Raw genomic sequence first — 111,459 nt, 5'->3', positions numbered from 1 at the left:
CCTACGGCTCACTGCGCGCCGTCGCCGCCTAGAGCTTTGCCGGCTCCGCGCGGTCGAGCACCTTCACTTCGGTGCCTTCGGGTGCGAGGTTGCCGAACAGGCCGTAGTGCATGCCCGGGTTGGCGAGCACGGCTTCGTGGATCGGCACGGCGATCCGCGGCGCCACCGCGCGCAGGTAGTCGACCGCCTCGCCGGCCTTGAGCCACGGCGCGCCGGTCGGCAGGCCGAGGACGTCGATGTGCTGCTCCGGCACGAAGAACGAGTCGCCGGGGTGGAAGAACGCGCCGTCGTCGAAGACGTAGCCGATGTTCGGGATCGTCGGGATGTCGCTGTGGATCACGGCGTGCTCGCCGCCGACGGCCTTGATCGACGTGTCCCCGATCGCGAACGCGTCCCCGACGTTCGCGATGTCGAACGGGACACCCAGCTTCCCGACGGCCTCGGCCGAGCCGGGGTCGACGATCAGCTTCGCGTCCGGGTTGGCTTCGAGCACCTTCGGCAGCCGCTCGACGTCGAGGTGGTCGAAGTGCTGGTGCGTGATCAGCACGGCGGCCAGCTCACGCTCGCGCTCGAAGTCCGTGGAGAACGTGCCGGGGTCGATCAGGATCCGCTCCGAGCCGGTCTCCAGCAGCACACAGGCATGTCCGAAATGGACGATACGCATCGATGATTCTCCTTCACGGGTCGTGATTCCACCCTAGTCAGAGTTTGCCGGTCAGCAACGCGTCGCCGAGGCCGGTGCGGCGGTACAGCACCCGGTGCCCGCTGCGCTCCGACGTCAGCAGCCCGGCCGCGCGCAACGCCGTCAGGTGCGCCGACACCGTCGCCGGGGCGAGGTCGAAGCGGCGCGCCAAGTCGGCCGTCGCGGCTGGGGCGTCCAGGCCGGTCAGCAGCAGCGCCCGGGTCCGGCCGAGCACCTCGGCCAGCGGTTCCGGCGGCGCCGTCGCCGACGTCCACAGCGACGCGACGCCGCGGGCGGGGTAGAGCAGTGACGTCTGCCACGGCGGCACCGTCACCACCCCGACGTTCGGCCACGCGAACACCGCCGGGATGAACAGCAGGCCGCGGGAGTCGATCTCGAGCCGTTCGCGGGAGCGGACGTCGACCAGCACCGACGTCCCGGTCAGCCGGACCTGAGGGTGGAGTCCGGCCAGCATCGCGGTGATGCCCCCGGAGCCGAGCAGCCGCGTCCGGTAGGCGATGTCGGCGGCCAGCAGCTCGCGCAGGCGCGGCCACCGCGGGGCGAGCAGCGCGTTCCAGACGGTCTCGAGCTGGCCGGCCAGCAGGTCCCGCGCGGCCGCCGGGTCGGCCGGGAGCAGCGAAAGGTCGGCGTCGACCATCGCCAGCTCCAGCGCGACCTGGTGCGGCGGCGTCTCGCGGACCACCCGCAGCTGGGCCTCGGCGGTGGTTTCCGGCCCCTCGGGCGGCGGGCTCAGGAACTCGGTGATGTAGTGCCGCGCGCTCAGGACCGCCGCCAGCTCGGGGACGTCGAGCGCGGGGGCGGCGGACACCCACGGCAGGTGCGCCGGGTGCCCGCGGAGCCCGAGCAGCGTCTGGACGGCGCCGAGGACCTCCTCCAGCGGCGAGATCGCGAAGCGGACGCGCTGGCTGCCGGCCGCGCTCAGGACCAGCTCGATCATGGCGACCCCGGATTCGCTCGTGCCCGAATCAGTATGGCGCAAACCGCCGCCGTAAGAGCGTGCTCCCATGTCGTTGTTCACCCATCGCGCCTACTGGCGCTGGTCGGCGGGCGTCCAGTTCGCCCGGCTCCCGGCGACCATGGCGCCGCTCGCGTTCACCCTGCTGACCACGGCCACCACTGGCTCCTACCGGCTCGGCGGGGTGCTGATGTCGGTCTACGTCGTCGCCGAGATGGCCGGCGCGGTGCCGGTCGGGCGGCTGCTGGACCGCGTCGGCGTGACGCGCGGCCTGCCCGCGCTGCTGCTCCTGACCGCCGCCGGCTTCGCCGTGCTCGCCTTCGCGGCGTCGGCGGCCGCGCCGACCGCCGTGCTGCTCGCGCTGGTCCTGCTGCCCGGCGCCACCGCGGGCGCGTTGTCCGGCGGGTTCCGGACGCTGCTCGCGGACACCGTCGACGACGCGCTGCTGCCGCGGGCCATCTCCGTCGACGCGATGCTGCTCGAAGGCGTGCTCATCGGCGGCCCGGCGCTGGTCGCGCTGCTCGACCTGGCCGGTCCGTTCGTGCCGCTCGCCGCGATGGCCGCCGCCTGCGTGGGCGCCGCCGTGCTCGTCCCGCGCCGCGCGGCCGAGCGCGAACGGGAAGAAACCGGGCCGGACGTGCCACCGGTCGGCGTCGGCACCTACCTGCCGTGGCTGTGCTGCGCGTTCACCGTCGGGCTGCTGCTGTCGACGATCGAGGTCGCGCCGCTGCCGCTCGTCCAGCGGCTCGGCGCGCCCGACACGGCCGCGCCGGTGGTGATCGCGGTGCTCAGCGGCGCGAGCATCGTGGGCAGCGCGCTCTACGCGTGGCGCGGCAAGACCGGCGACCCGCGGCTGTTCCTCGGCGGGTTCATCGTCGGCGGACTTGCCCTCGCGGGCGACTTCGGCTGGCCGGGCCTGATCGCTTCGGTGGCCGTGATCGGCGGGTGCACCGGGCCGCTGGTGGCCGCGACCTCCGTCAACCTGCAGCGGCTGCTGCCGAAGAACCGCAGGTCAGCGGGTTTCTCGCTGTCGTTCACGGTGCAGGCGTGCGGCTTCGGGCTCGGCTCACTGGCGGTGGGCGTGCTGCCGCTGTGGCTCGCGCCGGTGTTCGGTGTCTTTGCTGCGGCGATCGCCGGTGCAATGCTGGTGGCGAAGCCCGCGGGCGCTATTGGCACCACGTCAGTAACGTCGTAACCTGGGCTGAACCTCGACCTTGCGGGAGACGCCGATGACTGCCGTCCAGCCTAAGCCGACGTCCCTCGGCGAGACCTTCGACTCGCTGAGCCCGGCGACCGACGAGGTCGTCGGGACCTACCCGGTGCACAGCGCCGAGGACGTGCAGGCCGCCGTCGTGCGGGCGCGCGTTGCGGCGAAGTGGTGGGCTGACCTCGGCTTCGCCGGCCGCGCGGAGCGGCTTCGCGGCTGGAAGGGCGTGCTGACGCGACGGCTGCCGCAGCTGTGCCAGGTGGTGCGCGACGAGACCGGCAAGCCGATCGCCGACGCGCAGCTCGAGAGCGTCCTGGCCATCGAGCACATCGCGTGGGCCGGCAAGCACGCGAAGAAGATCCTCGGCAAGCAGAAGCGCTCGGCCGGACTGCTGATGTCGAACCAGGCGGCCACCGTCGAGTACCAGCCGCTCGGCGTCGTCGGCGTGATCGGCCCGTGGAACTACCCGGTGTTCACGCCGCTCGGCTCGATCGCCTACGCGCTCGCGGCGGGCAACGCCGTCGTCTTCAAGCCCAGCGAGTACACCCCGGGCGTCGGCAAGTGGCTGGTCGACGCGTTCGCCGAGATCGTCCCCGAGCAGCCGGTGCTGCAGCTGATCACCGGCTTCGGCGAGACGGGCGCGGCGCTGGTCGGCGCGGGCGTCGACAAGATCGCGTTCACCGGCTCGACCGCCACCGGCAAGCGGATCATGGCCGCGGCCGCCGAGACGCTCACCCCGGTCGTCATCGAGGCGGGCGGCAAGGACCCGGTGCTGGTCGACGCGGACGCCGACCTGGACGCCGCGGCCGACGCGACGGTCTGGGGCGCGTTCTCCAACTCCGGCCAGACCTGCATCGGCGTCGAGCGGGTGTACGTCCACGAGAAGGTGCACGACGAGTTCGTCGCGAAGGTCGTCGAGAAGTCGAAGGACGTCCGCGCGGGCTCGGACGAGGCCGCCCAGTACGGCCCGGTGACGATGCCGTCGCAGCTCGGCGTGATCAGGCGCCACATCCAGGACGCCGTGGCCCGCGGCGGCAAGGCGGTGCTGGGCGGCGAGGACTCGGTCGGCGACCGGTACGCGCAGCCGACGGTCCTGATCGACGTCCCGGAGGACTCCGAAGCCGTCACGGAGGAGACGTTCGGCCCGACGGTGACCATCGCGAAGGTCCGCAACATGGACGAAGCGATCGAGAAGGCGAACAACACGAAGTACGGCCTGGGCTCGACGGTGTTTTCGAAGTCCCGCGGCGTCGAGCTGGCGGAAAAGCTGCGCACGGGCATGACGTCGATCAACGCCCCGCTCTCGTTCGCGGGCATCGCATCCCTGCCGTTCGGCGGCGTGGGCGACTCGGGCTTCGGCCGCATCCACGGCCCGGAGGGCCTGCGCGAGTTCGCCCGCACCAAGGCCATCGCCCGCCAACGCTTCACGGCGCCGCTGACGCTGACGTCGTTCACCCGCAAGCCTTCGACGGACGCCATGGTCGCCAAGCTGGTGACCATCCTCCACGGCAAGCGCTGACCGGCTCCGGGGTTGTGGACAACTCGCGTCCGCAGCCCCGGAACTGTCGGTAGCCCCCGGTAAACTGGATACCGGGGGCCGCGGCCCGCCCGCCCTCAGCGCCCCCGGATGAGGTCCGCCGCCTTCTCCGCCACCATGATCGTCGGCGCGTTCGTGTTCCCGCGCGGCACCACCGGCATCACCGACGCGTCCACCACCCGCAGCCCCTCGATCCCGCGCACCCGCAGCTGCGGGTCGACCACCGCCTGCTCGCCGGTGCCCATCGCGCACGTCCCGACCGGGTGGTACAGCGTCTGCGTGTTCTCGCGGATGTGCTCCACGAACTCGGCGTCGGTCAGGTCGTGCCGCGCGGGCAGGAACGGCTTGTCGAGGAATCGCTTGAGCGGCCCCGACTTCCCGATCTCGACGAGCGCCTTCAGCCCGGCGATCATCGCGTCCATGTCCTTCGATTCCGCGTAGTAGGCCGGGTCGATTTCCGGCTTCCACAAGGGGTTCGCCGACTTCAGCCGCAGCCGGCCGCGGCTGGCGACGTCCACCAGCGTCGCCGCCGACGTGAAACCGGGGACGGTCGGTTCGCGCATCCCGTTGTCGTAGAACAACGTCGGTGCCACGTGGATCTGCATGTCCGGCGCGGGCAGGCCGTCGCCGGTCGGGAAGAACGCGCCCGCCTCACCGATGTTCGACGCCAGCGGCCCGCGCTTGGTCAGCTGGTAGCGCACGAGTCCGGCCGGCGTGGCGGCGTTCACCAGGTCGGTGGTGCCGCGGGTGGACCAGATGATCCCGCACGCGGGGTGGTCGTGCAGGTTCTCGCCGACGCCCGGCAACGCGGTGACGACGTCGATGCCGTGCTCGCGCAGGTGCTCGGCCGGGCCGACGCCGGAGACCATCAGCAGCTGCGGCGAGTTGACCGCGCCGCCGCTGAGCAGCACTTCGGCCGACGCGCGCGCGGTGCGCTCGACGCCGTTGTCCACATAGGACACGCCGATCGCGCGCGTGCCCTCGAACACGATCCGGGTGGCCTGCGCGCCGGTCTTCACGGTGAGGTTCGGCCGGTCGAGCGCCGGGCGCAGGTAGGCGTCCGCAGTGGACCAGCGACGGCCCTTCTTGCAGGTCACCTGGTAGTTGCCGGCGCCTTCCTGGCTCTCGCCGTTGAAGTCGTCGGTGCGCTTGAGGCCCCACGCGACGGCGGAGTCGACCCACGCGCTCGACAGCTCGTGGGTGAACCGGCGGTCCTCGACGTTCAGCGGGCCGTCGGTGCCGTGCAGCGGCCCGCCGAGGCGCTGGTTGCCCTCGGCGCGCTTGAAGTAGGGGAGGACGTCGTCCCAGCCCCAGCCTTCGGCACCGTGGGAATCGCGCCAGCCGTCGTAGTCGGCGCGGTTGCCGCGGATGTAGATCATGGCGTTGATCGACGAGCAGCCGCCGAGCATCTTCCCGCGCGGCCAGTACGCGGACTTGCCGGTGTGCTTCTGCTCGACGGTCTCGTAGTTCCAGTCCCACCGGGTCTTGAACAGCGACGCGAACGCGGCCGGAATGCGGACTTCGTCGGCGGTGTCCTCGCCGCCCGCCTCCAGCAGCAGGACCTGCGCCGACGGATCCTCGGTGAGGCGGTTCGCCAGCACGCACCCGGCGCTGCCCGCACCGACGATCACGTAGTCAAAGGAGTCCTGGACGGCCACGGTGCCTCCACTCGCTGTTGGCGCGATGTCAACGACTCATCATGGCGCAGCACCGCGCCGTGGGCCAGTCTAGGTTTTCCGGTGGCCCTCGCCACCTGGGCGCGGGTCCGGTGAACCGGGTGAACTATGCTCGCCGGGTACCCACGACCTGCGTGAATAAGGAGCAGCCTGCCGTGGCCCGAGTTGTCGTCGACGTCATGCCCAAGCCCGAAATCCTCGACCCGCAGGGACAGGCCGCGCTCGGCGCCGCCGGCCGTCTCGGCTTCACCGGGATCAAGGAGATCCGCCAGGGCAAGCACTTCGAGATCGAGGTCGACGACTCCGTCGACGACGCGACGCTCGAGAAGATCGCCGAAGGTTTCCTCGCGAACCCGGTGATCGAGCAGTGGACCATCACGCGGGTCGGCGCGTGAGCGCCCGCATCGGCGTCATCACCTTCCCGGGCACCCTCGACGACGGCGACGCGGCCCGCGCGGTCCGCTACGCCGACGCGGAGGCCGTGCCCCTGTGGCACGCCGACGAGGACCTGCGCGGCGTCGACGCCGTGGTCGTCCCGGGTGGCTTCTCGTACGGCGACTACCTGCGCGCGGGCGTCATCGCCCGGTTCGCGCCGGTGATGACGTCGGTGATCGAGGCCGCGCGGGCCGGGATGCCGGTGCTCGGCATCTGCAACGGGTTCCAGATCCTCTGCGAGGCCGGCCTGCTGCCGGGCGCGATGATCCGCAACCAGGGCCTGCACTTCATCTGCCGCGACCAGTGGCTGCGCGTCGAGAACACCTCGACGGCGTGGACCTCGCGGTACGAGCAGGGCGCCGAGATCCTCATCCCGATGAAGAACATCGACGGCTGCTACGTGGCCGAGCAGTCCACTTTGGACGCGCTGGAAGCCGAGGACCGTGTCGTGTTCCGCTACGTCGGCGGCAACCCGAACGGCTCCCGCAACGACATCGCGGGCATCCGCAGCGAGAACGGCCGCGTGGTCGGGCTCATGCCGCACCCGGAGCACGCGATCGACGCACTCACCGGCCCGTCCGACGACGGTCTCGGCATGTTCTACAGCGCGGTGGACGCGCTGATCAAGGCTTGACGCACCGGCCGGGGAGGGTGTCGCCTCCCCGGCCACCGCGTCGACCCTCCCGGCACGCAGCCCCGACTCCCCAGGTACGCGAGTCGACTCTCTGGGTACGCGAGTCGTCCATCCAGGTACGCGTGTCGTCCCGGTGATCACGCGTGTCGGCTGCTCAATCACGCGAGTCGGCCCAACCCCGGACCGGTCAGGTCAGGTCTTGCTCTGGTCGTTCGAGAGCCACTTCTCCGGCCGCACCCGCACGAGCACCGACTGCGGGCCCAGCGCCGAGTCGACGTACTCCTTCGCCTGCTCCGCCGGCCAATACCGGCCTGCTATCCGCAACGCCTGTTCGCGCGTCGGGGGCTCGTCGTTCGCGATCACCGGGCCCTCCACCGTCACGTACCTGTACGGCGGTGTCTCGTCCTGGGCGGCCAGGCTCAGCCGGCCCGCCGCGCGGATCGCGCGGTCCTTGACCGTGTCGCGTTCCATCCAGATCAGCAGCTCGCCGCCCGGTGCGTAGTCGTACCAGACCGGGACCGCCAGCGGTGCGCGTCCGGCGCGCTCCACCGCCAGCACCCCGACGTGCACCCCGCTCAGGAACGCTTCGCGCTCCGCAGCCGTCATGACGAAAGACGACATGTCACTCCCCAGGTAGCCGGTCATCTACCGGGGAGCAACACGTCGGCGAGTCCGGACATTCCGGACTCAGCTCGCCGCCGCCACCAGGCGGGCGTACGAACCGCCCGCCGCCAGCAGTGACGCGTGCGGGCCCAGCTCCGTGATGCGGCCGCCCTCGACCACCGCGACGCGGTCGGCCGCCGCCGCCGTGTGCAGGCGGTGGGCGATCGCGATCACCGTGCGGCCGGCCAGCACGCTGTTCAGCGAACGCTCCAGGTCGCGCGCCGAGCCCGTGTCCAGCAGGGACGTCGCCTCGTCGAGCACCAGCGTGTGCGGGTCCGCGAGCACGACCCGGGCCAGCGCCAGCTGCTGCGCGACCGCCGCCGGCACCGGGTACGCGCCCGAGCCGATCTTCGTGTCGAGGCCGTCCGGCAGGCCCGCGACCCAGCCGGACGCGCCCGCCGACTCCAGGGCCGCCGTCAGCTCGACGTCCGGCCAGTCGCCGCCCGCGCGGCGGGCCGGCAGGGCCAGGTTCTGCCGGAGCGTCCCCGAGAAGACGTGGTGCTCCTGGGTCAGCAGCAGGACCTCGCCGCGCAGCACGTCGTCGGCCAGCGCCGAGACGTCCCGGCCGCCGATGCGCACCGAGCCCGCGGACGGCACCGCGATGCCGGCCAGCAGCCGCCCGAGCGTCGACTTGCCCGCGCCCGACGGTCCGACGATCGCCAGCCGCTCGCCGCGCGGGACGCGCAGGTCGATGCCGTGCAGCACTTCGCGGTCGGCGGTGTAGGCGAACCGGACGTCGTGCACGTCGATGTCGCGCCCGCGCGGCACCTGCGTCACCTTCGGGGTCTCCTCGACCGCGACCTCGCGGATGCCGAGGATCCGGCGGGCCGCGGCCGCCGCGACCTGCAGGTCCTCCAGCCAGAACAGCGCGGAGTTGAGCGGGTTCGCCATCGCCTGCATGTACAGCAGCATCGTGGTGATCTCACCGAGCCCGGCCCAGCCGCGCGTGTACGCGAGCAGCCCGAGCAGCAGCATGACGGCCAGCGGCAGCACGTAGCTGATCTCCAGCGACGGCAGCCAGCGCAGCTGCAGCGCCCGCATCCGGCGTTCGCCGAGGATGCTCCGGTCCAGGTCGTCGTGGGCGCCGGTGACCCGGCGTTCGGTCAGCCCGAGCGCCTCGACCGTCCGCGCGCCCTCGGCCGTCTCGTGGACGCTGGTCGTCAGGTCCGCCCAGCGGTCCAGCATCGCCTGCATCAGCGCCGGGATCCGCCGTTGGTACCAGACGTTGACGCTGATCAGCAGCGGTGCCGCGACCAGCAGGCCCAGGGCCAGCAGTGGTGACGTCAGCACCATCGCCGCCACCGTGAACACCACGGTCACCGCCGCGACCAGGATCTCCGGCGCCGCGAACCGCGCCGCGTGGTCGATCCGGCCGAGGTCGGTGGTGGCCCGGCTGAGCAGGTCGCCGGTGCCGGCTGCCTCGACGGTGCCGAGCGGCAGCTGCAGCGCCGTGCCGACGAACTCCTCGCGGGTCTCGGCCAGCACCAGCTCGGCGAACACCGCGCCGCGCATCCGCGCGACCTTCCGCGACAGCGCCTGCAGCAGCAGGATCACGACGAACACGCCCGCCAGCACGTCGACGTGCGTGGTCGTGGTCCCGGCCGCGACGGCGTCGACCAGCGAACCGAGCAGCTGCGGGCCGGCCAGCCCGATCAGCGTGGACACGGCGAGCGCGCCGAGCAGCAGCGCGACCTCGCGCTTGTGGGCCGCCGCCGTCCGCAACGCCCAGCGGCGGACGTCCCGCCGGGACGCCGTGGGGAGCCGCTTCACACCGTCACCACCTTCGTCGTGAATACCTCGTCGGCCACATGTGTCCACAATGGACTCTGGCTGAACACCACCGTCGTCTTGCCGCGGCGCAGGGCCGCGACGCGCTCGGTGATGCGTGCCTCCGTGTGCGCGTCGACCGCCGACGTCGGCTCGTCCAGCACCAGGACGTCCGCGTCCACCGCCAGCGCGCGGGCCAGGTTCAGCCGTTGCCGCTGGCCGCCGGACACCTCGCGGCCGCGCTCGCCGATCACCTCGTCGACGCCGTCGGGCAGCGCCTCGACGATGTCGTCGGCGTCGGCCGCGTACAGCGCGTCGGTGATGTCCACGCCGCTCGGCCGCGCCGGCGTCAGCTGCTCGCGCAGCACGCCGGAGAACCAGATGTCCTGGTTGTGCGCGTACACCACCCGCCGCCGCAGCTCCACGAGCGCGACCTGGTCCGCCCGGACTCCGCCGACCAGCACTTCCTCGCCCGCGGCCGGGTCGGCGAACCGGGCCAGCCGGTCGGCCACCGCCTCGCCGCCGGCGCCGAAGTCGACGACCGTCAGCTGCCCGGCCGCGACCCGCACCCCGGACTCCGTGTCCGCCAAGTCGAGCGGCCCGTCGGGCAGCCGCACCGGCGTTTCGGGGTCCGCCAGCGCCGGGTGCAGCGCCAGCAGCGCCACCACCTTCCGCGACGCCACCAGGCCGGACGTCAACGACCCGACGGCTTCCGTGGCGGCGGAGACCGGCCAGATGAGGAACATCGAAACGCCGTAGAACGCCACCAGCTGCCCGAGGTCGATGGTGCCGCCCACGGCCAGCCGCGCGCCCAGCCACGTGATCACCACGGTGACCAGGCCGGGCATCGCGACCTCGGCCGCGGCCAGCCACGACTCGGCCTTGCCGACCTCGACGCCGGCCCGGCGCACGCGCTGGCTGGTCTCGCGGAAGCGGCCGGAGAACCGCCGCTCACCGCCGATGCCACGAAGGATCCGCAGGCCGGACACGATGTCCGCGCCGAGGGCGTTGACCTCGCCGCGCATCTCGCGCTGGCTCGTCTTGCGCTTCTGCAGCGGGGCCAGCAGCGGCCCGATGCCCAGCACCGCGAGCGGCACACCGACCAGCGCGACCACACCGAGCAGCGGCGACGTCGAGACCAGCCAGATCGCGACCACGACGAACGCCAGCAGCGAGCCGAACGCCCGGCCGGCCATCTCGACGGTGTTGCCGATGTGGTTGATGTCGGTGGTGGCGATCGCGACCAGGTTGCCGGTGGTCGTCTGCGCGCGCAGGCCGGCGCCGACGCGCGTCGTGTGCGCCGACACGAGCCGCTGGGTGGAGCCCGCGCCGTGCAGCCACAGGCCGTAGTTGATGAAGTGCATCCAGGTCCCGGACACGGTCTGCACGACGCCGAGCACGGCCGCGGCCAGCGCCCAGCGCCCCACGCCCGCGCCGTCGTGCGCGGTGATGGCGCCGATGCCCTGGCCGATCACCAGGGGCAGCAGGGCGCCCGGCAGCGCCCACACGACGCCGATCGTGGCCGAGCCCAGCACCGTGCCGAGGCGAGCCCGGAACACGGCGAGCAGGAACCGGCTCGCGGTCGGCCGTGCGGGGAGCCGCAGCGGCGGGAAGGGATATGTGGCGGAAAGCACGATTCCCGACGTTAAGCCGACGACCTCGGGTTGGCGACCGATTTTCGCGCGCCCGCCTGCGGCCGCGCCTCCGCTCGGTGGCCGCGCACCCGGCCGGTCGCTCGTCTGCCGGAGTCCCGGATCAGCCGATCCGGGACCGGAAGTACTACTCCGCGCGGGCCTTCAGCCGCAGCTTCCGGAGGATCTTCGCCCACTCGGGTTGTCTGCTCCGTCACACCCGGAACGGTGAGATCCGGTGGGGCGGCCCAGTGTCCGGGGCACCCGGGCCCGGCACGTATCCTGGCGGCCGTGGCGAACCCTGACACGGACACCGTGACCAGCACCGTTGACACCACCGAGCGGGCCGGGGCGACCCCGGACCACACCCAGCCCTATCGCGAGCTCGGGCTCGCCGACGACGAGTACGCCCGCATCCGGGAAATCCTCGGCCGCCGGCCCACCGACGCCGAGCTGGCCATGTACTCGGTGATGTGGAGCGAGCACTGCTCCTACAAGTCCTCCAAGAAGCACCTTCGCTACTTCGGCGAGACCGCGACCGACGAGATGAAGGCCAAGATGCTGGCCGGCATCGGCGAGAACGCCGGCGTCGTCGACATCGGCGAGGGCTGGGCGGTCACCTTCAAGGTGGAGAGCCACAACCACCCGTCCTATGTGGAGCCCTACCAGGGCGCCGCGACCGGCGTCGGCGGCATCGTGCGCGACATCATGGCGATGGGCGCGCGACCGCTCGCGGTGGCGGACGCGCTGCGCTTCGGCCCGGCCGACGCCCCCGACACCAAGCGCGTGCTGCCCGGTGTGGTCGCCGGCGTCGGCGGTTACGGCAACTGCCTCGGCCTGCCGAACATCGGCGGCGAGCTGGTCTTCGACCCGTCCTACAGCGGCAACCCGCTGGTCAACGCGCTGTGCGTCGGCGCGATGCGCGTCGAGGACCTGCACCTGGCCTTCGCGTCCGGCACCGGCAACAAGATCATCCTGTTCGGCGCCCGCACCGGCCTCGACGGCATCGGCGGCGTGTCCGTCCTGGCGAGTGACACCTTTTCGGGTGACGAGTCGTCGGGCGGCCGCAAGAAGCTGCCGAGCGTCCAGGTCGGCGACCCGTTCACCGAGAAGGTGCTCATCGAGTGCTGCCTCGAGCTGTTCGCGGCCGACCTCGTCGTCGGCATCCAGGACCTCGGCGGTGCCGGGCTGTCCTGCGCGACGTCGGAGCTGGCCGCGGCCGGTGACGGCGGCATGCACGTCTACCTCGACCGGGTTCCGTTGCGCGCCACCGGGATGACGCCGGCGGAGGTGCTCTCCAGCGAGTCGCAGGAGCGCATGTGCGCGGTCGTCTCGCCGGAGAACGTCGAGGCGTTCATGGCCGTCTGCCGCAAGTGGGACGTCATCGCCACCGACATCGGCGAGGTCACCGACGGCGAGCACCTGGTGATCACCTGGCACGACGAGGTCGTCGTCGACGTCCCGGCGCACACCGTGGCGCACCAGGGCCCGGTGTACGACCGGCCGATCGAGCGACCGTCCTTTCAGGACGCTTTGATCGCCGACACCTCGGCGAACCTGCCGCGTCCGGCCACTCCTGAAGAATTGCGCGCGGACGTGCTCAAGCTGATCTCGTCGCCGAACCAGGCGTCGAAGGAATGGGTGACGTCGCAGTACGACCGGTACGTGCGCGGCAACTCCGTGCTCTCGCAGCCGTCCGACTCGGGCATGATCCGGATCGACGAGTCGAGCGGCCGCGGCGTCTCGGTGGCGACCGACTGCAACAGCAAGTTCGTCTACCTCGACCCGTACCGCGGCGCGCAGCTGGCGCTGGCGGAGGCGTACCGCAACGTGGCGACGGGCGGCGCTACCCCGGTCGCGGTGTCGGACTGCCTGAACTTCGGCGCGCCGACCGACCCGGGCGTGATGTGGCAGTTCGAGCAGGCCGTGCACGGCATCGCGGACGGCTGCGTCGAGCTGGGCATCCCGGTCACCGGCGGCAACGTGAGCTTCTTCAACCAGACCGGCTCGACGGCGATCCTGCCGACGCCGGTGATCGGCGTGCTCGGCGTGATCGACGACGTCACCCGCCGCATCCCGACCGGCATCGGCGCCGAGGCCGGCGAAACCCTGCTGCTGCTGGGCGAAACGCACGACGAGCTGGACGGCTCGGCGTGGGCCCGCGAGCTGCACGGCCACCTCGGCGGCGTGCCCCCTCGCGTGGACCTCGCCCGCGAGAAGCTCCTCGCGGACATCCTGGTGGCGGGTTCCCGTGACGGCATGATCTCGGCCGCGCACGACCTTTCGGACGGCGGCCTGATCCAGGCGTTCGTCGAGACCGTCCTCATCGGACAGTGCGGCGCCCGGTTCTTCCTCGACGCCGACCAGGACCCGTTCGTCCAGCTGTTCTCCGAGTCGTCGGGCCGCGTGCTGGTGGCGGTTCCGCGCACGGAGGAGCTGCGCTTCACGGAGATGTGCACCGCGCGCGGCCTCCCGTGGCGCAAGACCGGCGTGGTCGACCCGGAGTCGGGCAAGCTGGAGCTGCAGGACATCACGGAGTTCACGCTCGACGAGCTGCGCGAGGCGTGGGAGAAGACCCTCCCGGCCCTGTTCGACTGAGACCTGTGGACAGCTGACCGGAGGGCACCGATTTCTGTCGGTGCCCTCCGCTAGCGTGGAAAACGGGGGCTGCTCAGCCGGCTTCGGCGACGATCCGGTCTTCGTCGCCGTCGCGCAGTTTCTCGCGCTTCCAGCCGCCAGGCAGCTGAACGTCCTTTTCGGACTGGACGCGCGTGTTGTACAGCGAGAGCGACTCGGGCAGCACGGCGAACCGCAGGTCGGTTTGGCCCTCGAAGCGGGTCCGGCGCAAGTCCAGTTCGCCGGTCGCGCGCACGTCGTGGAAGACCGCGTCCTTGACGAACGTCGCGTCCTTGAAGGTGGTCTTGCCCGCGAAGGTCGTCGCGGTGAAGTCCGCCAGCTCGGCGAACCGGGTGCCGCTGAACCAGGCGTGGCTTTCGAAAACCGCGCCACGGCAACGGAAGTTGCCGATGAGCCGGCCCTTGTCGGTGCCCGCCGCGGTGAAGTACACCCGCCCGGTGAAGCGGCAGCCACTCAGGTTGGTGCTGCTGTGCAGCGCCGCGTACCGCAGCACCATCCCGCCGATCCGGCACCCCGAGAGATCGAGGTATTCGACGACCGCGCCGGTCAGGTCGAGGTCGTAGTCCGGCGCGTCCGCCTGGTCGGCCGCCGGCAGCAGCTCCCGGATCAGCCGCTGCGCGGTCAACCGGACCTGGAGTTCCTGTTCCTGCGCGGGCGTGTCCCGCCTGGCGTCGGGGTCGCGGCGGTCGACGTCCGCCTTGTAGCGCACGTGCTCGAACGGCCGCCGCAGGTACGAGCACAGCACGTCCAGCACCGTCTGCGTGTACGCCGGGCGGCTCCGCGCCAGGCCCGCCAGTGCGTGCAGCGCGCCCACCCGCACCTGGTCGGCCGCGTGGCCGAGCAGCTCGACCGCCTTCGCGAACCGCTCGTCCGCCACCCGCTCGCGGTCCTGCTCCGCGCGTTGCGACTCCAGCTCGTGCCGCTGCCGCTCGATGTCCTGGCGGCGTTCCTCGACGCGGCGGCGCCGGTCGTTCAGCCAGAGCGCGTACAGCGCCACGATCGCGCCGCCGGCCAGGCCGCCGGTCTTGAGCGCGTCACTGCGGCTGGTGGCGGGGTCGGTCAGCAACCAGCCGCCGACCCCGAGCAGCAGCACCAGCGACGCGGCGAACGTCCACGCCAGCGGTGATCGCCACAGCTTCACCCGCTCAGGACACCAGCATGGTGCTGACGCAGAAGCCCTTGTCGTCGAAGTTCGTCGCGCTCAGCGTGCCCTTGACCGACTTGCCCGCGGACGTCCCGGTGACCTGGCCCTCGACGAGGTACTCGTCGTCCGGCACGTCGCCGAGCTCCAGCTGCAGCGGCGACTTGAGGAACGTCTTGAGCCACGAGTCGAGCAGGTCCTTCGAGTCCGAGCAGCCCATCGCGATCGCGGCGTTGTTGTCGCCGGCGTTCAGCTTGTCGATGAAGCCCTGCAGCACGACCTTGCCCTGCGCCGAGCCCGAGCCGCCGCCCGGCGTCGACGTCTTGGTGCTCGGCGTCGTCGACTTCTTCGGGGTGCTCTTCGGCGTCGACGGCTTGGCCGAGGTGCTCGTGCCCGGGGACGCCACGGTGTTGTCGTCCTTCGAGAGGAAGAACCCGGGCGCCACGAACCCGGTGATGCCCAGGCCCGCCAGCACCAGCACCACGACGGCGCCGACGGCGATCCACATCCCGGTCTTGCTCTGCTTCGGCGGCGCCGGCGGCCCGCCGAAGCCCTGCCCGTAGCCGCCCTGCTGGTCCCAGCCCGACATCTGGCCGCCGGCGTTCGGGTCCCACGCCTGCTGGCCGTACTGCTGGGCGTTCGGGTCCGCCCAAGCCTGCTGCTGCTGGGCGTTCGGGTCGGCCCAGCCCTGCTGCTGCTGGTTCGGGTCGCCCCAGCCCTGCTGCGGGTAACCGGCGGTGCCCGGCTGCTGGTAGCCCTGCTGGTTCGGGTCCCAGCCCTGCGGGTACTGCTGCGTCGGGTACGGCTGTTGCTGCTGGTTGGGGTCCCACCCGCCCTGCTGGGGATACGGCTGCTGCGGGAAGCCGCCGGACTGCGGCTGCTGGCCGTACGGGTCGGGCTGGCCGGGCTGGCCCGGCTGAGGCGGGTAGGTCATCGGTCATGCCTTCCGGGCGCGGGGTGTTCGTGCGCATCCGACGCCCGGCGGACGCGTGCGGTTCCCCCAGGAGTCGTGAGCAGCATTCTGCAAGCTCGGACGGTACGGCATGAAACCGGCTCCCGGCCGCGACGACGCGAAGTCGTCACGATCCGGGAGCCGGGGTGGTGCGGGTCAGCCGTTGGCGAGGGCCTGGAGCCGGTCGAGGGCGCCGTTGAAGGTGTCCTGGTCGAGCGGGCTCGAGGTGTACTGCCAGACGGTGTAGAAGCCCCAGTTGTAGGGCAGGGCCCCGACCGACGACGCGTACCGCGCGACCCACAGCGGGGCCGTGCTGGAGAAGTCGGCGCTGACGCACTGGTTCCACCAGCTCTGGGACGTGTAGATCACCGGGTACCGGCCGGTCTTGGCGTGGTAGGTGTCGTGGAAGTCGAGGATCCACGACGTCATCGCCGCCTGGCTCAGCCCGTAACAGGTGGCGCCGTACGGGTTGTACTCCATGTCCAGGGCGCCGGGCAGCGTCTTGCCGTCCCTCGACCAGCCGCCGCCGTGGGCCAGGAAGTAGTTCGCCTGGGCGGCACCGCTCGCCGTGTTCGGGGTGGCGAAGTGGTAGGCGCCGCGGAGGAAGCCCTGGTTGAAGGAACCGTTGTACTGCTGGGCGAAGTAGGGGTTGGTGTAGCTCGTGCTTTCGGTGGCCTTGGTCCAGACGAACCGCTTGCCCTGGTTCCACCAGCTCGCCCAGTCGACGTTGCCCTGGTAGCTGGCGACGTCGATGCCGGCCACCGTGGCCAGCACCTGGCCGGGGATGGCCTGAGCGGGTTGCGGCTGCTGCGCCGCCTTCTGCGTGTCCGGCGTCGACTTGTCACCTTCGACGCGCCGGATCTGCGAGCCCATGTCGTGGTTGTGCACGGCGATGTCCGCGTTGATCGCGGTCACCGGGTCGACCTCGGGGGAGATGGTGGCGGCCGTCGCCTGGACCGTGCTGCCGAGCAGGAGCAGCGTGGCGGGGACGGCCAGGGCAGCGAACAGCCGCCCTCTTCGGGAAGTGGACATCGTTGAATCCCTTCACAGATACCCTCGCTGAGGACGGCTTACTGCAGGTAGCCGTCCGAGCACGATTGTTAGCGACGCACCCGGGGTTTGTCACTCAGTTCCGTGAAATTGGGTATACGCGTGGGTGATTTTCTGTGGAAGTCGATCATCAATTGGTGACTGGTTAACACCTATTACCGATGAGCTGCGCCGTTCAGCCGAGCGAACGCGCCCGCAATCGGTCGGCCGGGCACGCCCGGGCCGTTCCGGTAGCCGGCGAACCGCGGTCAGCCGAGCGCCAGGACCCGCAGCCGCTCGGCCGCGCCGTTGAACCAGTTCTGGTCACCGGGCAGCGTCCCCTTGTCGGCGAACTGCCAGATCGTGTGCACGGTCCAGCCGGCCGGGAGCTCGCCGATGTAGGTGTTGTAGCGGGCGATCCAGAGCGGGTTGGCGCCGAAGCCGCCGTTGTTCGCCGTGCACCGCTTCCACCAGCTCGTCGACGTGTAGATCGTCGGGTACCGGCCGGTGGCCGCGCGGTAGGTCTCGGAGAAATCGCTGAGCCAGCGGACCATTCCGGCGGCGTCCTTGTCGTAACAGGTTTCGCCGTACGGGTTGTACTCCGCGTCGAGCGCGCCCGGCAGCGTCCGGCCGTCGGCCGACCAGCCGCCGCCGTGGGCCAGGAAGTACCGGGCCTGTGCCGCGCCGTCGGAGACGTCCGGCCGGGCGAAGTGGTAGGCGCCGCGGATGAGCCCGGCGTCGTAGGACCCGTTGTACTGCTGGGCGAACTGCGGGTTGACGAAGCCGGTGCCCTCGGTCGCCTTGACGTAGACGAACTTCGCACCCGCTCCCGCCGCGCCGCCCCAGTCGACCGGCCCCTGGTGCCCGCTGACGTCGTGGCCGAGCTGCTGGTCGTCGGCCGCGTACAGCACGTCCGGGAGCGCCTCGATCCCTTCGACCTTGGCGATCTGCGAACCGGCGTAGTGGTCCTCGGCGCCCTCGTACAGGTCGACGGCGGTCGCCGGGGTCTGCCCGGCGACCAGGAACGCGGCGGCGGCGAGGAGCGGCAGCGAACGGCCTCTTTGTGAACGGCCCAGCACCCTCTTGCCCCCCACCAGTCCCGTGAGTCTCATTGAGCCTCACGATGCACCCGTGTCGCCGGATCGGCTACCCGGTGCCACTCGAAAGTGTGAGGGGCTGAAGGGTGACGCCGTCAGCGCTGCTGTTCGTCCGCGAGCGCCTTCACCAGGTGTTCCGCCGGCACGACGGCGGTGATCAGGTCGTGTGGGTTGATCGCGACCGGGTGACCACCCAGCAGGCTGACGATGTCGCGGCCGACGACCGCGCGGGCGTGCGGCCACTCGCGCGGCACCAGGGTCTTGCGGGTGTACGCCGGCACCATGACCCGGCCGTCGGTGTTGTGGAAGCCGATGACCGTGCGCTGCACCGGCGACATCGCGTACACGAACAGCGTCGAGTCGAGGACGATCTTCGGCAGGTCCGACGGCGGCCGGTGCTCGGTGCGCACGAGCTGCAGCAGGTGCTCGAGGTCGTTCGACGGCTCCGGGAACCCGAGGGCCTTGGGCGAGGGCCGGTAGCGGTCGTTCGGGTGGAAGTCCGCGACGACGTCGCCGGCGGCGTTCACCGGGTACGCGCCGACGACCGCCCACGACGGCACCGGGCCGTTCGGGTCGAAGGCCTCGTCGATGACGTAGAGCCAGCTGTCGGGGTTGGCGCGCGCGTTCGCGCGCATCTCCTCGGTGATCTCGGGGGTGCCGTGCTTGCCGGAGCGCCGGGCCTGCTGGCCACCGCGCCGCGCCGACCGGCTGTGCTTGCCGTGCTTGCCGGGGCGATCCGGTCCGTTTCCGGCTGGCTGCTGCGAAACCATCCGATCTGCCTCGTCCCGCTGCGCCATCGTGATCCCCACGTTCTCGGGTGTGCCGGAAAACTCTTGGTGCGCCACTCTACTGTTTGCCCATGGCCTCTTCGCGTTCGGTCGACCCCGGACAGTTACGTGCGGCGGTGCAGGCGATTTCCCCGTGGCTGCAGGGCGACGGGCCCGACCCGGCCCGCGCGGAGCTCGCCGCCGCTGTCCGGCTCAGCCTGCGCGCGCTGGCGGCCGACGCTCCCGGAAGGACGGTCGAGGTCCGCGTGCCGCCGTTCGCCGCGGTGCAGTGCGTGGACGGACCGCGCCACACCCGCGGCACGCCGCCCAACGTGATCGAGACGGACCCGCGTACGTGGCTGGAACTCGCGACGGGTCGATTGGACTGGACCACTGCGGTGGCCGACGGCCGGGTGTCCGCTTCGGGCACCCGGGCCGACCTCGCGCAGTGGCTCCCGCTCGTCCGCGTCTGACTACGGCTTGCGGCCGACGCCGCCTGCGATGGTGCGCTGCGCGACGTTGAGCTCCTTGAGGCGCGGGCCGTCCGGCCACCAGTCGGCGCACAGGGTCACGCCGGGTTCGACCATCTCGAGGCCGGCGAACAGGGCCTCGATGTCCTTCTGCGTCCGGAACGTGCCCGAGCCCATCGGGCTGTGCACGAAGAAGTCCTCCATGCGGCGCGCGGTCGCGGAGTCTTCGTTCTCCGGGTCGAAGAAGTGGCTGAGCCCGACGAAGGAGCCGGACGGCAGCGCGTCGACGTACTCCCGCATGATCTCCGCCGGCCGGTCGTGGTCGCCCTTGAAGTGGTGCAAGGTGCCCATCTGCAACATGATCAGCGGCTGCGTGAAGTCGATGTGCTCGCGCACGGTCTCGTTCTCGAGGATCCGCGCCGGCTCGAAGATGTCCTCGGCGACGAAGTGGGTGTGCTCGTTCTCCTCGAGCAGTGCCCGGCCGTGGGCGAGCACCACCGGGTCGTTGTCGACGTAGACGACCCGGGTCTCCGGGTTGATCCGCTGGACGACCTGGTGGGTGTTCTCGGCGGTCGGGAGACCGGACCCCAGGTCGAGAATCTGGGTGATACCCGTTTGGCCCGCGAGGAAGCGGCACGCGCGGATGAGGAAACCCCGGTTTTCGAAGGCCAGGTCCTGCGCTTCGGGAGCGGCCTGCTGCACCTGCTTCAGGACCTCCCGGTCGATCTCGTAGTTGTCCTTGCCCAGCAGGAACGCGTCGTAGACCCGCGCGATGCTGGCCCGGGTCGGGTCGACTCCAACGGGAACTCGTTCGGTCCGGGTCGCGGCGTCGGGCATCTTGAACCTCGCAAGTTCTGTGTCGAAAGTCTCGTACTCTACGTAGAGTAGGACTACACACGCATGCGGTAAACCGGGTCACCTCTTTGCGCAGGACGGCCCAACGTGTACTTTCGGTAGTCGGGCTAGAGCCCCCTGGTGACTGACGCGCGGAAGGTCCGGGAATGAACGCGGTGAACGCGTCCAGTGCTGAACAGAACATCGGCCCGACGGCGCGCCGGATGATCCTCGGCTCGCAGCTGCGACGACTCCGCGAAGAAGCGGGCATCACGCGGCAGCAGGCCGGCTACAACATCCGCGGGTCCGAATCGAAGATCAGCCGCCTCGAGCTGGGCCGGGTCGGCTTCAAGGAACGCGACGTCACCGACCTCCTCACGATGTACGGCGTCGAGGAGTCCACCGAGCGCCAGACGTTCCTCGACATGGTCAAGCAGTCGAACGAACCAGGCTGGTGGCGCCGCTTCGGCGAGACGATGCCGAACTGGTTCACCGACCTCGTCGGCCTGGAAGAGGCCGCGGCCCGGATCCAGATCTGGGAGCCGCTCTACGTCTCGGGACTGCTGCAGATCGAGGGGTACGCGCGGGCGATCTTCAGCCACGGCCGGCCGGACATGGCCGACGACCGGGTCGACCAGCTGGTCGCGCTGCGGATGCGGCGGCAGAAGATGTTCAGCAGGCCGGACGCCCCGCGCGTCTGGATGGTGCTCGACGAGTCCGTGCTGCACCGGCCGATCGGCGGCGTCAAGGTCCTGAAGCGGCAGATCGAATACCTGCTCGAGATGAGCGCGCTGCCGCACGTGTCGGTCCAGGTGCTGCCGTACTCGCGCAGCGGGCTGTCCGCGGAGCACGCGTTTTCGCTGATGCGGTTCGGCGAGCCGGAACTGCCGAACATCGCGTACGTCGAATACCTCACCGGCGCGCACTACATCGAGAAGCGCGAAGAGATCGAGAAGTACAGCCGCGCGCTGGACATGCTCGCGGTCGACGCGGAGACGCCCGACCGGAGCCGGTCCATGCTCGCGAAGCGCCGTCAAGAGATCTAGAAGACTCGCGTTCGACGGTATCGACGGGTTCCCGCTGATCGGTGACCCACCGTGGCGACTAGCCCATTGGGGAACGCTTCTCTCGCCCGTTAGGTGAAGTGTGACCAGGTGATCCTTCACTGTGGGAGAACTTTGCAAGAACTTCTGCACGTGCATTTACCGCTGCAGGCACACGTGCTAGCGTGCTTTACGCGGGCAAATGCACATGCATCTGCACCGCCTCAGGTATCCCGTATCGAGAGGTTGGGACCATGGCAGAGCGATTCGAGAACGGCATCCCGGCCGATCGGCTGTCCGGTGCCCAGTGGCGCAAGGCGAGCTACAGCGGCGCCGTCGGCAACTGCGTCGAGGTCGCACCCCTGACCACCGGCGAGATCGCGATGCGCAACTCGCGCTTCCCGACCGGCCCTGCGCTCGTCTACACGCGTGCGGAGATGGCCGCGTTCCTCGCGGGCGCGAAGGACGGTGAGTTTGACGATGTCCTCGGCTGAGGCCCCCGTCGCTCCCGTCTACGACATCGAGACCGGACTGCAGGAACTGGTCGCCCGTGGCTACCAGTTCGTCCACCCCGCCGATGACCGTGGTGAAGTTCTCGCCGTCGTCGGTGTGCGGGTGCACGACAACGTCGTGGACGTGGTCCGGCTCAACGCCGAGGACGACGTGGTGGCGACGCGCATGCCTGGTACCGAAGAGAACATCTTCGAACCCGAGCGGTGGTTGTGGCGCCGCAGCGGTGACGGAGCCCGGGTGCTCACGGAAATCCTCGCGCTGCCGGATGCCTGCTAGCGCACGAAGAACTTCAGGCCCTGTCCGAAGTGGTCAGAACCACGTCGGGCGGGGCCTGACTCATGTCCGGACCGTTTACACTGAAATCGGCCTGACCGCGTCTTCCTGGGAGCACCTCGGTGGTTTCCGACCCACAGCACGTGTCCTCCGACCAGCCCGACCCGGAACCCCGCGAGGAGTGTGGCGTCTTCGGCGTCTGGGCTCCCGGGGAAGAAGTCGCCAAACTGACCTACTACGGCCTCTACGCCCTGCAGCACCGGGGCCAGGAGGCCGCCGGCATCTCCGTCTCCGACGGCTCCCAGATCGTGGTCTTCAAGGACCTCGGCCTGGTCAGCCAGGTCTTCGACGAACAGATCCTGCAGTCGCTGCAGGGCCACATCGCCGTCGGCCACTGCCGGTACTCGACCACCGGCGCGACCATCTGGGAGAACGCGCAGCCGATCTTCCGCACCACCGAGACCGGCAGCGGCCTGTCCTTCGCGCACAACGGCAACCTCGTCAACACGGCGGAGCTGCGTGAACGCACCATCGCCGCGGGCCTCAAGCCGCACGCGGGGCTGACCGGTTCGTCCAGCGACTCGGACCTGATCTGCGGGCTGCTCGCCGCGAACGCCGCCGACAAGGGCATCGAAGGCGCCGCGATGGAGCTGCTGCCCACGCTCAAGGGCGCGTTCTGCCTGGTGTTCGCCGACGAGAACACGCTGTACGCCGCGCGTGACCCGCACGGCGTGCACCCGCTGGTGCTCGGCCGTCTCGAACGCGGCTGGGTCGTCTCCAGCGAGACCGCGGGCCTGGACATCGTCGGCGCGTCGTTCGTCCGCGAGGTCGAGCCGGGCGAGCTGATCGCCATCGACGCCGAAGGCCTGCGCTCGTCTCGGTTCGCCAACCCGGACCCCAAGGGCTGTGTCTTCGAGTACGTCTACCTGGCGCGGCCCGACACCACGATCGCCGGCCGCGGCGTGCACGCCACCCGCGTCGAGATCGGTCGGCGGCTCGCCGGCGAGGAGCCCGTCGAGGCCGACCTGGTGATGCCGGTGCCGGAGTCCGGCACGCCGGCCGCCATCGGCTACGCGCAGGGCTCGGGCATCCCGTACGGCACCGGCCTGGTGAAGAACGCCTACGTCGGGCGCACGTTCATCCAGCCGTCGCAGACCATCCGCCAGCTCGGCATCCGGCTCAAGCTGAACCCGCTGCGCGACGTCATCCGCGGCAAGCGGCTGGTCGTCGTGGACGACTCGATCGTCCGCGGCAACACCCAGCGCGCGCTCGTGCGGATGCTGCGCGAGGCCGGCGCGCTCGAGGTGCACGTCCGGATCGCGTCGCCGCCCGTCCGGTGGCCGTGCTTCTACGGCATCGACTTCGCGTCGCGGGCCGAGCTCGTCGCGAACGGCGTCGACCTCGACGGCATCCGCCGCTCGATCGGCGCGGACTCGCTGGGTTACATCTCGCTCGACGGCCTCGTCGCGGCGACGGAACAGCCGAAGACGCGGCTGTGCACGGCGTGCTTCTCCGGCGAATACCCGATCGCGCTGCCCGACGACGCGCTCATCGGCAAGAACCTGCTGGAGAGCCTCGACGCGGTCAATGGCGCGGCGACCCCGGTCAGCCCGGCCGGGTACGGTGCCGAGGACGCTGTTCGGCGTCCCTAGCCCTCCGGCTAGTCCTTCCAGTTGGGAGTCCTTCTACCGTGAGCGAGTCCACGTACGCCGCCGCCGGCGTCAGCATCGACGCCGGCGACCAAGCCGTCGAGCTGCTCAAGCCGCACGCCGAACGGGCCACGCGGCCGGAGGTGCTGGGCGGTGTCGGTGGTTTCGCCGGGCTCTTCTCGCTGAAGCTCGACAAGTGGAAGGAACCGATCCTCGCCTCCTCCACCGACGGCGTCGGCACCAAGATCGCCGTCGCGCAGGCGCTGGACAAGCACGACACCGTCGGCATCGACTTGGTCGCGATGGTCGTCGACGACCTGGTCGTGACCGGCGCCGAGCCGCTGTTCCTGCAGGACTACATCGCCGTCGGCAAGGTGCACCCGGAGAAGATCGCCGCGCTGGTCGGCGGCATCGCCGAGGGTTGCGTCCAGGCCGGCTGCGCGCTGCTCGGCGGCGAGACCGCCGAGCACCCCGGCATGATGGGCGAGCACGACTACGACATGTCGGCCACCGGCGTCGGCGTGGTCGAGGCGTCCGCGCTGCTGTCGCCGGAGAAGGTCCGCCCGGGTGACGTCGTGCTGGCGCTCGGCTCGTCGGGACTGCACTCGAACGGGTACTCCCTGGCCCGGCACGTGCTGCTGGACATCGCGCGGATGCCGCTCGGCGGCCACGTCGAGGAGTTCGGCCGCACGCTCGGCGAGGAGATGCTGGAGCCGACGCGGATCTACGCGAAGGACTGCCTCGCGCTGGCCGCGGAGACCGAGGTCCGGACGTTCGCGCACATCACCGGCGGTGGCCTGGAGGCGAACCTCGCCCGCGTCATGCCGCGCGGCCTGGTCGCCCGGCTCGACCGCGGCACCTGGTCGCCGTCGGCGGTGTTCGCGCTGATCGGCCACCGCGGCCGGGTCGAGCGCGCCGAGCTGGAGAAGACGTTCAACATGGGCGTCGGCATGGTCGCGATCGTCGGGGCCGAGGACGTCGACCGGGCGCTGGCCATGCTGACCGCGCGGCACGTCCCGGCGTGGGTGCTGGGCGACGTCCAGCCCGCGAACGACGTCGACGGCCCGCGCGCGGTGCTTTCGGGCGACCACCCGCGCTTTTAACGGTGTTGATCGAAAACGGGCTTGATCGCGGCTGTCACACTGGTGACATGGCAGCCGGAGACGTGGTGATCGGCTCCCGGTTCACGATCCCGGGAGCCGAGCTCAACGAACGCTTCTCGCGGTCGTCCGGCCCGGGCGGCCAGGGCGTGAACACCACCGATTCGCGGGTCGAGCTGTCGTTCGACGTCGCCGCGTCGCCGTCGATCCCCGAGCACCTGCGGGACCGCGTGCTGGCCGGGCTCGAGGGCCGGCTGGTCGACGGCGTCCTGACGATCGCCGCCAGCGAACACCGCTCCCAGCTGCAGAACCGCGAAGCCGCGCGCGGCCGCCTGGCCAACCTGCTGCGCGACGCGTCGGCCCCGCCGCCCGCCAAGCGGCGCCCCACGAAGCCGTCTCGCGGTTCGAAGGAGCGCCGCCTGGCGTCGAAGAAGCGCCGGAGCGACGTGAAGCGCGGCCGCTCCGGTCGCTTGAACGACTGAGCGGCTAGCTCAGCGAGAGGTGCACGCACTCCCCGGCCGGCTGGTAGCCGACCCGGGCGTAGACGTTCCCGATCCCCAGGTCACCGGGGGTGAGGAACGCCGTGTGCGCGCCGGATTCGTGTGCTTCACGGGTGAGTCGGGCGGTGATCGCCGCCGCGATCCCGCGGCCGCGGTACGGCTCGAGCACGGCGATGCCGGCGACCTCGGTGGTGCCGTCGACGATCGCGAGCGCGAGCCCGCCGCCGAGGACCGTGCCGGTGGCGATGTCCTCCGCCAGGAGGTGCCGCACCCCGGCCTCGATGCCGGACCGCAGGCGTTCGACCTCCTTGTCGGGCACCTCCGGCGACTCGCCGAACGCCGTGTTCTGCGCCGACCGCAGCCGCCGGATGTCGTCAGCGGACTCCGGCGCGCGCAGCCGGACCCCCGCCGGGACCGGTTTGTCGACCCGCTCGGCGGGCGCGCACGTCATCAACGGCACCTGCCGTTCGAGCCGGTAACCGGCCTCGACCAGGAGTTTCTCCAGGTCCGGGGCGATGTCGGTGAAGTACTCCAGCCGCGGGAGCAGGCCCCGCCGCCGGTACGCCGTGGTCAGCGCGTCGATCTCGGCCGCCGACGGCCGCGCGCCGTCGTCCGGGATCGCGTAGTTGAGCATCGGGTGGTCGTTGTCCGGCGAGTAGGTGGCCAGGAACGGCCCGACCTGCTCGGTCTCCCGGCCGCGGGGCGCCGTCTTGCGGACATACGTCTGGATAGCGGACATTGCTGGTGGAAGCCCTTTCGAGAGCACGACGAGGAACCGCAGCTCAGTGCGGGTGGATCGCTGGGCGTCGGGCCTAGCGGAGGCCGACGCCGGAGACGGCGCCAGGCATAGGCGTTCATTCCTCGAGTCGAAAGGGGCTCTTCGGAGCCAGTGTCGCACGGCTCGCAACCCGGTTACTGCCGGTCGGGGTGGGCGATGGCGGCGTACCGCGCGTCCCAGACCGACCGCGGGACCCGCATGGTGAGCGTCGGGGTTTCGCAGACCGTGCGACGCTGCTGCGTCGGGATGACCACCGGCGGTGGTGGCGGCGGGTCCAGTGAGCGCCAAACGCGCCTGCTCAGGGCCCCGCCGAGCGTCGCGCCGGCGGTGTTGAGCAGGACGTCGTCGGTGGACGTCACCCGGCCGGTGTGGATCAGATATTGCGTACCTTCCACCAGCACGGAGGCGAGCAGGGCGACCAGCGCGATCCGGAGGAGGGTGCGCAGGCCGCGCAGCCGCAGCGGGAGCAGCGCGCCGAGCGGGCAGAGCAGCAGGACGTTGCCGATCACCTGCCACAGCGAGCCGTCGTCGCCGAACGCGGCGGTGATGTCGGCGCCCGGGACGAGGTCGAGCGTGCTCTGGCCGGAGCCGCCGACAGGCATCGTGACCAGGCACAACACCAGGAAAGCGACCAGGACGGCGGCGCTGTCGACGCCGGCGGTCGCGCTCGCGTACCGGGCCGGGAGTCTTCGTCGCCGTCGAGCCGCGAGCAGTGGCCACCCGAGCAGCGCGTACGGCAGCGCGATGGCCGAAACCGGAATCATCCCCCAGAAGGCGCGCAGCAGGGCTTCCATGCGCCTCCCTCCTTGAGCACCCAAAGATCGTCTGTGCGCTGGAAACGGCCCTCCCAAGATCACCTTCGCATCACAAGATCGTCTCGGCATGCTGAGGGAGGCGCACTATTCGGTGATCTTTCCGGTGGCGCGACGGAACTTTCCGTGGTTCGGTCGGGAGGCACACTGTCCACTGTGGATGCTGTGGACAACCCTGTGGATGAATCGGGGGATGCTTCGTAAACCCCTTGATTCACAACGGAAACTCTCAGGGGGTGCCTGTGTACTACTTTTCGCCGGCCAGCTCGCGAGCGCGCTCGATCAGGCCCTGCAGGTGCAGGCCGCGGCGGACGTCGCAGGGGTGGGCCGTGGTGCCGCTGGCGATCATCGCCGCGAAGTCGTCCAGCAACGCCGTGTAGGACTCCGCCGCCGAACCGGGCTTGCGCCCGAGCGTCCGGTAGCCGTGCTGACCCCAGACGGCGACCTCGACGACGGTCGGCTGCACCGGCAGCCGCAGGGCCAGCGTGGCCGTGCTGACCACGTTGTTCTCGTGGGCCAGCATCAGCTGCCACGTGTCGCCGGGGCTCCGCCGCGCGGCGACGACGTCGGTGATCGGCCCGAGCGCGGCGTCCAGCAGGTCGAGGGCGTGCGGGCCGATGTCGAACAGCGCGCCGCCGTCGTCCTGACGCCACTCCGAGGCCGCGTACTGGCCGCCGAGCAGGGCGCCGGACAGCCAGCGCGCGCCGCCACCGGCCCAGCCGCCCGCCTGGGCGAGCCCGGCGAGCCACTCCTGGGTCTGCGCCGAGTACCGCAGGGTCAGCACGACGAGGGCGGCGACGTCGGCGGCCGCGACCGCGTCGGCCAGCCGCTGCGCGCCCGCCAGGTCCGCGGCGATCGGCTTCTCGAGGATCAGGTGCTTCCCGGCTTCGGCCGCGCGGACGCCCAGCTCGGCCTGGATCGACGGCGGGACGGCGAACGCCACGGCTTCCACCTGCGCGAACAGGTCTTCGATGGTCTCGGCGGCGGTCGCGCAGTGGGTGTCCGCAAGCGCTTGCGCCGCCGCCGGCCGCCGGGCCCAGACCGCGGTCAGCGCCGTGCCGGGGTGATCCGCCAGGCCGGGCGCGTGAACCGTCGTGGCCCACGGGCCGGCGCCGACGAGGCCGACCCGCAGCTGTCCCTCCGCGATGCGCTGTCCCACGGGCCGCAGTCTAGGTGTGGTCGGCGTCGCGCCGGAACCGCACCTGCGACGGCGGCCGTCCTGGCTAAAGTGCCTGCATGATCACCCTGCTGTCCCGCATCGCCGCGGTCTGCCTGCTCCTCCTGGCCACCTGCCTCGCCGGGGCCGCGCCCGCGTCGGCGACGGGCACGGACGGCACCTGCCCGGCCGGTGGCGGCGTGACGGTGGTCGTGGACTTCGGCGACCTGGCGCCGCAGCCGCTGGTCCGCTGCGCCCCGGGCACCCCCGCGACCGGCATCGCGGCGCTGCAGGGCGCCGGGATCGACGTCGCGGGCTCGCAGAAGTACGGCCTCGCCATCGCCTGCCGGATCGACGGCAAGCCGGGCCCGGACGTCGAGTCGTGCGCGGGCATGCCGTCGGCGACGGCGTACTGGAGCTACTGGCACGCCGCGGCCGGCGGCAAGTGGGAGTCGAGCCAAGAGGGCGCCCAGACGTCGAAGCCGGCGGCCGACGGGTTCGAGGGCTGGGCGTTCGCCCGGCCGAAGACCGCCAACGACCTGCCGACGCCGCCGCGGGTGGCGCCGGTCCGCCAGGCGACGTCGGGAACGGCTGCTCCGGACGTCTCGGACGCGAGCACCGGCTCGTTCCCGTGGGGCGTGGTCATCGCCGTCGTGGTGATCCTGTTGATCGGCGGCGCCGCAGTGGTCGTCTCCTCGCGCCGTCGCCGTCGGCGTGACCAGTAGGGCGCTGCACCCCGGCGCGTGGTGGGTCTGGGCGCTCGCGCTGGCCGTCGCGGCCAGCCGGACGACGAACCCGCTGCTGCTGGGGCTGGTCATCGCGATCATCGGCTTCGTCGTCGCGAACCGGCGGAGTGACGCGCCGTGGGCGCTGGCGTTCCGGCTGTACGCCTACGTCGGCGCGGTGATCGTCGCGACGCGGGTGCTGTTCCGGATCCTGATCGGCGGTGAGGACGGCGGGCACATCCTGTTCACGCTGCCGCGGATCCCGCTGCCGGCTTTCGCGGCCGGGGTGTCGCTGCTCGGCTCGACGTCGGCGGAGGAACTGCTCGGCGGCTTCTACGACGGTCTGCGGCTGGCGACGATGGTGCTCTGCGTCGGCGCCGCGAACGCCCTCGCCAACCCGAAACGCCTACTCAAGGCCGTGCCGGGCGCGTTGTACGAGGTCGGCACGGCCGTGACGGTGGCGCTCACGGTGGCGCCGCAGCTGGTCGAGAGCGTGCAGCGCGTCCGGCGGGCTCGGCGGCTGCGGGCGGGGCGGACTCGCGGGCTGCGGGCGGTCAAGGGCATCGTGGTGCCGGTGCTGGAGGACGCGATGAACCGCTCGCTGCTGCTGGCGGCGGCGATGGACTCGCGCGGCTACGGCCGCCGCGCGTACCTGAGCGCCGGAGTGCGCGCGGCGATCGCCGGCTGCGTGCTGGGCGGGCTGGTCGGCGTGTGCGTCGGCGTCTACGGCGTGCTCGACGGGACGTCGTCGTGGCTGGGCGTGCCGCTGCTGGCCCTCGGGCTGGCCGTGGCCGCGGCCGGGTTCGTGCTGGGCGGGCGGCGCATCCGGCGGACGGCTTACCGGCCGGACCCGTGGCGCCGGCCGGAGACGCTGGTCGTCGCGTCCGGCGTCGGGGCGTGCGCGCTGCTGTTCTTCTCCGCGCGGGTCGATCCGGGGAACCTCTACCCGTCGCTGAGCCCGCTGAGCTGGCCCGAGGTGTCGTTGCTGCCGGCGTTGTCGTTGCTGCTCGGGGCGCTGCCCGCGTTCGTCGCGCCCCGCCCCCCGTCGTTGTCGGAGGTGGTCCGGTGATCGAGTTTGCGCAGGTCACGGTGACCTACCCGGACGCCGCGCGGCCGGTGCTGTCCGACGTCTCGCTGCTGGTCGAGGAGGGCGAGCTGTGCCTGGTCGCCGGCCCGACCGGCGTCGGCAAGTCGACATTCCTCGGCGCGATCAACGGGCTCGTCCCGCACTTCACCGGCGGACGGCTGGCCGGGCGGGTGCTGGTCGACGGCTTGGACACGTCGTCTCACCCGCCGCGCGAGCTGGCCGCGGTGGTCGGCGTCGTCGGGCAGGACCCGCTGGCCGGCTTCGTGACCGACACGGTCGAGGAGGAGCTGGCGTACGCGATGGAGCAGCTGGCGGTGGCGCCGGACGTCATGCGCAAGCGCGTCGAGGAAACCCTGGACCTGCTGGGCATCGCCGAGCTGCGCCACCGTCCACTTCGGACACTCTCGGGCGGGCAGCAGCAGCGCGTCGCGATCGGCTCGGTCCTGACGGCGCACCCGCGGGTCCTGGTGCTCGACGAACCGACGTCCGCGCTGGATCCCACGGCGGCCGAGGAGGTCCTCGCGGCGATCACGCGGCTGGTGCACGACCTCGGGACCACGGTGGTCGTCGCGGAGCACCGCATGGAGCGCGTCGTCCAGTACGCCGACCGCCTGCTGTACCTGCCGGGCGACGGTTCGGTGCGGTCCGGGCCGCCGCCGGAGATCCTGGCGACGGCGGAGATCGCGCCGCCGATCGTCGAGCTGGGGCGGCTCGCGGGCTGGTCGCCGTTGCCGCTGTCGGTGCGGGACGCGCGGCGGGTCGCGGGGCCGCTGCGATCGCGGCTCCAGTCACATCGTCCGAAATTGTCGGTGGTGGGTCGTACCCTCTCGGTGACCGGTCGAGCACTGGATGTGAGAGGGGTGGTGGTCCGCTACGGAGATGTCCTGGCGGTGCGTGGGGTGGACCTGCGCGTCGGGCCGGGGGAAATCGTCACGCTGATGGGACGCAACGGCTCCGGCAAGTCGTCGCTTCTCTGGGCGGTGCAGGGCAGCGGTCCGCGGTCGGCGGGGAAGGTCGACGTCGGCGGCGTGGACCCCGCGTCGCTCAAGCCGAGAGCGGCCCGTCAGCGTGTGGGGCTGGTCCCGCAGTCACCCGCCGATCTGCTGTACCTGGATTCGGTCGACGCCGAGTGCGCACAGGCCGACACCGAATCCGGCGCCACAGCAGGCAAGGCGAGGTCCCTGCTGGACCGCCTGGCCTCAGCGGTCGCCGGTGAAGCGCACCCCGGCGACCTGTCCGAAGGGCAGCGACTGGCGTTGGTGCTGGCCGTCCAGCTGGCGGCGGCACCCCCGGTGGTCCTCCTCGACGAGCCGACGCGCGGCCTCGACTACCACGCCAAACGGCGCTTCGCGGCGATCCTGCGAGAGCTGGCCTCGCAGGGCCACGCGATAGTGCTGGCCACCCACGACGTCGAGTTCGTGGCATCGGTGGCCCACCGCGTGGTGGTCATGGCCGAGGGCGAGGTGGTAGCGGACGGCCCGACGAAGGACGTCATCGTCGCCTCCCCGGCCTTCGCGCCCCAGGTGGCCAAGGTGCTGGCGCCCCAGGAGTGGCTGACGGTGGACGAAGTAGCGGAAGCCCTGTCATGACGTCCGCCGTTCGACGTCGCTCGCGTGTTGCGCCCTCGCGTACCTTCGCGCCGCTGGTCGGCTCGCGAACCGGTGTCGGTGGGCGGGCGTGGTCCCGCGCGACTTCGTGCGAGGTGCTGACGTGACCGGCTTCCTCGACCCGCCACCCCGGGCCATCCGCCTCCGGCCGCGTCCTGCGCTGGTGCTCACCGTCGCGGCGGTCCTCGGCCTCGTCATGTTCTGCTGGCCGCTCTTCGCGCACCCCGCGCCCAGTGTGTCCGCGCACACCGCCGATGCGCCGTTCGTCTTCATGGCGACCCTGCCCGTGCTGATCCTCGTCGTGCTGGCCGAACTGTCGCGTGGCGGAATCGATGCGAAAGCGCTTGCGCTGCTCGGCGTCCTGTCCGCGGTGAACGCCGGGCTGCGGCCGCTCGGGGCCGGGACCGGGGGGATCGAGCTGGTGTTCTTCCTGCTCGTGCTCGCCGGGCGGGTGTTCGGGCCCGGGTTCGGGTTCGTGCTCGGCTCGACGTCGCTGTTCACCTCGGCGCTGCTGACCGCGGGCGTCGGGCCGTGGCTGCCGTTCCAGATGCTCGCGTCGTCGCTCATCGGGCTCGGTGCCGGGCTGCTGCCGCGTGCCCGCGGGAAGGCGGAGATCGCGCTGCTCGTGGCGTACGGCGTCGTCGCGGCCTACCTCTTCGGGCTGCTGATGAGCCTGTGGTCGTGGCCGTTCCTCGCCGGGTCGTCGCTCGGCGGCACCACCGCGGGCCTCGGCTACGTGCCCGGCGCGCCGCTGCTGGACAACCTGCACCGGTTCGCCGTCTTCACCGTCCTGACCTCGACGCTCGGCTGGGACACCGGCCGTGCGATCACCAACGCCGTCGCGATCCTCGTGCTGGGGCCGGCCGTCCTGGCCGTCCTGCGCCGCGCGTCGCGGCGGGCGGCCTTCGACGCGCCCGTGGTCTTCGATCAGGAGCGCGTCAACCCGTCGTAGATGTCGACGAGCTCAGCCAGCTTCGCCGCGTCCGGGACGTGACTGGTGTCCAGGTCGACGACGTGAAAGCGGTTTCCCGGCGTGGCGGCGTCGGCCTCGCGGATCATGCGATCCTGCAGTTCCAGGGGGATGATCCGGTCGCGCAGGTGCCGGACGTAGACGCGGGGCACGCGGCCCCACCTCGCGCGGTCGCCGCGGGCCGGGGTGGCGCCCTTGCCGAGGAGGTCGTCGGGGGCCATGGCGTTGAGGAACGCGTAGAACTCGGCGTCCGTGCCGTCGGCGACGAACGCTTCCTTGGCCTTCGCGAGCAGCGCGCGGTCCGCCGTGCGCCAGTTGAACCGGACGGCGCCGATCACCGACGGGTCGGCCGCGGCGAACCCCAAGAGATCGCCGACGCGGGTCTCGGCCGCCTCCGGGGTGGCCATGTACTCGTCCGGGGTCTCGAGGTCGACGCAGCAGAACGCCGTGTCGTAGACGAGCAGGTCGATCAGGTCCGGCACGGCGTCGGCGACCAGGCTGATCGCCGCGCCGCCGATGCTGGCGCCGACCAGGACCACCGGGCCGTGCGCCGCCGCGCGGCGGACGACCTCGACCGTGGCCGCCACCTGGTCGGCGAGCGTGACGCCGGCCAGCGCCGACGGCTCCGTCGCGAACGCCGCCAGGTCCTGCGGTGCCTGGTAGGAGAGCCGGAACTGCTGCCCCGGCTGGTCGACGCCGACGCCGCGGTGCCCGCGCAGGACCAGCTCGTTCGGGGCGGCGGAGACACCGTTGGCGCCCGCGGCAAAGACGAAGGTGGTCACGCCGCGACGGCGTTGCGTGGTCGCGTCCGCGGGCGAAGCACCCGCGAAAGCGGGCGCCAGGGCGGCGGAAGCGGCGAGGGCAGCACGGCGGCTCAGCTCAGGCATGTCTGACAGTCAAGCGAGCCCGGCCGCCCGGCCCAAGACGACAAAGTCGCCGCACGGACCACCGAAAGTGGATCGTGCGGCGACGAAGGTCGGTCAGCCGTAGGAGTAGAAGCCGCGGCCGGTCTTCTTGCCCAGCAGGCCCGCGTCCACCATGCGCAGCAGCAGCGGCGGGGACGAGTACAGCGGCTCCTTGAACTCCGCGTACATCGAGTCCGCGATCGCCTTGATGGTGTCCAGGCCGATCAGGTCCGACAGCCGCAGCGGGCCCATCGGGTGGGCCGTGCCCAGCTCCATGCCGCGGTCGATGTCCTCCGCCGAGGCGAAGCCCGACTCGATCATCCGGATCGCCGACAGCAGGTACGGGACCAGCAGCGAGTTCACGATGAACCCGGCGCGGTCCTGGGACCGGATGACCGTCTTGCCCAGGGCCGTCGTCGCGTGGTCCTCCGCGCGGCGCACGGTCTCCTCGCTCGTCAGCAGCGAGGGCACCAGCTCCACCAGCGGCAGCACCGGGACCGGGTTGAAGAAGTGGATGCCGACCACCTGCTGGGGGCGGTTCGTCGCCATGCCCAGCTTCATGATCGGGATCGAGGACGTGTTGGACGCGAACAGCGCGTCCTCCGCCTCGACGATCTTGTCGAGCTGGCGGAAGACGTCGACCTTCGCCTGTTCCTGCTCGAGGATCGCTTCGATGACCAGTTCGCGGTCGGCGAACTCGGCGATGTCCGTGGTGAAGCGCAGCCGGCCGAGGGCCGCGTCGGCGTCCTCGGTGGAGAGCTTGCCGTTCTTGACGCCGCGCTGGAGCGACTTCTCGATGCGCGCCTTGCCCGCGTCGAGCGCCGGCTGGTTCACCTCGGTGACCACGACGTCCAATCCGGACCGCGCGTGCACCTCGGCGATGCCGGAACCCATCAGTCCCGCCCCGACGACTCCAACCCGACTTACCACCGGCTCACTCCTTCATCCGCTACGCAGCCCACAGGTTTTTGGGCAGCACGCAGCGCGCGAGGGCGGTCGCCGGGTTGTGCCCAGCTACGCCCTCGCGCGGTTACGCGTGCTCAACGACGGTACTCGTCGTACCCGTCGTCGTACGGATCTTGATCATTGCTATCGGGCTCCTCATAGTGACCACTAGAGGAACCAGTCGACAGCTCGCGCTGCAAAGCATCGAAGTCGGTTTCGTGCGAGCTGTACTTGAGCTCGCGCGCCACCTTCGTCTGCTTGGCCTTAGCCCGGCCGCGCCCCATGGCTCGACCCCCTCGCACAGGGGCGGGGCGGCCGGGGGAATCGGCGGCCCCGCATCGTCTCGACAATTCTTTCCTGCTGACACCGTACCGTGTCCGGGGGGTTCGATGCGACGTGGCACGGTGTGCCGGTGGTGACAGTGTCCGCCGGACACCGGTTACCGGCCGGTCGGTGACGATCGGCGCAGGTCGGCGTGCCACGATCTACTCGTGCTCCGTCCCTTCGTGGCCTATCTGCGGGTGTACGAACCCCTGCTCGCCTTGGGCGAGCCGCCCGACGATCGGCTGCGCGCGGCCGTCGCGGCGGCCAAGCTGGGGCGGACCGACGCGGGTGCCCGCGAGCAGGCCATGTGGCTCAAGTCACAGGTCGCCGCGCCCCGCCGGTTGCTGCCCGCCGAGCTCGCCAACGGCAAGGCCGCACCCAGCCTGCAGACCGATGTCCTGGTGCTCGATCCGGCCGACGTGCCGGCCGCCCAGCGCGTGCACGGCCCGTTCGTCTGCCCGCTGGAGCTGCGTGCCCGCTCGGCCGCCGCGCTGGTGACCTTCCTCGGCGACGCGCACCCGGCGCTGAAGAACGTCATCCTCGACGAAGCCGGCTTCACCCAGGACGCGATCCGCGCCCGCACGAAGTCCGCGCTGTCGGATCTCAGCACCTCCGCCGCGCACACGCTGTCGACCACCTGGACCGTTCCGCTGCCGTGGTTCGTGCTGGTCGACCCGGAGGAGCGCAAGCTCGTGCTGGGCTCCGGCCGCGACGACCCGAAGCGCGAACTGTCCTGGCGGAGCACTCTCGCCGACGCCCAGCACCGGGCGCGCGAGGCCGGTGACCTGCTGGAACAGACCTTCGGCGACTCCGGGCCGGGCCGGGTGCTGTTCGAGACGCGGCGCTGGCTCGACAACTTCCACGCGGACTCGATCGTCGAGCTCGACTACGGCGGCCTCGTGCAGCTGTTCGCGGACCCCATCCTCGAAGCCGACACCACCGCCGACGAGGTCCACGACATCCTGGACGCGCTGCGCTCGGGCAACGTCGAGGAGCTCGCCGAGCTGTTCTCCGACCTGCGGGAGTTCTGGGGCGACCTGGCCTCGCGGGAACGCGCGAACTAGCTAGCCGCGCAGCTCCGGCACCCGGATCTCGCCGACCGGGCGACCGCCGCCGAGCACCGAGCCGTGGGCGAGCTCGTCGAGGCCGGAGACGTCCACGCCGAGGAACCGCAGCGCTTCGACGGCCAGCGGCGCGCAGGCCCGCTTCGCGCCGTCGTCGATCTTCAGCGCCACCGCGAACCCGTCCGGCAGCGCGAAGGCCTGGACGCCCTCGGCGCCGCCCTTCGCGACGAGACCGTCCACGGCGGACATCAGCTCGGTGTCCTCGCGCCCGGTGCCGGCGACCAGCCACGGGTGGGCGCGCATCGCGTCGGCGACCGTCCGCTCGGGACCGTCGGCGGCGCTGCCGACCCGGCCGAACGCGCGGGCCAGCCCGGTCAGGGAGAACGCGAGGAGCGGCGCGCCACAGCCGTCGACGCCGGTGTGCGCGACCGGCTCGCCGGTCAGGTCGGCGACGGCGGCGGCGATCGCCTGCTGCAGCGGGTGGTCCGGCGCCTCGTAGCCCGCGGTCGGCCAGCCGGCCCGGACGCAGGTGGTGAGCATGCCGGTGTGCTTGCCGGAGCAGTTCATCATCACGCGCCGCGGCTCGGCGGCGTCGCGCATGCTCGGCACGTGCAGCGGGAAGTCGGCCGGGCACGCGAGGTCGTCCTCGGTCAGGCCCGCCGCCTGCAGCAGCTCCAGCACGCCCTTGACGTGCCGGGGCTCGCCGGAGTGGGACGCGCAGGCCAGCGCCAGGTCCTCGCCGGTGAAGTCCAGCCCGGACCGCAGCATCCCGACGGCCTGCAACGGCTTGTTCGACGAACGCGGGAAGACCGGCGAGGTGACGTCGCCGAGCGCCAGCCGGACGTCGCCCTCGGGGCCCGTCACCACGAGCGCGCCGCGGTGGACGCTTTCGACGAAATCGGAACGGACTACTTCGGCCAGGACAGGGTTGGTCACTGAACCTCGTGCCCGCCTTCGCTCTCGAGCAGCTCGTCCACTGTGGCCGAACCTTGCTGGTAGCGCTGGGCGATCTCCGCGTTCAGGGTGTCCATGACGTTCTGGACCTCGCGCCGGAACGACGACACCGAAACCTCTTCGCTGGCGTAGGTGTCCAAAGCGGAGGCCAGCTTCTCGTCCGTCAGGGAACCGACGTCGGTCAGGTCGGTGTCGCCGATCAGCGCCTCGGCGTGCCGGCGGTGCTCGCCGGCGCGTGAGGGCTCCAGCTGCTGGTGCCGCCCGGAGCCCGCGGCCGGGCCCAGCGCGTTGTCGGCGAGGATCGTGGCCAGCTGGTCGACGATGCTGGACTCGCCGCCGGAGCTGCGCCGGGTCTGCTCGGCGCGGACGATGTCGATCCGGGCGTGCAGCAGCCTGCGCAAGTAGGAAAGATCGGTCTCTTCTTGGGCGGCTTCGTCGCGCCGCTCGCGGAGCACCTTCAACGGCAGGTCACCCAAGCCGCTGAGGTATCCCGGGCCGAGCACGCGGTCGATCCGCCGCCTGCCGCCGGGCCGCACTTCGATCACAGCGCAGTTTATCCCGGTTGGGCGTGATCCTGCTGTCAGGGGTTTTCGATCAGCCACGAAGTTGCGCCGCCGCGGCCCGCCCGGGCGCCGGGAGCTCCGACGGCACGGAGTCGGGGTCGATCGCCGCCTGGACGAGCTCGTCTTCGGAACCGGTCAGCAGCTCGGCACCCACCGGTGTCGACCGCTTGACCAGGGCCAGCGCGATCGGGCCGAGCTCGTGGTGCTGGATCACCGTGCCGACGCGGCCGACCGTGCGGCCGTCGAGCAGCACCGGGTCGCCGGGCTCCGGCCGGATCTCGGGGGAACCGTCCAGGTGGAGCAGCAGCAGGTTGCGTGGCGGGCGGCCGACGTTGTGCACCTTCGACACCGTCTCCTGACCGCGGTAGCAGCCCTTCGCGACGTGCGCGGCCGACCCGACCCAGCCCACCTCGTGCGGGATCGTGCGATCGTCGGTGTCGACGCCCAGCCGCGGCCGCAGCGACTCGACGCGCAAGGCGTCGAACACCCAGCTCCCGGCCGCGCGGGCGCCGGCGTCGGTGAGCTTCTTCCACCAGCCGGCGAGCTCGGCGCGCGGCACCGCGAGGTCGACGCTGAACCGCCCGGGCCACGGCATCCGCCGCGCGAAACCGCCACCGGGCAGCGCCACGACCGCGTACGGCTCCGGCCCGACCTCGGCGCCGACCGCGCTCAGCACGCGTTCGCTGTCCGGGCCGAGCACGGTGAGCAGGGCCAGCTCGTCGGTCGCGTCGCGGATGTCCACCTTGGACCAGAACTTCATGGCTTCGAGGTATTCGCGCAGCGTCTGGGGGCCGCCCTTCGGCAGCGCGCTGGTCACGCGCGGCTCCGGGTCGCCGTCGAGCCAGACGGTGCCGTCGAGGTGCGCGAGCACCATGTGCGTTTCGACACGGCCTTGGCTGTCGAGCACCAGCGCCTCGGTGCCGGACCCCTCGGCGAGCTCGGTCACGTGCTGCGAGATCACCAGGTGCAGCCACGACAGCCGCTCCTCGCCGGTCACGGCCAGGACTTCGCGGTGTGACCGATCGATCACGACGACGCCGCGCGTCGCGGTGCGCTGCTCCGCGAAGGGGTCTCCCCAGTGCCAGGGGACGCCGGCTTCGGGGTGGTCGTCAGGCGGGGGGATGGATCCGGGCACGTCCAGCAGCGGCGAGCGGTACGGCATACCGCCCAGCCTAGGTGAGTACCGTGTGGGAATGCGCGTGCTCGTCTTCCTCGACGGAACCCTGGCCGACCCGGACACCGCCCAGATCAAGGTGGACGACCTCGGATTGACCCGCGGCGACGGCGTCTTCGAGACGATCCTCGTGGTCGGCGGCAAGCCCCGTGAGCTGCGGCCGCACCTGGAGCGGCTGGCGCGGTCGGCGGCCATGCTCGACCTGCCGGCGCCCGATCTCGCGGCCTGGGAACGAGTCGTCTCGCTCGTGCTCGAACACTGGACCGGCAGTTCCGAAATGGTGCTGAAACTGGTGTACACCAGGGGTTCCGACGGCGATCCCGCCGCGGTGCCGACCGGTTTCGCGCTGGGTTCGGAGGTCGCGCCGTCGATCCTGAAGGCGCGCGCCGAGGGTGTCGCCGCGGTCACCCTGGAACGCGGTTTCCCGCCGGACCTCGCCGAGCGCGCGCCGTGGCTGCTGCTGGGCGCGAAGCCGTTGTCGTACGCCATGAACATGGCCGCGCTGCGTGAAGCCCGCCGCCGCGGCGCCGAAGATGTGATTTTCACCGCCGCCGACGGCTCGGTGTTCGAAGGCCCGACGTCGACCGTGGTGCTGGCGAAGGGGCGGACGCTCTTCACGCCGCCGTCGAGCGTCGGCATTCTGCCGGGTACCACCCAGGCCGCGCTGTTCCGCGGCGCGGAGCAGGCCGGCTGGGCGGTCAAGGTGGAGCCGCTGCGCGTGGCCGACCTGGTGGCGGGGGACGGCGTGTTCATGGCTTCGTCGGTCCGCAAGCTGACGCGCGTCCACACGCTGGACGGTGTGCGGCTGCCCGACTCGTCGGCGGTGTACGCCGAGCTGGTGGCGGCCTACGAGGCCGAGTACGCCTGAGCGATCCGCACGACCGCGGGCGCGATCTCCTCGGCGCGGTAGGCGGCGATCTTGTGGTGGCCGTCGAGGATCAGCTCGCGCTCGCCGTCGGCCAGCACCACGGCGACCGGGCGGTGGCCGGTGCGGATCGCGGTCCGGTAGTAGCCGACGCGCGCCTCGTCGGACGGCGGCCAGGTGTCGGTCGGGGTGAGGGACACCTCGTCCGCCAGGCGTTCCGGGCCGCTGACGCGGTAGTCGCCGTCGACGAGCAGGTCGAGCACGGGGCCGAGCGTGGTGGCCAGCGGACGCCGCAGCTGCCCGGTGGCGAGCGCGATCCGCAACGCCTGGGGCAGCTCCGCCCGCGCGCGCACGTTCACGTCCAGGAAACCCGTGCCACCGCTGATCGTCACCTGTTCCACAGCTATCTGGACGGGTGGCGCCGCGACATGGTTCCGGGCGCTACCCGGACGGGTGCACCGGGTGATCCGGGTCTCACCCGCGTGGCGGTACAGACCTTTCACGTCACCCGGAAGCGCGCCCGAGCACACCCTCCACTCCACCGAAAGCCGTGAAGGCCTCCTTCCCGGCCATAAGAGCCGGGAAGGAGGCCTTCACGGCTTTTCCCGACACCGGTGGCGCGGTTGGGGCAGCACCGCCGGGAGGCCGTGGGGCGGCTGCTGCGGTGGGCGGGGCGCTTCACGTCACCCGGAAGCGCACTCGGGTGCCCGGTCGGGCCTGGGCGAGTGCGCTCAGTGTGGCGGTCCGGACCACTGCCGCGACGGGGTAGCCGCCCGTGGTCGGGTGGTCGTTCAGGAAGACCACCGGGAGGCCGCTCGGCGGGACCTGGATCGCGCCCGTCAGCACGCCTTCGCTGGGCAGCTCCGCCTCGGCGAACTCCGCGGCCCGGCGCAGCGGGGTGCCGTCCAGGCGCAGGCCGACGCGGTTCGACTCCGGCGTCACCGTCCACCACGCCGACAGGCCCTCGGCCGGGGACTCCAGCCAGTCGTCGCGGGGGCCCGGCGTCACCGGGATCACCAGGCTCGCGGGCGCCGCGGCCGGGACGACGACGTCCGCGCCCGCCGGGACTCCGCGGGCCGGACCCAGCGGGAGGACGTCACCGGACCGCAGCGGTGCCGGGCCGATGCCGGACAGGACGTCCCGGGACCGGCTGCCCAGCACCTCCTCGACGTCGATCCCGCCGGACACCGCCAGGTAGCAGCGCAACCCGGCACCGGGCGTGCCCACGGCAAGCGTTTGCCCGGCTCCGACGAAGACCGCCGTGTGGGAGCCGAAGGGACGGCCGTCGACGTCGACCGCGACCGACGGGCCGGTCACCGCCACCGTCGCCGATGCCGTGAAGCGCACCGAAAGGCCGCCGAGCAGGGCTTCGATGCCGGCCAAGCTCTCGGGGTTGCCGGCGAGCCGGTTCGCCAGCCGCAGTGACGCCGTGTCGAGCGCGCCCGACGGTGCTACGCCGAGGTGCGCGTAACCGGGGCGGCCGAGGTCCTCGATCAGCGCATAAGGGCCTGGCGAGACGACTTCCAGTGACCTCACCGGACGCTCCGGAACCGCACGCGGTCGCCCGGTGCGAGCAGGGCGGGCGGGTCGGCGTGGGCGTCGAACAGCGGCGTGGTCGTGTGTCCGAGCAGCCGCCAGCCGCCCGGGGACTCGCGGGGGTAGACGCCGGTGAACTCGCCCGCCAGCCCCACCGACCCGGCCGGGACGCGGGTGCGCGGGGAGTCCAGCCGCGGCTGCCGCAACGGCGAGGGAAGTCCGGTCAGGTAGCCGAAACCGGGCGCGAAGCCGGTGAACGCGACCGTGTAGGCGGCGCCGGTGTGCAGCTCGGCCACGGCGTCTTCGGAGCAGCCGGCGTCGGCGGCCACCAGCGCGAGGTCCTCGCCGTCGTAGTGGACGTCGAGGGTCACTTCGCGCGGGTTGCCGCCGGGTGGGTGCGTGAGGTCGGCGCCGTCGAGCAACGCGCGTACCGCGGCGACCGCGCCGACGACCAGCAGGCTGCGAGCGCCGGGAACGAGGTCGACGACGCCGTCCGGGCGCGCGGCGAGCACCGTCGCGTGCGCCGCCCGCATCTGGTCGAGCGAGTCGCAGTCCAGCAGGGCGGCGTCTTCGCCACACCGCCGCCAGCGCATGCCGGGTGCCGTCAGCCGACCACGCGGTGCAGCAGGGCCGAGGTGTGCGGCTGCAGCTCCTGGCCCATCATCGCGCGCTCCTCGACGTAGCCGAGGGAGCCCTCGATCAGGCCGTACAGCCGCTGGGCGGCCTTGACTTCCTTCGCGCTGGCCGTGCGGATCACCGCGTCGGTGCCCAGCTCCCAGGACGTCTGGTTGCGCGGCTTGCCGTAGTACAGCTCGACGAGGCCGGTGTTGTGCGTGAGCAGCAGCTCGAGCGTGTCGTCCGCCTGCGGCCGCCAGAACCCGGTCTCGCGCGCGGCGGGGCGGATGACGTTGCCCTCGTCGTCGAGCAGCCAGGACCGCGATTCGTGGATCAGGAACGGCCGGCCGTCGTGCGCGATCGTCAGCTGCTGCGCGAACTTGCGGGGGCCTTCGATGGTCGGGTAGTCGACCTCGCCCTCACCGCGCCAGACACCGACCATCGGCAGCAGCGCGAGACAGGCCTCGTTGAGGTCCGGCCCCTCGCGCAGGTTGGCCGTGTCGTTGGGGATGGGCAGGTCGTCCCACAACGGGAGGTTGCGCGCGCGGGTGCTAGCCGCGCGCATTTCCGCTGCTGCAATGGCGTCATCGCCGCTGTCGGTCATGGGTCAGCGCTGGTCCGCGTAAAGCCGGTAGACGACGTACACGGCGAACCAGGTGATCGCGACGCCGGCGAGCACCAGCAAGGTCGTAAACAGTGCTTCCACGCCCAGCAGGATAGTCCGCCGCCGCTCAGCCGGCCCGGCGCAGGGTCGCCGCGGTGAGCACGGTCACCGCGAGCAGCACCACGCCGGCCACGCCCATCGCCGCGTGCAGGCCGCTCGGCAGCGTCGAACCGCGGGCCAGCAACGCGCCGAGGGCGGCGACGCCGAGCGCGGTGCCGGTCTGGCGGGCGGCGTTGACCGTCGCCGACGCGATCCCGCTGCGGTGCCCCGGCAGCCCGGCCAGCCCGACGATGTTCGACGGCGTCACCGACAGCCCGACCCCGGCGCCGGCCAGCGCGAACGCGAGTGCCACCAGCCAGTACGGGCTCCGCGCGTCCAGTACCAGGAACGCGAAGGAGCCGACGGCCGCGACGAAGTAGCTGATCGGCAGGAGCCGTTCCGCGCCGTAGCGGGCCGAAAGCCGGCCGGCGGTGAAGGCCGCGGCGACGTTCGCCAGCACGTACGGCAGCATCTGGACGCCCGCCTCGGTCGCCGTCGCGCCGCGGGCCTGCTGCAGGTAGACGCCGATCAGGAAGACCGCCGGGTAGGCCGCGAACCCGAGGCTCCACGCGGCGAAGATGGCCACCGAGAACCGGGTCCTGGCGAACAGCCGCACCGGCAGCATCGGGTGTTCCGCACGCAGCTCGACCACGATGAACGCCGTCAGCGCGGCGAGCCCGAGAACCCCGGTGACCAGCACGGACGTGCTCGGCCCGAGCCGGCCGGCCTCGATCACGGCGTACGTCAGCAGGCCGATCCACAGGGCGCCGAGCACCTGCCCGGTCAGGTCGAGCGCGCCGTGCGCCGGGTCGCGGGACTCGCTGATCCCGCGGCGGCCCAGCACGACCGCGACCAGCCCGATCGGCACGTTGATGAGGAAGATCGACGGCCAGCCGAAGGCGTCCGTCAGCGGGCCGCCGATCAGCGGGCCGAGCACCAGCGCGCAGCCCGCGACCGTGCTCCACAGGCCCATCACCCGCGCCCGCGCCGCCGGCTCCGGGAACGCGTGCGCGAGCAGCGCGACCGAGCCCGGGATCACGGCGGAGGCGGCGAAGCCCTGGATGATCCGGGCGACGACCAGCACTTCGAGCGTCGGCGCCAGTGCGCAGCCGGCCGACGCGATCGTGAACAACGTCAGCCCGCACAGGTAGACGAGCTTGCGGCCGTAGCGGTCGCCGAGCGTGCCGCCGGAGAGGATCACGGCGGTGAGCGCGACGGTGTAGCCGTCGATGATCCACTGCAGGCCGCTGAAGCTCGTGCCCAGCGTCCGCTGCATGGTCGGCAGCGCGACGCTCACGACGCTGACGTCGAGCAGGGCCATGAAGCTGCCCAGGAAGACGGCGGTGAGCAGGCCGGTCCGGCGCGTCTCGGTAGCGGTAAGGGTCACCTAAACAGGTTGCGACCTCAACCCGGGTTGAGGTCAACTCGCCTCATGCTGTCCATCGGGGAAACCGCCGCGACCGTCGGCGTCGCGGTGCTCAGCCTCGACGAGATCGCGCTGGTGCTGCGCGGCCCGGAGGATGGTGACTGGCGGACCGCGGCCCGCGACCGGATCGCCGAGCCGGCCGAGCAGCAGCGGAAGCTCGCGATCGCGGAGACGTGCCCCTCACTGCGGGACTACACCGACCGCGTCCTGGCTGCCGCTGGAAAGCCGTGAAGGGCACCCTCATGGACATAAAGTCCCTGAAGGTGCCCCCCACGGCAGAGCAGAACTCAGGCGACCGAGATGGCCAGCTGGTGCAGGCCGGGCCCGGCGGCGGTGACGGACGCTTCGCCGTTGCCGCTGCGGTGCAGCGCGCGCACGGTCCACTCGCCCGGCGCCGCGTAGAAGCGGAAGTCGCCGTCGGCCGAGGAGACGACCTCGCCCGTGAAGTCGCCGCCGCCGTCCAGCAGCCGGACGAACGCGCCGCCGACCGGCCCGTCCGCGCCGGTCACCTTGCCGGCCAGGACGACCTGGCCCTTGGTGTCGTAGTCCGCCGGCGTGGCCTCCTGGACCGGTGCGCCGCAGCTGTCGTCGACCGCCATCACTTGGCTCCCAACTCGACCGGCACGCCGACCAGCGAGCCGTATTCCGTCCACGAACCGTCGTAGTTCTTCACGTCCTGGTGGCCGAGCAGCTCGTGCAGCGCGAACCACGCGATGGACGAGCGCTCACCGATGCGGCAGTAGGCGATGGTGCCCTTGCCGGCGTCGATGCCCTGCTCCTTGTAGAGCTCGTCGATCTCGCCCTCGGACTTGAAGGTGCCGTCCTCGTTGGCGACCTTCGCCCACGGCACGTTCAGCGCGCCCGGGATGTGGCCGGGGACCTGGGACTGCTCCTGCGGCAGGTGCGCCGGGGCGAGCAGCTTGCCGGAGAACTCGTCCGGCGACCGGACGTCGACGAAGTTCTTCGCGCCGATGGACTGGACGACCTCGTCGCGGAACGCGCGCAGGGACAGGTCCTGGTCCTTGGCCTTGTAGTCGGTGGTGTCGCGCTTGACGTCGTCGGAGTTCAGCTCCCGGCCGTCGAGCTCCCACTTCTTGCGGCCGCCGTCGAGCAGCTGGACGTTCTCGTGGCCGTAGAGCTTGAAGTACCAGTACGCGTAGGCGGCGAACCAGTTGTTGTTGCCGCCGTAGAGGACCACGCGGTCGTCGTTCGAGATGCCCTTCTCCGACAGGAGCTTCTCGAAGCCCTCCTTGGAGACGAAGTCGCGGCGGACCCCGTCCTGCAGGTCCTTGCGCCAGTCGAACTTCACCGCGCCCCGGATGTGGCCGCCGTCGTAGGCGGTGGTGTCCTCGTCGACCTCGGCGAACACGACGCCGGGGGTGTCCAGGTTCTCCTCGGCCCACTGGGTGGTGACCAGGACGTCTTCACGGCTCATGGAGATGAACTCTCTTTCTGGGTTAGATCTTCAGGACGACGCGCGGGCGGGGCTGAAGCGTTTGAGGAGCAAGAACATTTCGCAGCCCAAGCAGAAGTTGAAGGCCGCGTTGAGGAAGGCCGCGAAGAGCGCGAAGGCCGTCGCGACGATGCCGAGGGGCGTGATGCCGACGGCGAAGCCGATGGTGCCGACGAGCGCGAACACGAACCCGACGGCCTGGGCGAACCGCAGCGGTGCCGCGTCCTCCCGCTCGGTCGTCGGGCCGAGGCGCGGGGCCACCAGGTAGCGGTAGGCGATCGAGTACGGCGCGGGCTTGAGCCCGACGAACGCGCCGATCGCGAAGACGACGGTCTGGATCGCCAGCAGCGGCCACCACTGGGTGACCAGGACGACCGCGAGCACGATCGTCGTCAGGATGGCGGCGAACCGCGGGCCACGCGGGTCGACGGCCGGTCCGGCGGACATGGTTCCTCCAGCTGGAGCAGAGGGGATGCGTGCGAACGGCACGCGTCAGCGTTTTCAGGCTGGCTGGGGACCGAGGCGATGAAGACGTCGTTCAGCGCTGGTCTGGCTGAAGGCGACACAGGCTGCTGCGGACGCGGCAGAGGTCTACTGCGCGTCGCTGCGTCAAGAAGGTGGTCAGCCTGGTCACGGGTGCGAGGGTACCCAGTGCTCCCTCAGAGTGGGAACCACGTTCATACCTTGGGACGATTCCCGCCCCTTGGGACGAGGTCCTGGTCAGGACGTCCGCGCAGTGAGATGCGGGCGCAGCGCGTCCAGCAGTTCGGGGCCCTTCGGGACGCCGCCGACGCGCAGCAGCTCCCGGCCGTCCGGGGTCAGCGCGATCGTGGTCGGCGTCCGCAGCACGGCCAGCGACTGCGCGACCTCCGGCTGGTTCGTGACGTCCAGCTCGACGTGGTGCAGGCCCTCGGTGCGCTCGGCCAGCGGCGCGAGGACGGCCTTCGCGTGCCGGCAGGGCGCGCAGAAGGTGGTGGAGATCTGGACCAGCGTCACGGCGGACGCCGGGTCGAGGACGGCGGCGACGGGGCCGGGCAGCTCACGCACGGGCCCGGCGTCCCGCGCCTCCCGCACCCGGCCGTTGCGGGCCCGCAGCAGCAGCCCGGCGGCCGTCCCGGCCACCAGTACCGCCACGAGCACCCACAGCCCCGTCACCGGCCACTCCTACTTGCTCAGGTCCGCGAAGGACACGTTCGACGCCTCACCCTTGATCGTCACCGATCCGCTCTGCACCCGCACGCCGGTCGGCGTCACCGACAGCGGCAGGTCCTTCGTCGCGATCGACGCGTTGAAGTTCGGCAGCAGCGCCTTCTGCACCGCCTGGGGAACGACCGTCGTCTCCTGGTCATTCCCGAACTGCAGCCGCTTCGGCGCGAAGGTGATCGTTCCCGCCTTCGCGTCCGCCTCGATCATCGCGAAGCAGAAGATTTCCAGATCCTTGCCCGCGAACTGAAGGTGTCCCGAAATGCGGACGCCGGTGCTCGACTCGTCGACCGGCTGGCCGTCGGCGGCGGTCGTGGTGGTCGTCGGCGTCGGCTCGGCCTGCCCGGAGTCGCCGTTCTGGACGTAGTCCGTGGTCGCGGGCTCGATCCGGAGGTCCTTGATCTTGTCCAGCGGCGAGATGCGGGCCAGGTCGGCGGCCTTGATGGTGACCGCCCCGGTCAGCTTGCCGATGGTGATGGCCTTGGTGTTGCCGTTCGTGAGGTCCGACAGCGGCGCGGTGACGTCCTCGAGCTCGGCGTTCAGCGCGACGTCCTGGAGCTTGTCGCCGACCGGCACGCCGGCGGCCGACACGCTGATGTGACTGTAGTCACCGCCCAGGGCCTGCGTGAGGAACGGGAAGCCGTGGATGGTCACCGACGGGTCGTCGGTCAGCTGCAGCTGTTCGCGCGCCTTCTGCGAGATCGTGTGCTCGGCGAACGCGGCGGCCCCGAAGTCGGCGCCGACCAGCAGCAGCACCAGCACGACCAGGGCGATCACCCAGCGACGGCCCCGGCGGCCGCGGCGTCGCGCGTCCGGCCTCGGTGCGGGTCGGTCGTCCCGGGTCACGGGCCTGCTCACCATCGCGTCCGTACTCCTGTTTCGTCGGGGTTGCTCGGGGTTCGTCGGGCGCACCGGGGGTTTCTCCAGGTGTGATCGATCCAGCAAGGGTTAGGTACCCGGCCGTCGAGCCGCTATTCTCACTTAGCACCGACTAACGCCACCGTGAGGCGACGACTTGAGAAGGCGGTGCGGCTCATGAGCCTGGACCTTCTGGTACTGACTGCGGAAGCGGATGCCACGTCGGTGCTGCCCGCGCTGGACCTGCTGCCGCACACCGTACGCGTCCGTCCCCCCGAGGTGACCGCCCTGCTCGACGCGGGTCACCGGGACGTCATCCTGCTGGACGCGCGCAGCGATCTGGCCTCGGCGAAGAGCCTCTGCCGGCTGCTCAAGGGCACCGGCGAGGACGAGGCCTCCACCCCGATCATCGCCGTCGTCGGCGAAGGCGGCCTGGTGGCCGTCAGCGCCGAATGGCGCACCGACGACATCCTCCTGCCGACGGCCGGCCCGGCCGAGGTCGACGCCCGGCTGCGGCTGGTCACGACCCGCGACGGCGGATCCGCGCAGGTCGACGCCGAGCTGCGGGTCGGCGAGCTGGTCATCGACGAGGCGACCTACACCGCGCGCCTCAAGCGGCGCACGCTGGAGCTCACCTACAAGGAGTTCGAGCTGCTCAAGTACCTCGCGCAGCACGCCGGCCGGGTGTTCACCCGCGCCCAGCTGCTGCAGGAGGTCTGGGGCTACGACTTCTTCGGGGGCACCCGCACCGTCGACGTCCACGTCCGGCGGCTGCGCGCCAAGCTCGGCCCGGAGCACGAGCAGATGATCGGCACCGTGCGCAACGTCGGCTACAAGTTCGAGCGGCCCGCCAAGGGCCCGCAGCAGCGGCCCAACCTGCCGGTGCAGGCGTCCGCCGAGGCCCCGGCCGACACCCCCGAACACGCGCACTAGGTCCCCCACGCTCTCCAGGACGTCCCGCACGACCTTCGCGTTGCTCCGGTCCCGGGTACGGTCCAGGGGTGAGCGGAGACGGGGAATGGCTTCAGGAGCTGGACGAGCAGCAGCTCGCGCACGTGCGGCAGCTGCTGCTGGCCGTGCGCGAGGCGGACGGGCGGCCCGAGGTCGAACCCGACGGCGCGCTACCGGGTGAGTTCGACGGCGGTGAGCACCTCGTCGCCTGCGTCGAAGGCGACGTCGTCGGCTACGCGCACCTCGACACCACGGGTGACTCCTTCGGCCACCAGGTCGCCGAGCTGCTCGTGCACCCCGCCCACCGCAACCGCGGGTACGGCGCGAAGCTGCTTCAGGCGCTCGACGAGCGCGCCGCCGTCGGGTTCCGCGTCTGGGCCCACGGCGACCACCCCGCGGCCCGGCAGCTCGCGCTGCGGACCGGGCTGGAGCGCAAGCGCGAACTGCTGATCCTGCACACCACCGTCGACGGCGCGGACTGGCCGGAGCCGGTGTTGCGCGACGGAGTCTCGCTGCGCACCTTCGTGCCGGAGCAGGACGAGGACGCCGTCGTCCAGGTCAACGCGCGCGCCTTCGACTGGCACCCCGAGCAGGGCGCGATGACCGCGGACGACATCCGCGCCGACGAGCGGCGGTCGTGGTTCGCCCCCGCCGGCTTCTTCCTCGCGGAGGAAAACGGTGCGGTGATCGGCTTCCACTGGACGAAGGTGCACGAGGCCACGCCGGGCCGGTTCGGCGGCGAGCGCGTCGGCGAGGTGTACGTCGTCGGCGTCGACCCGGCCGCCCAGGGCGGCGGCCTCGGCCGGGCGCTGACGCTGGCCGGGCTGCGGTACCTGGCGGAGCAGGGGTTGCGGCAGGTGATCCTCTACGTCGAGGGCGACAACGCCCCGGCGCTGGCGGTCTACACCAAGCTCGGGTTCACACGTCACGAGACCGACGTCCAGTACGGTCGGTGACCACGTTGGACGCCGTGCAAGCAAGCCGTCACTGTCGGCAAACCCCCAGGTCACGGCCAGGACACGGCATCCTTTCGGAGTAGTCGCACTGCTCACATCCGGGGCCTTGTTCACTTTGCGTTCATTTGTTCACGGCTGACCGTCCACCAGGGCTGCCTAATGTCCGGATCCGGCGCGGCGAAACACGCCGCTGCCGAACCCGTGATGCTCCTGATGGAGGAAATGCAGTGAAGATCATGCGGCCCCTGAGCGCGGTCGGCATCGTGGCGAGCGCCGCGCTCGTGCTCGCCGCCTGTGGTTCCGACCCCGCGGCGACGAACAGCAGCAGCTCGAACTCGGCTGCGGCTCCGGCCGCCACCGGCACGGCCGACGTGGCGTGCGGCGGCAAGAGCCCGCTGTCCGCCGAAGGCTCGTCGGCACAGAAGAACGCGATCGACATCTTCACGCAGCAGTACAGCAAGAAGTGCTCGGGCCAGCAGGTCAACTACAACCCCAGTGGCTCGGGCGCCGGCGTCAAGCAGTTCAACGCCAACCAGATCGACTTCGGCGGCTCGGACTCGCCGGCCACCGGCGCGGACCTCGAAGCGGCCACCAAGCGCTGCGCGAGCCCCGCCTGGAACATCCCGATGGTCGTCGGCCCGGTGGCCGTCGCCTACAAGCTGTCCGGTGTGGACAAGCTGACGCTGACCCCCTCGGTCATCGCCAAGATCTTCAGCGGCGGCGTCACCAAGTGGAACGACCCGGCCATCAAGGCGGTCAAGGGCAACGAGAGCGCGAACCTGCCGGACAAGGCCATCCAGGTCGTCTCCCGCGCCGACGAGTCGGGCACCACCGACAACTTCCAGAAGTACCTGGGCGCGGCGGCGAAGGCCGACTGGACCAAGGGTGCCGGCAAGAAGTTCAACGGTGGCGTCGGCAACGGTGCGCAGGGCTCCAACGGCGTCGCGACCGCGGTGAAGGCCGCCGACGGCGCCATCACCTACGTCGAAGGCGCGTTCGCCAAGGACGGCCTCACGCCGGCCCTGATCGACAGCGGCTCCGGCGGCGTCGAGCTGACCTCGGAGAACGTGGCGAAGTCGCTCGACTCGGCCAAGTTCCTCAAGGACGGCACGAACGACCTCGCGCTCGACCTCAACGGCATCTACGCCAGCAACACCCCGGGTGCCTACCCGCTGCTGCTGACGACCTACGAGATCGTCTGCTCGAAGTACGCGAACGCCGATGTCTCGAAGGCCGTCAAGGCGTTCCTGACGGTGGCCGCCACCGACGGTCAGCAGCCGCTGTCCGCCAAGGGTTACGTGCCGATCCCGCAGTCGCTGCAGACCAAGGTCCTGGCCGCGGTCCAGGCGATCTCCTGACCCCGCGTTGCGACTGGTACCCGAGTTGATAGAGGCTGGTCAGAAGTAGCTGATGAGCGAGTCATCCTCGACGCGAACGCCCACCGGCGACCCCGGTGGGCGTTCGTCGTCCGCCACCACGCCCCCGGAGGATCCGATTTCGGAGCAACCCACCTCGACGGCGGTGCCCGAGCCGCCCGCGAGCGAGAAGCGGAAGAAGGTGCGGCCCGGTGACCGCATCTTCCAGAACCTGACCACCGGGGCCGGGATCTTCGTCGTCGCCCTGATCGGCCTGATCGGGCTCTTCCTGCTCATCCAGGCGATCCCCGCGCTGCAGGCCAACAAGGCCAGCTTCCTGACCAACCACGGCTGGTCGACCAACGACCCGGCGAACATGTCGTTCGGCATCCTCGACCTCCTCGAGGTCACGGTGGCGACGTCGCTGGTGGCGCTGATCATCGCGATGCCGGTGTCGCTGGGCATCGCGCTGTTCCTGACCCACTACGCGCCGAAGCGGCTCGCGCGGCCGTTCGCCTACGTCATCGACCTGCTCGCCGCGGTGCCGTCGATCATCTTCGGCCTCTGGGGCATCCTGGTCTTCGCGCCGGCGATCGAGCCGTTCTCGCAGTGGATCAACGACACCTTCTCGTGGTTCCCGCTGCTGGCGCCCGGCAACGTCGCGCCGAGCGTGCGCGGCACGATCTTCACCGCCGGCATCGTGCTGGCCGTGATGATCCTGCCGATCATCACCTCGCTCTCGCGCGAGGTGTTCGAGCGCACGCCGACCCCGCACCTCGAAGGCGCGCTGGCGCTCGGCGCCACGCGCTGGGAAGTCATCCGCACCACCGTGCTCCCGTTCGGCAAGGCCGGCTACATCGGCGCGTCGATGCTCGGCCTCGGCCGCGCGCTCGGCGAGACGATCGCGCTGGCCGTCATCCTGCTCATCCCGCAGGGCCGGAACTTCGACTGGAGCCTCTTCGACGGCGGTTCGACGTTCGCCTCGAAGATCGCCGCCAACTACAGCGAGTTCAACAACGAGATCTCGGCGGGCGCGTACATCGCGGCCGGCCTGGTGCTGTTCGTGCTCACGTTCCTCGTCAACTTCGCGGCGCGGTCCGTCATCGGCAAGAAGGGAGAGTGAGCATGACCAGCACGCTCGAAGCCCCCGCCACGACTCCCGCGTTCCAGCAGGTCAGCCTGGCCCGCAAGACCAAGAACGGGCTGGCGACCACGCTGGTCTGGCTGTCGTTCCTGATCGCCGTCGTCCCGCTGGTGTGGGTGCTGTACACGGTCGTCGCGAACGGCATCAAGCGCATCCCGTACAGCAACTGGTGGTCGCAGGACCTGGGCAACTACCTGTCCGACGAGGTCGGCGGCGGCGTGCTGCACGCCATCATCGGCAGCCTGCTGCAGGGCCTCGTCTGCGCGATCATCGCGGTGCCGATCGGCATGCTCGTCGCGATCTACCTCGTCGAGTACGGCCGCGGAAAGCTCATGAAGGCCACCACCTTCATGGTCGACATCCTCTCCGGTGTCCCCTCGATCGTCGCCGCGCTGTTCATCTACGCGCTCTGGATCACCACGTTCGGCCTGCCGCGCAGCGGTTTCGCCGTGTCGCTGGCCCTGGTGCTGCTGATGATCCCGGTCGTCGTCCGCTCGTCGGAGGAGATGCTGCGGATCGTCCCGGACGACCTGCGCGAGGCCTCCTACGCGCTGGGCGTGCCGAAGTGGAAGACGATCGTGAAGATCGTGCTGCCGACGGCGTTGTCCGGCATCATCGGCGGCATCATGATGGCGCTCGCCCGTGTGATGGGCGAGACCGCGCCGCTGCTGGTCCTCGTCGGCTACTCCGCCTACACGAACTGGGACATCTTCAGCGGCGAGCAGGCGGCGCTCCCGCTGCTGATGAACAACGAGCGCGTCACCAACTCGATGGACCCCGGCTCGGTCGGCTTCGACCGGATCTGGGGCGCGGCCCTGACGCTGGTGCTCATCATCGCGATCATCAACCTCCTCGCCACCGTGTTCGCGCGCCTTGTCGCCCCGAAGAAGAAGTGAGCTGTAGCCATGGCAAAGCGAATCGACGTCAAGGACGTGGACATCTACTACGGCAAGTTCCACGCCGTCGACGGTGTCTCCCTCTCCGTGCCGCCGCGTAACGTCACCGCGTTCATCGGCCCGTCGGGCTGTGGCAAGTCGACGGTGCTGCGCACGCTGAACCGCATGCACGAGGTCATCCCCGGCGCCCGCGTCGAGGGCGACGTCCTGCTGGACGGCGAGAACATCTACGCGTCGGCCGTCGACCCGGTCCAGGTGCGCCGCACGATCGGCATGGTGTTCCAGCGCCCCAACCCGTTCCCGACGATGTCCATCCGGGACAACGTCGTCGCCGGGCTGAAGCTGGGCGGCACCAAGAACCGCAAGACGCTCGACGAGATCGGCGAGCGCGCTCTGCGCGGCGCCAACCTCTGGAACGAGGTCAAGGACCGCCTCAACAAACCGGGCGGCGGCCTCTCGGGCGGGCAGCAGCAGCGTCTGTGCATCGCCCGCGCGATCGCGGTGCAGCCGGACGTGCTCCTGATGGACGAGCCGTGCTCGGCCCTGGACCCGATCTCGACCCTGGCGATCGAGGACCTGATCGGCGAGCTGAAGAAGGACTACACGATCGTCATCGTCACGCACAACATGCAGCAGGCGGCCCGGGTTTCCGACCAGACGGCGTTCTTCAACCTCGCCGGCGTTGGGCAGCCGGGCCGGCTGGTGGAGCTCAACGACACGGAGAAGATCTTCTCCAACCCGGACGAGAAGGCCACGGAAGATTACATTTCCGGCCGTTTCGGCTGAGTAGTCGTTGTCACGGAAGGCCTTTCTCGCCCGCGCTCGGGGCCGGCGAGAAAGGCCTTCTTCTTTTGTCGGTTGGTGTCCGAAGTGGATGTTCGAAACCATTTGATACACAAAGAAAAGCCCCCGGCGCCGGCCGGGGGCTTTCCTGTCGAACGAGGCTCAGATGTCGTCGTCGGAACCGTAGCCCGGCATCTTTCCGGTGACCACGAAGATCATCCGCTTCGCGACCGACACCGCGTGGTCGGCGTAGCGCTCGTAGAAACGGCCCAGCAGGGTGACGTCGACCGCGGCGGCGACGCCGTGGGGCCACTCGCGGTCCATCAGGACGGTGAACAGGTGGCGGTGGATGTCGTCCACCTGGTCGTCGTCGGACTCCAGCGACTTCGCCGCCTCGACGTCCTTCGTCTTGATGACCACCTCGGTCTGCCGGGCCAGCTTGACCGCGACCTCGCCCATCTCGGCGAAGTACGGCCTCACGGCATCGGGCAGCACCGGTTCGGGGTGCCGCCGCCGCGCCGCCTTCGCGACGTGCAGGGCCAGATCGCCCATCCGCTCCAGGCTTTCCGCGGCGTGGATCGCCGCGAGCACGGTCCGCAGATCGGTCGCCACGGGCGCCTGCAGCGCGAGGAGGGCGTAGGCCTGCTCCTCGCACAGAGCGCGGGCGTCGTCGACCTTCGCGTCGTCGCTGATCACCTGCTCGGCGAGACTGAGGTCGACCTCCAGGAGCGATCGCGTGGCGCGCTCCATGGCGTCGGCGACCTGGAGCGACATGGCCGCCAGGTTGTCGGCGAGCTGTTCGAGTTCGACATGGTAGGCCTCACGCATGGCCCAACCCTACGGCCAACCGTGGTCCGATACCGCATCGCCGGGTGAACCGCACGTGAACCCGGACTAACGATCCTCGCGCGTCAGCCCGTGCTGCTCGTGCTGCTCGTCTTCTTGCTGCCGCTCGACGTCTTCGACGTGGTCTTGGACGACGATGACGACTTCGACGAGCTGCTGGGCGGCGGCTGCTCGCTCTGCGGGATCGGCGCGTTCGGGTCGGGCAGCGCGGTGTTGGTGCGCAGCGCGTCGAACAACGCCTTCGCCTTGCTGCGGACGAGGACCTCGTTGCCGCGGTTGTTGGGCAGCCCGACCGTCGGCACGGTGAGGAACGAGATCTTCGACTGGTCGAGGCCCTTCATCGACTGCGCGAGCGTCATCATCTGCTTGACGCCGAGGTTGTCGCCGAAGGTGGCTTTCGCGAACGCCGTGATGAAGTCGCTGAGCTTCCCGGGGTCGAGGACGACGTCGGACGACATGACCTTCTTCAGCAGCGCCCCGATGAACGCCTGCTGCCGCTTGATCCGGCCGTAGTCGGACGTCGGATCGCCCTTGACGTGCCGCGCGCGGACGAAGTTCAGCGCCTGGTCACCGGAGATCGTCACGTCGCCGGTCTCCAGCAGCACCTTGCCGAGGATGGTGTCGTCGATCGGGATCTCGTTGTGGACGGTGACGCCGTGGACCGCGTCGACCATCTCCTTGAAGCCGTTGAAGTCGATCCCGACGAAGTGGTTGATCCGCAGCCCGGTGATCTGCTGGATCACCTTCGTGATGCAGGGCGGTCCGCCGACCGCGTACGCGGTGTTGAGCTTCGCGATCTTCTGGCCGGGGACCTTCTCGTCGGTGTCCTTGTTCTGCGCCGGGTCCCAGCGCTGGCAGTCGGGCCGGTCGATCTCGAGGTCGCGCGGGAACGACGTGACGACGACCCGCTGCCGGTCGGCCGGGATGTGCGCCACCATCACGGTGTCCGAGCGCGCGCCCGGCGTGCTGTCCGCCGTGCCGACGCCTTCTTCGGCCGCCGCGCCGTCGCGGGTGTCCGACCCGACCATGAGGAAGTTCTCGTCGTTGGCCTGCGCCGCGGCGTCCTGGATGTCGGACGAGTTCTCGTCGAGGGCCGAGATCTGCGTGAACTTCGCGTCGAAGTAGGTCTGGGCGCCCCACGCGCCGCCGACGCCGAGGAAGACGAGCGCCGCGACGACGGCGGCGGCGATCCGCCCGAACCGGCTCACCCGCTCGTTCTTCCGCTGCTTCTTCTCCTGCAGCCGGGTCTGCGCGGCCAGCTCGGCGGCGTCGACATCGGGCTCGTCGCCACCGATCGGGGTGACGACGCGCTGAAGCGCCGTACGCGTGCTTTCGATCAGCGAAGCAGGCGAGAGCCGCTCACGGCGTTCGCGTCGCTTCGCCTCTTCGGCGTTTCCTTCGTCGTGCGCGGCCGAGAACCGGGCGAGGGTGTGGTCGATCTTGCGGCGGTACTGCGTCGCCTCGTCGATCGCTTCCATCTCGTCGGTCATGGTCAGCGGGTCGAGCTCGGCGCGCGACGGCACCGCGCTCACGGCGGGCGCGTCGGCCTGCGGGTGCCGGAGAGCGGTGGTGTCGGACGCCGCGGTGGCGGGGCGCTGCGCCGGTGCGTCGGCCTGCGGACGCCGTAATGCGGTGGTGTCGCCGGTGGGCCGGGCGCGTCCCGGTGCCGAAGATTCCTTGGCCGCGGCGCGCTTGGCGGCCGGCGAGTCGGCCGGCGGGCGCCGCACGGGCGGGGTTTCCCCGGCGGGGCGGACGCGTCCCGGCGCCGACGACTCGTTCGCGGCGGCGCGCTTGGCCGCCGGGCCGTCAGCGGGCTTCGGCGGGGCAGTTGGTGGCCGCTTCACCGGAAACGCGTCGGGCCCCGGGGGGCGCTGGAGTGCCGGCGCGTCCGGCCGCGGCGGCACGGCGCCGTCCGGAGCGGGCGCCGGGCGGCGGAGCCGGCGGGGCGGCTGTTGCGCGGCCGACGTCTGCTGCTGACCGGGGTTCGTGGCCGGCGGGCGGCGCTGGAGCGGGGCCTCGGGCTGCGGGGCGGCGGCGGTCGAGCGGCGGGGCTGCCGCGGCCGCGGGGGGCCCGGTTGCCGCGTGGCGTCCGCGGGTGCCAGGTTGTCCGAGGCGGGCTGCGCCGGTCGCGGCGCACGCGCCCGGGGCGGCTGCGCGGCCCGGGGCGGGGCGGCCGGCTCGGCTCCGTGCGCGCGGTGTCCTGGCTGGTCAGTGCGGTCCTGCTGGTCACGCGGCGGAACGGGCCGGACACCGGTGGTCTTGGCGACGACGTCCGAAACGCTGATCCCGCCCTGGTCCTCCATGGACCTGCGTCTGCCGCTTCGGGGTCGCGCTGGACCATCGACGTGGCGACCGGTTCCCGGGCTGTCGTGCTCGTCCGGCACTCGGTCTCCTTTCGCGCGGTCGCAGGGCGGCTCTTCGACTAGGCCGTCTTCCCCCGCCAGAGGTGATCGTTCCCCCGGAGGTTTTCGTTATCGTACGGATACCCCCCGTTCGTGACGACACCCTCCCGGAATTTTCTTCACCTTGAGTCGACGAACGGCCGCTTGGCGTCGACAAACGGGTGAAGACGCCTTTACTCAATCCGGGGTAATCCGAAGTTTACGTTACTCTGAGTGGGTTATTAACCGAGTGGTTTGCGCGTCGTGATAGGCGACTTTGTTCCGCCCGGCACGTTTCGCGGCGTAAAGCAAGGTGTCCGCGCACCGAAGCTGGCGCTCCGGACTGGGCTCCGCGTCCGGCTCGGTCGCACCGTCGTGGGCGAGCCCGGCGCTGATCGTCACGCGGAGTCCCGGCTGGAGTTCTGACCACGGGTGACGGGCGACGCGCACCCGGGCGGCGTCGACGATGCGGACGGCCGCCCCGACGTCGACACCGGGCAGCCACAGCACGAACTCCTCGCCGCCGTACCGGGCGCAGAAGCCGTCTTCGGGCAGCTCCTCCTGGAGGAGGTCGGCCACCCGGCGGAGGACGCGGTCGCCGACGAGGTGACCGTACGTGTCGTTGACGCGCTTGAAGCGGTCGAGATCGATCAGCGCGATGGCCAGCGGCGGCCGCGGCCGGGCGGGGTGCCGGCCGGTGAACGGTCCGTAGAGGCGCTCGTCGAGGTACCGGCGGTTGTAGCTCGACGTCAGCGCGTCGCGCAGGCTGCCGTCGCGGGCGATGTCGAGCGCGGACCGCAGGTGCTGGTAGGCGCGGCGCCAGTCGCCCTGGGTCGCCAGCAGGCTCGCGACGGCCTCGTGGAGGCGGAGCAGGTCCGGCGGCCGGGGTCCGCCGGGCCGGCGCAGCGCGCCTTCGTCCTCGGCGACCATGCCCACCTCCACCACGCATTGGTTGTCGTCGTAGAGGTGCCCGCGCTTGAGGTGTGGGTACGGACGAAAGTGAATTACGCTCAAACGGGAGGTCGCTGGTGACTCAGCGGAGTCGGGGCGTCAGAGGTCCGAGAACGGCTTCATGCCCTTGAGCTGCGCGAACTGGTCCTTGGCCCAGTAACTCACATTAGCCGTCTTGTCGGTCAGCAACTCCGTGTAGTCGTTCCAGGAGATCCAGCGCCAGCCGTCGACCTCGGCGGGGTTCGGCGCGGGCTCGGTATCGGTCCAGGCGGTGAACACCGGGCAGAACTCGTTTTCGACGATTCCCTCGAACGGCGGCGTCCGGTACCGGTACTTCGGCAGCACGCAGTGCAGGCCGGACAGCGACGGCAGCCCGATCTCGTAGGCGGCGCGGCGGCGGACGGCGTCCTCGAGGGACTCGCCCGGCGCGGGGTGCCCGCAGACGCTGTTGGTCCAGACTCCGGGCCAGACCTTCTTCTCGTGGGCGCGCTGGGTGATCAGCAGGGCCTGGTCGCTGCGACGCAGGACGTAGCAGGAGAACGCCAGGTGCAGCCGGGTGTGCTCGTGGTGGCTGGCCAGCTTGGGCCCGGTCTCGCCGGTGGGCACGCCGTCTTCGGTGACGAAGACGACGCGCTCGGTCTCGGTTTCGGTCGCGGTATCCACGCGCCCCAGTAGACACGACGGCCGCGGGTGTCTCGTACCGCGAGGCGGGTGGCTGCGGTGATCACGGCAGGGTGATGGGCGGCTACCGCGCGTCGAGGTGCTCGACGAGCAACGTCGTGACGGACTCCGGCGCCTCCTCAGGCGCCCAGTGCGTGACGTCTTCGAGCATCTCGAAGCGGTAGGGCCCGGTGACCCAGTTGCCGGTGTCGAGCGCGGCGGTCGAGCCGAACGAGACGTCCTCGGTGCTCCAGATGTAGAGCGTCGGCAGGTCGATCTTGCCGATCTTCCCGCCGGGCCGGCCCGCGCGGTACCAGTTGAGCGCGGCGGTGAGCGCTCCCGGCTCGGACAGCCGCCGGATGTACTCGTCGACCTTGCTCGGCGACACCCGCCGCTCGAACATGTCCCGCAACGCCCGGCCGTCGTTCTCGAGCATCCGCCGCTCGGTGACGCGCGTCTGCCGCCACTCGGTCATGTACTGGGTCCGCAGGTACTGGTCCTCGTCGGCCTTCATCGCGGCGGAGAGCGCGGCGGGGTGCGGCGTCGAGACCACGGCCAGGCTGCGCAGCCGTTCGGGGTGCGCGTCGGCGGTCCACCAGGCGACGGCCCCACCCCAGTCGTGCCCGACGAGGTCGAACTTCCCCCACCCGAACCGATCGGCGATCGCGATCACGTCCCCGACGAGGTGATCGATCCGGTAATCGGCGGCCGGTTCGGGCCGCACCCCGGGCGAATACCCCCGCTGATCGGGCGCGACGGCCCGATAGCCGAGCACCCCGAGGGTCGCGACCTGGTGCTCCCACTCGACGGCGGCTTCGGGAAACCCGTGCAACAGCATCACGGGCCGCCCGTCTTCGGGCCCGGCGGCAATGGCGTCGAAGGAACCGGCTTCGGTGGTGACGCTGATGTGGTCGATCACGGTTCCGAATCTACTTCGGCCGAGTTGAGCGTGACGACGGCACTGCCAGGTCCCAGCGAGTCGGTTCCGATGAGTTCGATGTGGGTGCTCACCTCGACGCGCAGCCCGGAGTGCCCGGCGAGCGGCCGCAGGTCCAGCGGACCCGACCCGGTCACCCGCAGCGCTTCGAGTTCGTGGAGATCGGCCAGCGGTGCCAGGTCGGGCACCGTGCGGAGCGCCCGCAGCCGCAGCGTCCGCAGCCGGCTCAGCCCGGACAGCATCGACAGGTCGGTCAGCTCGACGCCGGTGAGATCGAGCAAGCGCAGCTCGGTCAGCTCGCCGATCGGGGCCGGGTCGACGGCCGGGCAGGCGATCAGCCGCAGCCGGCCCAGCCGGTCGGCCCACCGGCGCAGCAGCGACACGTCCCTGAGCGCCTGACAACCCTGGAAGCTGAGGGAAACCGGCGCGGTCAGGAACGCCAGCGGCGTCAGGTCGGTCAGCCCGAAGACGTTGCCGAGCGACAGCGATCGCAGGCCGGTCAGCGCCGTGAGGTCGGCCAGGCGCGCCGGGTCGTCGATCCAGGTCAGCTGGAGGTCCTTCAGCCGGGGCAGGCTCGCCAGCGCCGCCCAGCCGTGGGTTTCGATCCGGGCCTCGATCGAAGTCAGCCCGCGCACCTCGGCGAGCGGGGCGAGGTCGATCGACTGCGGGAGTGGCGGTCCGGTCAGCGCGAGCTGCTTCAGGCCCGTGCCGGCCAGCGCCGGCAGGTCGTACCCGGCGAGGTCCGAGACCCCGAGCACCTTCAGCCGGGGCAGGTCGCGAACGAAGTCCAGCCGGCCGTAACCGTCGCCGAACTCGCACCGCAGCCCCACGAGCCGGCGCAAGTGCTTCAGGTTCGCCGACATCGCCGGGTCGCGGACGCTGACAAAACCGTCCACCAGCGGGGACTCCGCGAGCACCCGCTCGGCGTACTCCTCGGGATCGAACTTGTCCCACGCCGCAATCAGCGTCGAGGCGACGTTCGGATCCTCGCTCCCGGCGTACCGGGCGAGGAGATCGAGGGCCGCGGCGCCACCGACGAGCGCGACCGCGTTCAGCAGGAACGGGACCTCGGCGGGCTCGGGTTCGCAGGTGGCGAGGAGGTCGAGGACGAACTCGCCGGCCGCCGCCAGCGCCGCCGCCTCCTCGGTGGACTTCGGCGGGATCAGGGTGCTCGCGCGGTCCTCGATCTCGTTGCGCAGCCGCTCGTTCAGCTCCGGCGACGTCTCCAGGCAAGCCAGTGCCACCAAGTCGAGCTTCAGCCGCTGCGCCTCGTCGGCGTCCCAGGTGAGCAACCCGTCCAGGAGGCTTTCGCGCTGCGCGGGATGCGCGTGGCCCGCCGCCATCACGACCACCTCGCGCCACTCGTCCCAGTATGCGTTGGCGATCAGGATGCCGATGTCGTCCTCTTCGACGGCCGCCTGGGCCGCCAGGTACTCCTGGAACGTCCGGTGCACGAAGTCGATGCGGCCCGGCACCGGCTGGCGCAGCACGCCGCCGCGGTCGAGGAGGTGGCGGAACACCGTGCGCGGGGTGACGTCGATCTGGCCCATCGACCGCAGCTTCGCCGCGATGCGCGCCTCGGCGTCGGCGATCGAGGTGTCCGTGTGGCCGTTGCGCACGAGCCAATAAGCTATGTGCCGCAACAGAACCAGCTTCTCCGTCAACGAGAGCCGGATCGGCGACTCGATCCGCCGCTCGACGTCGCGGCTGTCGAGCAGCATGCGCAACGCGACCTCGTACAGCTCCATCCGGTTGTCCGGCAGCTGTCCGTTGCCCTCGTGGTGCAACGCGCAGAGCAGCGCGCACAGCAACGGGTTCTCGGCGAGCCGCCGCAACGCGCTGCGCGCGCCGATGGCCGTGATCAGGGCGTCACGCCGGTCGTCGAGGGGGTCGCCGGGCATGGCCGCGTGCCAGCGGGTGACGAACGTCCGGACGTCGCGCGGGGTCATCGGCTGGAGCCGGACCTCGGTGAACCCCTCGCCGTGCAGCCAGTCGGGAGCCACAGCGGCCGGTCGGGTGGTGACGACGTACCGGGCCCGCGGGAACGCGACGACGAGTTCGCGGAGCCAGTCCCGCACCTCGCGGCGGCGGTCGTCCGGCAGCTCGTCGAGGCCGTCGACGAGCAGCACGGCCCGGCCGCGGCGCAGCCGCTCCTGCACCCAGCCGCGCGGCATCTCGTCGGCGATGTGCCGGCCGACCTCGTCGAGGAACTGCTCCGGCGCCGGCAGCCGGGACCGGCTGAACCGCCGCAGCCGGACCAGGAACGGCTCCAGGCCGGCCCAGCCCTCGACGTCCTGCAGGCTCCGGCTCGCGCACTGCACGGCCAGCCACTGCAGCAGCGTCGTCTTCCCGGAACCGGCCTCACCGCGCAGCAAGATCCGCGACGTGTGCGGCAGGACGTGCTCGATCCGGTCGCCGGACACGCCGTCCTGGTCGGCGCTGACACTCAGGCTCAGGTAGGCGACCGACAGCGGGTACAGGCGCGTCGCGTCGGCCAGGCCCGCGCCGAACAGCGCCATCCGGTCGAGCGCCGTCACGACCTGACGGCGGAAGTCCGCGGCGAAGTCGTCCGGGTGCCGGCGTTCGGGGAGCGCGGCCAGCACGTTGCGGACCGTCTCGAGGATCTCCGTCTCCCGCTGGAGGATCTCGACGAGCGCACCCGGCTGGAACCGGGGCAGCGTGCTCGTGACCTGCACCAGGTACGCGCAGCACTCCCGGAGGACGCGCTGGTACAGCTCCACCGCGTCGGCCGACAGCAGGAACTCGCGCGGGACACCGGGGACGGTCCGGAGCAGCGAGCGGTACAGGAACGCGGCGTCGAGGTCGGTCGCGAACAGGTCGTCGTCGGTCAGCGCGGCACGGTCGAACGTCTCGCGCGCGGCGTCCACCGCGGCGGCCCGCTCGTGCTCCGGCAGCGCGCGGAACTCGACGTCGAGGAACGGCAGGAGGCGGTCGGCCACCCGCGACTCGAGGTTGGTGAACAGGAGCCGGAGCTTGCGGCGGTCGTTGAGCCCGGTGACCTGCTTCTCCAGCAGGTCGAAGACCTTGGCCGTGGCGTCGGCGGCGATCGGGCGGTCGCCGAGCCAGATCTTCGCCGCGGCCTTCACGACCGCCGTGGTCAACGCGATCGCCGAGGCTTCGAGGCTCACCTGTCGAGCCTAGCCGAGCACCTCCTCCGAAGTGGCCACCTTCACCAGCGGCCCGTACAGGCGCAGGATGTCCAGCGTCTTCGTGTGGCTCTCGTCGTCCACCCCCGCGCACGCGTCCGAGACGACTGTGACCGCGACGCCCGCGTCCACCGCCGCCAAGGCCGTCGACAACACGCAGCAGTCCGTCGACACCCCCGCCAGCACCAGGCGCGCGCCGCCCACCCGGGTCGCCAGGCGTGGGTTCCACTTGCCGAACGTGGTCGCGTCCACAGTGGACGCTGGCTGGAACTCGGGGATCACTTGGTACAACGGCGACTCCGGTGGTTGCAACGCGAACGGCCACCGCGCGTAGTACTGCTTCCACGCGCCCTCCGGGCGAGCCGGCGCGATGAACCGGGTGAACACGACGTCGTCGCCGAACGCCTTCACCAGGCGGTGGATTCGCGGCACCACCTCCGCGAAGCGCGGGGTGAACCACTCGCTCGCCGGGTCGGCGAAGATGTTCTGCAGGTCGATGACCGCCAGGATCGACTTCACGCCGCCTCCTGGGCGCGGATCCGCCGTTTTGTCGCCAGCGTGACGGCGAACCCGAGCACCAGCGCCACCAGCACGCCGAGGTTGGCGAACGCCCACGAGCCGTCGCGGCCGCCGAGGCCGAACGGTTCCAGCAGGTAACCCTGCCAGTTCAGCCAGCCCGCGGACGTGTTCGTCACCAGGCCCCAGCCGAGCGCCGTCGCGACCACGATCAGCGCGATCGGGCCGAACCGGACGTCTCCGTAGCGCCCCGCCCGGTCGAACAGGTCCTGCTCGGCGTAGTCGCGACGGCGCAGCAGGACGTCCGCCAGCATCACGCCGCACCAGGCCGCGACCGGGACGCCCAGCGTGACCAGGAAACCCTGGAACTGCCCGAGGAAACCGTCGCTGAAGAAGACGATGTAGACCGTGCCGAGCACCATGAGCACGCCGTCGACGAGCGCCGCGATCGGGCGCGGCACGCGCAGGCCGGCCGAGAGCAGCGCCAGCCCGGACGAGTAGATGTCCAGCACCGCGCCGCCGACCAGGCCCAGTACTGCGACGATCGCGAACGGCACCAGGAACCACAGCGGCAGCAACGTCGTCAGCGCGCCGATCGGGTCGAGGCCGATCGCTTTGCTCAGGTCGGTCGACGACCCGGCCAGCAGCAGCCCGAACACCAGCAGCACCAGCGGCGCGACCGACGCGCCGAACGTCGTCCAGCCGATCACGCCACGGCCGGACGCCGAGCGTGGCAGGTAACGCGAGTAGTCCGCGGCCGCGTTGACCCAGCCGAGGCCGAAGCCGGTCATCAGGAACACCAGCGCGCCGATCCACTGCTGCGCGGAGCCGGACGGCAGCGCGCTGACCGCGGCCCAGTGGACGTCACCCGCCACCAAGATCACGTAGACGATCGTGAGCACGCCGGTGATCCAGGTGATCCACGTCTGCAGCTTCATGATGGCGTCGAACCCGAGCACGCCGGCGCCGACGATCAGCACCGCGACCACGACCAGCGCGATCACGCTCGCCGCCGTGCCATCACCCCAGCCGAGCCGTTTGACGACGGTCCCGGTGGCCAGTGTCGCCAGCGCCGTGAGCACGGTTTCCCAGCCCACGGTGAGGATCCACGAGATCGCCGACGGCAGCCGGTTGCCGCGGACGCCGAAGGCCGCGCGCGAGAGCAGCATCGTCGGCGCGGACCCGCGTTTGCCCGCGATCGCGACGAACCCGCACAGCAGGAACGAGAAGACGATCCCGACGACGCCGGCGACCAGCGCCTGCCAGAACGAGATGCCGAACGCGAGCGTGAACGAGCCGTAGCTCAGCCCGAGCACCGAGACGTTCGCGCCGAACCACGGCCAGAACAGCCCGCGCGGGCTGCCGCGGCGCTCGGCGTCGTCGATCACGTCGAGGCCGTTGGTCTCCACCTTGAGCTTGCGTTCGGTCGTGGTCATGGCTCGTTCCTGGTCAGTAGGCGGTCGATCGCCGCCCGGTCCGGCGCGGTGGCCGGACCCCGGCGGGTCACCGAAAGCGCGGCCGCCGCGTTGGCGCGCACGGCGGCGTCGAGGAGGGTACTGCCGCGCAACAGCTCCGCGGCCAGCACGCCGCAATGCGTGTCGCCCGCGCCGTTGGTGTCCACGGCGTCCACGGGGAAGCCCGGGACCTCCGCGGTCCGGCCGTTTTCGTGGACGCGGCAACCCTTCGCGCCGTCGCGGACGACGGCAACCGAGGGCAGCTCGCCGAGGACCTCGGCTTCGCACGCGTTGCAGCTGAGAATGTCTACTATGGACAGTGTGTCACGGAGGGCTCCAAGATCAAGCTCGGCGATGAGTGGGCCGGGGTCGAACAGAATCCTCGAGCCGGGCAGATGAGGCAGCCAAGCGAAGAGAGCAGTTCGATTGATCTCGTGCAACAGACTGTACCCGGTGACGTAGACGACGTCGTCACTCTTTGGGTGGACATGATCGAGGAGTGCTGAGTACAGCCGTCCTTCGGCGCCGGTGCCGGTCGCGAAGGTGCGCTCACCGGTCGCGTCGACGAGCGCGACGACGACGCCGGTGTCCAGGTCCGGCGTCGGCTCGTGGGCCACCTGGATGCCTTCGTGCGCAAGGGCTTCGCGGGCGAGGTCGCCGAAGGCGCCGGTGCCGTGGCTGCCCGCGTACAGCACGCGGGCGCCGGAGCGCGCGGCCGCGGACATGACGTTGAAACCGCCGCCTGGCAGCAAGTTCGTCGAAGACGCCAGGACGTCGCCGCCCGGCGGTGGCAGCGTGGGCACCGCCATGACCAGGTCGATCACGACCTGTCCGGTGTGCACCAGCCGCCCGGTCACCGCGCGCGCCGTCTCAGGGTGAGGAGCTCGTCCACCAGCGGGCCGAGGTCGAGGTGGTTCACGGCGCGGACGGTCTCGGCGAGGTCCGCCGGGATGGCGTCGACGCCGTGCGCGGCGCCGAGCATGGCCCCGCAGATCGCCGCGACGGTGTCGGTGTCGCCGCCCAGCCCGGCGGCCAGGCGCAGCGCCGCGGCGGGGTCGTCACCCATGGCTTCGGCCAGCGCGAAAGCGGCCACGACGGACTCCTGCGACGCCACCGACGTCCCGATCACCTCGGCGACCGCGTCGGCGACGGCGTCGTGCGTCATGCCCCGCACCCAGCCGCGCGCCCAGTGGATCCGGGCGGCGATCTCGCCGCCGGCCGCCCAGTGCCCGCGTTCCCCGCCGACGACGGCCGCGCGCTCGCCGGCGTCGAGCGCTTCGGGCAGGCTCGCGCCGTCGACCCCGGCGGAGACGGCGGCCGCGACCGCCGCCGCGGCGGCGATGCCGAGGCTGGTGTTGTGGGTGACGCGCGCGGTCGCGACGACCGCGTCGACCAGGGCGTGCAGGTTCCCCGACGGCGTCGCGATGCCGACCGGCGTGACGCGCATGGCGGCGCCGTTGGTGGTCCCGGTGCGGCCGGCTTCGTCGGCCGGGACGCCGTCCTGGAGGCGGGAGAGCGCGCGCTTCGTCGACGGGCCGAGCAGGTCCGCCGAGCCGCGGCGGACCATGTCCGCCTCCCAGATCAGCAGGGCGTCGGCGAAGACCCGCGGGTCGACGGTGCCGCGGCCGTCGATGAGCAGCCGGGCCAGCAGGATGGCCTGCTCGGTGTCGTCGGTGATCGAGCCGGCGGGCATCGACGGCGCGACCGGCTGCTCGGCGACGGCGGTGAGCAGCCCGGTGACCGGCCCGTAGGCGGCGGCGATGGCGGCGCGGGACATGGACTGCGTCGGCATCCCCAGCGCGTCGCCGACGGCGAGCCCGGTGAACGCGCCGAGCGCCCGGTCCCGCGCGGTCATCGGTGTCCGAAGGTGAGGTGGAACTGGAACCGGTCGGGGTCCAGGAGGCTGACGACGCGTTCGACGAGCCGGCCCTCGACGTCGACCGAGGTGCGCTCGGCGCGGAGGAAGAGCTCACCGATGGCGCGGCCGAGGAGTCCGGCGGCGCAGGCGTCGAGCCGTTCGGTGCTGATCCACTGGTCACCGCCGGTGGAGACCAGCCCGGCGGCTTCGAGCGTCTTGGTCAGGGAGTCCTCCCGGAGACCGGTCCCGGGGAGTTCGGCCAGCGGCCCGATCGCGGGCACGGTCGCCGTCTCGAGGGAGATCCCGCGCCCGTGTTCCCGCCGCACCCGCCGGACGGCGACGTAGCCGTCCAGTCCGAATTCCTCTTGCAGGGCTTGGTCTTCGACGGCTTCGATGCCGAGCAGCTCGGTGGTGACGGGCGCCCCGGCGTCGGCGAGCGCGCGGGCCCAGCCGAGCCGCTGGTCGAGCTGGACGCCGTCGAAGGTGACGAACGAGCCGACGCCGGCCTGAGTGGAGATGAGCTCGAGCTGCTGCAGTTCGGAGAGCGCGCTGCGGACGGTGCCGCGGCTGACCTGGTACTGCAGCGCGAGCTGGTTCTCGCCGGGCAGCCGATCGCCGTGGGCGAGCCGCCCGGACCGGATCAGGTCGGAGAGATCGCCGACCAGCTGCTCCCGCTTGGTGTACATGTACACACCTGTACACCCGTGGTTTCCGCAGGTCAAGCGGCGACGAGCGCGCGGTCGTCCGTCTTGGCCTCGTTCGCGACCATCTCGCCGGCCTCGGCGCTCATCGCCCCGGCCACGACCATGATCAGCGCGAAGGAGCCGATGAACAGGACGGTGCTCAGCCACACCATGGTCTCGACGGGCAGCGTGAAGGCACCGACGATCCGAGCCGCGCTCTCCAGCATGAAGCCGATGCCCCACACGAAGCTGGCGCGACGCAGGACGGTCTCGAACCGGCGGTTGCCGGTGAGGCGCTCCCAGGCGCCTTCGTGGTCGGCCTTGCCGTGGGTGAGGAACGGGCGCAGCGCCTTGGTCATGATCGGCTGCGCGCCGAACGCGGAGATCAGGATGACGAGCCCGGTGATCCCGCTGCCGATCGAGTCCTTGGCGATCATCATCCGCGCATCCCCGGCGACGAAGGTCAGCAGCATCCCGACGACGTTGGTCACCAGCACGACCAGCGCGAGACCGTTGAGCGTCCGGTCCTTGGCGAACTGGTAGAGCGTCCGCGCCAGGGGAACGACCCCGCTGAGGGCGAGCGACAGGAAGACACTGGCACCGAGCGAGTGGAGCCCGTAGTAAACGCCGGTCGGCAGAGCGATCTCGACGGCGAGCGTCTTGAGGAGCGAGGCGGGAGCGCTGGAGTTCGTCATGGGAAGAGCTTGTCGCGGCGGAGGGCTGGGGAAGGATGCCGTCCGCCACGACTTCGGGCTGACAGATGTCATGGTTCGCCGGTGTCTCCGAAGCCGTTGACTCGCTAGCATTCGAGCCCACGGCTTCGACGACGGCAGGTGACAGTGAATCCCTGGGTACAGGCCGGCCTGTCCCTGCTCGCCGGTGTGCTGACCGCAGGTGCGGCCGTGGTGGGAGTCCGCTTCTCGGTCCGCGGCAACGACCGGGCCACCGAGCAGCGTGAGCTCGCGGCTCGCCGCGAAGAGTGGTGGCGGCGCTTCGTGTGGGCGTCGGAACTCGCTCTCGACGACCAGCCGGCCAAACGGGTCGTCGGCTTGAAGCTGCTGGCCAAGCTCGCGCAGTCCGAGCTGGCTCAGCGCGACGAGTGCCTGTTGCTCGACGTCTTCCAGGGGCGTGTACTGGACAAGCTGCTCGACGATCTCGCTGAGCCGGAGTGAATCCGATGGACATCACGGAGGAGCACATCGCGGCCGCCCAGCTGCGCGTGGTGCTGGACGAAAAGCTGGGGCGGCCGACGCCGGAACAGGTTCGCCGGCTCGCTTCGACGTCCTTCACCTTGTCGGCTACGTCGAAGTTCGCGTCTTCGATCGTGTCTGCGGCCGGAGGCGGGGGAGTTTCCGGCCTCGTCACCGCTCTGCGGGGAATCGCCGAGCTGGCGGGTGAGGGCGGTGCCGTGACCCGCGACCGGCTGGCGGAGTTCACCTCGCCCGACGAGCAGGTGGCGGACGCGGTGATCTACGACCTGCGCCGAACCGGCCTGGTCCACGGCGATGCGGTGACCGGATTCAGCCTGACGCCGGCGGGGTGGCGGGTTCAGGCGGATCTGCGGGGCGTCGAGAACGACCTGGACGTCACGTTGCCGACCTGGACGGACGAAGCCGCGTTGGACGGCCTCGCCACCGAGTTGTCCGGTCGATTGGAAGCGCTGGAGACCTGGACCATCCTGCGGCAGGGCGAGCACGGGCTGCGCATCGTCGACCTTTCGGCTCCGGGCGTCGAGGCCGTCCTGGGGGTCCTCACGAGCTGGGCGTCCCGAAATCGCGAGGGGACAGTGCGAGTGCGCCGCGGCGACCGGACCGCCGAGCTGCGGGCCGGCCAGGAGTCAGACGTCGCCGCGCTGATCTCGGAGCTGGTGCGCCCTTAGCCGCCGGAGTGCATGTCTTCCGTTTCCGGGACGCAGTCGTCGTCCGGGTCGTTCAGCCAGCCGTGGGGGAGCGTCACCTTGCCCGGCGAACCCTGACGGCCACGCGGGCCGTCGGCGTTCGCTGGGAACGGGGCGTCGTGGTCCAGCTTGCCGATCAGGTCGTCCAGTTCCGGTAAGCCCGACACCATCGCGAACCCGCGGCGCAGTTCCGCACCGACCGGGAAGTTCATGAAGTACCAGGCCATGTGCTTGCGCAGGTCGCGCAGGGCCTTGGTTTCGCCGTCGTGCTGGATGAGCAGCTCGGCGTGGCGGCGCAGGACCTGCGCGACCTCGCCGAGGTTGGGCGGGGTCGGCAGCGGGCGGCCGGCGAAGGCCGCCTCCAGCTCGCCGAACAGCCACGGGCGGCCCAGGCAGCCGCGGCCGACTACGACGCCGTCGCAACCCGTTTCCGCGACCATGCGCAGGGCGTCGGCAGCGGAGAAGATGTCGCCGTTGCCCAGCACCGGGATGGTGGTGACCGCTTCCTTCAGCGCCGCGATCTTGGTCCAGTCGGCCTGGCCCGAGTAGCGCTGCGCCGCGGTGCGCGCGTGCAGGCTGACGGCCGCCGCGCCTTCGGCTTCCGCGATGCGGCCGGCGTCGAGGTAGGTCAGGTGGTCGTCGTCGATGCCGACGCGGAACTTCACGGTGAAGGGGACGTCGCCGGCGGCGGCCGCGGACTCGCGCACGATGTCGGCGAACAGCTTCCGCTTGAACGGCAGCGCCGCCCCGCCGCCCTTGCGCGTCACCTTCGCGACCGGGCAGCCGAAGTTGGAGTCGATGTGGTCGGCGAGCCCCTCGCCGACGATGATCCGGACGGCTTCGGCCATGGTCTTCGGGTCGACGCCGTAGAGCTGCATGGACCGGGGCTTTTCGTGCTCGCCGAAGGTCATCATGTGCATGGTCCCGGGGTGCCGTTCGACGACGGCCCGCGCGGTGATCATCTCGCACACGTAGATCCCCGCGCCGTACTCGGCGCACAGCTGCCGGAAGGCGACGTTGGTGATCCCGGCCATGGGTGCGAGCACGACCGGCGGATCGACCTCGTACGGGCCGATCTTCAGGGCGGGCTTGCTCAGGGTGGCGGTCACGTCCTCCATTGTCGCTTGTGGTGTCGGTCACGTCGACCAGGGGCCGGAAGCACCGCGCGCCTTCACGCGGCAGACCCGCTCCACTACGCTGGGTGCGCTGATGCCCGAGGTCGCGGACCTCGCACTGGAGAACCGGCGGTACCGGTCGTCGTCGCGCACGGGCGGGCGCTGCTCGAAGAGAACGACCGGACGCGGTTCATCGCCGGCGTCGTCGCCCGCAAGCCCTGACGCGCTACTCCGCCGCGAGCGCCTGCGCCGCGCGGAGGAACGCCGCCCGGTCGGCCGCGGGCAGCCGCGCCAGCAAGCGTTCTTCCTTGGCCTGGATCCGGTTCTGCGCGGCCCGCCGCCGCTCCCGGCCCGCCTCGGTGATCGCCAGCAGGCGGACGCGGCGGTCGGCCGGGTCCGGCTCGCGGCTGATCAGCCCCGCGTCCTGCAGCTCGTCGAGCGTGCCGATGATCCGCGTCTTGTCGGCGCCGATCGCCTGGGCGAGCGCCGCCTGGGTGCGCACCGGGCTGTCGTCGAGCGCGCTGAGCACGACGTAACCCCACATGCTCAGCCGGTGCTCCTCGAGCACCGGTGTCTCCAGCGCGACCAGGCTGCGCACCAGTCCGCCGAGCATCGCCGCGAGATCCGGTCGCTCCGCCATGCGCTGACCCTAGCCGCTTGACAGATGATAAGCGTGCGTAGACGATATGCGTATGCTTATCAATGAACTTGACGCCGTCGCCACCCGGACCAGCCTCGATCTCGTCGCCCGCAGCACGCCGGCCGACTTCGCCAAGCCGACGCCGTGCGCGGCCTGGACCCTGTACGGCCTCGTGGCCCACATGACCACCCAGAACCTCGGGTTCGCCGCCGCGGCGAGCGGTGACGGCGACCTCGGCCGCTGGAAGCTCGTCTCCCTCGGCGACGACCCGGTCGCCACCTACCGCGACTCCGTGGAGCAGGTCCTGGACGCCTTCGCGGCCATCGACCGCGAGGAGATCCCGCTGCCGGAGTTCAGCGCCGAGGTCACCTTCCGCCCGGAGCAGGTGCTCGGCTTCCACTTCGTCGACTACGTCGTGCACTCCTGGGACGTGGCGCGCACGCTCGGCCTGCCGGTCCGCTTCGACCAGGACGTCCTGGACGCCGCGCTGCGCATCACCGCGTCCGTCCCGGGTGGACAGTCCCGGCTCGCGCCCGGTGCGGCCTTCGGACCGGCCGTCGACGCGGGCGAGCTGTCCGGTTTGGACCGCGTCGTCGCGCTGCTCGGACGTTCGCCGAAGTGGCCGGAGGACCTAGAGTCGGTGGCATGACGACCACACCCCTGCGCTGGGGAATCATGGGCACCGGCGGGATCGCGAGCGCTTTCGCGGAAGACCTGGAGCTGACGGGCTCCGGCGTTGTCGCCGCCGTCGGGTCGCGCACGGCCGAGAGCGCGGCCGCCTTCGCCGACCGGCTCGGCGTCGAAACCCGGCACAGCAGCTACGAAGCCCTCGCGAACGATCCTGACATCGATGTCGTCTACGTCGCGACGCCGCACCCGCTGCACCACGGCAACGCGCGGCTCGCGCTCGAAGCCGGCAAGCCCGTGCTCGTCGAGAAGCCGTTCACCATGAACGCCGAGGAGGCGCGGGACCTCGTCGCGCTGGCCCGGGAGCGCGGCCTCTTCCTGATGGAGGCGATGTGGACGCGCTTCCTGCCGCACATCCGGCACGTCCGGGAGCTGCTGCCGCGGCTCGGCGACGTCGTCACGGTCACCGCCGACCACGGCCAGTGGTTCGCCGAGGACCCGGCCTTCCGGCTGTTCGCGCCGGAACTGGGCGGCGGCGCCCGGCTGGACCTGGGGATCTACCCGGTTTCGTTCGCGTCGATGATCCTCGGCGCGCCCGACCGCGTCCTCAGCATGGTCGCGCCCGCGTTCACCGGCGTCGACGCGCAGACGTCGATGCTGTTCGGCTACGCCGGTGGCGCGCAGGCCGTGCTGAGCTGCACGTTGCGCGCGGTCTCGCCGACCTCGGCGACGATCGTCGGCACGGACGCGCGGATCGAGATCGAGGGCCCGTTCTACGCGCCCGCGTCGTTCACGCTCATCCCGCGCGAAGGCGACCGGAGCCGCTTCGAGTACGTCGACGAGGGCCGCGGCCTGCGGCACCAGGCCGACGAGGTGGCGCTGCGGCTGGCCGCCGGGGAGACCGAGAGCCCGCACATGCCGCTCGACGAGACGGTCTCGATCATGACCACGATGGACCGGGTGGTGGCCGCGACCAGGACGTGACCGGGGTTTGAGTAGTGCTACGGATCCGCAGGTGGGGGCCGGTGCGTGACGCTGTCCGGTATGACCACCGAAGCGAATGTGCTCCTCCGGCTCGCCGGCGAGATCGACGACCTGGGGCGTCGGCTCGCAGTGGTGGGTTCCGAACTGCGGACCGCCCAGGGCGAGCCGAAGCCGACCGAAGCGCCGAAGCCTGCTGAAGCGCCGAAGCAGGCCGAAGCGCAGAAGCCTGCTGAAGCGCCGAAGCAGGCTGAGCAGCCGAAACCGCAACCGCAGCAGGCACCGAAGCCGCAGGCCGTGCCGCCGCATCCCCAACCTCAACCCCAGCCCCAGATGCCGCCGCCGTGGCCGCCGCAGTACCAGTGGCAGCCGCCCCAGCCGCCGCCGCAGCAGCGGTACTTCACGCCGCAGCCGCCGTACCAGCCCGTGCCGCGTCAGACGCTGGGCGAGAAGCTCGGCAAGGAGGGCGCGGGCAGCCGGGTGCTGGCCTGGGTCGGCGGTGGCGTGACGCTGCTCGGCGTCGTCCTGCTGCTGGTCCTGGCCGTGCAGCGGGGCTGGCTCGGGCCGCTGCCGCGGGTGCTCATCGGCGCCGCCTTCGGGCTGGCGCTGACCGGCACCGGCGTGTGGCTGCACCGCAAGCCCGCCGGCCGCACCGGCGCGTTCGCGCTGGCCGCCACCGGCATCGCGACGCTCTACCTGGACGCCGTCGCGGCGACGTCGCTGTACGAGTACCTGCCGGTGCTCGCCGGGCTCGCGATCGGGCTGGCCATCACCGTCGGCGGGCTGCTCGTGGCCGTGCGCTGGGAATCGCCGCTGCTGGCTTCCGCCGTCGTCATCGGCTGTGTCGTGTGCGCGCCGATGATCACCGGCGGCTTCACCGCGGAACTGGTCACCTTCCTGCTGATGGTCCAGCTCGCGACGACGCCGGTGCAGCTGCGCCGTGACTGGTCGTCGCTGACGCTGGCCGCCGGGATCCCGCCGCTGCTCGCGTCCGTGATCGCCACCGCGGTCGCGGGTTCGGGCGGTAGCTGGGCCACCACGGCCGCGGCGGCCGGCACCTCGGTCGTCGGGATCGCGCTCGCGCTGATCGTCCTGCGGCGCCGGGAAAACGACCCCGCCGCGCTTTCGGTGCTGGCGACGGCGGTCGTGCCGACGCTGGTCGCCGCGCTGCTGCTGCCGAAGGTCCAGGCCGTGCCGGTCGCGGCCGGGGCGGGCGTCGTGCTGCTCGCCGTGTGGGCCACGCGCAAGTTCTGGGGCGGGCTCGCCGGGCAGCTGGCCGGGCTCGCCGGGCTGCTGGCGATCCTGCAGGCGACGGTCACCCAGTTCGACGGCCCGGCCCGCGCCGGGGTGCTGCTGGGCGAGGCGCTGCTGCTCGTCGTGGCCGCGCTGGGCGGGCGCAACCGCCTCGCCCTCGGTGCCGCGCTCGGCTTCGCGACCCTCGGCGGCCTGATCGGCGTGTTCTTCGACGTGACGCCGGCGCTGCTGATCGTCTCGCGCCCGCGGTCGGCCGCCGACCTGGCCGGCGCGCTCGTGGTGTCACTGCTGATCCTCGCCGTGTCGATCGCGCTGCCGTGGGCGGCGGCGCGGCTGGAGATCTTCAAGGGCCCGTCCGACGACCTGCCCATCTGGCTGCTGGCCGGGATCGCGGCGCTGTACGGCGCCGGCGGGCTCGTGCTGAGCGGGTCGATGCTGGCGCTGCCCGGGCGCGCCGGGTTCCTGCTGGGCCACGCGCTGATCACGGTGTCCTGGACGGTCGCCGCGCTCGTCCTGCTGCTGCGCGGCATCGAGCTGGTCGCGCTGCGCGTGATCGGCTTGATCCTGGTCGGCGCCGCGGTGCTGAAGCTGGTGCTGTTCGACCTCTCGGCGCTGGACGGCCTCGCCCGCGTCGGCGCGTTCCTCGGCGCCGGGCTGGTGCTGCTGGCGGCCGGGTCGCGGTACGCGCGGCGCGTCGCCTCGCGCTGAGCGGGAAGAAATTGTCGGTGCCCCGTGGTTACCTGGATCACAAGTCCGACCGACCCAGGGGAGCACGAAGCCATGGCCGCACCGAAACTCGCCGACCGAGCCGGGGAACCGATCGGCTGGCTGACCACCGTGACGCCGAAGGGGCGGCCCGCGCCACGGCCGGTGTGGTTCGTGCTCGACGGCGACGACATCCTGGTGTTCAGCCGGCCGGACACCGCGAAGCTGCGGCACATCGAGGCGAACCCCGAGGTCACGCTGAACCTGAACAGCGATGACCACGGCGGTTCGATCCTCGTGGTGAACGGGAAGGCGCAGATCGAGGCGGGCAAGGCCTCGGAAGCGCCCGGGTACCTCGACAAGTACGGCTCCCGCTACAGCGCCATCGGCTTCGAGACGCCGGAAGCGTTCGACGCCGCGTACTCCGTCCGCATCCGCGTGGTGCCCGAGCGGTCCTGGGGGTTCTAGCGGAGTTCTAGAAGGCGACGTCCAGGCAGGCGAGGCGGGCGCCGGCGGTGCCCGCGTGACCCGGGTCGGTGTGCGTGTGGGTTTCGTGGACCACCACGGAGTGCGCCCGCCGCACGCCGAACGTCCAGTCCACAGTGGACCTGGCGAAGCCGGTGCCCAGCCGGTCGGTGGTGAAGTCGAGCCAGATCTCGTTGCGGGGGTTCGCGTACGCGGGGTCGACGGACGGCTTCACCGGGTCCGGCACGTGCTGGAAGTGCGGCCCGGCGGCGTCACCGGTGGCGCCGCACGGCTGGGCGTGCGCGTGGGCGCCGTAGGAGTGGCCCGGCAGCAGCCCGGTGACGACGAGGGAGGTCGTCGTGCCCGAGTGGGCGGCCGCGAGGCTGAACACGTGGGCCCGGGCGCCGAGCGGGACGAGGTCGGGGCGGTACGTCACCGCGTGCGCGCCGGGGGCGTACGCGGTGAACGTGCCGCCCGCGGTCACGGCGTGCACGGGTGACGCGCCGGCGACGCCGGGAACCAGGACAGCGAGGGCGGCGGCCACGACGACGGAGGGGAGAAGGCGCATGGTGCTTCTTAGCGGGCTTGCTCAGGGCGCCGCCATGATCGTCACGCCAACGAGTGACGCGCTTCTCAGAGGGTGGGCGTTGCCGGGGCCGCGTATCGTCCTCCCGTGCCCGAACACACCGGTGAAACCCGCAACCAGCAGCTGACGCGCAACGTCGGCGAGCTGCTGCAGGAGCTGCGGGTGGCGCAGGCCGGCGTGCAGATCCTCTTCGGCTTCCTGCTGTCGGTCGTCTTCACCGACCGGTTCCACAACGCCAGCGGCTTCGAGAAGTCGCTGCACCTGACCGCGGTGATGCTCTCGGTCGCGGCGACGGCGTTGCTGACCGCGCCCGCGGCGTGGCACCGGCTGCTGTTCCGCACGGGCAGCCGTGAGCGGATCCTGACCGTCGGCAACCGGTTCGTGCTGGTGGGGCTCGTCTGCCTGGCCCTGGCCATCACGTCGACCGTCGCGCTCATCGCGAAGGTGGTCTACGGCGAACCCGCGATGATCGTCGTCGCGGTGCTCACGCTGCTGATCTTCGGCGTGCTGTGGTTCGCCATCCCGTTCCGGCTGCACCCGACCGACGACGATCCGCTGGAGGACGCTCAGCCGACGGGCCCGCCCACGTAGAGCGTGTCCTCCTGGACGAAGCAGAGCGGGTTGCCGAACGGGTCGTCGGCGTAGAAGGAGCGTTCGCCCCAGAACTGCGTCGCGATGCTGTCGTCGAGCCACCGCGGCCCGGCGGCCCGCACCCGCTCGAAGACCGCGTCGACGTCGTCGACCGCGAGGTAGACGATCCGCGGGTCCCTGGCGGGCCGGGCTTCCCGGTGTTCGAGCGGCGCTTCGACGCAGGCGAGCACCACGCCGCCGCAGGTGAAGTAGTGCCGGTTGAGCGCGACCCGCTCGCCGGGGTCGCCGATGACCCGCGCGTAGAACGCGACCGCCGCCTCGATGTCGTCGACGGGCTGGATCAACCGGAACACCCGTGGACCGCTCATGCGTTGAGACAGTACCGGTGCTCATCCCGCGTCCGGCGGCAGTCGCCTGACCAGCGAGGCCGTGCGGACGAGTTCGCTCTTGACAGCGGGTGGAAAATAAAAAATCGACGTGCTCTCCGTAAAGAATGGGAGAATCCGCCGAATGTGTTGTCAGTCTAACCGCTGTGAGGGGAACTTGTCAAATCTGGGGTACGACGAGGAATTGCGGGCCGAACGCGCGTACACGGCCGAGCTGTACGCGCGTCTGGACCGTGAACGCGCGCAGGCGGCGGCCCGCTTTCGGGCCGCACTGGGGGAAACCGGGATCGCGCTGGTCGAGCGCGACGCCGACGTGCGCGTCCGGGCGCGCGAGACGGCACGGCTGAACGTCGTCGACAACGGGCTCTGCTTCGGCAGGCTCGACGCCGTTTCGGGAGAACGGAGTTACATCGGCCGGATCGGCATCTTCGACAGCGAAAACGACTACGAACCACTGCTGCTCGATTGGCGGGCGCCGGCGTCGCGCGCGTTCTACGTCGCGACGGCGGCGTCGCCGGAAGACATGCGGCGACGCCGCCAGTTCCACACGATGGGCCGCCGGATCGACGACTTCACCGACGAGGTGTTCGGCCGTCCCGGCGACCACGAGCGCGGTGACGCGGCCCTGCTGGCGGCCGTCAACGCGCCGCGGGGCGCGGGGATGCGCGACATCGTCGCGACGATCCAGGCCGAGCAGGACGAGATCATCCGCCTCGGCCACGCGGGTGTGCTGGTCGTCGAAGGCGGCCCCGGCACCGGCAAGACCGCGGTCGCGCTGCACCGGGTGGCCTACCTGCTCTACACCCAGCGCGAGCGGATGTCGCGCAGCGGCGTGCTGGTGGTCGGGCCGAGCCCGGTGTTCCTGGACCACATCGGCCGCGTGCTGCCCTCGCTCGGCGAGTCGGACGTCGTGTTCCTGACCACCGGCGGCCTCGTGCCGGGCCTGCGCGTCACCGCCGAGGACGCACCGGAGGTGGCGAAGCTCAAGGGCTCGCTGAAGATCCTCGACGTCCTCGCGGCGGCGGTCGCCGACCGGCAGAAGGTGCCCGACGAGCCGGTGCCGGTCGAGCTGGCCGACGTCACGGTCGAACTCGACGAGGACGTCGCCGACGAGGCGCGGACCGAGGCGCGGCGGACGGGACTGCCGCACAACGAGGCTCGCGCGGTGTTCCGCGAGACCGTCGCCCAGATCCTCACCGAGCGGGCGGTGGCGGAGATCGGTGCGGGCTGGCTGAGCCGGGAGGACGAAGGCGCGTGGGAGAACCTGCGCGCCGACGTCCGCGAAGAACTGGCGGAGCACGAAGAACTCGCCTCGGTGGTCGACGCGCTGTGGCCGTCGCTGACGCCGGAGACGCTGCTGGCGCCGTTGTACCTGTCCCCGCGCCGGCTCCGGGCCGCCGGGGCCGACCCGTCGCTGGCCCGCGCGGACGGCATGGCCTGGACGGTCTCGGACGTCCCGCTGCTCGACGAGCTGGCCGACCTGCTCGGCCGGGACGACGCCGCCGAACGCGCCGCCGCGAAGCGGCAGGCGGAGGCGGACGCCGAGTACGCCGGCGGCGTCATGGACCTCCTCAAACTGGACCGCGAGGAACTGGACGAAGACGTCCAGCTGGTCGCCACGGACCTGCTCTACGCCGAGGACCTCGCCGGCCGGTTCGCCGAGCGCGACACCCGTGACCTCGCCGAACGCGCGGTCGAGGACCGCGACTGGACGTACGGGCACGTCGTCGTCGACGAGGCGCAGGAACTGTCCGAAATGGACTGGCGGGTGCTGATGCGGCGGTGCCCGAGCCGGTCGTTCACGATCGTCGGCGACCTCGCGCAGCGGCGGTCGGCGGCCGGGGCGACGGCGTGGGCGCCGGTGCTCGCGCCGTACGTCCGCGACCGCTGGCTGTACCGGGAACTGACCGTGAACTACCGCACGCCGGCGGAGATCATGACCGTCGCCGGCAAGCTGCTCGCGGAGTTCGCGCCGGACGCGCGGCTGCCGGAGTCGGTGCGCGCGAGCGGGGTCCGGCCGTGGTCCAGACAAGTTGCGGAGGGCGACTTGCAAGGCGCCATCGACGAATTCGACCGCGACGAAGGCGGCCGGGAAGGCACGAGTGTCGTGATCGGCCCAGCGGGGGTGCCGGGCACGGTCCCGCCGTCGGCGACCAAGGGCCTCGAGTTCGACGCCGTTCTCGTCGTCGAGCCCGAGCGGATCCTGGCCGAAGGGCCGCGTGGCGCGGCCGAGCTGTACGTCGCCCTCACCCGCGCCACGCAGCGCCTCGGTGTCCTCTACCGGGACGCGCTGCCGTCGTCGCTGACCGGGCTCGCGGAGGCCGGCGTGCCGGTTTCCGCGGGGCACCGCCGGTTCCTGTAGCCGGACGGGGGTGGCGGGCTGGGTCTCGGCCCGTCATCCCCGGCCGTCACGCGGTGAGCCGGCCCCAGGCGTAGTTCTGCTTGGCCAGCTTCAGGTACACGAACAGCTCGGTGCCGGAGACACCCGGGATCTGCCGGATCTCCTCACCGAGCACTTCGAGCATGTGGTCGTCGTCCCGGCAGACGAGTTCCGCCAGCAGGTCGTAGCGTCCGGCGCACAGCACGACGTAGTGGACGTGCGGCAGTTCGGACAGCTTGTCCGCCACCGCACGGGGATCCGCGCCGTCGACGCTGATCCCGACCATCGCCTGCCGCGTCAGATCGACGTTGGCGGGGTCCGTCACCGCGACGATCTGCATCAGGTCGTCGCGCAGCAATCGCTGCACCCGCTGGCGGACGGCACCCTCGGAAAGTCCGACCGCCTTGGCGAGCGCGGTGAACGAGGCCCGGCCGTCCTGCTGGAGCAGAGCGATCAGCGATCTGTCCGTATTGTCAAGTCCTCGCGCACGTGATTCGTCACCCATGCCGTCCCTCCCTGTGTTTCGGCATGTGATTTGTCAAGTGCGCAGCGTATCGAGACCTGACCAGAAAGCGAGAGCCCCAGGCCAGCTTCACGTGATCCGGCGTGCGCGCGGCGATCAGCCGAGGAATCGGTGGCCCGGGAGGAAAATCACAAGCCAATCCGAGGCTCTTCCGCGCGCCCGCGCACGGCCGGGGGCACCCGTGGGTCGCTCCCGGGTCCCGTTCGGTGGCTCGTCGTCACCGAACCGGAACTCCAGGAGCACAAACGCATGCCGCGCGGGGCGGCGTCGTCCTCACCCGAGATCCCGCCGGCCGAGGTCTTCCTCGGTCTCGCGGCGCACCAGCAGCGTCGCGACGCCGTCCTTCACACCGACCAGCGGCGGGCGGCCCACCTGGTTGTAGTTCGAGGCCAGCGAGTGGTGGTAGGCGCCGGTGCACGGCACGGCCAGCAGATCGCCGGCGTGCAGGTCGCCGGGCAGGAGGATGCCGTCGGCGAGGACGTCGCCGGACTCGCAGTGCCGGCCGACGACGGTCATCGGGGCGCGCTTTTCCTTCGACCGGCGGCCGACCAGTCGCGTCGTGTAGCGCGCGCCGTAGAGCGACGGCCGCGCGTTGTCGCTCATGCCGCCGTCGACCGCGACGAACGTGCGGCTGCCGCGCTTGACCGCGCACACGCGGTACACCGTGATCCCGGCCGGCCCGACGATCGCCCGGCCGGGCTCGATCGTCAAGCGCGGCAACGGAAAGCCGTGCGCCGCGCACTCGTACCCGAGCGCCACGCGCAGGCGTCGCGAGTAGCCGCCGAGGTCGAACGCGGGCTCGCCGCCGAAGTACGGGACGGCGTGGCCGCCGCCGAGGTCGAGCTCCCGCAGCGTGACGCCGTGGACGTCCCGGATCCGGACGAGCACCTCGGCCATCCGTCGCGCGGCGGCCTCGTACCGGTCGACACGCGAGACCTGCGAGCCGATGTGGCAGTGCAGCCCGGCCAGCCGCAGCCCGGGCTGGGCGAGGACGGCTTTCACGGCGGCGTCGACGTTGTCCGGGACGCCGTCGAGCAGCGAAAAGCCGAACTTCTGGCCTTCGGTGCCGGTGCTGATCGACGCGTGCGCGCCGGCCGCGACACCCGGCGTCACGCGGATCATCACCTGCTGCGCGCCGTGGGCGAGTGCGCCGAGCTGCTCGATCTCGTCGAGCGAGTCGACGACGATCCGGCGGACGCCGTACTCGAGCGCGGCCTTCAGGTCTTCGGGCGTCTTCGCGTTGCCGTGCAACAGCATGCGCTCCGCGGGGAAGCCGACTCCGCGGGCGACCGCGATTTCGCCCGCGGAGCAGGTGTCGAGCGACAGCCCCTCTTCGGCGACCCAGCGCAGCACCGAGCGCGTGCACAGCGCCTTGCTCGCGTACGCGACTTCGACGTCCGGCAGCACGCGCCGGTACTCGCGCGCGGTGTCGCGGACCTGCTGCTCGTCGATGAGGTAGGACGGCGTCCCGAAGCGGGCGGCGAGGTGGCTGACCTTCGCGCCGGCGAGGAGCAGCTCGCCGTCTTCGCCGAGTCGGGTGCTTCGCGGCCAGAGTCCTGGCTCGAGGTGATCGGCGGCCTCGCAGCCGAGGCTGGGAAGAAGCTCGCTGAGCGTCACGGTGTGCCTCCGGGCATCACGGCGGATCGGACTCCGTCAGAACACCTCTGCTTCGCTGTTCGCGGAGTACCTCCGAATGCCGTCCTGACGGGTTTCCGACGCCCGCTGACGTGTCCTTAACGCGCGAGTAACTTCGGCCACACCCTTGTTGACCTGCGAAGAGGTGACTTTCGCGGCGCGCCGAGCCGAGCGGCGACGAGTGCGGGGTCGTCTCGCGGTACATCGCGGCGATCGCGGCCGGAGACGACCAGGCCATCGCGGCGGTCCTGCGGATGTGGTTCGTGCGGGCCGACGCCGGCCCCGCCGTGGCGACGTACCTCCGCCACGACGGCGCGTTTCACGCGTCCGGCCGTGCTGCCGGACCGAGCGTCAGCGGACGGGCTCGGGCACGGTGTCGAGCTCGTGCACCATCCGCACGGCCAGCGCCAGTGCCTTGGTGTCGTTGAGCTTCGTGTCTTCCATGACGATGTTCTTGACGCGCTCGACGCGCAGGTCGTAGCGGCTGTGGTAGGAGGTCGACGCGGTCATCGTGATCCTTGTCCGGTGCTCTGTTTTTTCTGGTGGTCCTGTGCGGTACCGCAGACGCAGCCGCGGTCGACGCCCTGGCCGGCCGCGGTGGCGGCGCAGTAGCGGCGCGCGATGGCGTCGTGCGCGTCGAGGGAGTGCGGGCAGTTGGGGCACTGCGGACCTGTGGCGGACGTTTCGAGAGCGTCCGGGGCGGGGGCGGTCACGCCATCACCTTCTTCGCTCGTAGCGGTTCACCCGCTTCATGGAGGTGTTGCAGTACGTAGCCGTAGGAGCGGGCCCAGCCGCACTCCGCGTAGGAAATCCCGTGCCGGTCGCAGAAGTCCCGGACGATGACCTGCGCGTGCTTGAGGTTCGGCCGGGGCATGCTCGGGAACAGGTGGTGCTCGATCTGGTAGTTCAGGCCGCCGAGGGCGAAGTCGACGACCGGGCCGCCGCGGACGTTGCGGGAGGTGAGCACCTGCTTGCGCAGGAAGTCCAGGGTGTGCCCGGCGGTCAGCATCTCCATGCCCTTGTGGTTGGGCGCGAACGAGCAGCCCATGTACAGGCCCCAGAGGAACTGGTGCACGAGGACGAAGATGATCCCGGTGAGCGGGGAGAGCACGATGAACACGGCCGCGAGGTAGGCGGCGAGGTGCGCGATCAGCAGCGCGGACTCCAGCTTGCGCTTGCGGATGTCCTTGTTCAGCACCGCTTTCACGCTGGAGACGTGCAGGTTGAGGCCTTCGAGCAGCAGCAGCGGGAAGAACAGGAAAGCCTGGTACTTCGCCATCCAGCGCAGGAAACCGCGTTTGCGCGCGCTCTGCGCCTTGCTGAACGCGAGCGCGGCGATGTCGACGTCCGGGTCTTCGTCCTCGTGGTTCGGGTTGGCGTGGTGGCGGGTGTGGGTGCCCATCCACCAGCCGTAGCTCAGCCCGGTGAGTCCACCGTGGACGAACCCGGTCGCGTCATTCGCTTTGCGGGTGCGGAAGATCTGCTTGTGGCCGGCGTCGTGCCCGATGAACGACAGCTGCGCGAACATCATCGCGAAGAACGCGGCGAGGAACAGCTGCCACCAGGAGTCGCCGAGGTAGACGAACGCCACCCAGCCGCCACCGAAGGCGGCGAGGTTCAACCCGATCCGCAGCACGTAGTAGCGCCGGCGCCGCTGGAGGAGGCCGGCGGCCTTGACGAGCCGGGAGAGTTCGGCGAAGTCGCTGCCGGTGGACACAGGGGTATCCGGAACTTGGGTGGCACTCATCGGCACAACCGCTCTGGGTAAGTCGTAAAGGCTTGACCAGCAACGGTTTCCGGCCCCGACAGGGTCCGGGTCCGGTCCGGGAAAAGGGCACTGGGGCCTGGTCGCGGTGGTACCGCGTCCTTAGGCAAGCCTCTCACTCCACCGCCGTATTGGCAATTCCCGCAGGTGGCCGCCGAGGTGTACAGTCGGCCACATCGGGATGGCGGTGACGTACCGCACACCCGGAGCCTTCCGGCCGGGAGAAGTTTCGGCCGGGGACGGGAGCCGCGCCGGGCACGAGCCCGCGTGTATCGCAACCATGTCAGCCGTTCGGCTGGCGAGCAGCCGCCCGTGGTCGTGTAAAGCGACGCCCGAGGCGCCCAGTGGGGTTGCTACCGCGAGGATCGCGCTCGGTGGACCCCTGTCGCAGGGTGGTTCGCCGGCGCGTCGTGGTTCGGCGTCATCGCACTTCCGGCCCGCCGGCGGGCCGCCATTCGCGCGTCACGAGAGCCCCCAGGACGAGAGCAGGCCGAAGAGCCGTTCCCGCTCGCCCGCCGTCAGCAGCCGGCTGGGCGGCCGGACGTCCGGGCGGCACAAGCCGAGCTGGGCGAGCGCGTCCTTCACGACGCTGACGTTGTTGGCGTTCCCGTTGGCCGCACGGAGTTCTTCGAACGGCCGGATACGTTCCCAGACGGCCATCGCCGCCGGGTAGTCCCCTGTGGACAGTGCGTGGAACATGCCGAGCGAGATCGCCGGGTCGACGTTCACCAGCCCCGACGTGAACCCGGTGGCGCCCACGGCGAAGTAGCCGGGGGCGGAGAGCTCGGCCAGCCCGGCGATCCACACGAACCGTTCGAAGCCGGCGTCCCGCGCGACCGAACCGAAGCGCACCGGGTCGGGCACGGCGTACTTCACACCGATGACGTTCGGCGCCGCGACACCCAGCGCGTGCAGCTGTTCGCCGCCGATCGCGGGGTTGCGCACGTAGAGCACCACGCCGAGCTCCGGCACCGCGCCGGCGATCGCGGCGTGGTAGTCGACCCAGCCGTCACCGGAGACGTACGGGTGCACCGGCTGGTGGATCATGATCATGTCCGCACCGGAGTCCCGCGCGTGCCGGGCGGCCCGCGTCGCCGACGCGACGTCGTGCCCGATCCCGGCGAGCACATCGGCCCGCCCGGCGACGGCTTCGACGGTGACCTCGAGGCACTGCCGGGCCTCATCGGCGTCGAGCGCGTAGAACTCGCCGGTGTTCCCGTTGGGGGTCACGACCTCGATGCCGCCGGTGACCAGCCGGTCCACGAGCTTCGCGTAGGTCGAGGCGTCGACGGCACCCTCGGCGTCGAACGGCGTGACCGGGATGGCCACCACCCCGGAAAGCCGCCGCCTCTGCTGCTCGAACGTCATCGGGCCCCTTCCGGATCACGGTCACCACGGTCGTCGCGTCCGGCCGGAAAGGCGCGAAAGTCCTCGCCAAGGCCCTGTCCGATCTGATATATGATGCGACATACAACATTATCACGGGCAAGGAGCAGCCATGCAGGGTCGCAGCGGCTTCCGATTCCGACGGGTGGTGCTGGCGGTGAGCCTCGCCGCCGGCCTCACGGCGTGCGGCGCCCCCGGCGGCGACGGCGGCCAGGCAGCGGCCCCGCAGGCCGTGCCGGACAAGCCGAGCAAGCCGGTCGTGCTCAACATCCTCGACATCGCGGGCAACCTGCAGCTCACCAAGCAGATGATCGAGAACTTCAAGGCCGCGCACCCCGAAGTGCTCTCCAAGGTCACCTATTCGACGGCCCCCGCCCCGAGCATGGCGGGCAAGCTCAAGGCCGAGCAGGACGGCGGCGTCGCCCAGACCCACCTGGTCCTCAGCGGCACCGACGGCCTGTCCGCCGGTATCGCGAACGGCACGCTCGCGAAGGTCCTCCCGGACTTCGCCGGCCGGTTCCCGAACCTGATGCAGAACTACCTCGAGCCCGCGGCCAAGATGCAGGACCTGGCCAACGGCTACGGCGTCGAGGTCGTCTACTACCCGTCGGGCCCGTTGCTGGAGTTCAACCCGGCCGCGGCCGCCACGCCGCCGGCGTCACCGCAAGAGCTGCTCGACTGGGCGAAGGCGCACCCGGACAAGTTCCAGTACGCCCAGCCGGCGAACTCCGGCCCGGGCCGGACGTTCCTGATGGGCCTGCCCTACCTCCTCGGGGACAAGGATCCGAAGGACCCGGACAAAGGATGGGACAAGACCTGGGCGTTCCTGCAGGAGCTGGGCAAGTACGTGAAGTACTACCCGTCCGGCACCACCGAGGCGATGAAGAACCTCGCCTCCGGCTCGGTCGACATGGTCATGTCCACCACGGGCTGGGACATCAACCCGCGCAAGCTCGGCACGGTGCCGAACACGGTCAAGACCGCGATCATGCAGCCGATGCACTGGGTCACCGACGCCCAGTACGCGCTCATCCCCAAGGGCCTCTCCGGTGACCAGACGTCGGCGATCCTGCAGCTGATCGCGTGGATGCTCAAGCCCGACCAGCAGGCCATCGCCTACGACGACGGCTACTTCTACCCCGGCCCGGCCGTCAAGGACGTCACCCTCCAGATGGCGCCGCAGAAGAGCCAGGACACGATCAAGCAGTTCGGCCGCCCGGAGTACGAGCAGTGGATCGCCCAGTACCCCAAGGAGACGTCGCTGCCGGCCGAGCAGCAGGTCAAGGCGTACGACAAGTGGAACCAGCTGGTCGGCGGCTCGAAGGTCGGCAAGAAGTGACGTTCGAGCAGCTGCGGCTGGACGGTGTCTCGCGCAGCTTCGGCTCCGCGAACGCCCTGCAGGGCCTGGACCTCGCCATCACGCGCGGCGAGTTCGTGGCCCTGCTGGGCCCGTCCGGCTGCGGCAAGTCGACGGCCCTCAACTGCCTCGCCGGCCTGCTGCCCCTGACGGGCGGCAGCATCTGGCTCGACGACACCCGCATCGACGGCCGCCCACCGGAGCAACGCGGGTTCGGGATGGTCTTCCAGAACTACGCGCTGTTCCCGCACCTGTCCGTCCGCGCGAACGTCGGCTTCGGCCTCCAGATGCGCAAGGTCGCCCGCGCCGAGCTCCGCCGACGCGTCGACGAGGCGCTCCGGCTCGTCCAGCTCACCGAGCACGCGGCGAAGTTCCCCGCCCAGCTCTCCGGCGGCCAGCAGCAACGCGTCGCGATCGCACGGGCCGTGGTGCTGGAACCGGCGGTCGTCCTGATGGACGAGCCGCTGTCCAACCTGGACGCCAAGCTCCGCCTCGAGATGCGGATGGAGATCCGCCGCCTCCACCAGACCCTCGGCCTCACCACCGTCTACGTCACCCACGACCAGGAGGAGGCGCTCTCGCTCGCCGACCGCCTGGTCGTGCTGCGCGAGGGCACGGTCCAGCAGATCGGCACCCCCGAGGAGGTCTACGCCCAGCCGGTCAACAGCTACGTCGCCTCCTTCATGGGCTACCGCAACCTCCTGGACCTGACGCTCACGAGCGCCACCGGCGCCACCGGCTCGTCGGCCGCCGGATCAGCGGCTCTCGGCTCGTCGGCCGCGGGCTCGTCCGTCACCGGTTCGGCGGCCACCGGTTCGCCGGTCACCGTCGAAGGCGACGGCGTCCGCCTGACCGGCACCAACCGCGACGACCTCACGGCCGGCCCGGCCAAGGTCGCCATCCGCCCCGAGGACTTCGTCGTGGGCGAAGGCGCCGAGAACGCCCTCGACGTTACGGTGGAAATCGTCGAGTACCACGGCCGCGAGCTGTCGGTCTCGGCCCGCTTGGCGAACGGGGTCCCGGTCTACTTCCGCACGGACAAGCGCCTCGCCCCCGGCGACCCGGTGAAGATCGGCGTCCCGGCCGAGCGGGTCCTGGTGTTCGCGCCGTGACCGCCACGACCTCCACGAACTCCACGACCGTCGTGACCGCTGCCCGCCCGGCCCTGCGCCACCGCCTGGCCGAACGCGGCATCGACCGCGTGCTGCTGCTCCTGGTGCCCGGGTTGCTGGTCACCGCGTGCCTGTTCCTGTATCCGTTCCTCTACGGCCTCCAGTTGTCGTTCGCCCCGCGCCAGGGCGGGGTCTTCGCCAATTACGCCAGGTTCTTCGGCGATCCGTACCTGCGCGACACGATCTGGACGACGCTGGGCATCGCGCTGCCCGCGACGTTCATCAACGTCCTCGCCAGCATCCCGATCGCCTACGTGCTGCGCGGCCGCGTGCGCGGCAAGCGCCTCCTGACGACGATCCTGGTCGTCCCGATCACGCTCGGCACGGTGCTCACCGCGCAGGGCCTGATCATGTACGGCGGCCAGTCGGGCTGGCTGAACAAGGTGCTCACGGTCCTCGGGATCACCGACGAGCCGCTGCCGCTGATCCACAACTACACGGGCGTGCTCCTGTCGCTGGTCATCACCGGCTTCCCCTTCTCGTTCCTGCTGACGTTGTCCTATCTCTCGGGCATCGACCCCTCCTTGGAGAAGGCGGCCGCGACGCTCGGCGCCAGCTGGAGCCAGCGCTTCCGGCGGATCACGCTGCCCCTGCTCGCACCCGGTCTGGCGATCACCTTCTGCCTCTCGTTCGTGATGGCGTTCTCGGTGTTCCCGTCGGCCCAGCTCGTCGGCGACCCGGCGAACGAGACCCGTGTCATCTCGATCGCGGCCTACCACGCCGCGTTCGAGGAGTACGACTATTCGATGGGCTCGGCCGTCGCGATGATCATGGCGGTGCTCATGCTGATCGTGATCGGCCTGGTCATGGCGTGGCGCGGCACGCTGTACCGCGGAGCGACCGGAGGCAAGGGATGACCGGTTGGGTCACGCGTCCCGGACGTTGGGTCGTCTGGGCCGTCGTCGCGTTCTTCTTCGTCAACCTCGCTGGTGTGGTCCTTTCGGTCGTCGTCGATTCGTTCGGTGTGCAGTGGTTCGGCACCTGGCTCCCGGACGGTTTCACCACCCACTGGTACGCCGACGCCTGGCGCGAGTTCGGCCTCTCGGACGTCCTCCTCACGACGGCGATCGTGGCTCTTGTGGTGATCGCCGTTTCGGTGGCGGTCGGTGTCCCGGCCGCGTACGCACTGGCTCGCCGGAAGTTCCCCGGCAAGCGCCTGGTGATGCTGCTGTTCGTGCTGCCGATCCTGATCCCGCCGATCACCTACGGCATCCCGCTGGCGACGGTGCTCTACAAGTTCCACCTGGCCGGCTCGATCACCGGGGTCATCCTGGCGAACCTGGTGCCGTCGGTGCCGTTCGTGGTGCTCACGATGACGCCGTTCATCGAGCAGATCGACCCGAAGATCGAAGCCGCCGCGCGCATGTCGGGCGCGCGGACGCTGTCGGTGTTCACCCGGATCCTCGGGCCGTTGCTGCTGCCGGGCATCCTGGCCGCGTCGATCCTGGTGCTGGTGCGCACGGTCGGCATGTTCGAGCTGACGTTCCTGACGGCCGGCCCGGACTCGACGACCCTCGTCGTGGCCCTCTACAACTCCGTGTTCGCCGCGGGTATCCGCGCCAACCAGTCGGTCGACGCGATGGCGACGATCTACACCGGTTCCATGCTGTTGCTCCTTGTCGTGGCGTTACGGTTCGTGAATCCGACGCAGCTGGTGACCCGGATCCGCGAAGAAACCTGAGGTGGTGCGAAACCATGAGCAGGGCGGTGGCCTGGGACGGCTTCTTCAACATCAGGGACCTCTGCGGCCTGCCGACCCGGTCCGGGGAGACGACCGGCTACGGCGCCTTCTTCAGGTCGGCGGACCTGCGTTTTGTCACCGACGCGGGCTGGGCCCAAGCTCGCGAAGCCGGCGTTCGCACCGTCGTCGACCTGCGCAACGACGACGAGATCCGGCCCACGGCCGAATCGCGAACAGCGCAGGCGGGTTCGGCGCAGTTCACCGCACCCGCCGCGACCCCGGCCACGCCGGGCATCGACCGGCTCGAAGTGCCGCTCGACGACATCGACGACGTCGAGTTCTGGCAGCAGGTCAACCGCGAACAGCTCAACGGCAGCCCGCTCTACTACCCCCTCTTCCTCCAGCGGAAAGCCGGCCGCTGCGCCGCCGTCATCAAGGCGATCGCCCACGCCGCTCCCGGCGGTGTCCTGTTCCACTGCGGTGCCGGTCGGGACCGGACCGGGCTGATCACGCTCTTGTTGCTCGCGCTGGCCGGTGTCGAACCCCGGGCGATCGCGGCGGACTACGACATGTCGGCCGAAGCCCTCAAGGCACTGTTCGCCGCCATGGGCACCGACGACCAAGGGCCGGTCATCGAGGCCATCCTCGCGAAGCGAGGCACCACGACCGAAGGTGCTGTCTTGGCGGCCCTCGACGGTTTCGACGTCGAGCACTATCTGCTCGATGCCGGTGCCTCCCGCGAAGAACTCCGCGACGTTCGCCATCGGCTCTCGGGATCACGCGCTCACTGACTGTTGCTTCCACGTGATCGACTTTACCGCCATTCATCGAACATGTGATCGACACGATGAGGTGAAGCGACCCTTGCGTCTCCCCTCAGGGGAGGTGCCACGCTGACCGGCATGCGGTACTCGATCGGCGAACTGGCCCGGCTGACCGGCCTCACGGTCAAGGCCGTCCGCTTCTACTCCGACCGCGGTCTCGTGCCGCCGGCCGAGCGCAATTCCGCAGGTCATCGCCGTTACGACGCGACCGCACTCGCGCGGCTCGATCTCATCCGCACCTTTCGCGAACTGGGTGTCGACGTCGCCACGATCCGGCGGATCGTCGACGGCGAAGTCACCGTCGCCGACGTCGCGGCGAGGCACGTCGGAGCCCTGGACGTCCAGATCCGGGTGCTGCGGTTGCGTCGCGCTGTCCTGGCCGCCGTCGCGGAGCGTGGTTCGTCACCCGAGGAGACAAGTCTCATGAATCAGTTGGCCCACCTGACGGACACCGAGCGTCGCCGGCTGATCGACGACTTCCTCCGTGACGCGCTCGGCGACCGTCCCGAACTGGCGGGCATCGCGCGCACGCTGACGCCCGAACTGCCCGAGAACCCGGCGTCCGCGCAGGTCGAGGCGTGGATCGAGCTGGCCGAGCTGACGCAGGACCCGGAGTTCCGCGCGGTCCTGCGCCGGCTCGTCGACCAGCACGAAGGCGGCCTGCGCCGTGACCTGGCCGCCGAAGTCCGCGTCGCCGTCACACCGGCTCTGGCCGCCGGAGTGCCGCCGGATTCGCCCGAGGCCGCCGCGATCGTCGGCGGCCTCGGGCGCGAACCCGGCCGGCTGCGGGAATGGCTCGCCGTCGTCAACGACCCACGTCGCGAGCGCTACGTGGAGCTGCTCGCCGTCATCAACGGCTGGTCGGCTCCGGAAAGCCTGACGCCGGCGCTGGATTGGCTCGCCGCAGCGGTTTCCTGATCTCGTCGGCCAGCGCGGCCAGCGCTTCCGCCGCCGGTCGTGCCGCCACCTGGCTTCCGTCGCGCAGCCGGAAGGAAAGCGAGCCGGACGAAACCTCCCGAGGCCCGATCACGGCCTGGTACGGCACCAGCCGTCCCTCGCGGATGCGCGCGCCCAGGCTGCCGCGGGACGCGTCGACGACCTCGATGCGCAGGTCGTCGCTCTGGATCCGGTGCGCGTAAGGCAATTCCGCGTCGGACAACGGCAGCAACCGCAGCTGGACCGGTGCCAGCCAGGCCGGGAACGCGCCGCCGTGGACCTCGATCAGCTGCGCCATCGCCCGCTCGATGCTGCCGATGATGCTGCGGTGGACCATCACCGGGCGGTGTTTCGCACCGTCCGTGCTGACGTACTCCAGGTCGAACCGCGCCGGCTGGTGGAAGTCGACCTGGACGGTGGACAAGGTCGCTTCGCGGCCGGCGCTGTCGGCGACCTGGACGTCGATCTTCGGTCCGTAGAAGGCCGCTTCGCCCTCGACGGCGTCGTACTCGAGCCCGCTGCGGTCGAGGACCGAACGGAGGATTCGCGCCGCCCGCGCCCACATTTCCCCGTCGCCGACGTACTTCCCGGTGTCCCCGGCGAGCGAGAGCCGGTAGCGCGCCGGGCGGATGCCGAGGGCGTCGTAGGCCCGCATGATCAGGGTCAACGCGGCCGCGGCTTCGTCCTCGACCTGGTCGAGGGTGCAGAAGACGTGCGCGTCGTTGAGCTGGATCGCGCGCACCCGGCTCAGGCCGCCGAGCACCCCGGACAGCTCGGCGCGATACATCCCGCCGAGCTCGGCCAAGCGCAGCGGCAGCTCGCGGTAGCTGCGGCCGCGCGAGCGGTAGATCAGCGCGTGGTGCGGGCAGAGGCTCGGCCGCAGCACGACCTGCTCGCCGCCGAGGTCCATCGGCGGGAACATGTCGTCGCGGTAGTGCGACCAGTGCCCGGAGATCTCGTACAGCTCGCGTTTGCCGAGCACGGGCGAATGGACGTGCCGGTACCCCGCGCGTCGTTCGACGTCGCGGACGTACTCCTCCAGGCTGTGGCGGACGATCGCGCCGTCGGGCAGCCAGTACGGCAGGCCGGCGCCGATCAGCGGGTCGGAGCCGAACAGCTCCAGCTCGCGGCCGAGCTTGCGGTGATCGTGCATTGTGGACTCCTCGTGGACGGCGAGGCGGATGACCACAAGACGAAGCCCGGGGCAACCGCCCCGGGCTGGAAACGTCGTTCAGCGCGCCGGGACACTCTCCGGCGTCGTCGTCATGGCGCGCATCATGGGTCCACGCTAGCCAGCGGCGTCCGGCGCCGCGACGGAATTACTCCGTCACCAGCCGGAACGTGTCGTGGCGGGGTTTCCCGGCCGGGCGCAGGACCAGCACGTTCGCGCCCGACGAGGTCCGGCGCGTCTCGACGTGCTCGAACGACTTCGGCGCCACGCCCTCCGGGAACAGCTTGCGGCCCTGGCCCAGGACGACCGGGTAGAGCCACAGCCGGTACTCGTCGACGAGGTCGTGCGCGATGAGCGTCTGCAGCAGGTCGCCGCTGCCGTGGACCTGGATCTCGCCGCCCGGCCGCGCCTTCAGTTCGCGGACGAACTCGACGACGTCGCCGTCGACGACGGACACACCGGACCAGTCCGAACCCGACAGGGTGCGGGACACGACGTACTTCGGCAGGGTGTTCATCGCGACCGCGACCGGGTCGTCCTGGTCGGTCGCCTTCGGCCAGTACTGCACGAAGATGTCGTACGTCCGGCGGCCGATCAGGAGCGAGCCGGCCTGGCCGAGCCACTCGGCGGCGTAGGCGGCCATGTCGTCCTCGTAGAACGGCGTCACCCAGCCGCCCTGGTCGAAGCCGCCCGACGGGTCCTCCTCGACGCCGCCGGGGCCCTGGTAGACGCCGTCCAGGGACAGGAACGTCGTGACGATCAGTTCGGCCATCGTGCCTCCTCGAATCGGGGTTCTCGGAAGACGCGTCGTCCGAGGCGGACCCCGGATCGACAAACCCGCTCGAAGAAATTTCAAGACGCCAGGAACAGCTCCAGCTGCTCGACGACGAACGCGTGGTCGTCGGCCTGGGGAAGGCCGGACACGCCGACCGTGCCGACCGGTCCGACGCCCCGGACCAGCACCGGGAACACGCCGCCGTGGGCCGCGTAGACGTCCGGATCGAGGCGGGAGTCCTCTTCGAACGTGCCGCCCTTCGCGCGGAACTGCGTGCCGACCAGGAAGGAGCTGTGGCCGTAGCGGTCGACGACGCGGCTCTTGCGCTCGATCCAGGCGTCGTTGTCGGCCGACGTCCCGGGCAGCGCCGCGTGGAAGAGGCGCTGGCCGTTGCGGCGGACGGAGATCGTCACGGCCAGCCCGCGCTCCCGCGCGGCGTCCAGCAGCTGGGCGCCGAGGGCGAGCGCGGTCTCGTTGTCGAACTTCGTGAACTGGAGGCGTTCCTCCTGGTCAACGAGCTGGGCGAGGCGTTCGGCATCGGTCATGGACCTATTAAATCAACACTGTTGTTTAATTGCCAGTGAACTCGGTCAGGGAGAGCACGTTGCCGTCGGGATCGCGGAACCAGGCGATCCGGCCGCCGGGCGTGGTCCAGATTTTGTCGGTGTCCTGTGGCAGCGTGTCGAAGGTCAGGAACTCGACGCCCCGAGCACGCAGCTCGGCGACGGCCGCGTGGATGTCGGCCACCGCCCAGCCGAGCACGGTGAACGGGTGCGGCGTGAACTCCTGCACAGTGGTGACACGCAGCATGGTGCCACCGCTGCGGAACACGCAGGCGAAGGGAGACTGCTCGATGAACTCGAGCCCGGCGACATCCGTGTAGAAGGCACGTGAGCGTTCGAGGTCGGTCGACGGTGCGAAGGCGACTAGATCCGCTGAGTCGAGCATGGCTCCACCTTTCTCCCGGCGGCGACGGTACTCCTTGCCCGGCGTGCTGACGTGCGGAAAGCTCGCGCCGAGGAGGTGGGCATGGGCCGGATCCGGCGGCGGACGGTGCTCGGTGGTGCGGCCGCGGTGACGGTGGCCGGTGCGCTGCCCGCGGCGTGCGCGGTGCCGGCGTCGCGCACGGGCACGATCGATGACGTCCGTCACGTCGTGGTGCTGATGCAGGAGAACCGGTCGTTCGACCACTACTACGGGACGATGGCCGGAGTGCGCGGGTTCGGTGACCGCGCGGCCCTGCGTGACGTCTTCCGGCAACGCGGCAGCGGTGGTGGCGGTGACCCGGTGCTGCCGTTCCGGATCGACACGTCCGTGGTGGACGGTCAGGACCTCGGCGAGCTGCCGCACGACTGGAACAGCACGCACCGCGCGTGGAACGACGGCGCGTACGACGGCTGGATCGCCGCGAAGAGCCCGATGACCATGGGGCACTTCGCGCGTGAGGACATCCCGTTCCAGCGGGCGCTGGCCGGCGCGTTCACCCTGTGCGACCACTACTTCTGCTCGATCCAAGGGCCGACACAGCCGAACCGGCTGTTCCACTGGACCGGCACGATCGACCCGGACGGGGTCGCGGGCGGTCCGGTCACCCACAACTTCCCGGACTACGAGCCGTCGTTCCGCTGGACGACGTACCCGGAGCGCCTGGAAGCCGCCGGGGTCTCGTGGCGGATCTACGCGAACGACGAGGAGCGTGGCGTCCCGGAGCACTTCGTCGGGGACTACGGCGACAACCCGTTGTGGCTGTTCCGGAACTACCACGACGCGTTGTACTCGATGGACCCCGTGAAGCAACGGCTGGCCGAGCGCGCGAACCTGCGCACGAAGCTCAAGCCGGACTCCGGCCGTGGTCAGGACCTCGACCACGTGCTGGCCGAGTTTCTCGCGGACTGCGACGCCGGCACCCTGCCCGCGGTGTCGTGGGTCGTGGCGCCCTACGGCTACTGCGAGCACCCCGCGGCCCGGCCGGTCGATGGCGCCGCGTACGTCCAGCGGATGCTGAAAGCGTTGTGGGACAAGCCGGAACTGTGGGAATCAACCGTCGTGTTCATCAACTACGACGAAAACGACGGGTTCTTCGACCACGTCCTCCCGCCGACCCCGCCACCCGGGACGCCCGGCGAGTTCCTGCCGGCGAACCGGCCCGCGAGGGGTGCGCCGTCCGGGCCGCCGGCGCCGATCGGGCTGGGGCCGCGGGTGCCGATGACCGTGATCTCGCCGTGGAGCCGCGGCGGCTGGGTGAACTCGCAGGTCTTCGACCACACGTCGGTGCTGCGGTTCCTCGAGACGTGGACGGGGGTGAAGGAGCCGAACATCTCGGCGTGGCGCCGGGCGATCTGCGGCGACCTGACCAGCTGTTTCGACTTCCGGACGCACGACACGACGATCCCGCTGCTGCCGGACGTCGCCGCGTTGCGCGCCGAAGTGGACCGGACGCAGGCACGGCTGCCGAAGCCGGGGGTGCGGCCCGGCGCGTTGACGCAGGAGTCCGGCACCGCGAAGGCGCGTCCGCTGCCGTACCAGCCGGTCGCGTGGGCCACTGTGGAACCAGGTGGGCTCAAGCTGCACCTGGCGAACCACGGCACCGAGGCGCTGCAGCTCTCCGCGCACGCCTACCACGCGGGCGCGACGGTGCAACGCTTCGACGTCCCGCCGGGCGGCGTCGTGACCGGCGACGTCGCGTACAGCGCGTCCTACGACGTCGCGATCCACGGCCCGAACGGCTTCCTGGTGGAAGCGTCGGGCAGTGGGCCCGGCCTCGACGCCGTCGTCACGTTCGAGGCGACACCGGCGTTGCGCGTGACGGTGACCAACGCCGGAGCGGCGCCGGTCGCGCTCAACGGCGTCACGATCCCGCCGAGCGGCGAGCACGACTTCCCGGTGGCGACGGCGAACGGCTGGTACGACGTCACGTTCGAAGCGCCGGGGTGGCGCCGGCGCTTCGCCGGGCACCTGGAGGACGGCCGCCCGTCGCGCACCGGGCCCTAGCGGAGGGCGTCCAGGGCGAAGGCGGCCAGCATCGCGACCCCGTTCGGCATCGCGTCTTCGTCGAAGAGCACGCGGTTCGAGTGGTTCGCCGCGGCTTCGGCGGGGTCGACGCCGGGCGGGCACGCGCCGAGGAACGCGAACGCGCCCTGAACGCGTTGCAGGACATAGGAAAAGTCCTCGGCGCCCATGATCGGGTCGGCCATCAGCTCGACGTTCTCCGGGCCGAGCACAGCTTCGCCGATCGTCAGGACCTCGGCGGCGACGCGGTCGTCGTTGACGGTCACCGGGTAGCCCGGCCCGACGTCGGCGACGACGCGGCAGCCGTACGCCGCGCCGACCTGCTCGCACACCTTCGGCACCTCGGCGCGGACCAGCGCGCGCGTGTGCTCGGACAGGGCACGGATCGTGCCCTCCAGCTCGGCGGTCTCCGGGATGATGTTCGACGTCGTGCCGGCCTGGATCCGCGTGACCGAGAGCACGGCCGGGTCGAACACGCTGACCCGGCGCGTGATCATCGTGTGCAGCGCGCCGACCATCGCCGCGGCCGCGGGCACCGGGTCGATCGTGTGCTGCGGCGCCGAACCGTGCCCGCCCTTGCCGGTGACGCGCACGAAGAACGAGTCCGCCGACGCCATCTGCGTTCCCGGCCGGACCGCCAGCAGCCCGCTGCGCAGGTTGGCGAGGATGTGGACGCCGAACGCGCGCTCGACCCGCGTCCCGGCGGCGTCGAGCACGCCTTCGTGGATCATGAACCGGGCGCCGTGGTGGCCCTCTTCGCCCGGCTGGAACATGAACACGACCGACCCGGCCAGCTGGTCCTTCCGCTCGGCGAGCAGCCGGGCGGCGGAGGCGAGCATCGCCACGTGCGTGTCGTGCCCGCACGCGTGCATCGACTCCTCGTCCTCGGACGCGAAGTCCAGCCCGGTCGCCTCGGTCAGCGGCAGCGCGTCCATGTCGCCGCGCAGCAGCACCGCCGGGCCGGGCCGGGAGCCGCGCAGGACGGCCGTCAGTGACGTCGCGGCCTTGCCCTCGGTGATCTCCAACGGCAGGTCGGCGAGGGCTTCGCGGATGGCCGCCTGGGTGATCGGGAGGTGGAGGCCCTGTTCCGGGTGCCGGTGCACGGCGCGTCGCAGGGCGACGGTGCGCTCCTGCAGCGCCCGCGCGTCGTCGAGGAGGCCGGCGAACGGCGTGCCGGGCAAGGTGGGCAGGTCAGTGGGGCCGGTCATGCTCCCGATAGTGCCCCATGCGGCGCTTCGGGCGCACCGTGCGTGCGCTCGGTCGAGCGGCGGAATACGGTGTGCGCATGGCGGTGGATGAGCCGGTCACGGGCTTCGCGGTAGCCGTGGTCCGGGAGGACGGTCGGTGGCGGTGCAGTGCGCTCGACCCGGGGGCGTTGACAGAGCTGGACGCGGCGATCACTGAACTGGGCAAACTACGTTCCACCGGCGCGGCCTTCGGGCTACTGGCGGTCGACGACGAGTTCTTCGTCCTCGTCCGGCCGAGCCCGCGGGGACCGGCGTTGCTGCTTTCGGACGCGGCGGCGGCACTCGACTACGACATCGCGGCGGACGTCCTCGACGTCCTGCGCGTCGAACCGCCGGACGAGGAGGACGACTCCGTCTGGCCCGAAGGCGACCTCGAGATCCTCGCGGACCTCGGGCTGCCGGCGCCGGAGCTGGAGGTCATCGTCGGCGAGGTCGACCTGTACCCGGACGAACAGCTGCAGATGATCGCGCAGCGCGTCGGGTTCGGCAGCGAGTTCGCCAAGCTCCTGGACGAGCTCTGAGACGCCCGTCCGACACCGAGGCCGTGGAGGCGGCGCTGGAGGCCGCGCGCGCCCCCGGTGCCGACGTCCCGATCGGCGCGGTCGTGTTCAGCCCCGAAGGCCTCCCGTTGGCCGCGGCGCGCAACGCGCGCACGGAGCTGGGCGACCCGACGGCGCACGCGGAGGTCCTGGCGCTGCGCGCGGCCGCCAAGGTGGTGGGCGACGGCTGGCGCCTCGAGGGCTGCACGCTGGCGGTGACGCTGGAGCCGTGCACGATGTGCGCGGGCGCGCTGGTGCTGGCGCGGATATCGCGGCTGGTGTTCGGCGCGTGGGAGCCCAAGACGGGCGCGGTGGGGTCCCTGTGGGACGTCGTCCGCGACCGCCGGCTCAACCACCGCCCGGAAGTCCACGGCGGGGTGCTCGTCGCGGAGTGCGCGTCCCTGCTGGAGACGTACTTCGCGACGCGTCGCTGAGTTCTCCTGTGGGTACCCCTTAGGTGAGGTCCCCGTCGAAGGAGGAACGTCGTGACGATGAAGGACAAGGTCCAGCAGGCAGTCGGCGGCGCTCGCGAGAAGCTCGGAGACGTGACCGGCAACGATCGTCTCAAGGCTTCGGGCCGAGCCCAGCGAAGGACGGCCCAGGTCCGCGAAGTGGCTCATGACCTGCGAGACAAGGCACGAGGCGTGATCCGCGACGTCCAGACCCGACGTCGCCCCGGCCGCCCCGCTGACCCCATGTGAGGCCGAGGAAGGCCCTCCGGTATATTTCTCGGCGGTGGCGTGTCCGAGCGGCCGAAGGAGCACGACTCGAAATCGTGTGACGGCTAATCCCCGTCCGTGGGTTCAAATCCCACCGCCACCGCGCACCCGGACCCCCGGTCGGCTCAGCCGACCGGGGGTTTCGGCTTTCGCGGGAGGCTGCGGGTTCACCACGATCCGTGGGTCGTGTGCCACCTGCCGATCTCGTAACCGAAGAGGTGCGCGGAGCTGACTCCGGTGGCACGCAGCCAGTCCAGGCCGGCGTCGAGCATGGTCTCGCAGTTCGGATCGGTCAGGTGCTCCGACGTCAGCAGCTCCCAGACCACCCGAGCGCCGCCGCGAGAGGCCTCGCCGCCGGCCGGCAGAACCGCGGATGCGAGCTTCTCGATGAAGAGCGCGGGATCGGCGTGCGCGGTCGAATGCAGGCTGTAGATGAGACCAGGAGTGTCGAACGATGCCGGCGCGTTCGGTGAATGCGCCTCGGTCCGGATGTAACCGACGACCCGGTCGACGATGTCTGCGGGTAACAGAGAAGTCTCCCGTTTGCGGCTGAACAAAGCCATGCTGTTCCTTCCCGCGGTCACCTAGAAGTGGGTGACGGCACCCTCCCGGTTCGCGCGGAAGCCGGTCCTTGTTGCAGGGCGGGCGAACAATCACTCGAATGCCTCATTCTTGACTTGAAGGGCTCTTGAAGTGTGACCGTGGTGGGGTAGCCGATCACGAGGGAGCACACCATGACCGTTCTCGTCACCGGGGCCACGGGCCACACCGGACGTCATGTCGTCAGTGGCCTGCTGGACGCCGGGGTCGACGTGCGCGTTTTAGTGCGGGACGCGGCGAAGGCCCCGGCGGACGTCGAGGTCGTTCAGGGGGACATCGCCGATCTCACCGAAGCCGCCGAGGGCGTTGACGCTGTCTATCTGCTCTGGCCTTCCTTCGATTCCGAAGGCATCGAGAAGGCCCTGAAACCGTTGGAAGGCAAGAAGATCGTCTATCTCTCCGCGATGAGTGCGGAGCACGGCGGTGTCTGGGGAGACGTCGAGAAAGCCGTCCAACGGATCACTGACGACTGGACCTTCCTACGGGTCACCGGCCTCGCCACCAACACCCTCGGCTGGGCGTACCAAGCCACGACCGGCGTCGTCCGGGGGCCTTATGGGCAAGCCCGGAGGTCGCTCGTTCACGAGCGCGATGTTGCCGACATGGCGGTGAAGGCCATAACCGGTGACCACGCCAAGCAGATCTACCTCGTCACCGGGCCCGAAGCGCTCACCCAAGCCGAGCAGGTGAAACTCATCGGGGATGCGATGGGAAGGCCGGCCGTGTGGGAAGAACAGCCGGTCGCGGAAGCGAAAACGCAGCTGGAGCAACAGATGGGTGTGGAATTCGCTACTACCGCCCTGGGGTATTGGGCGTCGCTCGTGGCGGAACCGGAGCCCGTCTCGCTGGACGTCGCTCGGGTCACCGGGCATCCTGCGCGGCCCTTCGAAGACTGGGCCCGGGAGCACTTCAGCTGAGGTCGACCGCCGGGGTTGTCAGTGGTTCCAGTTCCGCGGCAAGGGAAGTCAGCGACGACGCCTTCTCCTGGACCGTCCGGACCACCGATGCGCACGCGCGGCTGACCGTGCTCACCACCTCGGCCGACCGGTCGTCCGACAGGACCGCTGACGCCGCCGCCTCGGCCGCGTCGGCGATCGCGGTGACCTCGGCTGACGTCGATCGGGCCAAGGCGTCCAGTTCCGAGGCGATCCGGAGGCCCAGCGCCGCCGTCGTGGCCGCCGCGTGGGCGGCCTCCGCGTACTGACCGTCCACTGTGTCCGCCCAGGTCGCGAACGTTTCCGCGCTGCCGCCGGTTTCCGCCAGGTCGACGCCGGTGCGGAACTCCGCGGACGCCGCCGTCACCACCGACGAACCCGCGTCCACCTCCGTGGCGGACGCGCGGATCGCCGCGGGGGAACAGTCGACGTGGCGCAGGGCCGCGACGGGGTCGGCCGCGCCGATCCGGCCGGCCGCCGCTCGGAGCGTGGCCAGCCGGGTCGCGGCCGAGGTCAGTGCCGGGTGTTCGAACAGTTCGAGCGTCACGGTGCCACCGCGATCCGCCTCCGGAAGCCCGAACCGCTCGTGGTCCCGGCCGCCATGCGGAGCCGGCCGGCCAGGTCCGACGTCGCGTCGCCGAGGACGCGTGCGTCCGCTTCGCGCGCGGCGAGCGCGGCCGACCAGCGCGCCGCGAGCTCGCGGGCCTGGGCCGAGATGCCGAACGGCGTCGAGTCGACGCGGGCCTCGGCGAACCGGCCGGCGGCCTTGTCGTCGGCGGCCGCGGCCTGGTCCAGCTGGTCGGCCGCCCGGCGCAGCCGGTCAGGCTTCTTCCGGGTGGCGGAGCCCCCGGGGCGAAGCTTCGGGAGGGGGTTCCCGGCGGCGGAGCCCCCGGCGCGAAGCTCCGGGGCACCACTGTCGATCCGCGAGCCTCTGCCTTTCGGCATGGGGAGACCTCCGTCGTCAAGGGCGCTCACTCGATCGGGGAAGATCTTGCCTCATCGGCCCGCGTGACCCGCATCGCGGTGACCTGCGGCGTTGGGGGCGTTCCACCAAGTGGACGTCTTGACCGCAGGGCGGGACTAGGTTGACCATGGGCGCATGCCCGCCACCTCGGAAAGCACGCCAATCCGGTGGCACGACCGCGCCTCCGAGCGGTCGATCGGGGAAGGCACCGTGGAGCTGCTCCTGCGCCGCGGCCGCCTGGGCTCGCCCCCTGCCTGACGCGAGCCCGGCGTCCGAATTCTCCCGAAAACCCTTGGAGCACAGTCATGTCCGTAGATCTGCCTGCCCGGATTCAGTTGCGTGAGGCCGTGACGCCCACGGACGGCATCGTCGAGGGCCCGCGCGCCCTTCGCGACAACCCGAGCGAACCGTACGAACGGTTCCGGATCCGCCCGCTCGGCCGGGTGATCGGCGCCGAGATCGACGGCGTCGACCTCGCCGAGCCGGTCACGCCCGGACTGCGGGCCGAGCTCAACCGCGCCCTGCTCGAGTGGAAGGTCGTCTTCTTCCGCGACCAGCGGATCACGCCGGCGCAGCAGCGCGCGTTCGCCGCGAACTGGGGCGAGCTGGAGACCAACCCGTTCATCCCGCGCGGCGAGAACGACGAGGTCACGCGCTTCGAGCGCACCGCGTCCATGCCCGGCTTCGAGAACATCTGGCACACCGACGTCACCTGGCGGCCCAACCCGGCGCTCGGGTCGGTGCTGCGGCTGATCGAGGTGCCGCCGGTCGGTGGCGACACGATGTGGGCCGACATGGCCGCCGCCTACGACAACCTGCCCGAAGACGTCCGCGCCCGCATCGACGGGCTGACCGCGGTGCACGACTACCTCCCCGGCTTCGACCGGTTCGCCGATCCGGCGTTGCTCGCGCAGTGGCAGGAGCGGTTCCCGCCGGTCGAGCACCCGGTGGTCCGCACGCACCCGGAGACCGGGCGGCGCACGCTGTTCGTCAACCAGGCGTTCACGACGCACATCGTCGGCCTGGACCGGGCCGAGAGCGACCGGCTGCTGCGGTACCTGTTCCTGCAGGCCCACACGCCCGAGTTCCAGGTGCGCTTCAGCTGGCGGCCGGACTCGGTGGCCTTTTGGGACAACCGCGCGACGCAGCACTACGCCGTGAACGACTACCACCCGCACGTCCGGATCGCGGAGCGCGTCGCCATCGCGGGCGACCGGCCGTTCTGAGCCTTAGCCTGAGGGTATGACCGAAGACCCCCAGGCAGTGGTGACCGGTTTCCTGAAGGCTCTCGAAGACCTCGACATCGACCGCGCGCTGACGTTCGCGGCGAGCGACATCGTGTACCAGAACGTGCCGTTGCCGCCCGCTCGCGGCGTCGCCGCGGTCGAGAAGCAGCTGCGGCTGATGGTCCGGTTCGGCTCCGGGTTCGAGGCGCGCACGCACCACATCGCCGCCGACGGCAACATCGTCCTCACCGAACGCACCGACGTCCTGCGCCGCGGCGCGTGGGAAGCGGAGTTCTGGGTGTGCGGCACGTTCGAGGTCGAAGGCGGCCGGATCGTGCTGTGGCGCGACTACTTCGACTGGACGACGGTGCTCGCGGCGAGCGCGAAGGGCGCCGGGCGGGTCGCGCTGGCCGGCGCGCGGACGCTCATCGGCCGTTATCGGGCGAGGTCCGCCGTCCGCTGACCCGGGTACTGCCGCGATCGTGGGCCCGAAGGTCCACGACCGCGGCTGTCCCCAGTACCAGCACGAACACGCAGCTGAGAACGATCAGCCCCCACATGATCATTCTCCCTCCCCCCGTGTCGTGCTGACTGTTGTGCCTCCAGAAGTGGTCTACGCCACTTTTCCGGCGGCTCTCGCAGACCGTACCTCTGCTTCACAGCGGTGACTCCGGTCCTTGACCTGCATTTAAGGCAGATGCGCCGGATGGGTGACAGGCGTAACGCGAGCTGTAACTCCTCGCGCGCGATCCGTTACGCCCCAACGCCTAAGCCCGCCACCGACGCGATCCCGTCCCGCACGGTCACGGCGGTGGCGCGCTGCGCGGAGACGTCCGTGACGTAGCGCAGCACCCGGTCCGCTTCCTCGCCCGCGAGCGGTTCGCACTCGTTGTCGGCGTTGCGCCGCACCGGGATGAGCTCGAGCCGGGGTTCGTCGCCGAAGATGCAGCCGGCCAGCAGCCCGTCGAGGTGCCGGCCGCGCATCGCCGGCCAGTCGAACACGAGGTTGCCGAGGCTGTAGAGGATCGCGCGGCCGCGGTACACCTCGACGGCCTGGATGGTGTGCGGGCCGTGTCCGGCGACCAGGTCGGCGCCGGCGTCGATCGCCGCCCGGCCGTAGGTCACCTGGTACTCCGCGAGGTCCGCGCCGGGCAGGCCCCAGTGCATCGAGACGACGACGTGGTCGTTGGCCGCCTTCGCCCGGCGCACGTCGGCGGCGAGCCGCTCCAGGTGTTCGGGCACCGGTGCCGTGCGCACCAGCGGCGGCAGTCCCGGCACGTCGGCGACGCGCGGGTCCGGCTGGTAGGACGTGGTCGCAAGCGCTTGCGCGACGCCCGGAGCCGTCACCTGCGCCGCCTGGCCGAACGGCCAGCAAAGCGACGTGTACGCGAGGAAGGCGACCTTCTGCCCGGCGCGTTCGAGCACGGCGGGCGCGTGCGCGGCGGCGAGGCCCGTGCCGGCGCCGCAGTGCGCGATCCCGGCTTCGTCGAGCACGGCGAGGCTCGTCATCGCGGCGGCCGGCGGGTAGGTGACGTCGTTCGCGCACGAGACGACGTCGACGTCGGCGGCCGTCAACGCCTCGACCATCTGCTGCGCGGAGTGGCGCCAGTTCGGTTTGTGCGGGATGTCCGCGCCGCCGGAGTTCCCGGCGGTGCCCGACAGCGGTCCTTCGAGGTTCACGAACCGGATGTCGGCGCCCTGGAGCAGGGGATGCAGGTGTTCGAAGGCCTTCGACGGTGTCGCGCGGCCCTGAACGTTGACGTCTCCGCCAAGTACCAACGTGATCACGAAGCCTGCTCTGCCGATCGAGTGACGACGAAAGTAGTTGTTACGAATCGTTGCATCTTTGTCTTCCTGCTCCTCATCTGTTCGGGGGACTATGCCACGACTGTTCAAGCACAAAGGGGACTCAGGGTGACCAAGACCCACAGATCCAAGGCCGCGCTGACGGTGGCCGTCGCGTCGGGCCTGGTGCTCGGCGGGGTGGCCGCACCAGCCGCGCTCGCGACGCCCAGCGCCGACGCGGTCATCGCCGAGGTCTACGGCGGTGGCGGCAACTCCGGCGCCACGCTGACCAACGACTTCGTCGAACTCGCTAACCACGGTACTGCGGCCGCGAGCCTGGCCGGCTTCAGCGTCCAGTACCTGCCCGGTTCGGCGAGCGCGTCGAGCACCTGGCAGGTGACGCAGCTGGCCGGGAGCGTCGCGCCGAGCGGGCGCTACCTGGTGGCCGAGGGCAAGGGTGCCGGGGGCACCGTCGCACTGCCCGCACCGGACGCGACCGGCACGATCGCGATGTCGGCGACCGCGGGCACGATCGCCCTCGTCTCCGGGACCACCGCGCTGACCTGCAAGACCGCCGCGGACTGCGCGGCCGACGCCCGGGTCAAGGACCTCGTCGGGTTCGGCGCCGCCACCGTGCGCGAGGGCAACCCGACGGCGGCGCCGGCCAACGCGACGTCCGTCGCGCGCGGCACGACCCTGGCCGACACCGACGACAACGCCGCGGACTTCACCGTCGGCGACCCGACGCCGACCAACGCCGCGGGCGAGACGACCGGCGGCGGCACCGGGCCCGGCGAGCCGGGGACCCCGGCGAAGATCCACGACATCCAGGGCACCACGCGGCTTTCCCCGCTGAAGGACCAGAAGGTCAGCGGCGTGACCGGCGTCGTCACCGCGACGCGGACCTTCGGCTCGTCCCGCGGCTTCTGGCTCACCGACCCGGCCCCGGACAACGACCCGCGCACCAGCGAGGGCCTGTTCGTGTTCACCGGCTCGACCAGCCCGGCCGTCGCGGTCGGCGACGCCGTGACCGCGACCGGCACCGTCCGCGAGTTCTACCCGGACACCCCGTCGACGTCGGTCTACCAGTCGCTCACCGAGCTGGGCACGGCACAGTGGACGGTCGATTCGCACGACAACGCGCTGCCCGCGCCGACCGTGCTGAGCCCCACGACGGTGCCGGAGACGTACGCGCCGTCGCCCGGCGGGAACATCGAGGCGCTGCCCCTGGAGCCGGCGAAGTACGCGCTGGACTTCTGGGAGGCGCACGAGAGCGAGATCGTGAGCGTCAGCGACGCCCGCGTCGTCGGCCCGTCGAACTCGTTCAACGAGCTGTACGTGACGACCAAGCCGGACCAGCACCGCTCCGTCCGCGGCGGCAGCGTCTACCTGGGCTACGACAAGCTCAACAGCGGTGTCCTCAAGGTGCAGTCGCTGATCTCGTTCGACCAGCGGCCGTTCCCGAAGCTCAACGTCGGTGACGCGCTGACCGGCGTCACGTCCGGTCCGGTCGAGTACAGCACCTTCGGTGGCTACACGCTGTTCGCCAGCGTGCTCGGGGCCGACAAGGACAACGGGCTGCAGGCCGAGACCACGCGCAAGCAGCGCACCGGCGAGCTGGCCGTGGCCACCTACAACGTCGAAAACCTGGCGCCGAGCGACCCGCAGGCCAAGTACGACCGGCTCGGCGAGGCGATCGTGACCCACCTGGCGACGCCGGACATCGTGAACCTGGAAGAGATCCAGGACAACACGGGCGCGACCGACGACGGCGTCGTCGTCGCGGACCAGACGCTGCAGAAGTTCACCGACGCCATCGTCGCCAAGGGTGGCCCGCGCTACCAGTGGCGCTCGATCGACCCGGTGAACGACCAGGACGGCGGCCAGCCGGGCGGCAACATCCGCGTGGCGTTCCTGTTCAACCCGGCTCGGGTGTCCTTTGTGGACCGCCCGGGTGGCACGTCGACCACGCCGGTCAGCGTGACGAAGGACCACGGCAAGGCGCACCTGTCGGCGTCCCCGGGGCGCGTCGACCCGGCCAACGAGGCCTGGACGGCCAGCCGCAAGCCGCTGGCCGGCGAGTTCGTCTTCCAGGGCCGCACGGTGTTCGTCATCGCCAACCACTTCAACTCGAAGGGCGGCGACCAGCCGACGCACGGCCGCAACCAGCCGCCGGTGCGCAGCTCCGAGGTGCAGCGGGCCAAGCAGGCGACGGTGCTGCGCGGGTTCGTCGACTCCCTGCTGGCGGCCGACAAGAACGCCAACATCGTGGTGGCGGGCGACCTGAACGACTACCCGTTCTCGCCGGCCGTCCAGACGCTCACCGCCGGTGGCGCGCTGAAGGACCTGATCGCGACGGTGCCGGAGGCGGAGCGCTACAGCTACGTCTTCGAGGGCCAGTCGCAGGTGCTGGACCACATCCTGGCGTCGAAGGCGCCGCGCGGGGTGGACTACGACGTCGTCCACATCAACGCGGAGTTCGCGGACCAGGCCAGTGACCACGACCCGCAGGTGATCCGGTTCCGGCCGAGCACCGGCAACGCGATCCAGGATGCGCTGTACGACCTGCTCGACTACCTGGAGCAGGTGCTCGGGAAGTACTTCCCGCAGCCGTAGGTTTCGTTCGGAAGGCCGTCATCGGGCGTTGCCCGGTGGCGGCCTTCTTCGTGCCCACACCTTCGAGTGACATCGAGTGACTTCGAAACCGCTCTGCGTGTTCGGTCGTCTTACTGGGCGACGGGACCACAGGGAGGGTGGCGTGGACGGATACGCGGTGAAGGTCGACGAGCTGGGCAAGCTCATCGCCGACCTGGATACGGCGGCGGACCGGATGGCCGACGCGAACCGAAAACTCGGCGGAGGCGGGGCGTTCGGCTCGCTCGGCAACGCCGAGCTGGGCCGGGCGGGAGCGGAGTTCGAGGAGGCGTGGGGGTACGGGATCGAGCGTCTCGGTGACGCGGCTGCCGGGATCACGGAGCGGCTGAAGCAGGCGAAGGGGAAGTACGAGCAGATCGAGGCCCAGTTCGGTGGGGAGCTGGGGAAGTTCGGGTCCGCGGTGTTCGGCTCGGGTGATGGTCCGGTGGGCGGCGGGATCACGGGCGGGATGCCGGGTGTGGGTGAGTTGGCGGACCGGGGCGACGGCCCGGTCGGTGGTGGTTACACGGGTGGTGTGGCCGGGATCGACGACCTCGCCGGAAGCTCGGCGGCGGGTGTGGACGTCGGCCCGGTCGGCGGCGGGTACACCGGCGGTGTGCCGGGCGTCGACAAGCCGGCGGACCTCGAAGACCGGCCGGTCGGTGGCGGTGCGACCGGTGGCATCACCGATCTCCTGAACGGTCTCGATCGATGAGCGCCCGCGACTTCCCGGCGCTGGGCTTCGACCCGGCGCCCGGCGATCTCGACGGCGTCGCCGACCTGGCCGGCAAGTACCGCGTCGTGAGCCGTGATCTGGCCGAGGCGAACGTCTCGCTGCGCGAGATCGTCACCAAGCAGGGTGTCTGGCAGGGCGAGGCGAGCGAGGCCTTCACACGGCGCGTCGGCCCGCTGCCGGGGTACCTCGACGGCGCCACCAAGTCGATGGGCCAGGCCGCCGACGCGCTGGACGCGTGGTCCCACGACCTCGGCGACCTGCAGAAGCGCGCGGCGGACCTGGAAGCCCGCGCGGAGGCGGCCGCCCGTGCGGCCGAGCAGGCACGGGCGAACCCGGACCTCGCGCTGGCGAACCGGACGTTCCCGGACCAGCCGTCCCTGCAGATCGCCCAGCGCCTGCTGGACAACGCGGGTGAGCAGCTCGAGACCGCGATCGACGGCTGCCAGAACGTCCAGGACGCGGCGAAGCAGCTGCTGACCGAGCACACCGGCGCCGCGGGCCGGGTCGCCGAGCTGCTGCGCAAGGCGAAGGAACTGGCGCCCGACGAGCCGGACGTGCTGGACAAGCTGTCCGACGCGGTGGGCGGGGCGCTGGCCGACCTGTCGAACACCCTGGCCGACTCGGTCGACGAGGTGTGGAACTTCGTCCAGGACCACGCCGAGGTGATCTCGAAGTGCTCCGACGTGGTGGGCGACATCGGCAACGCGCTGGGCGTGCTCGGCGACTTCATCCCGGATCCGGCGGGCGAGATCGTCGGCGCGGTCGGCGGCGGGTTCGGGCTGGCGGCGCTCGACGGGCACGTGCTCGCCAAGACCGCCGGGGCCGACGTGGCCACCGAGACGTTGGTCTTCGACGCGGCCGGAGTGGCCACCACCCTGGTCGGGCTCATCCCGGGGGCGCCGGACCTGGCGGTCAAGGTGGGGACCTACGCCCTCCTGCGTGAGCAGGAGCTCGGTGAAGTCTTCGGTGGTGAGGACTTCGAAAGCCCGTTGGACGACCTCAAGAGCTACTGGGTACCGCAAGACGACCACGGTTGGGTCCACGTGGCTTCCCCGGCCGTCGGCGCGTTCATGAGCGCGGCCGATGCCGGGACAGTGGCCGACAACGCGCCTGATCGTCGTCGCGAGCGGGCGGAAGACGAGGTGTGGAACTGATGCCGCTGCAGATCGACCTGCCGCCCGGGTTCGCCGGGATGCCGGTGGGCGGGGACGACAAGCTGAACCGCGGGCACGCCTGGACCGTCGCCGGGAACCTGGCGGCCGGAGCGGGTACGAGCGTCGAAGAGTTCGGCAGCTACCTGATGGCGCTGGTGCCGGCCATGCAGGCCAACGGTATCCGCGTGTTCGGCAAGTTCGCGGTCGGCCCGCGGCCGCCGGACGTCGCGACCCTGACGCTGGGCGTGGTGCAGTGGCCCGAAACCGCGCCCGCCAACCCGGACGCCGTCGTCGCGGCGATGGCCGAGCAGTACCGGAGCAGCCACCCCCGCTCGGTCGTCCAACCGGTGCGGTTGCCGATCGGCCCGGCTGTCGTCGCGATCAGCGGCGGCGAGTTCCACCTGCCGGCGGGGGACGTACGCGCGCAGATCAAGGCCGAGTACCAGATTCCGTTGCCGGACGGCCGGTCCGTGGTGGTGCTCTCGGTCGCCACAGCATCGGAGGACGCCTGGCCGGCGGTCGCCGAGGCGACGGCCAGGGTGGCTTGGAGCTTGCGCAGCCAGGAGAACGCGTGACCGCCTGGACGCCGGCGGCGGACGCCTCGTATGTGCTTGGGTTTCACCGTGGTGGCCTGACGCAGAACGTCGCCGGCAGCAACTTCATGACGCTGGGAGTCCTCGCCGCGTTCGTGGTGACCGGCATCTCGGTGGCTCTCTTCGTGAGGAGCCGGATCGACAAGCGCCGGCGGGCCGGCATCCGATTGCTCGTCCAGCGGCTCGACGGGCGCCCGCTCGCCTACGTCCCCTATGCGGAATTCGCTTTGTCCGTACCGGATGCGTTGAGCACGGCTCAGGCCCACGGTTACGCCTTGACTCCGAATCCGGTGGCGTTGCGGTACGAGTTCGCGCGTGGCGCGCCCCAGACGGCGTTCACGGGCAACCCCCGGGCGGCGTACGTCGCGCAGATGCTCGACGGCCGCCCGCTCTACCGGCTGGCCGCCGCTTTCGAGGAGCTGAGCCTTCCCGAGCTGATGGTGCTCGCCCACAGCCGGGGGTACACGGTGCAACTGAACCAGAGGTACTACGAATTCGTGCGGTATCCGGGGAGACCATGAACAATCCGCAGCTGATCGATGAGATGCGTTGGCAGCTCAAGCAGATCGAGGACCGCAAGGCCGAGAACCGGCGGCTGCTCGCGGGGATGGCGGGGAGCGGGCACACGACCGTCGTCTCGGCGGATCGGAGTGTCACCGTGCTCGCCGGGCCCGGTGGGGTCGTCAGTGAGGTGCGGCTGGCGCCCGAGGCCATGCGGTGCGACGCCGTCAGTCTCGGCCGGACCATCACCGCCGCTGTCCGGGAAGCCGTTGCCGCCGGTGGCCGGCTCGCGAGTCCGCCGGAACGGCAACAACAACAGCCGGTGGTGCGGCCGCGCAGGCAGGTTCCGGACGAAGACGAGCCCTACGACACCGTCTACGACGTCTGAGCACGGCTGGAACGGCTAGGCCGGCGGCGGCTGCTCGCCCCGCTTCGCCGCCGCGCGCTTGGCTCGCCACCCCAGGCTCAAGACCGCCTGCACCAGTTCCTGGTAGCTCGGCTTGACCTCCTCGAGGTACCGCTCGAGGTAGGCCGCTCGAGCCGTCGGGACGGGGCGGGGGTGGTCGCCCGGGGGGAGCCACGTGAGGCCCTGGATGTTGTGCAGCGCCATCTTCCACCAGCGCGTCGCGCGTTCGGCCGCGCGTTCCTCGCGTTCGGTCGCGACGGCGATCGCGTTCGACGCTTCCTCGATCTCCGCCTCGATCGACTCCGCGCGCCGGAGCTCCCAGGCGCGGAGGTTGTCCGCCGAGCCGCGGGACAGGGCGATGATTTCCTTGTACCGCATGGCCGCGGTGGCGCCGTCGTCGGTCATTGCGCGTTCTCCGGACGCTGGAACGGGATGATCACTTCGGGGGCGCCGTGCGTGGTGCGGTCGAAGAACAACGCCCGGCCCGGGCGCGGCGACCAGTGCACGACCTGCCCCGCGGCGAACGGCGCGAGCTCGTTGCCCTGAACGTCGAGGGCCGCCCACGCGCCGATGTCGTCGGTGCCGGCGAACCCCAGCGTGTCCTTGAGCCGGGCGATGCTGCGCCACCAGCCGATCGTGTGGATGCCGTGGCTCGGTCCTTGTTTCAGGATCACGCGCAGGTGGTCGAGGCCGCTCTTCAGCTGCCCGACCGCCTTCGCCTCGAGCGTCGGCAGGGCCGCGTCGACGCCGTACAGCAGCATGATCTTCGCGCCGCCGGACATCGAACCCGTCATCGACTCGAGCACGCCCGTGAGGTCGTCGACGAGGGTCGCCGCGTGGCCGTCGGCGCGCAGGTGCTCGGTCAGCTCCAGTGCGGCCGAGGCGCACGCTTCGATCGGGCAGCTCAAGATGAACTCGACTTCGCCGGGTTCGTACTGCCGGGACAGCGACCGCGCCGCGGAGTCCATGATGGACAGAGCCTCGGCGGTGGCGGACCCGAGCACCGCGACGTTGCGGCCCGGCGCCCGGGGCAGCTCGACACCGCACGCCGCCTCGGTGACGTCGATCGACTGGCCCAGCAGCGCCCGCGGCTTGGACGTCGGTTTGAGGTCGAGGAACGCCGGGAACCGTTCCAGCACCGGGGAATGCGCTCCGTCGAACAAGCGCGGGCGCGGGAACCGGCCCTGGTACTCCTCCCACAACCGGTGCTGCAGCCGGACGAACACGTTCTTGCTGCTCGCGTCCGGCACGTGGGACAGCTGGTTGCCGTGCGCGATGCCGGAGTCGTGGTTGATCACCGCGTGCCACTTCGGCGCCGACACCGCCGCGTTGTTCGTCTCGGCCAGCACGCGGCGCGCCTTCGGCATCGCGATCCGCAGCGTGCACTGCTCGAACACCGCCGGCTTGCCCCAGAACGCCTCGATGCCGGCGACGTCCTGGCTGGCCAGCACCATGTGGATGCCCTGCGACCGGCCGCGGCGGGCGATGTCCTCGAGCAGCTGCGTCGCCGTCGCGGTGACCTGGTCGCGCCCGGCGAACAGGTACTGGAACTCGTCGATCACCGCGACGATCCGCGGCCAGTGCCCGCCGGGGTCGGCTTCGCGCAGGTCGGCGAGGTTGGTGACTTCGTGCTCCTTCGCCGCCGACGAACGCCTTCGCAGCTCGTCGGTGAGGAAGCGCAGCAGGGCCAGGCCGAACTCGCGGTCGGTGTTGACGTTGACGCCGACGAGCCGCGCGTGCGGCAGCCAGCTCGCGTCCTTGCGCCCCGGCGCCAGCCCGGCGAACGAGACGCCTTCCTTGAAGTCCAGCAGGTACAACGCGAGCTCGTCCGGGGTGTAGCGCGCCGAGAGGCTGCCGAGCAGCGCGTACAGGAAGTTCGTCTTGCCGGACCCGGACGGCCCGCCGATCAGCGCGTGCGGGCTCGCGTCGCCGATCACGACCTCGACCGGTTCGCCTTCGAAGAACCCCACCGGGGCCCGGAGTTCACGCGCGGAGCTGTGGTGCCCGAGCTCGGGCGGGAGCAGGTCGTCGAACGACCGCGGCCCGCCCTGCTTGGCGATCAGCGCGTCCGCGATCTTGCCCGCCGCCCGGATGACCTGGCCGGACGGCATCGGCGGATCGAGGTCCACGAGCAGGTCGGTGCCGGTCATGCTGCTGATCGCGTGCCGGTCGTCGGTCAGGCTCAGCGTCTCGACCGACGCGCTGACGACCGTCGGCACGTCGATCATGATCAGGCAGATCCCCGCGGCCAGCGCCCCGCTCGCGACGCGCTTGAGGTCGCGCGCGCGTTCCGGTTCGAGGGTTTCGCCGTTGCCGTACAGTACGGCGATGCGGAACGGCTCGATCCGTTGCTGCTGCGCCTTCCGCAGTTCCCGCAACGAGGTGTGGCCCGCCTGCATGCCGGTGGCGTGGATGCGGCGGATGTGCCCGGCCAGCTCGTCGAGGAGGTCCTCCAGCCGGCCCGGGTCGTACAGCGAGAGCGCGCTGGTGCGGCTCAGCGGGTAGAGGTCCGGCAGGATCGCGGTCAGCTGCCCGATGTCCCACAGGTGGATGCGCACGGCGCCGGGTTCGAACGTCGAAAGCACGCGGATCAGCAGGTTCTGGACGATGCCGTCGATCGTGGGCCGGGTCTTGGGCGCCGACGTGATCGCCAGGTGCGACTCGTCGAGCAGCGGGACGGCGACGTCGAACGCGCGGGTGGGGTCACCGCCGGCGGCCGTGGCGGAACCGACGCGCCACAGGCCGGGCGCGGTGATGCCGGCGTTGTGGCCGACGCGGCCGAGCCAGTCGCCCGCCGGCAGCCCGGCCGGGCCGGGTGCATTCTGCGCCACCACTTCGCGCAGGGTCGCGGGGCCTTGGCTCCAGTCCGTGTAGTGGGTGCTGCGGATCGCGCCGAGCGCGCCGAAGACCTCGTGCGCGGCGGGGTGGCGGGACCAGTCGTTCTGCTGCTCGGTGCTGGCGTGGTTCATGCCGACGCGGACGATGTCGCGCTCCAGCTCGAGTTTGGCCAGGTCGGCTTCGGCCGCTTGACGGGCTCCGGCCGCCGCGCCCAGTACCAGCCCGATCTGGTGGCGGACCCGGTCGA

General features: G+C 70.9%; 117 protein-coding genes and 1 tRNA gene (2 of these 118 cut by a window edge). 54 read left to right on the top strand and 64 right to left on the bottom strand.

What is annotated here, in order from left to right; all coding sequences use genetic code 11:
* On the top strand, positions 1-32 hold the 3' portion of the coding sequence (locus OG439_RS36685) for a DUF2334 domain-containing protein (protein WP_326945167.1). Its footprint begins 664 nt before the window's first position; the window shows 32 of its 696 coding nt (coding positions 665-696); its start codon lies beyond the left edge, outside the window; it ends in the stop codon at positions 30-32.
* On the opposite strand, the gene OG439_RS36680 is transcribed toward OG439_RS36685, so the two are convergent.
* Positions 29-664 carry an MBL fold metallo-hydrolase gene (locus OG439_RS36680; RefSeq protein ID WP_326945166.1) on the bottom strand — a complete coding sequence of 212 codons (636 nt, stop codon included), beginning with the start codon at positions 662-664 and terminating at the stop codon, positions 29-31. The genes OG439_RS36685 and OG439_RS36680 overlap by 4 nt on opposite strands.
* A gap of 37 nt (positions 665-701) precedes the next feature.
* Positions 702-1,640 (bottom strand): ArsR/SmtB family transcription factor, encoded by a 939-nt coding sequence (locus tag OG439_RS36675; protein WP_326945165.1) that lies wholly within the window; start codon positions 1,638-1,640, stop codon positions 702-704.
* A 67-nt stretch (positions 1,641-1,707) separates the two neighbouring features.
* Between OG439_RS36675 and OG439_RS36670 the strand changes: the two genes are divergently transcribed.
* Both OG439_RS36670 and OG439_RS36665 read left to right on the top strand, forming a co-directional pair.
* On the top strand, positions 1,708-2,853 hold the full coding sequence (locus OG439_RS36670) for an MFS transporter (RefSeq protein ID WP_326945164.1): 1,146 nt from the start codon (positions 1,708-1,710) through the stop codon (positions 2,851-2,853).
* A gap of 34 nt (positions 2,854-2,887) precedes the next feature.
* Complete coding sequence (locus OG439_RS36665) at positions 2,888-4,384, top strand: aldehyde dehydrogenase family protein (protein ID WP_247059203.1); 1,497 nt, start codon at positions 2,888-2,890, stop codon at positions 4,382-4,384.
* A gap of 95 nt (positions 4,385-4,479) precedes the next feature.
* Here OG439_RS36665 and OG439_RS36660 read toward each other — a convergent pair whose 3' ends face one another.
* Positions 4,480-6,060: a GMC family oxidoreductase gene (locus OG439_RS36660; RefSeq protein ID WP_326945163.1), complete on the bottom strand. Its 1,581-nt coding sequence runs from the start codon at positions 6,058-6,060 to the stop codon at positions 4,480-4,482.
* A gap of 173 nt (positions 6,061-6,233) precedes the next feature.
* Here OG439_RS36660 and purS point away from each other — a divergent pair, with 173 nt between their 5' ends.
* Together purS and purQ are read left to right on the top strand one after the other, a co-directional pair.
* Positions 6,234-6,473, top strand: a complete 240-nt coding sequence (gene purS / locus OG439_RS36655) for a phosphoribosylformylglycinamidine synthase subunit PurS (RefSeq protein ID WP_247059198.1) — start codon at positions 6,234-6,236, stop codon at positions 6,471-6,473.
* Positions 6,470-7,147 (top strand): phosphoribosylformylglycinamidine synthase subunit PurQ, encoded by a 678-nt coding sequence (gene purQ, locus OG439_RS36650; protein WP_326945162.1) that lies wholly within the window; start codon positions 6,470-6,472, stop codon positions 7,145-7,147. Before purS ends, purQ begins: the two co-directional genes overlap by 4 nt.
* Before the next feature lie 192 nt (positions 7,148-7,339).
* On the opposite strand, the gene OG439_RS36645 is transcribed toward purQ, so the two are convergent.
* The 3 genes from OG439_RS36645 to OG439_RS36635 all read right to left on the bottom strand — a co-directional run bounded on the left by OG439_RS36645 (position 7,340) and on the right by OG439_RS36635 (position 11,211).
* Positions 7,340-7,768: a pyridoxamine 5'-phosphate oxidase family protein gene (locus OG439_RS36645; RefSeq protein ID WP_326945161.1), complete on the bottom strand. Its 429-nt coding sequence runs from the start codon at positions 7,766-7,768 to the stop codon at positions 7,340-7,342.
* Between the two features lie 66 nt (positions 7,769-7,834).
* The gene (locus OG439_RS36640; RefSeq protein ID WP_326945160.1) at positions 7,835-9,580 is read right to left on the bottom strand and encodes an ABC transporter ATP-binding protein; all 1,746 of its coding nucleotides are present in this window, start codon (positions 9,578-9,580) and stop codon (positions 7,835-7,837) included.
* On the bottom strand, positions 9,577-11,211 hold the full coding sequence (locus OG439_RS36635; protein WP_326945159.1) for an ABC transporter ATP-binding protein: 1,635 nt from the start codon (positions 11,209-11,211) through the stop codon (positions 9,577-9,579). Before OG439_RS36635 ends, OG439_RS36640 begins: the two co-directional genes overlap by 4 nt.
* Before the next feature lie 288 nt (positions 11,212-11,499).
* Between OG439_RS36635 and purL the strand changes: the two genes are divergently transcribed.
* The gene (gene purL, locus OG439_RS36630; RefSeq protein WP_442792242.1) at positions 11,500-13,806 is read left to right on the top strand and encodes a phosphoribosylformylglycinamidine synthase subunit PurL; all 2,307 of its coding nucleotides are present in this window, start codon (positions 11,500-11,502) and stop codon (positions 13,804-13,806) included.
* Between the two features lie 73 nt (positions 13,807-13,879).
* Here purL and OG439_RS36625 read toward each other — a convergent pair whose 3' ends face one another.
* The 5 genes from OG439_RS36625 to OG439_RS36605 form a co-directional block, all read right to left on the bottom strand.
* A complete protein-coding gene (locus OG439_RS36625) occupies positions 13,880-14,986 on the bottom strand; it encodes a pentapeptide repeat-containing protein (protein WP_326945158.1) in 1,107 nt (368 codons plus the stop codon).
* A 4-nt stretch (positions 14,987-14,990) separates the two neighbouring features.
* Positions 14,991-15,920, bottom strand: a complete 930-nt coding sequence (locus tag OG439_RS36620; protein WP_326945157.1) for a hypothetical protein — start codon at positions 15,918-15,920, stop codon at positions 14,991-14,993.
* Between the two features lie 174 nt (positions 15,921-16,094).
* Positions 16,095-16,970, bottom strand: coding sequence for a lysozyme (locus OG439_RS36615; RefSeq protein WP_326945156.1), 876 nt, complete (start codon positions 16,968-16,970; stop codon positions 16,095-16,097).
* Between the two features lie 266 nt (positions 16,971-17,236).
* On the bottom strand, positions 17,237-18,079 hold the full coding sequence (locus OG439_RS36610; RefSeq protein ID WP_326945155.1) for a lysozyme: 843 nt from the start codon (positions 18,077-18,079) through the stop codon (positions 17,237-17,239).
* Between the two features lie 80 nt (positions 18,080-18,159).
* The gene (locus tag OG439_RS36605) at positions 18,160-18,867 is read right to left on the bottom strand and encodes a type VII secretion system-associated protein (protein ID WP_247063795.1); all 708 of its coding nucleotides are present in this window, start codon (positions 18,865-18,867) and stop codon (positions 18,160-18,162) included.
* Positions 18,868-18,923: 56 nt separating this feature from the next.
* Between OG439_RS36605 and OG439_RS36600 the strand changes: the two genes are divergently transcribed.
* Positions 18,924-19,304, top strand: a complete 381-nt coding sequence (locus OG439_RS36600) for a sterol carrier family protein (protein ID WP_326945154.1) — start codon at positions 18,924-18,926, stop codon at positions 19,302-19,304.
* On the opposite strand, the gene OG439_RS36595 is transcribed toward OG439_RS36600, so the two are convergent.
* Complete coding sequence (locus OG439_RS36595) at positions 19,305-20,138, bottom strand: SAM-dependent methyltransferase (protein ID WP_326945153.1); 834 nt, start codon at positions 20,136-20,138, stop codon at positions 19,305-19,307. It lies immediately after the preceding gene.
* Positions 20,139-20,302: 164 nt separating this feature from the next.
* On the opposite strand from OG439_RS36595, the gene OG439_RS36590 reads away from it, so the two are divergent.
* From OG439_RS36590 to arfB, 6 genes are all read left to right on the top strand, one after another.
* Positions 20,303-21,181 carry a helix-turn-helix domain-containing protein gene (locus tag OG439_RS36590; RefSeq protein ID WP_326945152.1) on the top strand — a complete coding sequence of 293 codons (879 nt, stop codon included), beginning with the start codon at positions 20,303-20,305 and terminating at the stop codon, positions 21,179-21,181.
* Between the two features lie 251 nt (positions 21,182-21,432).
* Complete coding sequence (locus tag OG439_RS36585) at positions 21,433-21,672, top strand: DUF397 domain-containing protein (RefSeq protein WP_247059172.1); 240 nt, start codon at positions 21,433-21,435, stop codon at positions 21,670-21,672.
* Entirely contained in the window at positions 21,659-21,967 is a 309-nt protein-coding gene (locus OG439_RS36580) for a hypothetical protein (RefSeq protein WP_326951706.1), read from the top strand. Before OG439_RS36585 ends, OG439_RS36580 begins: the two co-directional genes overlap by 14 nt.
* A gap of 119 nt (positions 21,968-22,086) precedes the next feature.
* Positions 22,087-23,616 carry an amidophosphoribosyltransferase gene (gene purF, locus OG439_RS36575; RefSeq protein WP_326945151.1) on the top strand — a complete coding sequence of 510 codons (1,530 nt, stop codon included), beginning with the start codon at positions 22,087-22,089 and terminating at the stop codon, positions 23,614-23,616.
* Between the two features lie 38 nt (positions 23,617-23,654).
* On the top strand, positions 23,655-24,716 hold the full coding sequence (gene purM / locus OG439_RS36570; RefSeq protein WP_326945150.1) for a phosphoribosylformylglycinamidine cyclo-ligase: 1,062 nt from the start codon (positions 23,655-23,657) through the stop codon (positions 24,714-24,716).
* 47 nt (positions 24,717-24,763) lie between these two features.
* The gene (gene arfB, locus OG439_RS36565; RefSeq protein ID WP_247059164.1) at positions 24,764-25,195 is read left to right on the top strand and encodes an alternative ribosome rescue aminoacyl-tRNA hydrolase ArfB; all 432 of its coding nucleotides are present in this window, start codon (positions 24,764-24,766) and stop codon (positions 25,193-25,195) included.
* 4 nt (positions 25,196-25,199) lie between these two features.
* Here arfB and OG439_RS36560 read toward each other — a convergent pair whose 3' ends face one another.
* The 3 genes from OG439_RS36560 to OG439_RS36550 form a co-directional block, all read right to left on the bottom strand.
* Positions 25,200-25,952, bottom strand: coding sequence for a GNAT family N-acetyltransferase (locus OG439_RS36560; protein WP_326945149.1), 753 nt, complete (start codon positions 25,950-25,952; stop codon positions 25,200-25,202).
* A 173-nt stretch (positions 25,953-26,125) separates the two neighbouring features.
* The gene (locus tag OG439_RS36555; protein ID WP_326945148.1) at positions 26,126-26,785 is read right to left on the bottom strand and encodes a VanZ family protein; all 660 of its coding nucleotides are present in this window, start codon (positions 26,783-26,785) and stop codon (positions 26,126-26,128) included.
* 265 nt (positions 26,786-27,050) lie between these two features.
* A complete protein-coding gene (locus OG439_RS36550) occupies positions 27,051-27,962 on the bottom strand; it encodes a Gfo/Idh/MocA family protein (RefSeq protein ID WP_326945147.1) in 912 nt (303 codons plus the stop codon).
* Between the two features lie 77 nt (positions 27,963-28,039).
* On the opposite strand from OG439_RS36550, the gene OG439_RS36545 reads away from it, so the two are divergent.
* The 4 genes from OG439_RS36545 to OG439_RS36530 all read left to right on the top strand — a co-directional run bounded on the left by OG439_RS36545 (position 28,040) and on the right by OG439_RS36530 (position 32,330).
* Positions 28,040-28,684 (top strand): hypothetical protein, encoded by a 645-nt coding sequence (locus tag OG439_RS36545; RefSeq protein WP_326945146.1) that lies wholly within the window; start codon positions 28,040-28,042, stop codon positions 28,682-28,684.
* Positions 28,674-29,753: a CbiQ family ECF transporter T component gene (locus OG439_RS36540; protein WP_326945145.1), complete on the top strand. Its 1,080-nt coding sequence runs from the start codon at positions 28,674-28,676 to the stop codon at positions 29,751-29,753. Before OG439_RS36545 ends, OG439_RS36540 begins: the two co-directional genes overlap by 11 nt.
* Entirely contained in the window at positions 29,750-31,360 is a 1,611-nt protein-coding gene (locus OG439_RS36535; RefSeq protein ID WP_326945144.1) for an ABC transporter ATP-binding protein, read from the top strand. The genes OG439_RS36540 and OG439_RS36535 overlap by 4 nt, the downstream gene beginning before the upstream one ends.
* A gap of 121 nt (positions 31,361-31,481) precedes the next feature.
* Positions 31,482-32,330 carry an ECF transporter S component gene (locus OG439_RS36530; protein WP_326945143.1) on the top strand — a complete coding sequence of 283 codons (849 nt, stop codon included), beginning with the start codon at positions 31,482-31,484 and terminating at the stop codon, positions 32,328-32,330.
* Here OG439_RS36530 and OG439_RS36525 read toward each other — a convergent pair.
* The 3 genes from OG439_RS36525 to OG439_RS36515 all read right to left on the bottom strand — a co-directional run bounded on the left by OG439_RS36525 (position 32,306) and on the right by OG439_RS36515 (position 34,482).
* A complete protein-coding gene (locus OG439_RS36525; RefSeq protein WP_326945142.1) occupies positions 32,306-33,235 on the bottom strand; it encodes an alpha/beta hydrolase in 930 nt (309 codons plus the stop codon). The genes OG439_RS36530 and OG439_RS36525 overlap by 25 nt on opposite strands.
* Before the next feature lie 93 nt (positions 33,236-33,328).
* Positions 33,329-34,183: a 3-hydroxybutyryl-CoA dehydrogenase gene (locus tag OG439_RS36520; protein WP_326945141.1), complete on the bottom strand. Its 855-nt coding sequence runs from the start codon at positions 34,181-34,183 to the stop codon at positions 33,329-33,331.
* Between the two features lie 110 nt (positions 34,184-34,293).
* Positions 34,294-34,482 (bottom strand): DUF3073 domain-containing protein, encoded by a 189-nt coding sequence (locus tag OG439_RS36515; protein ID WP_247059144.1) that lies wholly within the window; start codon positions 34,480-34,482, stop codon positions 34,294-34,296.
* Between the two features lie 207 nt (positions 34,483-34,689).
* Between OG439_RS36515 and OG439_RS36510 the strand changes: the two genes are divergently transcribed.
* Positions 34,690-35,586: a hypothetical protein gene (locus OG439_RS36510; RefSeq protein WP_247059142.1), complete on the top strand. Its 897-nt coding sequence runs from the start codon at positions 34,690-34,692 to the stop codon at positions 35,584-35,586.
* Here the strand turns inward: OG439_RS36510 and OG439_RS36505 are convergent, their stop codons facing one another.
* From OG439_RS36505 to ygfZ, 3 genes are read right to left on the bottom strand one after another with little or no spacing between them, the layout of a single operon-like run.
* Complete coding sequence (locus tag OG439_RS36505; protein WP_326945140.1) at positions 35,587-36,522, bottom strand: asparaginase; 936 nt, start codon at positions 36,520-36,522, stop codon at positions 35,587-35,589.
* The gene (locus tag OG439_RS36500; protein ID WP_326945139.1) at positions 36,519-37,085 is read right to left on the bottom strand and encodes an RsiG family protein; all 567 of its coding nucleotides are present in this window, start codon (positions 37,083-37,085) and stop codon (positions 36,519-36,521) included. The genes OG439_RS36505 and OG439_RS36500 overlap by 4 nt, the downstream gene beginning before the upstream one ends.
* 49 nt (positions 37,086-37,134) lie before the next feature.
* Positions 37,135-38,265, bottom strand: a complete 1,131-nt coding sequence (ygfZ, locus tag OG439_RS36495) for a CAF17-like 4Fe-4S cluster assembly/insertion protein YgfZ (RefSeq protein ID WP_326945138.1) — start codon at positions 38,263-38,265, stop codon at positions 37,135-37,137.
* Positions 38,266-38,296: 31 nt separating this feature from the next.
* Here ygfZ and OG439_RS36490 point away from each other — a divergent pair, with 31 nt between their 5' ends.
* Positions 38,297-39,145 (top strand): aminodeoxychorismate lyase, encoded by an 849-nt coding sequence (locus OG439_RS36490; protein WP_326945137.1) that lies wholly within the window; start codon positions 38,297-38,299, stop codon positions 39,143-39,145.
* On the opposite strand, the gene OG439_RS36485 is transcribed toward OG439_RS36490, so the two are convergent.
* The 5 genes from OG439_RS36485 to OG439_RS36465 all read right to left on the bottom strand — a co-directional run bounded on the left by OG439_RS36485 (position 39,124) and on the right by OG439_RS36465 (position 43,383).
* The gene (locus tag OG439_RS36485) at positions 39,124-39,543 is read right to left on the bottom strand and encodes a hypothetical protein (protein ID WP_326945136.1); all 420 of its coding nucleotides are present in this window, start codon (positions 39,541-39,543) and stop codon (positions 39,124-39,126) included. The genes OG439_RS36490 and OG439_RS36485 overlap by 22 nt on opposite strands.
* Before the next feature lie 277 nt (positions 39,544-39,820).
* The gene (locus OG439_RS36480) at positions 39,821-40,678 is read right to left on the bottom strand and encodes a biotin-dependent carboxyltransferase family protein (protein ID WP_326945134.1); all 858 of its coding nucleotides are present in this window, start codon (positions 40,676-40,678) and stop codon (positions 39,821-39,823) included.
* The gene (locus OG439_RS36475) at positions 40,675-41,271 is read right to left on the bottom strand and encodes a 5-oxoprolinase subunit B family protein (protein ID WP_326945133.1); all 597 of its coding nucleotides are present in this window, start codon (positions 41,269-41,271) and stop codon (positions 40,675-40,677) included. Before OG439_RS36475 ends, OG439_RS36480 begins: the two co-directional genes overlap by 4 nt.
* Before the next feature lie 11 nt (positions 41,272-41,282).
* Complete coding sequence (locus OG439_RS36470) at positions 41,283-41,897, bottom strand: FABP family protein (protein ID WP_326945132.1); 615 nt, start codon at positions 41,895-41,897, stop codon at positions 41,283-41,285.
* Positions 41,898-42,024: 127 nt separating this feature from the next.
* Positions 42,025-43,383, bottom strand: coding sequence for a DHA2 family efflux MFS transporter permease subunit (locus tag OG439_RS36465; protein ID WP_326945131.1), 1,359 nt, complete (start codon positions 43,381-43,383; stop codon positions 42,025-42,027).
* Between the two features lie 45 nt (positions 43,384-43,428).
* On the opposite strand from OG439_RS36465, the gene OG439_RS36460 reads away from it, so the two are divergent.
* Complete coding sequence (locus tag OG439_RS36460; RefSeq protein ID WP_326945130.1) at positions 43,429-43,653, top strand: hypothetical protein; 225 nt, start codon at positions 43,429-43,431, stop codon at positions 43,651-43,653.
* Positions 43,654-43,709: 56 nt separating this feature from the next.
* Here OG439_RS36460 and OG439_RS36455 read toward each other — a convergent pair whose 3' ends face one another.
* The 5 genes from OG439_RS36455 to OG439_RS36435 form a co-directional block, all read right to left on the bottom strand.
* Positions 43,710-44,021 (bottom strand): DUF1416 domain-containing protein, encoded by a 312-nt coding sequence (locus tag OG439_RS36455; RefSeq protein WP_326945129.1) that lies wholly within the window; start codon positions 44,019-44,021, stop codon positions 43,710-43,712.
* Positions 44,021-44,857: a sulfurtransferase gene (locus OG439_RS36450; RefSeq protein ID WP_326945128.1), complete on the bottom strand. Its 837-nt coding sequence runs from the start codon at positions 44,855-44,857 to the stop codon at positions 44,021-44,023. The genes OG439_RS36455 and OG439_RS36450 overlap by 1 nt, the downstream gene beginning before the upstream one ends.
* A gap of 30 nt (positions 44,858-44,887) precedes the next feature.
* Positions 44,888-45,322: a DUF4395 domain-containing protein gene (locus OG439_RS36445; RefSeq protein WP_247059118.1), complete on the bottom strand. Its 435-nt coding sequence runs from the start codon at positions 45,320-45,322 to the stop codon at positions 44,888-44,890.
* Positions 45,323-45,595: 273 nt separating this feature from the next.
* Positions 45,596-46,030, bottom strand: coding sequence for a TlpA family protein disulfide reductase (locus OG439_RS36440; protein ID WP_326945127.1), 435 nt, complete (start codon positions 46,028-46,030; stop codon positions 45,596-45,598).
* A gap of 9 nt (positions 46,031-46,039) precedes the next feature.
* On the bottom strand, positions 46,040-46,939 hold the full coding sequence (locus tag OG439_RS36435; RefSeq protein WP_247059112.1) for an LmeA family phospholipid-binding protein: 900 nt from the start codon (positions 46,937-46,939) through the stop codon (positions 46,040-46,042).
* Between the two features lie 174 nt (positions 46,940-47,113).
* On the opposite strand from OG439_RS36435, the gene OG439_RS36430 reads away from it, so the two are divergent.
* The 6 genes from OG439_RS36430 (at position 47,114) to pstB (ending at position 53,024) form a co-directional block, all read left to right on the top strand.
* Positions 47,114-47,869, top strand: coding sequence for a winged helix-turn-helix transcriptional regulator (locus OG439_RS36430; RefSeq protein ID WP_326945126.1), 756 nt, complete (start codon positions 47,114-47,116; stop codon positions 47,867-47,869).
* Between the two features lie 68 nt (positions 47,870-47,937).
* The gene (gene mshD, locus OG439_RS36425; protein ID WP_326945125.1) at positions 47,938-48,843 is read left to right on the top strand and encodes a mycothiol synthase; all 906 of its coding nucleotides are present in this window, start codon (positions 47,938-47,940) and stop codon (positions 48,841-48,843) included.
* Positions 48,844-49,070: 227 nt separating this feature from the next.
* Positions 49,071-50,201: a phosphate ABC transporter substrate-binding protein PstS gene (gene pstS, locus OG439_RS36420; protein ID WP_326945124.1), complete on the top strand. Its 1,131-nt coding sequence runs from the start codon at positions 49,071-49,073 to the stop codon at positions 50,199-50,201.
* Positions 50,202-50,400: 199 nt separating this feature from the next.
* Positions 50,401-51,321, top strand: a complete 921-nt coding sequence (pstC, locus tag OG439_RS36415) for a phosphate ABC transporter permease subunit PstC (RefSeq protein ID WP_247063793.1) — start codon at positions 50,401-50,403, stop codon at positions 51,319-51,321.
* A 2-nt stretch (positions 51,322-51,323) separates the two neighbouring features.
* On the top strand, positions 51,324-52,238 hold the full coding sequence (gene pstA, locus OG439_RS36410; protein WP_326945123.1) for a phosphate ABC transporter permease PstA: 915 nt from the start codon (positions 51,324-51,326) through the stop codon (positions 52,236-52,238).
* Between the two features lie 9 nt (positions 52,239-52,247).
* Positions 52,248-53,024, top strand: a complete 777-nt coding sequence (gene pstB, locus OG439_RS36405) for a phosphate ABC transporter ATP-binding protein PstB (RefSeq protein ID WP_247059102.1) — start codon at positions 52,248-52,250, stop codon at positions 53,022-53,024.
* Positions 53,025-53,183: 159 nt separating this feature from the next.
* On the opposite strand, the gene phoU is transcribed toward pstB, so the two are convergent.
* The 12 genes from phoU to OG439_RS36345 form a co-directional block, all read right to left on the bottom strand.
* Complete coding sequence (gene phoU, locus OG439_RS36400; protein ID WP_247059100.1) at positions 53,184-53,849, bottom strand: phosphate signaling complex protein PhoU; 666 nt, start codon at positions 53,847-53,849, stop codon at positions 53,184-53,186.
* Positions 53,850-53,932: 83 nt separating this feature from the next.
* Positions 53,933-55,390 carry an LCP family protein gene (locus tag OG439_RS36395; protein WP_442792356.1) on the bottom strand — a complete coding sequence of 486 codons (1,458 nt, stop codon included), beginning with the start codon at positions 55,388-55,390 and terminating at the stop codon, positions 53,933-53,935.
* A gap of 1,083 nt (positions 55,391-56,473) precedes the next feature.
* The gene (locus OG439_RS36390; protein WP_326945120.1) at positions 56,474-57,178 is read right to left on the bottom strand and encodes a GGDEF domain-containing protein; all 705 of its coding nucleotides are present in this window, start codon (positions 57,176-57,178) and stop codon (positions 56,474-56,476) included.
* Between the two features lie 120 nt (positions 57,179-57,298).
* Positions 57,299-57,862: an isopentenyl-diphosphate Delta-isomerase gene (gene idi / locus OG439_RS36385; RefSeq protein WP_326945119.1), complete on the bottom strand. Its 564-nt coding sequence runs from the start codon at positions 57,860-57,862 to the stop codon at positions 57,299-57,301.
* An 82-nt stretch (positions 57,863-57,944) separates the two neighbouring features.
* Entirely contained in the window at positions 57,945-58,778 is an 834-nt protein-coding gene (locus OG439_RS36380) for an alpha/beta fold hydrolase (RefSeq protein WP_326945118.1), read from the bottom strand.
* Positions 58,775-61,945, bottom strand: a complete 3,171-nt coding sequence (locus OG439_RS36375) for an NACHT domain-containing protein (protein ID WP_326945117.1) — start codon at positions 61,943-61,945, stop codon at positions 58,775-58,777. The genes OG439_RS36380 and OG439_RS36375 overlap by 4 nt, the downstream gene beginning before the upstream one ends.
* A 9-nt stretch (positions 61,946-61,954) precedes the next feature.
* Complete coding sequence (locus OG439_RS36370; protein WP_326945116.1) at positions 61,955-62,482, bottom strand: cysteine hydrolase family protein; 528 nt, start codon at positions 62,480-62,482, stop codon at positions 61,955-61,957.
* Positions 62,479-63,915, bottom strand: a complete 1,437-nt coding sequence (locus OG439_RS36365; RefSeq protein ID WP_326945115.1) for a purine-cytosine permease family protein — start codon at positions 63,913-63,915, stop codon at positions 62,479-62,481. The genes OG439_RS36370 and OG439_RS36365 overlap by 4 nt, the downstream gene beginning before the upstream one ends.
* Positions 63,912-64,790 (bottom strand): PfkB family carbohydrate kinase, encoded by an 879-nt coding sequence (locus tag OG439_RS36360; RefSeq protein WP_326945114.1) that lies wholly within the window; start codon positions 64,788-64,790, stop codon positions 63,912-63,914. The genes OG439_RS36365 and OG439_RS36360 overlap by 4 nt, the downstream gene beginning before the upstream one ends.
* Positions 64,787-65,788 (bottom strand): ADP-ribosylglycohydrolase family protein, encoded by a 1,002-nt coding sequence (locus OG439_RS36355; RefSeq protein ID WP_326945113.1) that lies wholly within the window; start codon positions 65,786-65,788, stop codon positions 64,787-64,789. The genes OG439_RS36360 and OG439_RS36355 overlap by 4 nt, the downstream gene beginning before the upstream one ends.
* A complete protein-coding gene (locus tag OG439_RS36350; protein ID WP_326945112.1) occupies positions 65,785-66,477 on the bottom strand; it encodes a GntR family transcriptional regulator in 693 nt (230 codons plus the stop codon). The genes OG439_RS36355 and OG439_RS36350 overlap by 4 nt, the downstream gene beginning before the upstream one ends.
* 32 nt (positions 66,478-66,509) lie before the next feature.
* Positions 66,510-67,169 (bottom strand): VC0807 family protein, encoded by a 660-nt coding sequence (locus tag OG439_RS36345; protein WP_326945111.1) that lies wholly within the window; start codon positions 67,167-67,169, stop codon positions 66,510-66,512.
* 138 nt (positions 67,170-67,307) lie between these two features.
* Here OG439_RS36345 and OG439_RS36340 point away from each other — a divergent pair, with 138 nt between their 5' ends.
* Positions 67,308-67,646, top strand: a complete 339-nt coding sequence (locus tag OG439_RS36340; protein WP_326945110.1) for a hypothetical protein — start codon at positions 67,308-67,310, stop codon at positions 67,644-67,646.
* A gap of 5 nt (positions 67,647-67,651) precedes the next feature.
* A complete protein-coding gene (locus tag OG439_RS36335) occupies positions 67,652-68,353 on the top strand; it encodes a hypothetical protein (protein ID WP_326945109.1) in 702 nt (233 codons plus the stop codon).
* Here the strand turns inward: OG439_RS36335 and dusB are convergent.
* Both dusB and OG439_RS36325 read right to left on the bottom strand, forming a co-directional pair.
* Entirely contained in the window at positions 68,350-69,489 is a 1,140-nt protein-coding gene (gene dusB, locus OG439_RS36330) for a tRNA dihydrouridine synthase DusB (protein WP_326945108.1), read from the bottom strand. The genes OG439_RS36335 and dusB overlap by 4 nt on opposite strands.
* 223 nt (positions 69,490-69,712) lie before the next feature.
* A complete protein-coding gene (locus OG439_RS36325) occupies positions 69,713-70,126 on the bottom strand; it encodes a MarR family winged helix-turn-helix transcriptional regulator (protein WP_326945107.1) in 414 nt (137 codons plus the stop codon).
* Positions 70,127-70,178: 52 nt separating this feature from the next.
* Between OG439_RS36325 and OG439_RS36320 the strand changes: the two genes are divergently transcribed.
* The 4 genes from OG439_RS36320 to OG439_RS36305 all read left to right on the top strand — a co-directional run bounded on the left by OG439_RS36320 (position 70,179) and on the right by OG439_RS36305 (position 74,161).
* On the top strand, positions 70,179-70,775 hold the full coding sequence (locus tag OG439_RS36320; RefSeq protein WP_326945106.1) for a TIGR03086 family metal-binding protein: 597 nt from the start codon (positions 70,179-70,181) through the stop codon (positions 70,773-70,775).
* Positions 70,772-71,737: a Gfo/Idh/MocA family protein gene (locus OG439_RS36315; RefSeq protein WP_326945105.1), complete on the top strand. Its 966-nt coding sequence runs from the start codon at positions 70,772-70,774 to the stop codon at positions 71,735-71,737. The genes OG439_RS36320 and OG439_RS36315 overlap by 4 nt, the downstream gene beginning before the upstream one ends.
* Positions 71,738-71,797: 60 nt before the next feature.
* Entirely contained in the window at positions 71,798-73,696 is a 1,899-nt protein-coding gene (locus OG439_RS36310) for a DUF2339 domain-containing protein (RefSeq protein WP_326945104.1), read from the top strand.
* A gap of 72 nt (positions 73,697-73,768) precedes the next feature.
* Complete coding sequence (locus OG439_RS36305; protein WP_247059063.1) at positions 73,769-74,161, top strand: TIGR03667 family PPOX class F420-dependent oxidoreductase; 393 nt, start codon at positions 73,769-73,771, stop codon at positions 74,159-74,161.
* A 7-nt stretch (positions 74,162-74,168) separates the two neighbouring features.
* Here the strand turns inward: OG439_RS36305 and OG439_RS36300 are convergent, their stop codons facing one another.
* Positions 74,169-74,726, bottom strand: a complete 558-nt coding sequence (locus OG439_RS36300; RefSeq protein WP_326945103.1) for a superoxide dismutase — start codon at positions 74,724-74,726, stop codon at positions 74,169-74,171.
* Positions 74,727-74,831: 105 nt separating this feature from the next.
* Between OG439_RS36300 and OG439_RS36295 the strand changes: the two genes are divergently transcribed.
* Positions 74,832-75,335, top strand: a complete 504-nt coding sequence (locus OG439_RS36295; RefSeq protein WP_326945102.1) for a DUF6328 family protein — start codon at positions 74,832-74,834, stop codon at positions 75,333-75,335.
* On the opposite strand, the gene OG439_RS36290 is transcribed toward OG439_RS36295, so the two are convergent.
* Complete coding sequence (locus OG439_RS36290; RefSeq protein WP_247059057.1) at positions 75,311-75,703, bottom strand: VOC family protein; 393 nt, start codon at positions 75,701-75,703, stop codon at positions 75,311-75,313. The two genes, OG439_RS36295 and OG439_RS36290, sit on opposite strands and share 25 nt — an antisense overlap.
* A 175-nt stretch (positions 75,704-75,878) precedes the next feature.
* On the opposite strand from OG439_RS36290, the gene helR reads away from it, so the two are divergent.
* On the top strand, positions 75,879-78,083 hold the full coding sequence (gene helR / locus OG439_RS36285) for an RNA polymerase recycling motor ATPase HelR (protein WP_326945101.1): 2,205 nt from the start codon (positions 75,879-75,881) through the stop codon (positions 78,081-78,083).
* 46 nt (positions 78,084-78,129) lie between these two features.
* Here helR and OG439_RS36280 read toward each other — a convergent pair whose 3' ends face one another.
* The 6 genes from OG439_RS36280 to OG439_RS36255 form a co-directional block, all read right to left on the bottom strand.
* The gene (locus tag OG439_RS36280; RefSeq protein WP_247059053.1) at positions 78,130-78,606 is read right to left on the bottom strand and encodes an Lrp/AsnC family transcriptional regulator; all 477 of its coding nucleotides are present in this window, start codon (positions 78,604-78,606) and stop codon (positions 78,130-78,132) included.
* A 291-nt stretch (positions 78,607-78,897) separates the two neighbouring features.
* Positions 78,898-80,241, bottom strand: a complete 1,344-nt coding sequence (gene lysA / locus OG439_RS36275) for a diaminopimelate decarboxylase (RefSeq protein WP_326945100.1) — start codon at positions 80,239-80,241, stop codon at positions 78,898-78,900.
* Positions 80,242-80,610: 369 nt separating this feature from the next.
* Positions 80,611-80,769 (bottom strand): DUF6307 family protein, encoded by a 159-nt coding sequence (locus tag OG439_RS36270; protein WP_247059049.1) that lies wholly within the window; start codon positions 80,767-80,769, stop codon positions 80,611-80,613.
* Complete coding sequence (locus tag OG439_RS36265; protein ID WP_326945099.1) at positions 80,766-80,972, bottom strand: RGCVC family protein; 207 nt, start codon at positions 80,970-80,972, stop codon at positions 80,766-80,768. Before OG439_RS36265 ends, OG439_RS36270 begins: the two co-directional genes overlap by 4 nt.
* On the bottom strand, positions 80,969-82,006 hold the full coding sequence (locus tag OG439_RS36260) for a fatty acid desaturase family protein (protein WP_247059044.1): 1,038 nt from the start codon (positions 82,004-82,006) through the stop codon (positions 80,969-80,971). The genes OG439_RS36265 and OG439_RS36260 overlap by 4 nt, the downstream gene beginning before the upstream one ends.
* Positions 82,007-82,486: 480 nt before the next feature.
* Positions 82,487-83,392 (bottom strand): dihydrodipicolinate synthase family protein, encoded by a 906-nt coding sequence (locus OG439_RS36255; RefSeq protein WP_326945098.1) that lies wholly within the window; start codon positions 83,390-83,392, stop codon positions 82,487-82,489.
* Positions 83,393-83,522: 130 nt separating this feature from the next.
* Here OG439_RS36255 and OG439_RS36250 point away from each other — a divergent pair, with 130 nt between their 5' ends.
* The 6 genes from OG439_RS36250 to OG439_RS36225 all read left to right on the top strand — a co-directional run bounded on the left by OG439_RS36250 (position 83,523) and on the right by OG439_RS36225 (position 89,362).
* A complete protein-coding gene (locus tag OG439_RS36250; RefSeq protein WP_326945097.1) occupies positions 83,523-84,749 on the top strand; it encodes an extracellular solute-binding protein in 1,227 nt (408 codons plus the stop codon).
* Entirely contained in the window at positions 84,746-85,879 is a 1,134-nt protein-coding gene (locus OG439_RS36245) for an ABC transporter ATP-binding protein (protein ID WP_326945096.1), read from the top strand. The genes OG439_RS36250 and OG439_RS36245 overlap by 4 nt, the downstream gene beginning before the upstream one ends.
* On the top strand, positions 85,876-86,796 hold the full coding sequence (locus tag OG439_RS36240; RefSeq protein ID WP_326945095.1) for an ABC transporter permease: 921 nt from the start codon (positions 85,876-85,878) through the stop codon (positions 86,794-86,796). Before OG439_RS36245 ends, OG439_RS36240 begins: the two co-directional genes overlap by 4 nt.
* Positions 86,793-87,620, top strand: a complete 828-nt coding sequence (locus tag OG439_RS36235) for an ABC transporter permease (RefSeq protein ID WP_326945094.1) — start codon at positions 86,793-86,795, stop codon at positions 87,618-87,620. The genes OG439_RS36240 and OG439_RS36235 overlap by 4 nt, the downstream gene beginning before the upstream one ends.
* A gap of 14 nt (positions 87,621-87,634) precedes the next feature.
* Entirely contained in the window at positions 87,635-88,411 is a 777-nt protein-coding gene (locus tag OG439_RS36230) for a tyrosine-protein phosphatase (RefSeq protein ID WP_326945093.1), read from the top strand.
* Between the two features lie 111 nt (positions 88,412-88,522).
* Positions 88,523-89,362 (top strand): MerR family transcriptional regulator, encoded by an 840-nt coding sequence (locus tag OG439_RS36225; RefSeq protein ID WP_326945092.1) that lies wholly within the window; start codon positions 88,523-88,525, stop codon positions 89,360-89,362.
* On the opposite strand, the gene thrS is transcribed toward OG439_RS36225, so the two are convergent.
* From thrS to OG439_RS36205, 4 genes are all read right to left on the bottom strand, one after another.
* Entirely contained in the window at positions 89,295-90,563 is a 1,269-nt protein-coding gene (gene thrS, locus OG439_RS36220) for a threonine--tRNA ligase (RefSeq protein WP_326951705.1), read from the bottom strand. The two genes, OG439_RS36225 and thrS, sit on opposite strands and share 68 nt — an antisense overlap.
* Positions 90,564-90,699: 136 nt before the next feature.
* Positions 90,700-91,323, bottom strand: a complete 624-nt coding sequence (locus tag OG439_RS36215) for a dihydrofolate reductase family protein (protein WP_326945091.1) — start codon at positions 91,321-91,323, stop codon at positions 90,700-90,702.
* Between the two features lie 80 nt (positions 91,324-91,403).
* On the bottom strand, positions 91,404-91,871 hold the full coding sequence (locus OG439_RS36210) for a heme-degrading domain-containing protein (RefSeq protein ID WP_326945090.1): 468 nt from the start codon (positions 91,869-91,871) through the stop codon (positions 91,404-91,406).
* A 25-nt stretch (positions 91,872-91,896) separates the two neighbouring features.
* On the bottom strand, positions 91,897-92,274 hold the full coding sequence (locus OG439_RS36205) for a VOC family protein (RefSeq protein ID WP_326945089.1): 378 nt from the start codon (positions 92,272-92,274) through the stop codon (positions 91,897-91,899).
* Positions 92,275-92,355: 81 nt separating this feature from the next.
* Between OG439_RS36205 and OG439_RS36200 the strand changes: the two genes are divergently transcribed.
* The gene (locus OG439_RS36200) at positions 92,356-94,317 is read left to right on the top strand and encodes a phosphocholine-specific phospholipase C (protein WP_326945088.1); all 1,962 of its coding nucleotides are present in this window, start codon (positions 92,356-92,358) and stop codon (positions 94,315-94,317) included.
* Here the strand turns inward: OG439_RS36200 and OG439_RS36195 are convergent.
* Positions 94,314-95,543, bottom strand: a complete 1,230-nt coding sequence (locus OG439_RS36195; protein ID WP_326945087.1) for a M20 metallopeptidase family protein — start codon at positions 95,541-95,543, stop codon at positions 94,314-94,316. The genes OG439_RS36200 and OG439_RS36195 overlap by 4 nt on opposite strands.
* 77 nt (positions 95,544-95,620) lie before the next feature.
* On the opposite strand from OG439_RS36195, the gene OG439_RS36190 reads away from it, so the two are divergent.
* From OG439_RS36190 to OG439_RS36175, 4 genes are all read left to right on the top strand, one after another.
* Positions 95,621-96,103 (top strand): tRNA adenosine deaminase-associated protein, encoded by a 483-nt coding sequence (locus tag OG439_RS36190; protein WP_247059016.1) that lies wholly within the window; start codon positions 95,621-95,623, stop codon positions 96,101-96,103.
* A gap of 23 nt (positions 96,104-96,126) precedes the next feature.
* A complete protein-coding gene (locus OG439_RS36185) occupies positions 96,127-96,555 on the top strand; it encodes a nucleoside deaminase (RefSeq protein ID WP_247059014.1) in 429 nt (142 codons plus the stop codon).
* A gap of 57 nt (positions 96,556-96,612) precedes the next feature.
* On the top strand, positions 96,613-96,822 hold the full coding sequence (locus OG439_RS36180; protein WP_247063786.1) for a CsbD family protein: 210 nt from the start codon (positions 96,613-96,615) through the stop codon (positions 96,820-96,822).
* Positions 96,823-96,855: 33 nt separating this feature from the next.
* Positions 96,856-96,943 (top strand) — tRNA-Ser (locus OG439_RS36175).
* 64 nt (positions 96,944-97,007) lie between these two features.
* Here OG439_RS36175 and OG439_RS36170 read toward each other — a convergent pair.
* Positions 97,008-97,403, bottom strand: a complete 396-nt coding sequence (locus OG439_RS36170; RefSeq protein WP_326945086.1) for a hypothetical protein — start codon at positions 97,401-97,403, stop codon at positions 97,008-97,010.
* Between the two features lie 171 nt (positions 97,404-97,574).
* Between OG439_RS36170 and OG439_RS36165 the strand changes: the two genes are divergently transcribed.
* Positions 97,575-98,357: an SDR family oxidoreductase gene (locus OG439_RS36165; protein WP_326945085.1), complete on the top strand. Its 783-nt coding sequence runs from the start codon at positions 97,575-97,577 to the stop codon at positions 98,355-98,357.
* Here the strand turns inward: OG439_RS36165 and OG439_RS36160 are convergent.
* Together OG439_RS36160 and OG439_RS36155 are read right to left on the bottom strand one after the other, a co-directional pair.
* Entirely contained in the window at positions 98,350-98,922 is a 573-nt protein-coding gene (locus OG439_RS36160; protein WP_326945084.1) for a hypothetical protein, read from the bottom strand. The two genes, OG439_RS36165 and OG439_RS36160, sit on opposite strands and share 8 nt — an antisense overlap.
* The gene (locus OG439_RS36155) at positions 98,919-99,320 is read right to left on the bottom strand and encodes a hypothetical protein (protein ID WP_326945083.1); all 402 of its coding nucleotides are present in this window, start codon (positions 99,318-99,320) and stop codon (positions 98,919-98,921) included. The genes OG439_RS36160 and OG439_RS36155 overlap by 4 nt, the downstream gene beginning before the upstream one ends.
* Positions 99,321-99,644: 324 nt before the next feature.
* Here OG439_RS36155 and OG439_RS36150 point away from each other — a divergent pair, with 324 nt between their 5' ends.
* Positions 99,645-100,565 carry a TauD/TfdA dioxygenase family protein gene (locus OG439_RS36150; RefSeq protein WP_326945082.1) on the top strand — a complete coding sequence of 307 codons (921 nt, stop codon included), beginning with the start codon at positions 99,645-99,647 and terminating at the stop codon, positions 100,563-100,565.
* A gap of 16 nt (positions 100,566-100,581) precedes the next feature.
* On the top strand, positions 100,582-101,028 hold the full coding sequence (locus tag OG439_RS36145) for a limonene-1,2-epoxide hydrolase family protein (RefSeq protein ID WP_326945081.1): 447 nt from the start codon (positions 100,582-100,584) through the stop codon (positions 101,026-101,028).
* Between the two features lie 290 nt (positions 101,029-101,318).
* Here the strand turns inward: OG439_RS36145 and OG439_RS36140 are convergent, their stop codons facing one another.
* On the bottom strand, positions 101,319-102,353 hold the full coding sequence (locus OG439_RS36140; protein WP_326945080.1) for a CapA family protein: 1,035 nt from the start codon (positions 102,351-102,353) through the stop codon (positions 101,319-101,321).
* 126 nt (positions 102,354-102,479) lie between these two features.
* Between OG439_RS36140 and OG439_RS36135 the strand changes: the two genes are divergently transcribed.
* The 6 genes from OG439_RS36135 (at position 102,480) to OG439_RS36110 (ending at position 108,356) form a co-directional block, all read left to right on the top strand.
* Positions 102,480-104,966: an endonuclease/exonuclease/phosphatase family protein gene (locus tag OG439_RS36135; RefSeq protein ID WP_326945079.1), complete on the top strand. Its 2,487-nt coding sequence runs from the start codon at positions 102,480-102,482 to the stop codon at positions 104,964-104,966.
* Positions 104,967-105,108: 142 nt separating this feature from the next.
* Entirely contained in the window at positions 105,109-105,699 is a 591-nt protein-coding gene (locus tag OG439_RS36130; protein ID WP_326945078.1) for a hypothetical protein, read from the top strand.
* The gene (locus OG439_RS36125; RefSeq protein WP_326945077.1) at positions 105,696-106,874 is read left to right on the top strand and encodes a putative T7SS-secreted protein; all 1,179 of its coding nucleotides are present in this window, start codon (positions 105,696-105,698) and stop codon (positions 106,872-106,874) included. Before OG439_RS36130 ends, OG439_RS36125 begins: the two co-directional genes overlap by 4 nt.
* Positions 106,874-107,449 (top strand): hypothetical protein, encoded by a 576-nt coding sequence (locus tag OG439_RS36120; protein ID WP_326945076.1) that lies wholly within the window; start codon positions 106,874-106,876, stop codon positions 107,447-107,449. The genes OG439_RS36125 and OG439_RS36120 overlap by 1 nt, the downstream gene beginning before the upstream one ends.
* Entirely contained in the window at positions 107,446-107,988 is a 543-nt protein-coding gene (locus OG439_RS36115; protein ID WP_326945075.1) for a hypothetical protein, read from the top strand. Before OG439_RS36120 ends, OG439_RS36115 begins: the two co-directional genes overlap by 4 nt.
* A complete protein-coding gene (locus OG439_RS36110; RefSeq protein WP_326945074.1) occupies positions 107,985-108,356 on the top strand; it encodes a YbaB/EbfC family DNA-binding protein in 372 nt (123 codons plus the stop codon). The genes OG439_RS36115 and OG439_RS36110 overlap by 4 nt, the downstream gene beginning before the upstream one ends.
* 15 nt (positions 108,357-108,371) lie before the next feature.
* Here OG439_RS36110 and OG439_RS36105 read toward each other — a convergent pair whose 3' ends face one another.
* On the bottom strand, positions 108,372-108,779 hold the full coding sequence (locus OG439_RS36105; RefSeq protein WP_326945073.1) for a hypothetical protein: 408 nt from the start codon (positions 108,777-108,779) through the stop codon (positions 108,372-108,374).
* Positions 108,776-111,459, bottom strand: partial view of an FtsK/SpoIIIE domain-containing protein gene (locus OG439_RS36100; protein ID WP_326945072.1) — the 3' portion only. 46 nt of this gene lie beyond the right edge of the window; only the last 2,684 of its 2,730 coding nucleotides appear in the window; its start codon lies off the right edge, out of view — the gene reads right to left on this strand; its stop codon occupies positions 108,776-108,778. Before OG439_RS36100 ends, OG439_RS36105 begins: the two co-directional genes overlap by 4 nt.

Origin of the sequence: Amycolatopsis sp. NBC_01307 (genome assembly GCF_035975215.1) — a bacterium.
GTDB lineage: Bacteria > Actinomycetota > Actinomycetes > Mycobacteriales > Pseudonocardiaceae > Amycolatopsis.
Note: the sequence above shows the minus strand (reverse complement) of the source record. Positions and strands in the feature narration are given on the sequence as shown.

Coding starts and splice junctions, on each gene's coding strand:
- OG439_RS36260 (WP_247059044.1), bottom strand. CDS start 82,006: ATGAGTGCCACCCAAGTTCCGGATACCCCTGTGTCCACCGGCAGCGAC.
- OG439_RS36170 (WP_326945086.1), bottom strand. CDS start 97,403: ATGGCTTTGTTCAGCCGCAAACGGGAGACTTCTCTGTTACCCGCAGAC.
- OG439_RS36615 (WP_326945156.1), bottom strand. CDS start 16,970: ATGTCCACTTCCCGAAGAGGGCGGCTGTTCGCTGCCCTGGCCGTCCCC.
- OG439_RS36545 (WP_326945146.1), top strand. CDS start 28,040: ATGATCACCCTGCTGTCCCGCATCGCCGCGGTCTGCCTGCTCCTCCTG.
- OG439_RS36290 (WP_247059057.1), bottom strand. CDS start 75,703: ATGAGCGGTCCACGGGTGTTCCGGTTGATCCAGCCCGTCGACGACATC.
- OG439_RS36150 (WP_326945082.1), top strand. CDS start 99,645: ATGTCCGTAGATCTGCCTGCCCGGATTCAGTTGCGTGAGGCCGTGACG.
- OG439_RS36310 (WP_326945104.1), top strand. CDS start 71,798: ATGACCACCGAAGCGAATGTGCTCCTCCGGCTCGCCGGCGAGATCGAC.
- OG439_RS36205 (WP_326945089.1), bottom strand. CDS start 92,274: ATGCTCGACTCAGCGGATCTAGTCGCCTTCGCACCGTCGACCGACCTC.
- OG439_RS36215 (WP_326945091.1), bottom strand. CDS start 91,323: ATGGCCGAACTGATCGTCACGACGTTCCTGTCCCTGGACGGCGTCTAC.
- OG439_RS36145 (WP_326945081.1), top strand. CDS start 100,582: ATGACCGAAGACCCCCAGGCAGTGGTGACCGGTTTCCTGAAGGCTCTC.
- OG439_RS36320 (WP_326945106.1), top strand. CDS start 70,179: ATGCTTATCAATGAACTTGACGCCGTCGCCACCCGGACCAGCCTCGAT.
- OG439_RS36555 (WP_326945148.1), bottom strand. CDS start 26,785: ATGGAAGCCCTGCTGCGCGCCTTCTGGGGGATGATTCCGGTTTCGGCC.
- OG439_RS36325 (WP_326945107.1), bottom strand. CDS start 70,126: ATGGCGGAGCGACCGGATCTCGCGGCGATGCTCGGCGGACTGGTGCGC.
- OG439_RS36210 (WP_326945090.1), bottom strand. CDS start 91,871: ATGACCGATGCCGAACGCCTCGCCCAGCTCGTTGACCAGGAGGAACGC.
- OG439_RS36125 (WP_326945077.1), top strand. CDS start 105,696: ATGAGCGCCCGCGACTTCCCGGCGCTGGGCTTCGACCCGGCGCCCGGC.
- OG439_RS36235 (WP_326945094.1), top strand. CDS start 86,793: ATGACCGGTTGGGTCACGCGTCCCGGACGTTGGGTCGTCTGGGCCGTC.
- OG439_RS36225 (WP_326945092.1), top strand. CDS start 88,523: ATGCGGTACTCGATCGGCGAACTGGCCCGGCTGACCGGCCTCACGGTC.
- OG439_RS36445 (WP_247059118.1), bottom strand. CDS start 45,322: ATGTCCGCCGGACCGGCCGTCGACCCGCGTGGCCCGCGGTTCGCCGCC.
- OG439_RS36470 (WP_326945132.1), bottom strand. CDS start 41,897: ATGACCGACAGCGGCGATGACGCCATTGCAGCAGCGGAAATGCGCGCG.
- OG439_RS36345 (WP_326945111.1), bottom strand. CDS start 67,169: ATGACGAACTCCAGCGCTCCCGCCTCGCTCCTCAAGACGCTCGCCGTC.
- OG439_RS36270 (WP_247059049.1), bottom strand. CDS start 80,769: ATGACCGCGTCGACCTCCTACCACAGCCGCTACGACCTGCGCGTCGAG.
- OG439_RS36390 (WP_326945120.1), bottom strand. CDS start 57,178: ATGGTCGCCGAGGACGAAGGCGCGCTGCGCCGGCCCGGCGGACCCCGG.
- OG439_RS36450 (WP_326945128.1), bottom strand. CDS start 44,857: ATGAGCCGTGAAGACGTCCTGGTCACCACCCAGTGGGCCGAGGAGAAC.
- OG439_RS36595 (WP_326945153.1), bottom strand. CDS start 20,138: ATGCCCGACGCCGCGACCCGGACCGAACGAGTTCCCGTTGGAGTCGAC.
- OG439_RS36335 (WP_326945109.1), top strand. CDS start 67,652: ATGGACATCACGGAGGAGCACATCGCGGCCGCCCAGCTGCGCGTGGTG.
- OG439_RS36200 (WP_326945088.1), top strand. CDS start 92,356: ATGGGCCGGATCCGGCGGCGGACGGTGCTCGGTGGTGCGGCCGCGGTG.
- OG439_RS36610 (WP_326945155.1), bottom strand. CDS start 18,079: ATGAGACTCACGGGACTGGTGGGGGGCAAGAGGGTGCTGGGCCGTTCA.
- OG439_RS36580 (WP_326951706.1), top strand. CDS start 21,659: ATGTCCTCGGCTGAGGCCCCCGTCGCTCCCGTCTACGACATCGAGACC.
- pstB (WP_247059102.1), top strand. CDS start 52,248: ATGGCAAAGCGAATCGACGTCAAGGACGTGGACATCTACTACGGCAAG.
- OG439_RS36560 (WP_326945149.1), bottom strand. CDS start 25,952: ATGTCCGCTATCCAGACGTATGTCCGCAAGACGGCGCCCCGCGGCCGG.
- OG439_RS36355 (WP_326945113.1), bottom strand. CDS start 65,788: ATGACCGCGCGGGACCGGGCGCTCGGCGCGTTCACCGGGCTCGCCGTC.
- OG439_RS36250 (WP_326945097.1), top strand. CDS start 83,523: ATGCAGGGTCGCAGCGGCTTCCGATTCCGACGGGTGGTGCTGGCGGTG.
- OG439_RS36515 (WP_247059144.1), bottom strand. CDS start 34,482: ATGGGGCGCGGCCGGGCTAAGGCCAAGCAGACGAAGGTGGCGCGCGAG.
- OG439_RS36300 (WP_326945103.1), bottom strand. CDS start 74,726: ATGCGCCTTCTCCCCTCCGTCGTCGTGGCCGCCGCCCTCGCTGTCCTG.
- OG439_RS36670 (WP_326945164.1), top strand. CDS start 1,708: ATGTCGTTGTTCACCCATCGCGCCTACTGGCGCTGGTCGGCGGGCGTC.
- OG439_RS36195 (WP_326945087.1), bottom strand. CDS start 95,543: ATGACCGGCCCCACTGACCTGCCCACCTTGCCCGGCACGCCGTTCGCC.
- OG439_RS36675 (WP_326945165.1), bottom strand. CDS start 1,640: ATGATCGAGCTGGTCCTGAGCGCGGCCGGCAGCCAGCGCGTCCGCTTC.
- OG439_RS36365 (WP_326945115.1), bottom strand. CDS start 63,915: ATGACCACGACCGAACGCAAGCTCAAGGTGGAGACCAACGGCCTCGAC.
- OG439_RS36120 (WP_326945076.1), top strand. CDS start 106,874: ATGCCGCTGCAGATCGACCTGCCGCCCGGGTTCGCCGGGATGCCGGTG.
- OG439_RS36430 (WP_326945126.1), top strand. CDS start 47,114: ATGAGCCTGGACCTTCTGGTACTGACTGCGGAAGCGGATGCCACGTCG.
- ygfZ (WP_326945138.1), bottom strand. CDS start 38,265: ATGCCGTACCGCTCGCCGCTGCTGGACGTGCCCGGATCCATCCCCCCG.
- OG439_RS36190 (WP_247059016.1), top strand. CDS start 95,621: ATGGCGGTGGATGAGCCGGTCACGGGCTTCGCGGTAGCCGTGGTCCGG.
- OG439_RS36585 (WP_247059172.1), top strand. CDS start 21,433: ATGGCAGAGCGATTCGAGAACGGCATCCCGGCCGATCGGCTGTCCGGT.
- OG439_RS36280 (WP_247059053.1), bottom strand. CDS start 78,606: ATGGGTGACGAATCACGTGCGCGAGGACTTGACAATACGGACAGATCG.
- OG439_RS36350 (WP_326945112.1), bottom strand. CDS start 66,477: ATGTACACCAAGCGGGAGCAGCTGGTCGGCGATCTCTCCGACCTGATC.
- OG439_RS36455 (WP_326945129.1), bottom strand. CDS start 44,021: ATGGCGGTCGACGACAGCTGCGGCGCACCGGTCCAGGAGGCCACGCCG.
- OG439_RS36255 (WP_326945098.1), bottom strand. CDS start 83,392: ATGACGTTCGAGCAGCAGAGGCGGCGGCTTTCCGGGGTGGTGGCCATC.
- OG439_RS36680 (WP_326945166.1), bottom strand. CDS start 664: ATGCGTATCGTCCATTTCGGACATGCCTGTGTGCTGCTGGAGACCGGC.
- OG439_RS36230 (WP_326945093.1), top strand. CDS start 87,635: ATGAGCAGGGCGGTGGCCTGGGACGGCTTCTTCAACATCAGGGACCTC.
- OG439_RS36600 (WP_326945154.1), top strand. CDS start 18,924: ATGGCCTCTTCGCGTTCGGTCGACCCCGGACAGTTACGTGCGGCGGTG.
- OG439_RS36490 (WP_326945137.1), top strand. CDS start 38,297: ATGCGCGTGCTCGTCTTCCTCGACGGAACCCTGGCCGACCCGGACACC.
- pstA (WP_326945123.1), top strand. CDS start 51,324: ATGACCAGCACGCTCGAAGCCCCCGCCACGACTCCCGCGTTCCAGCAG.
- OG439_RS36180 (WP_247063786.1), top strand. CDS start 96,613: ATGAAGGACAAGGTCCAGCAGGCAGTCGGCGGCGCTCGCGAGAAGCTC.
- OG439_RS36105 (WP_326945073.1), bottom strand. CDS start 108,779: ATGACCGACGACGGCGCCACCGCGGCCATGCGGTACAAGGAAATCATC.
- arfB (WP_247059164.1), top strand. CDS start 24,764: ATGGCAGCCGGAGACGTGGTGATCGGCTCCCGGTTCACGATCCCGGGA.
- dusB (WP_326945108.1), bottom strand. CDS start 69,489: ATGGAGGACGTGACCGCCACCCTGAGCAAGCCCGCCCTGAAGATCGGC.
- OG439_RS36110 (WP_326945074.1), top strand. CDS start 107,985: ATGAACAATCCGCAGCTGATCGATGAGATGCGTTGGCAGCTCAAGCAG.
- phoU (WP_247059100.1), bottom strand. CDS start 53,849: ATGCGTGAGGCCTACCATGTCGAACTCGAACAGCTCGCCGACAACCTG.
- OG439_RS36590 (WP_326945152.1), top strand. CDS start 20,303: ATGAACGCGGTGAACGCGTCCAGTGCTGAACAGAACATCGGCCCGACG.
- OG439_RS36155 (WP_326945083.1), bottom strand. CDS start 99,320: ATGCCGAAAGGCAGAGGCTCGCGGATCGACAGTGGTGCCCCGGAGCTT.
- OG439_RS36475 (WP_326945133.1), bottom strand. CDS start 41,271: ATGCGCTGGCGGCGGTGTGGCGAAGACGCCGCCCTGCTGGACTGCGAC.
- OG439_RS36165 (WP_326945085.1), top strand. CDS start 97,575: ATGACCGTTCTCGTCACCGGGGCCACGGGCCACACCGGACGTCATGTC.
- OG439_RS36315 (WP_326945105.1), top strand. CDS start 70,772: ATGACGACCACACCCCTGCGCTGGGGAATCATGGGCACCGGCGGGATC.
- OG439_RS36665 (WP_247059203.1), top strand. CDS start 2,888: ATGACTGCCGTCCAGCCTAAGCCGACGTCCCTCGGCGAGACCTTCGAC.
- OG439_RS36305 (WP_247059063.1), top strand. CDS start 73,769: ATGGCCGCACCGAAACTCGCCGACCGAGCCGGGGAACCGATCGGCTGG.
- OG439_RS36645 (WP_326945161.1), bottom strand. CDS start 7,768: ATGTCGTCTTTCGTCATGACGGCTGCGGAGCGCGAAGCGTTCCTGAGC.
- OG439_RS36525 (WP_326945142.1), bottom strand. CDS start 33,235: ATGCCTGAGCTGAGCCGCCGTGCTGCCCTCGCCGCTTCCGCCGCCCTG.
- OG439_RS36620 (WP_326945157.1), bottom strand. CDS start 15,920: ATGACCTACCCGCCTCAGCCGGGCCAGCCCGGCCAGCCCGACCCGTAC.
- OG439_RS36460 (WP_326945130.1), top strand. CDS start 43,429: ATGCTGTCCATCGGGGAAACCGCCGCGACCGTCGGCGTCGCGGTGCTC.
- OG439_RS36435 (WP_247059112.1), bottom strand. CDS start 46,939: ATGGTGAGCAGGCCCGTGACCCGGGACGACCGACCCGCACCGAGGCCG.